The sequence below is a fragment of the Arthrobacter sp. B0316-1-20 genome, assembly GCF_059091865.1.
In genome coordinates, this window is sequence record NZ_JBNHHC010000008.1 from 113129 (window position 1) to 226798 (window position 113670).

The 113670-nt window shown below is 69.0% G+C and carries 98 protein-coding genes and 2 tRNA genes (2 of these 100 only partly in view); 64 read left to right on the plus strand and 36 right to left on the minus strand.

The window, feature by feature from the left end:
- On the minus strand, positions 1–555 hold the start of the coding sequence (locus AC5RW2_RS15280) for an aspartate aminotransferase family protein (protein WP_494074136.1). It extends 717 nt beyond the left edge of the window; only the first 555 of its 1272 coding nucleotides appear in the window; its start codon is at positions 553–555; its stop codon lies off the left edge, out of view.
- A gap of 154 nt (positions 556–709) precedes the next feature.
- Between AC5RW2_RS15280 and AC5RW2_RS15285 the strand changes: the two genes are divergently transcribed.
- A complete protein-coding gene (locus AC5RW2_RS15285; RefSeq protein WP_494074137.1) occupies positions 710–1318 on the plus strand; it encodes a biotin transporter BioY in 609 nt (202 codons plus the stop codon).
- A gap of 138 nt (positions 1319–1456) precedes the next feature.
- On the opposite strand, the gene AC5RW2_RS15290 is transcribed toward AC5RW2_RS15285, so the two are convergent.
- Positions 1457–2347, minus strand: coding sequence for a CPBP family intramembrane glutamic endopeptidase (locus tag AC5RW2_RS15290; protein ID WP_494074200.1), 891 nt, complete (start codon positions 2345–2347; stop codon positions 1457–1459).
- A gap of 239 nt (positions 2348–2586) precedes the next feature.
- Positions 2587–3027: an alternative ribosome rescue aminoacyl-tRNA hydrolase ArfB gene (gene arfB / locus AC5RW2_RS15295; protein WP_494074138.1), complete on the minus strand. Its 441-nt coding sequence runs from the start codon at positions 3025–3027 to the stop codon at positions 2587–2589.
- 84 nt (positions 3028–3111) lie between these two features.
- Here arfB and AC5RW2_RS15300 point away from each other — a divergent pair, with 84 nt between their 5' ends.
- From AC5RW2_RS15300 to AC5RW2_RS15310, 3 genes are all read left to right on the plus strand, one after another.
- Positions 3112–3549 carry a VOC family protein gene (locus AC5RW2_RS15300; RefSeq protein ID WP_494012601.1) on the plus strand — a complete coding sequence of 146 codons (438 nt, stop codon included), beginning with the start codon at positions 3112–3114 and terminating at the stop codon, positions 3547–3549.
- Between the two features lie 58 nt (positions 3550–3607).
- Positions 3608–4189: a dihydrofolate reductase family protein gene (locus AC5RW2_RS15305; protein WP_494074139.1), complete on the plus strand. Its 582-nt coding sequence runs from the start codon at positions 3608–3610 to the stop codon at positions 4187–4189.
- Between the two features lie 409 nt (positions 4190–4598).
- Positions 4599–4886: a hypothetical protein gene (locus tag AC5RW2_RS15310; RefSeq protein ID WP_494074140.1), complete on the plus strand. Its 288-nt coding sequence runs from the start codon at positions 4599–4601 to the stop codon at positions 4884–4886.
- A 26-nt stretch (positions 4887–4912) separates the two neighbouring features.
- Here AC5RW2_RS15310 and AC5RW2_RS15315 read toward each other — a convergent pair whose 3' ends face one another.
- The gene (locus AC5RW2_RS15315; protein ID WP_494025507.1) at positions 4913–6370 is read right to left on the minus strand and encodes an amino acid permease; all 1458 of its coding nucleotides are present in this window, start codon (positions 6368–6370) and stop codon (positions 4913–4915) included.
- A 341-nt stretch (positions 6371–6711) separates the two neighbouring features.
- On the opposite strand from AC5RW2_RS15315, the gene fdh reads away from it, so the two are divergent.
- From fdh to nrfD, 3 genes are read left to right on the plus strand one after another with little or no spacing between them, the layout of a single operon-like run.
- Positions 6712–10014 (plus strand): formate dehydrogenase, encoded by a 3303-nt coding sequence (gene fdh, locus AC5RW2_RS15320; protein ID WP_494074141.1) that lies wholly within the window; start codon positions 6712–6714, stop codon positions 10012–10014.
- The gene (locus AC5RW2_RS15325; protein WP_494074142.1) at positions 10011–11009 is read left to right on the plus strand and encodes a 4Fe-4S dicluster domain-containing protein; all 999 of its coding nucleotides are present in this window, start codon (positions 10011–10013) and stop codon (positions 11007–11009) included. Before fdh ends, AC5RW2_RS15325 begins: the two co-directional genes overlap by 4 nt.
- Positions 11006–12088 (plus strand): NrfD/PsrC family molybdoenzyme membrane anchor subunit, encoded by a 1083-nt coding sequence (gene nrfD / locus AC5RW2_RS15330; RefSeq protein ID WP_494074143.1) that lies wholly within the window; start codon positions 11006–11008, stop codon positions 12086–12088. Before AC5RW2_RS15325 ends, nrfD begins: the two co-directional genes overlap by 4 nt.
- Positions 12089–12105: 17 nt before the next feature.
- Here the strand turns inward: nrfD and selD are convergent, their stop codons facing one another.
- Positions 12106–13119 carry a selenide, water dikinase SelD gene (gene selD, locus AC5RW2_RS15335; protein ID WP_494074144.1) on the minus strand — a complete coding sequence of 338 codons (1014 nt, stop codon included), beginning with the start codon at positions 13117–13119 and terminating at the stop codon, positions 12106–12108.
- A gap of 42 nt (positions 13120–13161) precedes the next feature.
- On the opposite strand from selD, the gene AC5RW2_RS15340 reads away from it, so the two are divergent.
- From AC5RW2_RS15340 to AC5RW2_RS15365, 6 genes are all read left to right on the plus strand, one after another.
- Positions 13162–13256, plus strand: a tRNA-Sec gene (locus tag AC5RW2_RS15340).
- Between the two features lie 34 nt (positions 13257–13290).
- Positions 13291–14622: an L-seryl-tRNA(Sec) selenium transferase gene (gene selA / locus AC5RW2_RS15345; RefSeq protein ID WP_494074145.1), complete on the plus strand. Its 1332-nt coding sequence runs from the start codon at positions 13291–13293 to the stop codon at positions 14620–14622.
- Between the two features lies 1 nt (position 14623).
- Positions 14624–16429 (plus strand): selenocysteine-specific translation elongation factor, encoded by a 1806-nt coding sequence (gene selB, locus AC5RW2_RS15350; protein WP_494074146.1) that lies wholly within the window; start codon positions 14624–14626, stop codon positions 16427–16429.
- A 381-nt stretch (positions 16430–16810) separates the two neighbouring features.
- Positions 16811–18598: an ABC transporter family substrate-binding protein gene (locus AC5RW2_RS15355; RefSeq protein WP_494000320.1), complete on the plus strand. Its 1788-nt coding sequence runs from the start codon at positions 16811–16813 to the stop codon at positions 18596–18598.
- Between the two features lie 211 nt (positions 18599–18809).
- Complete coding sequence (locus AC5RW2_RS15360; RefSeq protein WP_494022609.1) at positions 18810–20351, plus strand: ABC transporter permease; 1542 nt, start codon at positions 18810–18812, stop codon at positions 20349–20351.
- Positions 20348–21376, plus strand: coding sequence for an ABC transporter permease (locus AC5RW2_RS15365; protein WP_494000318.1), 1029 nt, complete (start codon positions 20348–20350; stop codon positions 21374–21376). The genes AC5RW2_RS15360 and AC5RW2_RS15365 overlap by 4 nt, the downstream gene beginning before the upstream one ends.
- A gap of 40 nt (positions 21377–21416) precedes the next feature.
- Here the strand turns inward: AC5RW2_RS15365 and AC5RW2_RS15370 are convergent, their stop codons facing one another.
- A complete protein-coding gene (locus tag AC5RW2_RS15370; RefSeq protein WP_494022611.1) occupies positions 21417–22040 on the minus strand; it encodes a PH domain-containing protein in 624 nt (207 codons plus the stop codon).
- 80 nt (positions 22041–22120) lie between these two features.
- Between AC5RW2_RS15370 and AC5RW2_RS15375 the strand changes: the two genes are divergently transcribed.
- The 8 genes from AC5RW2_RS15375 to AC5RW2_RS15410 all read left to right on the plus strand — a co-directional run bounded on the left by AC5RW2_RS15375 (position 22121) and on the right by AC5RW2_RS15410 (position 32793).
- A complete protein-coding gene (locus AC5RW2_RS15375) occupies positions 22121–23941 on the plus strand; it encodes an ABC transporter ATP-binding protein (RefSeq protein WP_494074147.1) in 1821 nt (606 codons plus the stop codon).
- A 131-nt stretch (positions 23942–24072) separates the two neighbouring features.
- Positions 24073–24609, plus strand: coding sequence for a hypothetical protein (locus tag AC5RW2_RS15380; protein WP_494022613.1), 537 nt, complete (start codon positions 24073–24075; stop codon positions 24607–24609).
- 255 nt (positions 24610–24864) lie between these two features.
- A complete protein-coding gene (locus tag AC5RW2_RS15385) occupies positions 24865–26505 on the plus strand; it encodes a peptide ABC transporter substrate-binding protein (protein WP_494074148.1) in 1641 nt (546 codons plus the stop codon).
- A 124-nt stretch (positions 26506–26629) separates the two neighbouring features.
- Positions 26630–27556 carry an ABC transporter permease gene (locus AC5RW2_RS15390; protein ID WP_494074149.1) on the plus strand — a complete coding sequence of 309 codons (927 nt, stop codon included), beginning with the start codon at positions 26630–26632 and terminating at the stop codon, positions 27554–27556.
- Positions 27549–28517, plus strand: coding sequence for an ABC transporter permease (locus tag AC5RW2_RS15395; RefSeq protein ID WP_494074150.1), 969 nt, complete (start codon positions 27549–27551; stop codon positions 28515–28517). The genes AC5RW2_RS15390 and AC5RW2_RS15395 overlap by 8 nt, the downstream gene beginning before the upstream one ends.
- On the plus strand, positions 28514–30205 hold the full coding sequence (locus AC5RW2_RS15400; RefSeq protein ID WP_494074151.1) for a dipeptide ABC transporter ATP-binding protein: 1692 nt from the start codon (positions 28514–28516) through the stop codon (positions 30203–30205). The genes AC5RW2_RS15395 and AC5RW2_RS15400 overlap by 4 nt, the downstream gene beginning before the upstream one ends.
- A 160-nt stretch (positions 30206–30365) precedes the next feature.
- Positions 30366–32288, plus strand: coding sequence for a translational GTPase TypA (gene typA, locus AC5RW2_RS15405; protein WP_494012584.1), 1923 nt, complete (start codon positions 30366–30368; stop codon positions 32286–32288).
- Positions 32289–32298: 10 nt separating this feature from the next.
- Positions 32299–32793, plus strand: coding sequence for a hypothetical protein (locus AC5RW2_RS15410; RefSeq protein WP_494074152.1), 495 nt, complete (start codon positions 32299–32301; stop codon positions 32791–32793).
- Between the two features lie 24 nt (positions 32794–32817).
- Here AC5RW2_RS15410 and AC5RW2_RS15415 read toward each other — a convergent pair whose 3' ends face one another.
- Positions 32818–33312 carry an ArsR/SmtB family transcription factor gene (locus tag AC5RW2_RS15415; protein WP_494000308.1) on the minus strand — a complete coding sequence of 165 codons (495 nt, stop codon included), beginning with the start codon at positions 33310–33312 and terminating at the stop codon, positions 32818–32820.
- A 68-nt stretch (positions 33313–33380) separates the two neighbouring features.
- Between AC5RW2_RS15415 and AC5RW2_RS15420 the strand changes: the two genes are divergently transcribed.
- Complete coding sequence (locus tag AC5RW2_RS15420; RefSeq protein WP_494074153.1) at positions 33381–34697, plus strand: MFS transporter; 1317 nt, start codon at positions 33381–33383, stop codon at positions 34695–34697.
- Here the strand turns inward: AC5RW2_RS15420 and AC5RW2_RS15425 are convergent.
- Complete coding sequence (locus tag AC5RW2_RS15425; RefSeq protein WP_494012580.1) at positions 34685–34933, minus strand: putative acetyltransferase; 249 nt, start codon at positions 34931–34933, stop codon at positions 34685–34687. The two genes, AC5RW2_RS15420 and AC5RW2_RS15425, sit on opposite strands and share 13 nt — an antisense overlap.
- Before the next feature lie 91 nt (positions 34934–35024).
- Between AC5RW2_RS15425 and fdxA the strand changes: the two genes are divergently transcribed.
- The 3 genes from fdxA (at position 35025) to AC5RW2_RS15440 (ending at position 37926) form a co-directional block, all read left to right on the plus strand.
- A complete protein-coding gene (fdxA, locus tag AC5RW2_RS15430; RefSeq protein ID WP_127511272.1) occupies positions 35025–35348 on the plus strand; it encodes a ferredoxin in 324 nt (107 codons plus the stop codon).
- Between the two features lie 5 nt (positions 35349–35353).
- Positions 35354–36481 carry a succinyldiaminopimelate transaminase gene (gene dapC, locus AC5RW2_RS15435; protein ID WP_494074154.1) on the plus strand — a complete coding sequence of 376 codons (1128 nt, stop codon included), beginning with the start codon at positions 35354–35356 and terminating at the stop codon, positions 36479–36481.
- A gap of 161 nt (positions 36482–36642) precedes the next feature.
- Positions 36643–37926, plus strand: coding sequence for a citrate synthase (locus AC5RW2_RS15440; protein WP_494000304.1), 1284 nt, complete (start codon positions 36643–36645; stop codon positions 37924–37926).
- 66 nt (positions 37927–37992) lie between these two features.
- On the opposite strand, the gene galE is transcribed toward AC5RW2_RS15440, so the two are convergent.
- Positions 37993–39006 (minus strand): UDP-glucose 4-epimerase GalE, encoded by a 1014-nt coding sequence (gene galE / locus AC5RW2_RS15445; RefSeq protein WP_494012578.1) that lies wholly within the window; start codon positions 39004–39006, stop codon positions 37993–37995.
- Between the two features lie 189 nt (positions 39007–39195).
- On the opposite strand from galE, the gene AC5RW2_RS15450 reads away from it, so the two are divergent.
- Positions 39196–39807, plus strand: a complete 612-nt coding sequence (locus tag AC5RW2_RS15450) for a hypothetical protein (RefSeq protein ID WP_494074155.1) — start codon at positions 39196–39198, stop codon at positions 39805–39807.
- Between the two features lie 14 nt (positions 39808–39821).
- Here AC5RW2_RS15450 and AC5RW2_RS15455 read toward each other — a convergent pair whose 3' ends face one another.
- Entirely contained in the window at positions 39822–40682 is an 861-nt protein-coding gene (locus tag AC5RW2_RS15455; protein WP_494074156.1) for a hypothetical protein, read from the minus strand.
- Positions 40683–40702: 20 nt separating this feature from the next.
- A complete protein-coding gene (gene dapD, locus AC5RW2_RS15460) occupies positions 40703–41674 on the minus strand; it encodes a 2,3,4,5-tetrahydropyridine-2,6-dicarboxylate N-succinyltransferase (protein WP_494074157.1) in 972 nt (323 codons plus the stop codon).
- Positions 41675–41748: 74 nt separating this feature from the next.
- On the opposite strand from dapD, the gene dapE reads away from it, so the two are divergent.
- Positions 41749–42837: a succinyl-diaminopimelate desuccinylase gene (gene dapE / locus AC5RW2_RS15465; RefSeq protein ID WP_494074158.1), complete on the plus strand. Its 1089-nt coding sequence runs from the start codon at positions 41749–41751 to the stop codon at positions 42835–42837.
- 119 nt (positions 42838–42956) lie between these two features.
- On the opposite strand, the gene AC5RW2_RS15470 is transcribed toward dapE, so the two are convergent.
- The 4 genes from AC5RW2_RS15470 to AC5RW2_RS15485 all read right to left on the minus strand — a co-directional run bounded on the left by AC5RW2_RS15470 (position 42957) and on the right by AC5RW2_RS15485 (position 46320).
- Positions 42957–43820: an amino acid ABC transporter permease gene (locus AC5RW2_RS15470; RefSeq protein WP_494012573.1), complete on the minus strand. Its 864-nt coding sequence runs from the start codon at positions 43818–43820 to the stop codon at positions 42957–42959.
- Complete coding sequence (locus tag AC5RW2_RS15475; protein ID WP_494000297.1) at positions 43817–44512, minus strand: amino acid ABC transporter permease; 696 nt, start codon at positions 44510–44512, stop codon at positions 43817–43819. Before AC5RW2_RS15475 ends, AC5RW2_RS15470 begins: the two co-directional genes overlap by 4 nt.
- A gap of 67 nt (positions 44513–44579) precedes the next feature.
- On the minus strand, positions 44580–45449 hold the full coding sequence (locus tag AC5RW2_RS15480) for a glutamate ABC transporter substrate-binding protein (RefSeq protein ID WP_494022624.1): 870 nt from the start codon (positions 45447–45449) through the stop codon (positions 44580–44582).
- A 52-nt stretch (positions 45450–45501) separates the two neighbouring features.
- Positions 45502–46320, minus strand: coding sequence for an amino acid ABC transporter ATP-binding protein (locus tag AC5RW2_RS15485; RefSeq protein WP_494012571.1), 819 nt, complete (start codon positions 46318–46320; stop codon positions 45502–45504).
- 163 nt (positions 46321–46483) lie between these two features.
- Here AC5RW2_RS15485 and AC5RW2_RS15490 point away from each other — a divergent pair, with 163 nt between their 5' ends.
- The 5 genes from AC5RW2_RS15490 (at position 46484) to AC5RW2_RS15510 (ending at position 50902) form a co-directional block, all read left to right on the plus strand.
- Positions 46484–47266, plus strand: a complete 783-nt coding sequence (locus AC5RW2_RS15490) for an LOG family protein (protein WP_494049655.1) — start codon at positions 46484–46486, stop codon at positions 47264–47266.
- A 34-nt stretch (positions 47267–47300) separates the two neighbouring features.
- Positions 47301–47693, plus strand: coding sequence for a DivIVA domain-containing protein (locus tag AC5RW2_RS15495; RefSeq protein WP_494074159.1), 393 nt, complete (start codon positions 47301–47303; stop codon positions 47691–47693).
- Positions 47690–48934, plus strand: a complete 1245-nt coding sequence (locus AC5RW2_RS15500) for a hypothetical protein (RefSeq protein WP_494022625.1) — start codon at positions 47690–47692, stop codon at positions 48932–48934. The genes AC5RW2_RS15495 and AC5RW2_RS15500 overlap by 4 nt, the downstream gene beginning before the upstream one ends.
- Positions 48935–49108: 174 nt before the next feature.
- Positions 49109–49288: a DUF3117 domain-containing protein gene (locus tag AC5RW2_RS15505; protein WP_493979326.1), complete on the plus strand. Its 180-nt coding sequence runs from the start codon at positions 49109–49111 to the stop codon at positions 49286–49288.
- A 12-nt stretch (positions 49289–49300) separates the two neighbouring features.
- On the plus strand, positions 49301–50902 hold the full coding sequence (locus tag AC5RW2_RS15510; protein ID WP_494012568.1) for a leucyl aminopeptidase family protein: 1602 nt from the start codon (positions 49301–49303) through the stop codon (positions 50900–50902).
- A gap of 52 nt (positions 50903–50954) precedes the next feature.
- Here the strand turns inward: AC5RW2_RS15510 and AC5RW2_RS15515 are convergent, their stop codons facing one another.
- Positions 50955–51587 carry an O-methyltransferase gene (locus tag AC5RW2_RS15515; RefSeq protein WP_494000290.1) on the minus strand — a complete coding sequence of 211 codons (633 nt, stop codon included), beginning with the start codon at positions 51585–51587 and terminating at the stop codon, positions 50955–50957.
- Between the two features lie 298 nt (positions 51588–51885).
- Between AC5RW2_RS15515 and sigE the strand changes: the two genes are divergently transcribed.
- From sigE to AC5RW2_RS15530, 3 genes are read left to right on the plus strand one after another with little or no spacing between them, the layout of a single operon-like run.
- Entirely contained in the window at positions 51886–52488 is a 603-nt protein-coding gene (sigE, locus tag AC5RW2_RS15520; RefSeq protein ID WP_494000289.1) for an RNA polymerase sigma factor SigE, read from the plus strand.
- 8 nt (positions 52489–52496) lie between these two features.
- Positions 52497–53609: an anti-sigma factor family protein gene (locus AC5RW2_RS15525; protein ID WP_494074160.1), complete on the plus strand. Its 1113-nt coding sequence runs from the start codon at positions 52497–52499 to the stop codon at positions 53607–53609.
- 29 nt (positions 53610–53638) lie between these two features.
- A complete protein-coding gene (locus tag AC5RW2_RS15530) occupies positions 53639–54061 on the plus strand; it encodes a twin-arginine translocase TatA/TatE family subunit (protein ID WP_494049660.1) in 423 nt (140 codons plus the stop codon).
- A 60-nt stretch (positions 54062–54121) separates the two neighbouring features.
- Here the strand turns inward: AC5RW2_RS15530 and AC5RW2_RS15535 are convergent, their stop codons facing one another.
- From AC5RW2_RS15535 to AC5RW2_RS15545, 3 genes are read right to left on the minus strand one after another with little or no spacing between them, the layout of a single operon-like run.
- A complete protein-coding gene (locus tag AC5RW2_RS15535; RefSeq protein WP_494074161.1) occupies positions 54122–55273 on the minus strand; it encodes an Mrp/NBP35 family ATP-binding protein in 1152 nt (383 codons plus the stop codon).
- 3 nt (positions 55274–55276) lie between these two features.
- The gene (locus AC5RW2_RS15540) at positions 55277–55876 is read right to left on the minus strand and encodes a DUF1003 domain-containing protein (protein ID WP_494000285.1); all 600 of its coding nucleotides are present in this window, start codon (positions 55874–55876) and stop codon (positions 55277–55279) included.
- Positions 55869–57146 carry a magnesium transporter MgtE N-terminal domain-containing protein gene (locus tag AC5RW2_RS15545; protein ID WP_494000284.1) on the minus strand — a complete coding sequence of 426 codons (1278 nt, stop codon included), beginning with the start codon at positions 57144–57146 and terminating at the stop codon, positions 55869–55871. The genes AC5RW2_RS15540 and AC5RW2_RS15545 overlap by 8 nt, the downstream gene beginning before the upstream one ends.
- Positions 57147–57310: 164 nt before the next feature.
- Between AC5RW2_RS15545 and AC5RW2_RS15550 the strand changes: the two genes are divergently transcribed.
- On the plus strand, positions 57311–58285 hold the full coding sequence (locus tag AC5RW2_RS15550) for a YflT domain-containing protein (protein WP_494074162.1): 975 nt from the start codon (positions 57311–57313) through the stop codon (positions 58283–58285).
- Positions 58286–58447: 162 nt separating this feature from the next.
- On the opposite strand, the gene AC5RW2_RS15555 is transcribed toward AC5RW2_RS15550, so the two are convergent.
- Positions 58448–60019: an aminopeptidase P family protein gene (locus tag AC5RW2_RS15555; protein ID WP_494000282.1), complete on the minus strand. Its 1572-nt coding sequence runs from the start codon at positions 60017–60019 to the stop codon at positions 58448–58450.
- Positions 60020–60094: 75 nt separating this feature from the next.
- Between AC5RW2_RS15555 and AC5RW2_RS15560 the strand changes: the two genes are divergently transcribed.
- Both AC5RW2_RS15560 and AC5RW2_RS15565 read left to right on the plus strand, forming a co-directional pair.
- Positions 60095–60958 carry a PHP domain-containing protein gene (locus tag AC5RW2_RS15560; protein ID WP_494074163.1) on the plus strand — a complete coding sequence of 288 codons (864 nt, stop codon included), beginning with the start codon at positions 60095–60097 and terminating at the stop codon, positions 60956–60958.
- Complete coding sequence (locus AC5RW2_RS15565; protein WP_494074164.1) at positions 60955–61071, plus strand: putative transporter small subunit; 117 nt, start codon at positions 60955–60957, stop codon at positions 61069–61071. Before AC5RW2_RS15560 ends, AC5RW2_RS15565 begins: the two co-directional genes overlap by 4 nt.
- A gap of 84 nt (positions 61072–61155) precedes the next feature.
- Here AC5RW2_RS15565 and AC5RW2_RS15570 read toward each other — a convergent pair whose 3' ends face one another.
- From AC5RW2_RS15570 to AC5RW2_RS15580, 3 genes are all read right to left on the minus strand, one after another.
- Positions 61156–62073 carry a DNA-methyltransferase gene (locus AC5RW2_RS15570; protein WP_494074165.1) on the minus strand — a complete coding sequence of 306 codons (918 nt, stop codon included), beginning with the start codon at positions 62071–62073 and terminating at the stop codon, positions 61156–61158.
- Positions 62073–63692 (minus strand): DEAD/DEAH box helicase, encoded by a 1620-nt coding sequence (locus AC5RW2_RS15575; protein WP_494074201.1) that lies wholly within the window; start codon positions 63690–63692, stop codon positions 62073–62075. Before AC5RW2_RS15575 ends, AC5RW2_RS15570 begins: the two co-directional genes overlap by 1 nt.
- 325 nt (positions 63693–64017) lie before the next feature.
- Entirely contained in the window at positions 64018–65559 is a 1542-nt protein-coding gene (locus AC5RW2_RS15580) for an RNB domain-containing ribonuclease (protein WP_494074166.1), read from the minus strand.
- Between the two features lie 51 nt (positions 65560–65610).
- On the opposite strand from AC5RW2_RS15580, the gene AC5RW2_RS15585 reads away from it, so the two are divergent.
- Together AC5RW2_RS15585 and AC5RW2_RS15590 are read left to right on the plus strand one after the other, a co-directional pair.
- Positions 65611–66306 (plus strand): ferritin-like fold-containing protein, encoded by a 696-nt coding sequence (locus AC5RW2_RS15585; protein ID WP_494012558.1) that lies wholly within the window; start codon positions 65611–65613, stop codon positions 66304–66306.
- A gap of 109 nt (positions 66307–66415) precedes the next feature.
- Complete coding sequence (locus tag AC5RW2_RS15590) at positions 66416–66751, plus strand: 4a-hydroxytetrahydrobiopterin dehydratase (protein WP_494000276.1); 336 nt, start codon at positions 66416–66418, stop codon at positions 66749–66751.
- 23 nt (positions 66752–66774) lie between these two features.
- On the opposite strand, the gene AC5RW2_RS15595 is transcribed toward AC5RW2_RS15590, so the two are convergent.
- The 3 genes from AC5RW2_RS15595 to AC5RW2_RS15605 are packed head-to-tail and all read right to left on the minus strand — an operon-like array spanning position 66775 to position 67983.
- On the minus strand, positions 66775–67074 hold the full coding sequence (locus AC5RW2_RS15595; RefSeq protein WP_494074167.1) for a hypothetical protein: 300 nt from the start codon (positions 67072–67074) through the stop codon (positions 66775–66777).
- 6 nt (positions 67075–67080) lie between these two features.
- Complete coding sequence (locus AC5RW2_RS15600; RefSeq protein ID WP_136784705.1) at positions 67081–67305, minus strand: DUF3107 domain-containing protein; 225 nt, start codon at positions 67303–67305, stop codon at positions 67081–67083.
- 57 nt (positions 67306–67362) lie between these two features.
- On the minus strand, positions 67363–67983 hold the full coding sequence (locus AC5RW2_RS15605) for a TetR/AcrR family transcriptional regulator (protein WP_494074168.1): 621 nt from the start codon (positions 67981–67983) through the stop codon (positions 67363–67365).
- Positions 67984–68101: 118 nt separating this feature from the next.
- On the opposite strand from AC5RW2_RS15605, the gene moeB reads away from it, so the two are divergent.
- The gene (gene moeB, locus AC5RW2_RS15610; RefSeq protein ID WP_494074169.1) at positions 68102–69286 is read left to right on the plus strand and encodes a molybdopterin-synthase adenylyltransferase MoeB; all 1185 of its coding nucleotides are present in this window, start codon (positions 68102–68104) and stop codon (positions 69284–69286) included.
- 48 nt (positions 69287–69334) lie between these two features.
- Here the strand turns inward: moeB and AC5RW2_RS15615 are convergent, their stop codons facing one another.
- The gene (locus AC5RW2_RS15615; RefSeq protein WP_494000272.1) at positions 69335–70660 is read right to left on the minus strand and encodes a glutamyl-tRNA reductase; all 1326 of its coding nucleotides are present in this window, start codon (positions 70658–70660) and stop codon (positions 69335–69337) included.
- A 192-nt stretch (positions 70661–70852) separates the two neighbouring features.
- Between AC5RW2_RS15615 and hemE the strand changes: the two genes are divergently transcribed.
- The 9 genes from hemE to AC5RW2_RS15660 all read left to right on the plus strand — a co-directional run bounded on the left by hemE (position 70853) and on the right by AC5RW2_RS15660 (position 81044).
- Entirely contained in the window at positions 70853–71914 is a 1062-nt protein-coding gene (hemE, locus tag AC5RW2_RS15620) for a uroporphyrinogen decarboxylase (RefSeq protein ID WP_494074170.1), read from the plus strand.
- A 2-nt stretch (positions 71915–71916) separates the two neighbouring features.
- The gene (hemG, locus tag AC5RW2_RS15625) at positions 71917–73392 is read left to right on the plus strand and encodes a protoporphyrinogen oxidase (protein ID WP_494074171.1); all 1476 of its coding nucleotides are present in this window, start codon (positions 71917–71919) and stop codon (positions 73390–73392) included.
- A 62-nt stretch (positions 73393–73454) separates the two neighbouring features.
- The gene (gene hemQ / locus AC5RW2_RS15630; protein ID WP_494074172.1) at positions 73455–74162 is read left to right on the plus strand and encodes a hydrogen peroxide-dependent heme synthase; all 708 of its coding nucleotides are present in this window, start codon (positions 73455–73457) and stop codon (positions 74160–74162) included.
- A gap of 56 nt (positions 74163–74218) precedes the next feature.
- Positions 74219–75352 (plus strand): ferrochelatase, encoded by a 1134-nt coding sequence (locus AC5RW2_RS15635; RefSeq protein WP_494074202.1) that lies wholly within the window; start codon positions 74219–74221, stop codon positions 75350–75352.
- Positions 75349–76320, plus strand: a complete 972-nt coding sequence (gene hemC / locus AC5RW2_RS15640; protein ID WP_494000268.1) for a hydroxymethylbilane synthase — start codon at positions 75349–75351, stop codon at positions 76318–76320. Before AC5RW2_RS15635 ends, hemC begins: the two co-directional genes overlap by 4 nt.
- Before the next feature lie 2 nt (positions 76321–76322).
- Positions 76323–77243, plus strand: coding sequence for a uroporphyrinogen-III synthase (locus tag AC5RW2_RS15645; protein WP_494074173.1), 921 nt, complete (start codon positions 76323–76325; stop codon positions 77241–77243).
- The gene (gene hemB / locus AC5RW2_RS15650; RefSeq protein ID WP_494074174.1) at positions 77240–78214 is read left to right on the plus strand and encodes a porphobilinogen synthase; all 975 of its coding nucleotides are present in this window, start codon (positions 77240–77242) and stop codon (positions 78212–78214) included. Before AC5RW2_RS15645 ends, hemB begins: the two co-directional genes overlap by 4 nt.
- Positions 78215–78294: 80 nt before the next feature.
- The gene (gene hemL / locus AC5RW2_RS15655; protein WP_494074175.1) at positions 78295–79629 is read left to right on the plus strand and encodes a glutamate-1-semialdehyde 2,1-aminomutase; all 1335 of its coding nucleotides are present in this window, start codon (positions 78295–78297) and stop codon (positions 79627–79629) included.
- Positions 79630–79754: 125 nt separating this feature from the next.
- Positions 79755–81044 carry an AI-2E family transporter gene (locus tag AC5RW2_RS15660; protein ID WP_494074176.1) on the plus strand — a complete coding sequence of 430 codons (1290 nt, stop codon included), beginning with the start codon at positions 79755–79757 and terminating at the stop codon, positions 81042–81044.
- Positions 81045–81159: 115 nt separating this feature from the next.
- On the opposite strand, the gene AC5RW2_RS15665 is transcribed toward AC5RW2_RS15660, so the two are convergent.
- From AC5RW2_RS15665 to AC5RW2_RS15680, 4 genes are all read right to left on the minus strand, one after another.
- Positions 81160–81999, minus strand: a complete 840-nt coding sequence (locus AC5RW2_RS15665) for a MetQ/NlpA family ABC transporter substrate-binding protein (RefSeq protein WP_494074177.1) — start codon at positions 81997–81999, stop codon at positions 81160–81162.
- A gap of 160 nt (positions 82000–82159) precedes the next feature.
- Positions 82160–82894: a methionine ABC transporter permease gene (locus tag AC5RW2_RS15670; protein ID WP_494012550.1), complete on the minus strand. Its 735-nt coding sequence runs from the start codon at positions 82892–82894 to the stop codon at positions 82160–82162.
- Positions 82891–83883, minus strand: coding sequence for a methionine ABC transporter ATP-binding protein (locus AC5RW2_RS15675; protein ID WP_494000261.1), 993 nt, complete (start codon positions 83881–83883; stop codon positions 82891–82893). Before AC5RW2_RS15675 ends, AC5RW2_RS15670 begins: the two co-directional genes overlap by 4 nt.
- A gap of 190 nt (positions 83884–84073) precedes the next feature.
- Positions 84074–84772, minus strand: a complete 699-nt coding sequence (locus tag AC5RW2_RS15680; protein WP_494000260.1) for a 3'-5' exonuclease — start codon at positions 84770–84772, stop codon at positions 84074–84076.
- A 116-nt stretch (positions 84773–84888) separates the two neighbouring features.
- Between AC5RW2_RS15680 and AC5RW2_RS15685 the strand changes: the two genes are divergently transcribed.
- From AC5RW2_RS15685 to AC5RW2_RS15695, 3 genes are read left to right on the plus strand one after another with little or no spacing between them, the layout of a single operon-like run.
- On the plus strand, positions 84889–85263 hold the full coding sequence (locus AC5RW2_RS15685; RefSeq protein WP_494074178.1) for an MGMT family protein: 375 nt from the start codon (positions 84889–84891) through the stop codon (positions 85261–85263).
- Positions 85260–88520 carry an ATP-dependent helicase gene (locus AC5RW2_RS15690; protein ID WP_494074179.1) on the plus strand — a complete coding sequence of 1087 codons (3261 nt, stop codon included), beginning with the start codon at positions 85260–85262 and terminating at the stop codon, positions 88518–88520. The genes AC5RW2_RS15685 and AC5RW2_RS15690 overlap by 4 nt, the downstream gene beginning before the upstream one ends.
- Complete coding sequence (locus AC5RW2_RS15695; protein WP_494074180.1) at positions 88517–91870, plus strand: ATP-dependent helicase; 3354 nt, start codon at positions 88517–88519, stop codon at positions 91868–91870. Before AC5RW2_RS15690 ends, AC5RW2_RS15695 begins: the two co-directional genes overlap by 4 nt.
- Before the next feature lie 70 nt (positions 91871–91940).
- Here the strand turns inward: AC5RW2_RS15695 and AC5RW2_RS15700 are convergent, their stop codons facing one another.
- Positions 91941–93338 carry a macrolide 2'-phosphotransferase gene (locus tag AC5RW2_RS15700; RefSeq protein WP_494074181.1) on the minus strand — a complete coding sequence of 466 codons (1398 nt, stop codon included), beginning with the start codon at positions 93336–93338 and terminating at the stop codon, positions 91941–91943.
- 163 nt (positions 93339–93501) lie between these two features.
- On the opposite strand from AC5RW2_RS15700, the gene nudC reads away from it, so the two are divergent.
- Both nudC and AC5RW2_RS15710 read left to right on the plus strand, forming a co-directional pair.
- Entirely contained in the window at positions 93502–94449 is a 948-nt protein-coding gene (nudC, locus tag AC5RW2_RS15705; RefSeq protein ID WP_494074182.1) for an NAD(+) diphosphatase, read from the plus strand.
- On the plus strand, positions 94446–96578 hold the full coding sequence (locus tag AC5RW2_RS15710; RefSeq protein ID WP_494074183.1) for an ATP-dependent DNA helicase UvrD2: 2133 nt from the start codon (positions 94446–94448) through the stop codon (positions 96576–96578). The genes nudC and AC5RW2_RS15710 overlap by 4 nt, the downstream gene beginning before the upstream one ends.
- A gap of 28 nt (positions 96579–96606) precedes the next feature.
- On the opposite strand, the gene AC5RW2_RS15715 is transcribed toward AC5RW2_RS15710, so the two are convergent.
- Positions 96607–97683 carry a TOMM precursor leader peptide-binding protein gene (locus AC5RW2_RS15715; protein ID WP_494074184.1) on the minus strand — a complete coding sequence of 359 codons (1077 nt, stop codon included), beginning with the start codon at positions 97681–97683 and terminating at the stop codon, positions 96607–96609.
- A 153-nt stretch (positions 97684–97836) separates the two neighbouring features.
- Here AC5RW2_RS15715 and AC5RW2_RS15720 point away from each other — a divergent pair, with 153 nt between their 5' ends.
- On the plus strand, positions 97837–98499 hold the full coding sequence (locus AC5RW2_RS15720) for a M48 family metallopeptidase (protein WP_494012541.1): 663 nt from the start codon (positions 97837–97839) through the stop codon (positions 98497–98499).
- Here the strand turns inward: AC5RW2_RS15720 and AC5RW2_RS15725 are convergent.
- Positions 98496–99980, minus strand: coding sequence for a zinc-dependent metalloprotease (locus AC5RW2_RS15725; RefSeq protein WP_494074203.1), 1485 nt, complete (start codon positions 99978–99980; stop codon positions 98496–98498). The two genes, AC5RW2_RS15720 and AC5RW2_RS15725, sit on opposite strands and share 4 nt — an antisense overlap.
- A gap of 273 nt (positions 99981–100253) precedes the next feature.
- Between AC5RW2_RS15725 and AC5RW2_RS15730 the strand changes: the two genes are divergently transcribed.
- The 4 genes from AC5RW2_RS15730 to AC5RW2_RS15745 all read left to right on the plus strand — a co-directional run bounded on the left by AC5RW2_RS15730 (position 100254) and on the right by AC5RW2_RS15745 (position 106029).
- On the plus strand, positions 100254–101387 hold the full coding sequence (locus tag AC5RW2_RS15730; RefSeq protein ID WP_494022659.1) for a YlbL family protein: 1134 nt from the start codon (positions 100254–100256) through the stop codon (positions 101385–101387).
- 271 nt (positions 101388–101658) lie between these two features.
- Complete coding sequence (locus tag AC5RW2_RS15735; RefSeq protein WP_494000249.1) at positions 101659–104583, plus strand: UPF0182 family membrane protein; 2925 nt, start codon at positions 101659–101661, stop codon at positions 104581–104583.
- 45 nt (positions 104584–104628) lie between these two features.
- Positions 104629–104705, plus strand: a tRNA-Met gene (locus AC5RW2_RS15740).
- A 193-nt stretch (positions 104706–104898) separates the two neighbouring features.
- Entirely contained in the window at positions 104899–106029 is a 1131-nt protein-coding gene (locus AC5RW2_RS15745; RefSeq protein WP_494049688.1) for a hypothetical protein, read from the plus strand.
- Between the two features lie 113 nt (positions 106030–106142).
- On the opposite strand, the gene AC5RW2_RS15750 is transcribed toward AC5RW2_RS15745, so the two are convergent.
- Together AC5RW2_RS15750 and AC5RW2_RS15755 are read right to left on the minus strand one after the other, a co-directional pair.
- Positions 106143–106910 (minus strand): PspA/IM30 family protein, encoded by a 768-nt coding sequence (locus AC5RW2_RS15750; protein ID WP_494000247.1) that lies wholly within the window; start codon positions 106908–106910, stop codon positions 106143–106145.
- A gap of 74 nt (positions 106911–106984) precedes the next feature.
- Positions 106985–109045, minus strand: coding sequence for a TPM domain-containing protein (locus tag AC5RW2_RS15755; RefSeq protein WP_494049689.1), 2061 nt, complete (start codon positions 109043–109045; stop codon positions 106985–106987).
- 340 nt (positions 109046–109385) lie between these two features.
- Between AC5RW2_RS15755 and AC5RW2_RS15760 the strand changes: the two genes are divergently transcribed.
- The 4 genes from AC5RW2_RS15760 to AC5RW2_RS15775 all read left to right on the plus strand — a co-directional run.
- Positions 109386–110960, plus strand: coding sequence for a S1C family serine protease (locus AC5RW2_RS15760; protein WP_494022662.1), 1575 nt, complete (start codon positions 109386–109388; stop codon positions 110958–110960).
- A 206-nt stretch (positions 110961–111166) separates the two neighbouring features.
- Positions 111167–111982, plus strand: a complete 816-nt coding sequence (locus AC5RW2_RS15765) for an electron transfer flavoprotein subunit beta/FixA family protein (protein ID WP_494000244.1) — start codon at positions 111167–111169, stop codon at positions 111980–111982.
- 33 nt (positions 111983–112015) lie between these two features.
- Positions 112016–112960, plus strand: a complete 945-nt coding sequence (locus tag AC5RW2_RS15770; protein ID WP_494049690.1) for an electron transfer flavoprotein subunit alpha/FixB family protein — start codon at positions 112016–112018, stop codon at positions 112958–112960.
- Between the two features lie 5 nt (positions 112961–112965).
- Positions 112966–113670, plus strand: the 5' portion of a protein-coding gene (locus tag AC5RW2_RS15775; protein WP_494049691.1) for a PIG-L deacetylase family protein. 39 nt of this gene lie beyond the right edge of the window; 705 of the gene's 744 nt are visible here — the first part of the coding sequence; it begins with the start codon at positions 112966–112968; its stop codon lies off the right edge, out of view.

Sequence of the window (113670 nt, forward strand, 5' to 3'; positions counted from 1 at the left end):
TTGCAGCAGGTAGTCCAGTTCCTTCAATGCGAATTCCACGGCGGCCGCCTCCTCCCAGCCGTAGCGGTAGGCGTAGGGGAAGGCGGACATGTGCACCCCCGACATCAGCGGGGAGAACCCTGCGGAGAACTTCGTTCCGGCGGTGGTCAGCGAAGCCGCCGCAACCGTCCGACCATGGAAACCGCCCTGGAACACTACGAGGTTTGGCCGGCCCGTGGCCATTCTGGCCAAACGGATCGCAGCCTCCACCGCCTCCGATCCGGAATTGGCATAAAACACCGAGTCCAGGCCTTCCGGCAGCACCTCGCCAAGCTTCTCGGTCAACGCCAGCAACGGCTTGTGCATCACCGTGGTGTACTGGGCGTGAATGATCTTTCCCACCTGATCGCGGGCCGCCTCCACTACCCGCGGGTGGCAATGACCCGTGCTCGTCACCCCAATGCCGGTAGTGAAATCAAGGTACGTTTTACCATCGGTCGCGTAGATCCAACTGCCCAGGGCGTGATCGACTGTCAGTGGGGTCGCCTGCTTCAACAGAGGGCTAAGGGAGGCCATGCGTCCCATGATGCGCGTCACATTATTTTATTGTCAACAATCGTCGATCAAGTTAGGGTCAGAGTGGGATACCGCGGATTTGCGCGGAGGCACCGCTCAATCGCCGGGGCGCCCCGCGGTTCTTGATGATTTTCCGAAAACACAAGGAGCAACCATGAGCACAGCATCAGCCGTCGTTGCGCGACAGGGTGTCCTGGCCGACGCCCTGGTCCCCAGCACCGCCTTGGCCAACACCGCGCTGGTTGTGGGCGGGGCAGGCCTGACCGCCGTCATGGCGCAGCTGGCCGTGCCGCTGTGGCCGGTCCCGATCACCGGCCAGACCCTGGCCGTCCTGCTGGTCGGCAGCACGCTGGGCCCGGTCCGCGGCATGCTGTCGATGGCACTGTACTGGGTGGCCGGCGTGGCTGGCATGCCGGTGTTCAGCGACGCATCCTCCGGCCTGGCCGCCGCCGTTGGCCCGACCGGCGGCTACCTGGTGGGCTTCATCGCCGCCGCGGGACTGACCGGATGGCTGGCCAAGCGCAACTGGGACAAGAAGTTCCTGGGCGCCACCGTTTCATTCTTGGCGGGCACCGTGATCACCTTCGTCTTCGGCATGGCCTGGCTGGCCATTTCTTTGGGCGCCGACCTGCAGCAGACGCTCGAGTGGGGCCTATACCCGTTCATCATCGGCGGCATCGTGAAGTCGCTGATCGCGGCAGCGGCCATGCCGGCCGCGTGGAAGCTGGCGGCCCGGCTGCCCAAGGACTCTGCCCGCGCCTAAGGGACTCGACCCGCCCGCTTGGAATGCCCCTGCTCTAGGACGTGATGCCACCTGAGGATACTCGTATCGTGTCCACTTGAATTCCGGGCTCCCTCAATGCTTGTTCCAACAAGACGCCGCCGCTGCACCGAGTCCAGTTCAGGTGTCGTCCGGGAATGCTGAGTAGCGATCCGGTCGGGATCCTGTTCGGCGCCCCTTAGCGCGTGCCCCGCTTTGTTGGTAGAGGGCCAGGACGACGGCGAGCATGGCTGCGGCGGCGATCTGCTGCCACTCTCCCTCGAACGCCTTGAGCTTTTCCGAGCCGGAGGCGTTGAAGGACCCGTGAAGGAGGCCGACGATGAGGATGCTTCCGCCCGTGCCCAGATACACCATGCCTGCCAGGAGCCTGAAAATCGGGGCGAAGAGGAACAGGACCGCCCAGTAGAAAAGCACCTCCTGGACGGGCGTCCCCGTGAAGCCTTTGTCCGCGAAGGCGAGGGGGAGGTGGATGAGGGCAAAGGGTAAGGCTGTCAGCAGCGAGCCGGCGATCAGGCCCCACCGCTCCATCAGCCGGTGCTGTACCACGGCGGTCCAGGCCAGTTCCTCCCAGATATTCGCCAGCACAGCCCCGACGAGGATGGCATTGAGGAAATAGTTGCCGGTTTCAGCGGCCCAGCCGGCTTCCGGTTGCCGAAAAGACCCGGTCGCCGCGGCGATCAGCAGGGTCAGCACGGGTATGGCGAGCAGGGCGGCGATATACCAGCCGACGCCTACCCGCCAGCGGACAGCCTGCCGAAAAAGGCCCCGGACCGCCTTCCCGCCGCCGGAGGCTGCGGTCACGAGGACCGCAGTACTCAGCAGGATCAGCAGCTCTGCCAGGAGCCCGGGCACAACGTTGCCCAGCAAAACGATCGATATCGCCTGCGCCGCCCACGTCAGCCCGATCGCAATGACCACAAAGGCAGTTACCGGATGCCGGGCGATCAGGCGTCCCGCACGGCCTCCGCGGGGAGATGGCGCCGGTTCGGCTCTCGAGGCACCGTTATCCATGCTCACCCATTCCATGATCAGGCGGCCAAGCCCGGCTCCCGGGACTGCAACGGGTGGCGGCTGCAAGGGGGAGCGGGCGGTATGGCCGACACTTTTCTCCGCTGCCGGATTTGTGTCAAGCGCTGAAGTCCGACCGGCCGCGGTCCCGGAAGCATCCCCGGGGATGCCGGAAAGGGGAGCGCAGTCGGGCCGGTCAATCGTCGGAGAGAGGGCCCCGGCGATCGACGCAAACAGACGGGTTATTCGGAGTTTGGGCGCCTGCGGTTGCGCTTGGTCTCCGAGCGCAACCGTTTCGATTCGAGCCGGCGGCGCCGCGAGCCAGCCGTGGGCCGGGTTGCCCGCCGGACGACCGGCGGAGTCACCGCGTCCCGCAGGAGTGCGACGAGGCGTTGCCGCGCCGCAGCCCTGTTTTGCCGCTGGGAGCGGTGTTCGGAGGCGCTGATGGTGAGCACCGTGCCCGAGATCCTCTCGGAGAGCCTGGCGACGGCTCGTTCGCGTTGGGTCTCGCTGAGCGCCGTTGTGGTGCCCAGATCGAGACTGAGCTGCACGCGTGAGTCGGCGGTGTTGACGCTCTGGCCGCCGGGGCCCGAGGCTCGGGAGAACTGCTCGACCAGCTCTCCCGCCGGCACCCGGAGGCCGCGGGGCGCGCCGGGTCCCGGGGGCACAAGCAGGTCATCCACACGATTTATTGTGCCGCAACTCCGACGCGGCGCAGCTGGCGGAGGGCTTCTTTTTTGTCCTCCCGGCTCGCTAGCATGTCGCGCATGGCCATCAAACTGGAGAACGTCGGCATCGCCGTTCGCGACCTCGAAGCAGCGATCGCCTTCTTCACCGACCTCGGCCTGACGGTCCTCGGCCGCGACACGGTCAGCGGTGACTGGACCGACACCGCCGTCGGGCTCGATGGCAACCACGCCAACATCGCGATGCTCCAGACCCCGGACGGCCACGGCCGGCTCGAGCTTTTCGAGTACCTCCACCCCGAAGCGATCGAGTCGACGCCCACCCGCCCGAACGAGATCGGCATGCACCGGGTCGCTTTCTCGGTCGACGATTTGGACAAGGCCCTCGAAATAGCCGCGAAACACGGCTGCCGGCCGCTTCGCGGGGTGGCGACCTACGAGGACGCCTATAGGCTCACGTACGTCCGCGGTCCCAGCGGCATCATCGTGATGCTCGCCGAGGAACTGAAGAAGAACTGACCGGTGCCGGTGTCGCCGTGGGAACCCGGCACACCCAGCGTGAAGGGGCGGAACGATCATGGGAACCCTCGCCTTCGTGGCAACAACGTCCATCGACGGCTACGTCGCCGATGCCGACGGCGACTTCCAGTGGACGGGCCCGAGCGATGCCGTGTTTGCCGTGCACCTCGAGCGCATGGCGGAGGTGTCCACCGAGGTGCTCGGGCGGAGAACCTATGCGTTGATGGGGTACTGGGACACCTATCCGGATGGCGAGGACCGTCCTGTGGCTGAGCGGGAGTTCGCCCGGCGCTGGCGGGGCCTGGACAAGGTCGTGGTGTCGTCGACCATGACAGTCGAAGAGCTCACCTCGGACCGGGCACGCATCGTGCCGCGCCTGAGCCTGGTCGAGCTGCAGCGGGTCGTGGAGGGTGCGAAGGGTGTAGTCGAGATCTTCGGGCCCACGGTCGCGGCAGACGCAATCCGTGCGGGCCTGATTGACGACTTCCGGTTCTTCGTGGTGCCAAAGATGGTGGGCGGAGGCCTGCGTGCCCTGCCCGACGACGTGCACCTCGACCTGCGCCTTACCGAACACAGAATCTTCGACAACGGCATCGCGTACCTGAGATACGTGCCTCGACAACCCGCCGAGGCACGATAAGGATGCTGGACCTGCTGGGTGGCGCGGACGTGAAAAGGTGCCGAGGACGGCACCTGCACCCTGCCCCTCGGGGGGTTCGGCTACAAGTGGTTGCGCCTGCAGCATCCCGAGGACCGGCGGCTCCCATAGGCCGTCGCGAAGGACGACGGCGACGCGCTTTAGGGCCCGAACACCATCCGTTGTACTGCGCCGCGTGGCAGCCCGCGGCTGCAAGTAGACCTGCCGCTGACGAAGGGCAAGCATTATTGTCGAGTCCCGGTATTGTCCGCAGGCGCTGAGAGGTGCCTACTGGTGGGAGGAGCCCGAACCAGCGGTATGGCTTGCCGAGGGGTTGTGCACGGCCTCGAAATTGCGCCTCTAATATGCAGCGGCAGGCGGGGCTCCGGCTGATAAACCATTGGAGGTAGCCATGTTCGCACGAGTCAGCACTTACGGAGGCAACCAGGACACTTCCAGCGGGCCCCCGGAGGATCTCGTCACCCGGGTGCTGGAACTCCCCGGTTGCCGGGGCTTCTATTTCCTGAACGGGAAGGGGAACGGCAAATCTTTATCCATCGCGCTGTACGACACGGAAGAAAACCTGGCTGGAAGTAAGGAAAGGGCGAAGAGTCTCCGCTCTGAGGCAAGCAACTCCCTATCGTTGGAGATCCTCGACGTCGAAGAGTATGAAGTCGCCACCGCCGAGCTCAACGACTAGCGAGCTCAACGGCTAAGCGGCTGCCTTCAAGCGTCGGATGACCCGGGTACGGCCCGGTGGCGCGGGCTGTCCGGGTTCATGAGTGAGTGTTTGCGGCTGTAGAACAGGTAGATGGCCAGGCCGATGATCAGCCAGACCACGAAGCGCAGCCAGGTTTCCCAGTGCAGCTGGAGCATCAGGAAGCCGGAGGCCAGGACCCCGAAGGCCGGGACGACCGGCATCCACGGCAGCCGGAAAGTCCGCGGCACCTCGGGACGGGTGCGCCTCAGCACGATTACGGCCACACAAACCACCACGAAGGCGGCCAGGATGCCGATGTTGGTGAGGTCCGCCACGGCCCGGATGGGGAACACTCCGGCCAGCAGCGCCGACGCGATGCCGGCGATCCAGGTCACCCGCTGCGGGGTGCCGTGCCGGTCCGTCGCCGCAAACCAGGACGGCAGCAGCCCGTCGCGGCTCATGGAGAACCACACCCGGGTCACGCCCAGCAGGAAGGTGAGCATCACGGTCAGGATCGAAACAACGGCGAAGGCGGCAATGATCGTGGCCACGACCGGCAGCCCGACCGACTCGAAGGCGGACGCGAACCCCGCGGTGGGGCTGATGTCCCTGTAGTTCTGCATGCCGGTCAGCACCAGGGTGGCCAGCACATAGAGAGTCATCGCGATGGCCAGCGACAGCAGGATCGCCTTCGGCATGTGCTTCTTGCCGTCGACGGATTCCTCTGCCGCCGTGCTCATCGCGTCATAGCCGAACACCGCGAAGAACACGGTGGCGGCTCCGGCCAGTACCGGACCGAATCCGGAGGGCATAAACGGGTTGTAGTTGCCCGGGTTCACGAAGAAGAACCCCAGCCCGATGATGAAGAGGATCAGCAGGATCTTCAGCCCCACCGCTATCAGTTCGAACCGGCCGAAGGTGCGGGTCCCGCGGCTGAGGATCCAGGTAATCAGCAGGCAGACCACGATGGCCGGCAGGTTGACCACGCCGCCCTCGACCGTGTCGGCGGTGCCCTCCATCCACGCCGGGACCTGGACGCCGATGCCCTCCATAAAGGCGCTGAAATAGCCCGAGATGCCGATGGCGACGACGGCGACGATGGCAGTGTATTCCAGCAGCAGGTCCCAGCCGATGAACCAGCCGATGACCTCCCCCAGGGCCACATAGCCATAGGTGTAGGCCGAACCGGCAAACGGGATCATGCCCGCGAATTCCGCGTACGACAGGGCCGCCGCCGCGCTGGCCAGGCCGGCAATGAGGAACGAAATGAGCACCGCCGGGCCGACCGGAGCCGCCTCGGGGCCGCCGTTGGCCACCAGCCCGGCCAACGTGAAAATGCCGATGCCGATGATCCCGCCGACGCCGATCGCGGTCAGCTGCCACACGCCCAGGCTTTTGGACAGATGGCTTTCCCCGCTCTCCTCCGCCAGCTCCGTGATCGGCTTGCGCCGGAGGAGGGACTGGGAACCGCTCCAAGTAGCCATGCCAGACTCCGATGTTCGCGCCTGCATCTGCGGCCGGAGCCTGCGCCAGGGGCGGCTCCGTCCCGCCGATGCCCCGTACGTGTCCGAGTATGGACCGCGCGCTGCCCGCAGGGAATACCTTGCCGGCCCTCACGTGCAAAACCGGCAAACTCCGGCCCCGGTCTGGCCCGCGGCGGGTAGCTTCGAGACAGGGACAAGCCGAAGACCGTGGACGAGTACCAGGCGGCGTTCCCCGCAGGCGCCCGCTCGCTGCTGGGGGAGCAGCCTGTGCCCCGGAGCTGCTCCTCCGCCGTCGTCGTTTTCCCCTGTTGTAGAGAAATTGGATGGGTTAGGGTGGGCCCATGTCGCGGTTCAGCTTCCTGGAGTGGCCGGTGGTACGGCAGTTCCGCACGAGTGATTCACTCGGGCGGGGCGAGGCCGTGACCTCGCAGCGGACCCGTGAAATCGCTCCCCGGACGTCCACCGCGGACCGCGTGGTGCAGAGCGTGTGTCCATACTGCGCGGTGGGCTGCGGCCAGCGTGTCTTCGTCAAGGACGAAAAGGTTGTGCAGATCGAGGGCGACCCGGATTCGCCGATCTCCCGCGGCCGGCTCTGCCCCAAGGGATCCGCAAGCGAGCAGCTGGTCAACGCGCCCGGCCGGCAGACGAGGGTGCTCTACCGGGCGCCCCACGCCAAGGACTGGCAGCACCTTGACCTGGACACCGCCGTCGACATGATTGCCGACAGGTTCCTCGACGCGCGCCGGAACACATGGCAGCAAAGCGATGAGCACGGCCGGCCGCTCCGGCGGACCATGGGCATCGCCGGGCTGGGCGGGGCGACCCTCGACAACGAAGAAAACTATCTGATCAAGAAACTCTTCACCGCTGCGGGCGCCATCCAGCTCGAGAACCAGGCCCGCATTTGACACTCCGCAACGGTTCCCAGTTTGGGAACCTCGTTCGGACGCGGCGGCGCGACGCAATCGCTGCAGGACATGGCCAACGCCGACTGCATCGTCATCCAGGGCTCCAACATGGCCGAGTGCCATCCCGTGGGCTACCAGTGGGTGACGGAAGCCAGGGCCCGCGGCGCGAAGGTCATCCATGTGGATCCTCGGTTTACCCGCACCAGCGCGGTGGCAGACAGGCACGTGCCCATCCGTGCCGGTTCGGACATCGTGCTGCTGGGCGCCCTGATCAATTACGTGATCAGCAACGATCTGTGGTTCAAGGATTACGTGCGGGCCTATACCAATGCGGCGACCCTGGTGAACCAAGAGTTCCGTGACACCGAGGACCTGGACGGGCTGTTCTCCGGATTCGATCCGGAAACGGGCCAGTACGACCTCGCGTCCTGGGCCTATGAACGGAAGGCGGAGGCCGGAGAAGCCGGCGGCCACGAACACGGCGCCGACACCGCGGACCGGGCGACCGGGCACCAGTACGGCAGCGGAGGGCCGACCCTGGCCCACCCCGATTTCGAGCAGGACCCCACGCTGGAGCACCCGCGGACGGTGTTCCAGATCCTGAAACGGCACTATGCCCGGTACACCCCGGAGATGGTCCGGGACGCCTGCGGCATTTCCCTGGCGGATTTCGACTACCTGGCGCGGGCGGTCACGGAGAACTCCGGCCGCGACCGGACCACCTGCTTTGCGTATTCCGTCGGCTGGACCCAGCACACCGTGGGCGCGCAGTACATCCGGACCGCGGCGATCCTGCAGCTCCTGCTGGGCAACATGGGCCGGCCGGGCGGGGGAATCATGGCGCTGCGCGGCCATGCCAGCATCCAGGGCTCCACCGACATCCCGACCCTGTTCAACCTGTTGCCCGGCTACCTCCCCATGCCGAAGGCCGAGATGGAGACGTTGCAGGACTACCTCGGCGGCATCGCGTCGCCGGACCAAAAGGGCTACTGGGCCGACGCCGATGCCTACACCATCAGCCTGCTCAAGGCCTGGTGGGGCGACGCGGCCCGTGAGGACTCGGACTGGGGCTACGGCTACCTTCCGCGCATCAACGGCCCGCACGGGACCTACCAGACAGTCATGGGCATGCTTGCCGATGAGGTCGAGGGCTACTTCCTGTTCGGCCAGAACCCCGCGGTCGGATCCGCCAACGGGCGCATGCAGCGCCTTGGCATGTCCCATCTGAAATGGCTGGTGGTGCGCGACCTGAACCTCATCGAGTCGGCGACGTGGTGGAAGGACGGCCCCGAGATCGCCACGGGCGAGCTGCGGACCGAGGACATCGGCACCGAAGTATTTTTCCTGCCGGCGGCGACGCACGTGGAAAAGGCCGGAACCTTCACGCAGACCCAGCGGCTCCTGCAATGGCGGCACCAGGCCATCCAGCCGCCGGGGGACTGCCGCAGCGAACTGCAGTTCTTCTACGAGCTGGGCCAACGCCTCCGGGCAAAGCTGGCGGATTCGACCGATGAACGGGACCGGCCGCTGCTGGACCTCACGTGGGACTATCCCACCGACGAACACGGCGACCCCGACGGCGAGGCGGTGCTTGCGGAAATCAACGGCCGGCATCTCACCGGTCCCCGCGCCGGCATGCCCCTCTCGTCGTACACCGAGATGCGCCCCGACGGCTCGACCTCGGGAGGATGCTGGATCTATACGGGCGTGTATGCCGACGGCATCAACCACGCCGCCGACCGCAAGCCCGGCCAGGAACAAGGGCCGGTCGCCTCCGAGTGGGGCTGGGCCTGGCCGGCGAACCGGCGGATCCTCTACAACCGCGCGTCGGCGGACCCCGACGGCAAGCCCTGGAGCGAACGCAAGAAGTACATCTGGTGGGACCCGGAGCAGAACCGGTGGACCGGGGAGGACGTCCCCGATTTCCCGCTGGACCGCGCTCCCGGGAGCAGGCCGGATCCGACGGCCGGCGGCGCCGCCGCGCTGGCCGGAGACGACCCCTTCATCATGCAGGCCGACGGCAAGGGGTGGCTGTTCGCGCCCAAGGGCATGGTGGACGGGCCGCTGCCGACCCACTACGAGCCACAGGAATCTCCGGTCGCCAACCCGCTCTACGGGCAGCAGCAGAATCCCGCCCGCCTCACCTTCCCGCGCGCAGACAATCTCAGCGCGCCGAGTGCCAACGTGCCCGGTGCGGACATCTACCCCTTTGTGTTCACCACGTACCGCTTGACCGAACACCACACGGCCGGCGGGATGAGCCGGTGGCTGCCGTACCTCTCGGAGCTGCAGCCGGAGATGTCCTGCGAAGTGTCGCCGGAATTGGCGGCGGAACGCGGCCTGGAACCGTACGGCTGGGCGACGATCGTCTCGCCGCGGGCAGCCATCGAGGCCAAGGTGCTCGTGACCGAACGGATGAAGCCGCTGGTCGTCGGCGGGCGCACGGTGCACCAGATCGGGGTGCCCTACCACTGGGGCGTCGGACAGGAAGCGGTCATCAGCGGGGACGCAGCCAACGATCTGCTGGGCGTGACTCTCGACCCCAACGTACAGATCCAGGAATCCAAGGCCGGATCGTGCGACATCCTCCCGGGCCGCCGTCCCCGGGGCCCGGAACTGCTCGCCCTGGTCGCCGAATACCAGGCCCGCGCCGGGGTGACGCCCGAGACCGGCAGCGACAAGATCACCCACCCCGGCCCCGTGCCGGGCGATGACACCACGAGGGAAGGCTCATGAACCGGCTGACCGAAGCGCCCGGGGACATTCCGCACACCGGACACCCGCGCAAGGGCTTCTTCACGGACACCTCGATCTGCATTGGCTGCAAGGCGTGCGAGGTGGCCTGCAAGGAATGGAACCGCAATCCCGCCGACCCGCAGCACGAGCTGCTGCAGTCCTCCTACGACAACACCGGCTCGCTGGGAGCCGACACGTGGCGCCACGTCGCCTTCGTCGAGCAGGACCGCGGGCGGATCGAAAAGGCGCGCGACTCCGGGCGCGCACTCGTCAGCCTCGGCATGCCCGGCATCGGCCCGCCGGGAAGCGCGGCTGCAGCAGGGAAGCCTCCGGGCCTGGATACCACGCCCCCCGATACGCCCGATTTCCGCTGGCTGATGTCCTCGGATGTGTGCAAGCACTGCACCAACGCCGGGTGCTTGGACGTGTGCCCCACCGGTGCGCTGTTCCGCACCGAGCACGGCACCGTGGTGGTGCAGGACGACGTCTGCAACGGTTGCGGCACCTGCGTCGCGGGATGCCCGTTCGGCGTGATCGAACGGCGCAGCGACGGCACGGCAGGACCGAAGACAGAGCGCGACTTCACCCCGGGGGAACAGGCCCCGACCCGCAACGTCGGTGTCGCCCAGAAGTGCACGCTGTGCTACGACCGGATCACCGACGGCCAGACGCCGGCCTGCGCCCAGGCGTGTCCCACGACGTCGATCAAGTACGGCGAGCGCGAGGAAATGGTGGCCACCGCGAAGCAGCGGGTAGCAGAACTCCACTCGCAGGGGCTGACCGAGGCACGCCTCTACGGGGCCAACGATGCCGACGGCGTTGGCGGCACCGGTTCCGTGTTCCTGTTGCTCGACGAACCGGAGGTGTACGGGCTGCCGCCGGACCCGCGGGTGCCCACGGCGGACCTGCCGCGCATGTTCAAACGGGCCGGCATCGCCGCGGCCGGGATGTTGGCCGCGGCCACGGCCGCCTTCCTGACGGGAGGTCGCGGGTGACCGTCTCCGACTTCGACAGCTACCGCCCGCCCGAGCCGCCGCGCCGCTCCCGGCGCGGCGGCAAGCGGCGCCGCGCCGGGACCGGAGACGGCTCGGGCGAAATGCCGGTGGTGCCGGAGGCACGGTTCGCCTCCTACTACGGCCGGCCGGTGGTCAAGCCGCCGCCGTGGGGAGACCCGATAGCCCTCTACCTCTTCCTGGGCGGCGTGGCCGGCGGCTCGGCGCTGCTCGGACTCGGCGGGCAATTGACGGGCCGGCGTGCGCTGTGCCGCAACAGCCGCCTGTCCGCCCTCACGGCAGTCGGGTTCGGTGCCGTGGCGCTGATCGAAGACCTGGGCCGGCCCGAGCGGTTCCTCAACATGCTGCGCACCATCAAGCCCACCTCGCCCATGAGCCTGGGCTCCTGGATCCTCGCCGCCTTCAGCGCCGGTGCCGGGATTTCCGCGGCGTCCGAAATCGACCGCCTGACCGGCTCCCGGCTGCCGCTGGGGCCGCTGCGCCCGGTGCTGCGCGCGCTCGAGGGCCCGGCGGGCGTAGGGGCCGCGGTGTTCGCGGCACCGCTCTCCGCCTACACCGCGGTTCTCTTGTCGGACACGGCGAACCCGACCTGGAATGCCGGGCGTGACAACCTGCCCTTCGTTTTCGTCAGTTCTGCCAGCCTCGCCGCGGCCGGTCTTGCCATGATCACGACCCCGGTCCGCGAAGCCGGGCCCGCCCGGGCGCTCGCGGTCCTGGGCGTCGCCGGTGAGGTCATCGCCACCCGGGCCCTGGAACGCGGCATGGACCCGGTGGCCGCAGAACCCCTCCACGAGGGTGCCCCCGGGCAAATGCTCAGGTGGAGCGAGCGGCTGGCCGTCGCCGCCGGCGTGGGGGTGCTCGCCGTCGGCAGGCACAGGCCGGCGGCCGCGGCGTGCGGCACGGCGCTGCTGGCCGCCTCGGCGCTGACGCGGTTCGGCATTCTGCGTGCCGGCATCCGCTCGGCGGAGGATCCCCGCTACACGATCGAGCCGCAGAAGAAGCGGCTCGCGGCTCGGCGCCGCGCGGGCACCGTCCACGATTCGATCACGACCGCCGGCTAATTCGGCCGGCCGCGGGTCTAGCGCACCTCGATCCCGGGTCCCGGAACGGTCTGCCCCACCACCGGGTGCCCGGGCAGTTCCCCGACCACGAGCAATCCGCCGGAAGTCTGCGCGTCGGCCAGCAGCAGCAGGTCATCCTCCGTGATGCCTGCCCCCGGCCGCAGGTGCGGGCGGACCCATTCGAGGTTGCGCCGGGTGCCGCCGGAGATGTAGCCGTCCCGCAGCGCCTCCCGCGCGCCGGCGACGAGCGGCACGGCCTTCCGGTCGATGACCGCACCCACGCCGGACGCGCGGCACATCTTGTAGAGGTGCCCGAGGAGGCCGAACCCGGTGACGTCCGTCGCCGCGCGCACGCCGCCGCGCACCGCCGCGTCCGCGGCCTCCCGGTTCAGCTGCGTCATCACCGCGACCGCCTCATCGAAGACCTCCCCGGTCCTCTTGTGCCGGTTGTTGAGCAGGCCGAGGCCGATCGGCTTGGTGAGCGTGAGGGGCAGCCCGGGCCGGGCCGCGTCATTGCGCATCAGCTTGCCGGGATCGGCGATGCCGGTCACCGCCATCCCGTACTTCGGTTCCGGGTCGTCCACCGAGTGCCCGCCCGTCACCGGACAGCCCGCCCCGGACGCCACGGCGAGCCCGCCCCGCAGCACTTCGGTCAGCAGTTCCATAGGCAGGACGTCACGGGGCCAGCCGACCAGGTTGATCGCGCTGACCGGGCGGCCGCCCATGGCATAGATGTCCGAGAGGGCGTTCGCCGCCGCGATCCGGCCCCAGTCATACGCGTCGTCGACCACGGGAGGGAAGAAGTCCGCCGTCGAGAGCACCGCGAGGTCCCCGCCGACCCGCACGGCGGAGGCGTCGTCGCCGTCGTCGAGCCCCACCAGGACGTCGGGGTTGGTTTGGCCGGTCAGGCCGCGGACCACGTCCTCGAGCTCGCCGGGCGGAATCTTGCAGGCGCACCCTCCGCCGTGTGCGTATCCCGTGAGCCGGACTGCTGCTGCGGACTCTTCTGCGACGCCGGTGATCCCGTTCATGGTCACAGCATAGGAGCGGCGGGCCGGTGTTACCATGCTCGTGGAGGCGTCCGGGTCCTGGTGGGCCCCCCGGTCTTCAAAACCGGTGAGGCCGAGTACCTCGGCCTGGCGGGTTCGATTCCCGTCCGCTTCCGCCAGCTGCACAGCTGAAGGTGACCCGGAAGGAGGGCCGTGGGCCAGAATGACCCGCGCCGGCACATTCCGCGCACCGACCAGCTGCTCGCCCACCCGGAACTTCTCCACGCACGCGTGCGCCTCGGCGACGACGCCATCCGTTCCACCGTCAGGGAGGTGCAGGACCAGGCGCGTCGCGGCGACCTTGCCCCGGAAGACGTCGAGGCGACGGTTCTGACCGCGGTGGCTTCCCGCACGGCCAGCTCGTTGCGGCCGGTGCTGAACGCCACCGGCGTCATCGTCCACACGAATCTGGGACGCGCTCCGCTCTCCGGGTCAGCACGCCAGGCGGTGCTGTCGGCGGCCGGCTATGTCGACGTCGAGATGGATCTGCCCACCGGCGGACGGTCCCGGCGCGGGGCCGGTACGCGGCAGGCTTTGCTGGACGCCTGCCCGGCCGCCGAGGAAGCGCTGGTGGTCAACAACGGCGCCGCGGCCCTGGTGCTGGCCACTACCGCCCTGGCCGGGTCCCGCGAAGTGGTCATCAGTCGCGGCGAGCTCGTCGAGATCGGGGCCGGCTTCAGGCTTCCCGAGCTGATTGAATCGACCGGTGCCCGGCTGCGCGAGGTGGGCACCACCAACCGGACGCACCTGGAGGACTACGCCTCGGCGATCGGCGCGCAGACCGGCTGCCTGCTCAAGGTGCACCCGAGCAATTTCCGGGTCAGCGGGTTCACCGCGGACGTCGGCATCGGCCGGCTCCGGTCCCTGGCCGAGGAACACCGGATCCCGCTGGTCGTGGATCTGGGCAGCGGCCTGCTCCAACCAGACCCGGTGCTGCCCCGGGAACCGGACATCTCCGGTGCGCTCGCCGCCGGCGCCGACGTCGTCATCGCCAGCGGTGACAAGCTTTTCGGCGGCCCCCAGGCGGGACTGCTTTTGGGCCGGGCCGCGGTCATCACCCGGCTGGCCCGCCATCCGCTCGCGCGGGCGATGCGGGCAGACAAACTGACGCTGGCCGCGGTGGAGGCGACGCTCACCGGAGAACAGACGCCGGTGGCGGCGGCCCTGCACGCCGATCCCGGCCGGCTGCGGCAGCGCACGGAGCGCCTGGCGGCCAGCGCCGGCGGCCGTGTGGTGGAGCACGACGGCAGGGTCGGCGGCGGGGGAGCGCCCGGGGTGCCGCTGCCCGGGTGGGCCGTCCGGCTGCCCGAAGGGGCCGCCCGACGGCTGCGGACGGGCGACCCCGTGGTGTTGCCCCGGGTCCACCGCGGTGCCTGCCTGGTGGACCTGCGCTGCGTGCCCGAGGCCGACGACGAGCGGCTCGCCGCCGCCGTGCGCTCGGCGCTGGCGCATATCGACGACCAGCAGCGAACCACGGGCTCCTGACATGTTCGTGGTGGCCACCGCGGGACACGTCGATCACGGCAAAAGCACCCTCGTGCGCGCGCTCACCGGAATGGAGCCCGACCGCTGGGCCGAGGAACGGCGCCGCGGCCTGACCATCGACCTGGGTTTTGCCTGGACCGTGCTCCCGTCGGGCAGGGACGTGGCGCTCGTGGACGTGCCCGGGCACGAGAAGTTCCTGGGCAATATGCTGGCCGGGCTCGGTCCCGTTCCCGCCGTGTGTTTCGTCGTCGCCGCGGACGAAGGCTGGCAGGCCCAGTCCAGCGACCATCGGGACGCCGTCGCGGCGTTGGGCATCAACCACGGGCTGGTGGTGCTGACCCGCAGCGACCGCGCCCCGGGCCGGGCGGACGAGGTCCTCGCGCGGGTGCGTGCGGAGCTGGCGGGCACCGGGCTGCACGACGCGCCGGCAGTCGCCGTGTCCGCGGTCACGGGAGCCGGCCTCGACGAGCTGCGCAAGGTACTGGATACGACCCTGTCCTCCATCCCCGCTCCCGACCCCTCGGGCCGCGTGCGGTTGTGGATCGACCGATCCTTCACGATCAGCGGCGCGGGAACGGTGGTGACCGGAACGCTGACAGCCGGCTGCCTGGCCGTGGGCGACCGCTTGCAGCTCGCGGGCCACGGCAGCCTCCGGCCGGTGTCGGTCCGGGGCCTGCACAGCCGCAACGAAGCCTTTCCGACCATTGGTCCGAGCAACCGGGTCGGCGTCAATCTGCGCGGCATGGCCGCCGGCGGCATCCGACGCGGCGACGTCCTCCTGTCCGAAGACGCCTGGCTCCTCGTGGACGGCATCGACGTCCGCCGCACGATGGGCGCGGCATTCCCCGACGGGCCGCGGCACCTGCTCGCCCACATCGGCACCGCAGCCGTGCCGTGCCGGGTGCGCCCGTTCAACGAGGACCACGCCCGGCTGACCCTCGACTGGCGGCTCCCGCTCGCGGTCGGGGACCGCCTGGTGCTGCGGGCCGACGGCAGCCGGTCGGTGCTGGCCGGAGTCCAAGTCCTCGACGTCGACCCGCCCGCGCTCGACCGCCGCGGGGACAGCGCCAGGCGCGCCGAAAGCCTGACGGCGATGCCTCCCGCCGGCGACGCGCTCATCGAGGTGGCCCGCCGGGGTGCCGTCCGCAGTGAACACCTCCGCCGGATGGGCGTCTCGGCGCCCAACAAGGTCCCCGACGGCGTCCGGGCGTTCGGCGAGTGGTGGGTGCACGCAACCGTCTTCGACGACTGGCGGCGGCGGCTTCGGGCCGCAGTGCTGGACCTGGGGGAGCGGGACCCGCTGGCGGCCGGCCTCTCCCGCGGAGCCGCCGTTGACCTGCTTGGACCGGCAGGAAACGCGGTTCTCGACGCGGCCGTCCGGGAGGCCGGGCTGGAACAGGTCGGCGGATACGTCCGGCTGCCGGGCCGGCACGGCGGCCTCGGCGCCGCCGAGGACGCGGTCAGCACGCTGGAGCGCCGCCTCAGATCCGACCCCTTCGCCGCCCCCGAAGCCCACGAGCTGAGGGCCCTGGGTCTCGGCAACCGTGAACTCGCCGCCGCCGAACGCAGCGGGCGCCTGCTCCGGTTTGCCGGCGGGGTTGTACTGCTTCCGCAGGCGCCCGCCCTGGCGATGCGGGAACTGGCCCGCCTGCCCGAGCCCTTCACGGCCAGCGAGGCACGGCGGGCTCTGGGCACCACCAGGCGGGTGGTCATCCCGCTGCTCGAACACCTCGACGCACGCGGTTGGACACGACGGCTCGACTCCGGCCAGCGGACCCTCGTGCGTCGGGCCCAATCGACGGGCTAAGGGGCCGCGGCGGTCGGCGACCCGGACACGAATCGGTTAGCCGCCGATAACTGAAACTTGTCTGAGGCAACCGTTTCCGGCGGTGCCCCCAGCCCTCCAACAGGCCGGGATCGCCGTGTTTCCGGGCATCCGGCCCCGACTCCCGCCCGGGGTCGAAGTTTTCGCCCCGTGGCGGTCCGTGGCTTTAAGGTTGCATCTCGGTAACAACCGGATATGAAGCGAAGTTTTTATACCCAAGCCGAGGGGTTCCGGTTTACGCTCTATTGCGTGTGAGACATGCCACGTTCGGCGGGAAGCTCGTTGAACTTCAGGCGACGCGGTCTATGTCCGTCCCCTGCAGCACTGCAGGGGACCTTCCAAAGACAGAAACAAGGAGGCGGAATGCGTTTCGGACGTACTTCCAAAGCTATCGGGGTCGCGGCTGTTGCAGCCCTGGCCCTGAGCGCCTGCGCGACTTCGGGTGGCGGAAATTCCCCCGAGGGCACAGGCGATTCCACCGCGGCTGGAGCCGGTGGTTCCATCAGCGTCGCTGAAGTGAACGCCTTCAGCTCCTTCAACTCGGACACGGCCGTCGGCAACGTCGATATCAACTCGAAGATCTCGTACCTGACCCATGCGGACTTCAACTACATCGACAACGAACTTAACGTGGTCAAGAACGAAGAATTCGGCACCTACGAGAAGGTCAGCGAAGACCCGCTGACCATCAAGTACACAGTCAACGAGGGCGTCGCCTGGTCGGACGGCAACCCGGTCGACGCCGGCGACCTGCTGCTCGCCTGGGCCGTCTACTCCGGCCATTTCGACGATGCCACCTACAACGACGAGGGTGAAGTCGACAAGGGCACTGCCTACTTCTCCTACGCCGGCGACACCTCCGGCCTGGGCCTGACCGACAAGCCCGAGATCAGCGACGACGGCCGCTCCATTACGCTGAAGTACTCCAAGCCGTTCGCCGACTGGGAGATCTCCTACGGTGTCCTGGACAGCCCGGCCCACGTGGTGGCCGAGAAGGCCGGACTGGCAGACGAGCAGGCACTGGTCGACCTGATCAGCGAGAGCCCCAAGGGCAACCCGGACAAGCCGGCCGAGAACAAAGAGCTCAAGGCCGTCGCCGATTTCTGGAACACCGGTTTCGACAGCAAGACCCTCCCGTCGGACGCCAGCCTCTACCTCTCCACCGGCCCGTTCATCGTGGACAGCATCACTCCTGATCAGTCCATGACCCTGGTCCGCAACGAGGCCTACGAATTCGGACCGATGCCGAACGTGGAGGAAATCACCATCCGCTACATCGGCGCCGCTCCCGATCAGGTCCAGGCGCTGAAGAACGGCGAAGTGGACATCATCGCCCCGCAGGCGTCCGCCGACACCGTGGAACTGCTCGAAGGGCTGGAGGGCGTGACCGTCAACCGCGGCGAGCAGCTCTCCTATGACCACATCGACCTGAACTTCTCGGGCGTCTTCAAGGAAGCCAACGTCCGCGAAGCCTTCATGAAGGCCGTGCCGCGCAAGGCCATCGTCGACCGCCTGATGGCTCCGCTGGATCCGGAGGCCAAGCCGCTGGATTCCCAGTTCTTCGTGCCGGCGCAGGCCGGCTACGAGGACTCCGCCGCCAACAACGGCTCCGAGAACTACCAGGAAGCCGACATCGAGGGTGCCAAGGAGCTGCTGGCCGGCGCCACCCCCGAGGTCCGGATCATGTACAACAAGGACAACCCCAACCGCGTGGACGCCTTCACGCTGATCGAGGAATCCGCCTCCAAGGCCGGCTTCAAGATCGTCGACGGCGGCCTGGGCGGCTCCGACTGGGGCTCGGCCCTGGGCGGCGGCACCTACGATGCCACCATCTTCGGCTGGATCTCCCCGGGCGTGGGCGTCAGCGGCGTGCCGCAGATCTTCCGCACCAAGGCCGACTCCAACTACAACGGTTTCTCGAGCAAGGAAGCCGACGCCCTGATGGACGAGCTGATCGTCACCACGGAGCCGGAGAAGCAGGACGAACTCATCAAGCAGATCGACAAGATCGTCTGGGATTCGTTCTACGGCCTGCCACTGTTCCAGCCGGTCGGCATCGATGCCTACAACAGCGACCGCATCGACGGTGTGAAGTACATGCCGAACCAGACCGGCGTCTGGTGGAACTTCTGGGAGTGGAAGGTTAAGTAACCGCCCCGCCTGTTCCTCGGCAGATAGCATGCAAGGCGTCGGGACCTTGAGTACCACGGTCCCGGCGCCTTGCGCCATTTACCACCGGATTTGCCCGCATAAGTGATTGGGATTTCCCAAATTCCGCTCGTGTGTAACCTGCATTACACTCACTGTGAAAATGCCGGATCCACAAGATCCGCAGACACATACCAACGAGGTTAAAAACGCTATGGTGACCTACATTGTGCGGCGGTTATTCACCGCCGTGCTCATTCTCCTAGGTGCCTCTTTCCTGGTCTATCAGTTGACGGCGCTGTCGGGTGATCCCCTGCACGACCTCCGGGAAAGCAATGCCGCGAACAAGGAGCAGCTCATGCAGCAGCGCATCGCGCTGCTCGACCTGGGCACACCGGCACCCATCCGGTACTTCGGCTGGCTGGCAGGCGCCGCCAAGTGCGTCGTCCCGTTCGTGGCGCAGTGCGACCTGGGCTATGCCGTCAACGGCCAGCCGGTCACCGTCGAACTGGGCCGGGCCATGGGCATGACCATCCTGCTGGTCACGGCGGCAACAGTCCTCGCCATCATCATTGGAGTTTCCCTGGGCATTGTTTCGGCACTGCGCCAGTACAGCGCCCTGGATTACGGCATCACCTTCATGGCGTTCCTATTCTTTTCACTTCCCGTTTTCTGGGTAGCCGTCCTGCTGAAAGAATTCGGTGCCATTGGATTCAATAACTTCCTGAAAAACCCCGACATACCGCTGCAATCCATCCTCATCATCGGGTTGGTCAGCGCGGCCGTGTGGTTCGTCTGCGCCAACGGCAGCTACAAACGGAAACTGGGCGCCGCCGGAATCGGTTTCCTGCTGGCTGCCGCAGTGTTCTGGGGTCTGTCGGTCACCCAGTGGTTCAAGACTCCCGGGCTCGGCCTGGTAGTTATCGCCATCAGCGGCGTCGGCATCGCCTTCGGCATCACCCTGCTGGCCGCGGGCCTGAAGAACCGCAAGGCGCTCTACTCTGCGCTCATCAGCGTCGGCATCGGCGTGATCATCTACTTCCCGATCCAGCCGCTCCTCGCCCAGGCCACCGGGCTGATGATCTTCCTGCTGGCCCTTGCCGCCGTCCTGGTCGGACTCGCGGTCGGCTGGTTGATGGGCGGCTATGACCGCCGCCAGAGCATGAATGCCGCGGCGATAACCTCCTTCCTGGTCGGATGCCTCATCGCGCTCGACCGCTTCATGCAGGCATGGCCCACCTACTTCACCAACGGGCGTGTCAACCAGCGGCCCATCGCCACCATCGGCTCGGAAACGCCGAACCTGAAGGGCGACTACTGGGTCCACGGCCTCGACACGTTCACCCACCTGCTGCTGCCCACCGTCGCGCTGCTGCTGATTTCCCTGGCGTCGTACAGCCGCTACTCGCGGTCGTCGATGTTGGAGATCATGAACATGGACTACATCCGCACCGCCCGGGCCAAGGGCCTGGGCGAGCGCACCGTGGTCATGCGCCACGCGTTCCGCAACGCGCTGATTCCGATCGCCACGATCGTCGCCTTCGACATCGGCGGGCTGATCGGCGGCGCGGTGATCACCGAGCAGGTGTTCGCCTTCGCCGGCATGGGGCAGCTGTTTATCCAGGCGCTGCAAAGGGTCGACCCGAATCCGGTGATGGGTGTCTTCCTCATCACCGGCATCCTGGCACTGGTGTTCAACCTTGTCGCGGACCTGGTCTACTCCGCGCTTGATCCGCGAGTGAGGGTAAAGGCATGAGCGCCACAGCAACGAAACCCGTCGCAGCCACCAACGAGAACAAGGCCGGCCTCAGCCAGGGCCAGATCGTCCGCAGGCGCTTCATCGGCAACACGGCAGCCGTCGTCAGCCTGGTGGTCTTTGGCCTGATCCTGCTGATCGCCTATTCGTCCAGCGGGATGTTCGGCCTGCCCGGCTGGTGGAAGTACACGCACAACGGCGTCAACGACATGGTGAACTCGGGAGCGCCCACCCTGCAGCTTTTCCCCTTCAGCCTGGGCGAACATCCGTTCGGACAGGACCGGCTGGGCCGCGATACTTTCGCCCAGACCATGCGCGGCATCCAGATCTCCGTGGCGGTAATGTTCATCATCGGCCTGGTCGGCGGCGCCATCGGGGTGGTCATCGGCGCACTCGCCGGCTACTTCCGCGGCTGGGTCGAAGCGGTGCTGATGCGGCTGACCGACGTCGTCATCGTCATCCCGCTGATCATCATCGCGGCGGTGCTCGGCCAGGTCGCCGGGCGGGCCGTCGGGCCCGGCATCCAGCCGTACTTCCTGGGCCTGTTCGTCGGCTGCGTGATCTGGACCGGCCTGGCCCGACTGGTCCGGGCGGAATTCCTGTCCCTGCGCGAGCGCGAATTCGTCGACGCCGCACGGATCGCCGGCGCCTCCAGCGCCCGGATCATCTTCAAGCACATCCTGCCGAATGCCGTGGGCGTCATCATCGTCTCGGTGACCCTGAGCATGTCGGCGGCGATCCTGCTGGAGACCAGCCTGTCCTACCTGGGCCTGGGCGTGAAGGCACCGGACGTCTCGCTGGGCCTGCTGATCAGCCAGAACCAGGAAGCGTTCCAGACCCGCCCGTGGCTGTTCTGGTGGCCGGGCATGTTCATCGTGGCCATCTGCCTGTGCATCAACTTCATCGGCGACGGACTGCGCGACGCGTTCGACCCGCGGCAGAAGAAGTTCAATGCCAAGCGGGCGAAGGCGGCAGCGGTTTCCGCGCACCCCGAGACCGGAACCACCGCGACGACGGGTGTCTAGGATGGGCACCCGTCGCCTGCCCGGCCCCGTGAGGCCCGGCTCAGCGGGCCAGCGTTACGACGCTGAGTACCGCGAGCGCCGTCCCGACGGCGAGGACCGCCCAGTTCGGTGTCCGTCCCACCGGGACGTTGTCGGCATCTCCGATGCTGATGCTGCCAGCAGCCAGCAGCTCCGCCCATCGCTTGCGGACGTAGTACGCGGCTGCCCCGGAATCGGTGTTCGCGAGATCGCCGGGGCGGACCGACTGCGCCGGCCCGTAGGTGGTCTCCGGAAGCCCCTGGACGTGATCGGCGCGGGCGCGGTGGACGCCGAACATGCCGGGAGCCGGTGCCGCCCACGAGGTGTACTTGCGGCGCGGGGTAACCAACGTCAGCGCATACTTGGTGTCCACCGTCGCCAGGGCTCCCCAGGGCACGGAGACGGTCCGCACCGGGTTGCGCAACACCACGCCGTCGTCGCCGATAACGACGGCGGGATACCAGGCCAGCCACCAGGTCAGATAGGCAATAGCGAGCAGCGGCCAGGAGACGAGCAGGCTGCCCGGGCCGTGGGTCAGCACCGAGGACGCCAGGCTGACCGCCACGATCGCCCAGACGCTTCCCGTGAACCAGGTCGCGGAGCGCGGACGGAAGACCGTGGTGCCGGCGGCAGCAGACGTTGTCATGCCCCCATAGTTTCAGGACCGGGTACCGGTTCTCCAGTAGCCACAACCAACTGCGACAGGTTGGAAGGGAAAGACCAGCTATGACTGAAATCATCGATCCGACGCTGCCGGCAGGAAAACTGGAGACGGCCGGCGGAACACCACCCGTCCTGGAGGTCACCAACCTCAGCGTGGATTTCGGCGTGGACAAGGAGTGGGTGCCGGCCGCGATTGGTCTCACCTACGATGTCAAGGCCGGCGAGGTCCTGGCGATCGTGGGCGAATCCGGTTCCGGCAAGAGCGCCAGCTCGATGGCGTTGCTGGGCCTGCTCCCGGCCAACAGCCGTGCCACCGGAAGCGTCAAGCTCAACGGCCGGGAGATCCTGGGCCTCAGCAGCGCCAAGCTCCGGCAGGTGCGCGGCAAAGACGTCGCCGTGATCTTCCAGGAACCCATGACGGCGATGAACCCGGTGTACACCATCGGGTTCCAGATCGTGGAAACGCTGCGGCTGCACTATGCCATCTCGCCCAGCGAGGCGAAGAAGCGGGCACTGCGGCTGCTGGAGCTCGTCGAGCTGCCCGACCCGGAAAAGGCCTTCCGGTCCTACCCGCACCAGCTGTCCGGCGGCCAGCGCCAGCGCGCCATGATCGCCCAGTCGCTCTCCTGCGACCCCAAACTGCTGATTGCCGATGAGCCCACTACCGCCCTGGACGTTACCGTCCAGGCCGAAATCCTGGACCTGATGCGCAACCTGCGCAACAAACTGGACAGCGCCATCGTGCTGATCACTCACGACATGGGCGTGGTCGCCGACCTGGCCGACAAGATCGCCGTGATGCGCCGAGGCCGCATCGTGGAGGCCGGCACCGCGTTGGAAATCTTCAACAACCCCCGGCACGAATACACGCAGGCCTTGCTGGCCGCCGTGCCGCACCTGGGCGGGCGCCCCGAGGACGGAACGGAAGTCGACCTCACGGCGGCGCTGGCCGCCGCCACCGGGGTCTCGCTGAGCATCGACGAGACCGAGCTGCAGCGGCGCGAACGCGAAAACGCCGAAGCCCTGGCGCACTCACGCCATGAAGCGGCCAAGGGCGACCCCGTGCTCCAGCTGACCAACGTGGCCATCGAATATCCCAAACAGGGCCGGGTGCCCGCCTTCCGTGCCGTGGAGGGGGCCAACCTGTCCATCTATCCGGGACAGGTGGTCGGGCTGGTCGGAGAATCCGGATCGGGCAAGACCACCATCGGCCGCGCGGCCGTCGGACTGCTGCCCGTCGCGGAGGGCTCCCTGCGGGTGGTGGGCCACGAGATCGCGGGCGCCCGGCCCAGGCAGCTGCACGCGCTGCGCCGCCACGTGGGCATGGTGTTCCAGGACCCGTCGTCCTCGCTGAACCCCCGGCTGCCGATCGGCGAGAGCATCGGCGAACCCATGTACCTCGCCGGTGTCGCCAAGGGCGCCGCCCTGCAGCGGAAGATCGAGGCGCTGCTGGACCAGGTGGAGCTGCCGCGCGCTTACCGCAACCGCTATCCGCACGAACTCTCCGGTGGCCAGAAGCAGCGCGTGGGCATCGCCCGGGCGCTGTCGCTGGAGCCGAAGCTGATGGTGGCGGACGAACCCACCTCCGCGCTGGACGTGTCGGTCCAGGCCACCGTGCTGGACCTGTTCCAGAACCTGCAACAGGAACTGGGCTTCGCCTGCCTGTTCGTCACCCACGACTTGGCTGTCATCGACGTGCTCGCGGACCGCATTTGCGTGATGCGCCACGGCCGGATCGTTGAGCAGGGCACCCGGGACGAGATCCTGCGCAACCCGCAGGAACTGTACACCCAGCGGCTGCTGGCGGCAGTGCCGTTGCCCGATCCGGAAAAGCAGCGCGAGCGCCGCGAGCTGCGCGCCCAGCTGCTGGCCGCCGGCGACTGACAGACCCGCAAGCCCGCCATCCACAGTGCCGAGCCCCCGCCCATGATGAAATGGCGGCGGGGGCTCAGCCGCCCCTGGCCGGTGCGCTGCCGCGACGGTGCCGCCGGCCATCGCGCAATCCAGGAGTGTTAGTGGTACGCAGCATGAATATCGAGGCGATCGAAAAGGGCATCGGCGTCAGCTGGGCCGAAGTGGAGGAGTACTTGGCCGGAATTAACGCCAAGGAACTCAGCCACAAGGAGATCGCCGCTGCCTTGCACGAGTCGGGGCTCGCGGACGGCTGGTGGGCGCAGACGGCCACCGTCGCCTACGAACAGCAGATCGGCCGGCGCCAGCCCGGCCAGGACTGCGACGGGGAGTTCCAAACTTCGGTGAGCAAGACCGTCACCGGAAGCATGGATGAGGCGCGGAACAAGTGGGTGGCCGTGGTGGGCGCGGCAGAGGAATTCTCGGGCATCGCGGTCACCCGCGGACCCGAGTTGAGCGACACCGCCAAGTGGCGGTACTGGCGCTGCGGCTTGGCCGACGGCTCCCGGGTCAGCGTGCATATTTATGAGAAGCCTTCGGGCAAGTCCTCGGTGGGAGTGCAGCATGAACGGCTCGAGTCGACCGAGCAGCTCGACCACTGGCGTGCCTACTGGAAAGCAAAGCTCGCCGAGCTGTCCTGAGCGGACCGAGACCGGTCCGTCGCCGTCGCCCGGAGAGCGTTCGTTTCGGGCCGCCGGGCCCGGAACGTCGGCAGCGGCCGCTTTAGCATCCCTTTTCACCAAATTGCAACCCAATTGGAAGCACGGCCTGTTATCAGCGTCACAGTTGGCGCATATGCTGGTGCCACCTGAGCCTGCGCGGCTGAGATCCATGCCGGCGCGGAAAGGTCCGGCGTCACAAGCCGCCGGATGGAGCACGGTACCTGAGGAGGCGGCATGCGTTTCGCTCGAACATCCCGACTGGTTGGACTGGCAGCCGCAGCAGCGCTCGCGGTCACGGCCTGTGGGGGCGGCGATGGTGGCGGCGGCACGGAGGCCGGCGGCGGCAACGCCGAGGCGGTGATCACGGCCAACAGCACGGAGCCGCAGAACCCGCTGGTCCCCACCAACACCAACGAGGTCGGCGGCGGCCGCGTGGTGGACCTCATCTTCGAGGGGCTGATCAGCTACGATCCCGAGGGCAAACCGGTCAATGAGGTGGCGGAATCCATCGAGACCGAGGACTCGCAGAATTACACGATCACCCTGAAGCCGGACCAGACGTTCACCAACGGCGACCCGGTCACCTCCAGTTCCTTCGTGGACGCCTGGAACTACGGTGCCGCCGTCGAGAACGCCCAGCTGAGTGCCTATTTCTTCGAAAGCATCGAAGGATACGACGAGGTCAGCTCCGAGGGCGCGACCACGAAGGAGATGTCCGGGCTCAAGGTCGTCGACGACACGACCTTCACCGTGGCGTTGAGCCAGCCCGAATCCGACTGGCCGTTGCGCCTGGGCTACACGGCGTTCGTGCCGCTGCCGCCCGTGGCCTTCGAGGACATGGAGGCCTTCGGGGAGAACCCGGTCGGGAACGGTCCCTACATGCTGGGCGGCGACGGCGCGTGGCAGCACGACGTGCAGATCGAACTGGTGCCGAACCCGGACTACCAGGGCACCCGGACCCCGCAGAACGGCGGGATCACCTTCAAGTTCTATTCGTCCTTCGAGGCGGCCTACCAGGACCTGCTCTCGGACAACCTGGACGTGCTCGACACCATCCCGCCGAGCGCCCTGGCAAACTTCAAGACCGACCTCGGCGAGGGCCGCTGGCTGGAAAAGCCGTATGCCGGCAACCAGACCATCGTCATTCCCCAGTACCTGGACGAATGGACCGGCGAGGCCGGCCAGCTGCGGCGGCAGGCCATCTCCATGGCGATCAACCGGGACGAGATCACCCAGGTGATCTTCCAGGGCGGCCGGCAGCCGGCCACCGAGTTCACCGCCCCCGTGCTCACCGGCTACAGCGACAGCATCCCCGGCAACGAAGTGCTGCAGTACAACGAGGAGGAGGCCAAGCGGCTGTGGGCGGAAGCCGACAAGATCGAACCGTGGGGCGACAGGACGTTCACCATCGCTTCCAACGCCGACGGCGGGCACAAGGAATGGATCGAAGCAGTCGTCAACGGCCTGAAGAACGTGCTCGGCATCGACGCCCAGTTCGAGTCGTACGCCACCTTCCCCGAGCTGAGGACCAAGGTCACGGCGAAGGAAATGACCGGCGCCGCGCGTGCCGGCTGGCAGGCCGACTACCCGTCGCTGTACAACTTCCTCGGGCCGCTGTACGGCACCGGAGCGGGTTCCAACGACGGCGACTACTCCAACAAGGAATTCGACCAGAAGCTGCGTGACGGGCTGGGTGCGGCCACGCCGGAAGAGGGCAACCAGATCTTCAACGAGGCGCAGGAGATCCTGATGCGGGACCTGCCCGCCATCCCGCTGTGGTACCAGGTCCGGCAGGTCGGCTGGAGTTCCGTCGTTGAGAACGTGGACACCGCCTGGAACGGGGTGCCGATCTACCACCAGATCACCGGCAAGTGACCCCGGGCGTTGCGGGGCCTGGCCGCGGCCGGGCCCCCGCAACGCGCCCCAGCTCCCGATCCCACCGAGAGGCAGGATTGATGATCCATCACTTGGCGGCACGCCGGGCGCAAGGAGGAAGCTAGTGCTCTGGTACATTCTCCGCCGCTTCCTGCAGATGATCCCGGTGTTCTTCGGCGCCACGTTCCTGGTCTATTTCCTCGTTTTTTCGCTGCCGGGCGATCCCATTCAGGCCCTGTTCGGCGACCGGGCCGTCAACCCCGCGGTGGCCGCCCAGCTCCGGGCGCAGTACAACCTGGACCAGCCGTTCCTCATCCAGTACGTCCTCTACCTGAAAAACCTCGTCACCTTCAACCTCGGCAACGACTTCTCCGGCAGGCCCGTCGCCGAGGTGCTCGCCCAGATCTTCCCGGTCACGGTCAGGCTCGCCATCCTCGCGCTGATCTTCGAAGCCGTCTTCGGTATCCTCTTCGGATTGATCGCCGGGCTGCGGAAGGGCCGGATGTTCGACGGCACCGTGCTGGTCGCCTCGCTGATCGTCATCGCCATCCCGATTTTCGTCCTCGGTTTCGTCCTGCAGTTCCTCGTCGGCGTCAAGCTCGGCTGGGCCAGGCCCACGGTCGGCGCCCAGGCTGGCTGGTCCGACCTGATACTCCCCGCCGTCGTGCTGGGCCTGGTGTCGCTGGCCTACGTGCTGCGCCTGACCCGAACCTCCATCATCGAGAACATGAACGCCGACTACGTGCGCACCGCGATGGCCAAGGGATTGTCCCGGCCGCGGGTCGTCGTCGTGCATATCCTGCGGAACTCGATGATCCCGGTCGTGACGTTCCTGGGCGCCGATCTCGGAGCCCTGATGGGCGGGGCGATCGTGACCGAGGGCATCTTTAACGTCCCCGGCGTCGGCCAGCGCCTGTACCAGTCGGTGCTGCGGGGCGAGGGCCCCACCATCGTGTCCATCGTCAGCGTGCTCGTGCTCGTGTACATTCTGGCCAACCTGCTGGTGGACGTGCTCTATGCCTGGCTCGACCCGAGGATCCGTTATGCCTAGAGAACCGCTGGAACGCGACAACCAGGCCATCGAGCATTTCGTGGCGCCCCTGGACGAAACGCCGCTGCTGGCGACCGACAAGGTCGACGAGGATGTCCAGCCGCTGAGCCTGTGGGCCGAAGCCTGGCGGAACCTGCGGAGGCAACCCCTCTTCATCATCTCGGCGCTGCTGCTGGTGCTGGTCATTGTCGTGGCGCTCTTCCCGTGGATTTTCACCCAGACGCCGCCGGCGCAAAACTGCCTGCTGGCCAATTCCGACGGCGGACCGGCGCCCGGGCACCCGCTGGGGTTCACCAAGCAGGGTTGCGACGTCTATTCGCGCATCATCTACGGGACCCAGGCGTCGCTGACGGTGGGTATCTTCGCCACGCTCGGCGCCCTGCTGATCGGCGGGACGCTCGGCGCCGTCGCCGGGTTCTACGGCGGCTGGCTGGACTCGGTGATCGCCCGAATCGGCGACGTCTTCTTCGCGCTGCCGCTGATCCTCGGCGCCATCATCATCATGCAGCTGCCGTTGTTCCGGGCCAACCGCAACGTCTGGACGGTGGTCATCACGCTGGTGGTCTTCGGCTGGCCGCAGGTGGCCCGCATCACCCGGGGCGCTGTCATTTCCGTGCGGAACGCCGACTTCGTCACGGCGGCCCGGTCGCTGGGCGTCTCCAGGCTTGCCGCGCTGGTCAAACACGTCATTCCCAACTCGCTGGCGCCCGTCATCGTGGTGGTGACCGTGAACCTGGGGATCTTCATCGTGGCCGAGGCCACCCTGTCCTTTTTGGGCATTGGGCTGCCGCCCGACGTGATGTCCTGGGGCAATGACATCTCCGCGGCCCAGGTGTCGCTGCGCTCCAACCCGGCCAGCCTGCTCTGGCCGGCACTGGCGCTGTCGGTCACCGTGCTGAGCTTCATCATGCTCGGCGACGCCCTCCGGGACGCCCTTGACCCGAAGGCGAGGAAGCGATGACGCACATCCGCGAAGTCGACGGCGCCGCGCCCCTGCTGCAGATCAAAGACCTGGCGATTACGTTTCGAACGTCCACCGGCGACGTGGAAGCGGTCAAAGACGCCCACTTGACCGTCATGCCGGGGGAGACCGTGGCGATAGTGGGCGAATCAGGCTCGGGCAAGTCGACCACCGCGCTGGCGGCCATCGGCCTGCTCCCGGAGAACGGCCGGGTCTCCGGCGGGCAGATCGTCTTCGCCGGGGAAGACCTGGCCGGCGCCAGCAGCCAGCGGATCGTGGAACTGCGCGGCAATTCGATCGGCATGGTGCCCCAGGACCCCATGTCCAACCTCAACCCGGTGTGGAAGATCGGCTTCCAGGTCAGGGAAACGCTGCGCGCCAACGGGCTCCGGTCCGATAACGCCGCGGTGGCCAAAGTGCTGGCCGAGGCGGGGTTGCCCGATGCCGCCAGCCGTTCACGGCAGTTCCCGCACGAGTTTTCCGGCGGCATGCGCCAGCGCGCCCTGATCGCCATCGGCCTGTCGTGCCGGCCGCGGCTGCTGATTGCCGACGAACCCACCTCGGCCCTCGACGTGACGGTGCAGCGCCAGATCCTGGACCACTTGGAATCGATGACCCGGGACCTCGGCACCGCCGTCCTGCTGATCACGCATGACCTGGGCCTGGCCGCCGAACGTGCCCGCAAGGTGGTGGTGATGTACAAGGGCCGGGTGGTGGAGTCGGGTCCTGCCCTGCAGATACTGCAGAACCCGCGCCACCCCTACACCCGGCGGCTGGTCGAGTCCGCGCCGTCCCTGGCCTCGCGGCGGATCCAGTCGGCGAAGGCCGCCGGCATCGAAACCACGGAACTGCTGGCCCCGGTCGGCCAGGAGGCCCAAGCCACGGACAATGTCATCGAGGTCAAGGACCTGACCAAGGTCTTCAAACTGCGCAGCGGGTTTGGGAAGTCCACCGACTTCACCGCCGTGGACAATGTGTCCTTCAATATCAAGCGCGGAACCACGATGGCGGTGGTGGGGGAGTCGGGATCCGGCAAGTCCACGGTGGCAAAGATGGTCCTGAACCTCGAGTCGCCGACCAGCGGCCGCATTGTCTTCGACGGCGTGGACATGACCGGGCTCAACGCCAAGGCACTGCTGGCCTTCCGTCGGCGGGTCCAGCCGATCTTCCAGGATCCCTACGGATCGCTAGACCCCATGTACAACATCTTCCGCACCATCGAGGAGCCGCTGCGCGTGCACAACATCGGCGACCGCAAGAGCCGTGAAGCCAAGGTCCGGCGGCTGCTGGACCAGGTGGCGCTTCCGGCGTCCGCCATGCGCCGGTTCCCGAACGAGCTCTCCGGGGGCCAGCGCCAACGGGTCGCCGTCGCGCGTGCGCTGGCCCTGGATCCCGAGGTCGTGATCTGCGACGAGGCCGTCTCCGCGCTGGACGTGCTGGTCCAAGCCCAGATCCTGGACTTGCTGGCGGGCCTGCAGCAGGACCTGGGGCTGAGCTACCTGTTCATCACGCACGACCTGGCCGTGGTCAGGCAGATCGCCGACCACGTCACCGTGATGGAAAAGGGCAGGGTGGTGGAGGCCGGCACCACGGACGGCGTCTTCGATTCTCCGCAGCAGCGGTACACGCAGGAGCTGCTGGCCGCCATTCCCGGCGCGAGCCTGGAGTTGCCGCCGGAGGTGGCCTGACACGGGATTCCGGCCCCGTCGCCGGCCCGGGGTCCGGGGCCCCGTTAGGCCATGAGTGGCGTTGCGGATTACAATGGAGTGCCTACCCGCATCCGGGCACGGCGCTGGCTGTCCGATATTAGGCCCAGGTTCCATGTAATCCACGGAAGAGTAATCCCGCATGTCTGAAACCACCGCATCGACGCAGAGCGCCGTCCGCAGCGACCTTCGCAACGTCGCGATCGTAGCCCACGTCGACCACGGGAAGACCACCCTCGTGGATGCCATGCTGAAGCACACCGGTGCCTTCTCCAGCCACGGCGAAACCGAAGAGCGCGTCATGGACTCCGGGGAACTGGAACGTGAAAAGGGCATCACCATCCTGGCCAAGAACACCACCGTGTTCTACTCCGGCCCGGCCGCCCAGGGCGAGACCATCACCATCAGCGTGATCGACACTCCCGGCCACGCCGACTTCGGCGGCGAGGTGGAGCGCGGCCTGTCCATGGTGGACGGCGTGGTTCTGCTGGTTGACGCTTCCGAGGGCCCGCTGCCGCAGACCCGTTTTGTGCTGCGCAAGGCGCTGGCCGCCAAGCTCCCCGTCATCCTGGTGGTCAACAAGACCGACCGCCCGGACGCCCGCATCGACGCCGTCGTTGCCGAGGCGATGGACCTGCTGCTGGGCCTGGCCTCGGACCTTGCCGACGAAGTCCCCGATCTGGACCTGGACGCCGTCCTCAACGTTCCCGTTGTCTACGCCTCCGGCAAGGCCGGCCGGGCCTCGCTGACCCAGCCCGCCGACGGTACCCTGCCGGAAGACGAGGACCTGGAGCCGCTGTTCGCCACCATCATGGAGCACGTGCCGGCCCCGTCCTATGACCCCGAGGGCGTGCTGCAGGCCCACGTGACCAACCTTGACGCCTCCCCGTTCCTGGGCCGCCTGGCGCTGCTGCGCATCTACAACGGCACCCTGCAGAAGGGGCAGACCGTGGCCTGGGCCCGCCAGGACGGCCAGCTGAAGAACGTCCGGATCTCCGAACTGCTGGCCACCAAGGGACTGACGCGCGTGCCGGCCGAATCCGCCGGCCCGGGCGAGATTGTCGCCGTCGCCGGCATCGAGGACATCACCATCGGCGAGACCCTGACCGACGCCGAGAACCCGCAGCCGCTGCCGCTGATCAAGGTGGACGACCCGGCCATCTCGATGACCATCGGCATCAACACCTCGCCGCTGGCCGGCAAGGTCAAGGGCGCCAAGGTCACCGCCCGCCAGGTCAAGGACCGGCTGGACAAGGAACTGGTGGGCAACGTCTCGCTGAAGGTGCTGCCGACCGAACGCCCGGATGCCTGGGAGGTCCAGGGCCGCGGCGAGCTGGCACTGGCCATCCTGGTGGAGCAGATGCGCCGCGAGGGCTTCGAGCTGACCGTGGGCAAGCCCCAGGTGGTCACCAAGACCATCGACGGCAAGGTGCACGAGCCGATGGAGCACATGACCATCGACGTGCCCGAGGAGTACCTCGGTGCCGTCACGCAGCTGCTGGCCGCCCGCAAGGGCCGGATGGTCAACATGGCCAACCACGGCACCGGCTGGGTCCGGATGGAGTTCATCGTTCCGGCCCGCGGCCTGATCGGTTTCCGCACCCGGTTCATGACCGAAACGCGGGGCGCGGGCATCGCCGCGTCCATCTCCGAGGGCTATGAGCCGTGGGCCGGGCCGATCGAGTACCGCACCAACGGTTCGATGGTGGCCGACCGGGCCGGCGTGGTCACGCCCTTCGCGATGATCAACCTGCAGGAACGCGGCTCCTTCTTCGTCCAGCCCACCTCGGAGGTCTACGAAGGCATGATCGTGGGCGAGAACTCGCGCGCTGACGACATGGACGTGAACATCACGAAGGAGAAGAAGCTCACCAACATGCGTGCCGCTTCCTCCGACAGCTTCGAGAACCTCACCCCGCCGCGGAACCTGACCCTGGAGGAGTCCCTCGAATTCGCCCGCGAGGACGAGTGCGTGGAGGTCACCCCGGAGGCGATCCGCATCCGCAAGGTGGTCCTGGACGCCAACGAGCGGCTTAAGGCCGCCCGGGCGCGCGCCCGGGCATAAACTGGACCCTATGACAGAGCAGAGGCAACCCGCCGGAGACCGCGGCGGGTTGCCTTCCGCTGTTTCCGGGCAGGGCCCGGAACGGCGCGCGGCACGACGGCGGCGTCCCGCCTTCCACGGGTGGGGCACGGCCGTCTTCGGGGCGGTGGCGACGGCGGTGGCGGGGACGGCCCTGCACTCGCAGATTCTCTATGCCGGGGAGTCCGGGTATCCGTGGGGCGCCGCGGCAGCCCTGCTGTTCGCCCTGGCGGTGATGGTCTGGGCCGGACTCAAGACGCACAACGTCCTGATGGCCGGCCTGACGGGCGTCCTCTCCTACGTCCTCGTCGGGCTGATGGCGATGGCTCCCGGCGGCGAGCCGCTGATCGTCACGGGAACCACGGCGGCGGTGGAACTGCCGATCGCCGTGGCGGGGCGGATCTGGATGATCGGGCTGGTTTTCGCCACCATCGTGGCGCTGCTGGTCTGCGCCTGGGCGCTCAAGCCGCGGCGGGCCGGCGCCTGACCGGCCCCGCCCGCGCGCGGGGCGTCAATTCGCCGTCTGGTCCAGATGGTGCGCCATGAAGATTGAGGTAGCAGTCCCGTCCTCGTCGGCGGGCAACATCGCGTATTCCTCGAAAATTGCGCGGATCTTCGCCAGCATCTCCTGGCGGTGCGCGTCGTTGAGCTTAATGCCCATCCGCGTGGTTTCGATCTCGTCCGGGGCCAGGCCGTCGATTTCCTGCAGGAAGGTCTCCACCAGCACCGGTGCCGCGTCCGGCATCTTCGCGCCCCAGGACATCCGGGTGGCGCGGTAGGGGACTTCCTTGGCCCCCCGGTTGCCCTTCCGCGGTTCCTCGGCCTCCAGGAAGCCGGTGTTGAGCAGTGTGCGCACGTGGTGCAGCGAGGTGGCCGGATTCAGGCCGAGCAGCTCCGCGATCTCTTTATTGGTCCTGGACCGGTGGAGGCAGAGCCGGAGAATGCGCAGCCGTACCGGGGAGCTGAGCGCCCGCCCGGCGGCTTGCAGGTCCTGATCCGTAGGCATGTCTCCAGCATACGACACCGGGCACCTAATGATTGACTTTCCCCAATCGCTACCCGAGACTGTGACCTGTGACCCAGCTACCCGCGCCCGGGGCCTCCGGAACCGCCCCGGCGGCCGGCGCCGCCCACCCGGGCGGGGCACCGCCGTCGTTATGGCGGGACCGGAACTTCCGCACCTTCTGGTCGGCCCAGGCGCTCAGCCAGGTCGGGGCCCAGGTCGGCCAGCTGGTCGTCCCGGTGCTCGCCGTGGCCGTGCTCGGGGCCAGCGAATTCCAGGTGGGTGTCCTCAATGCCAGCGCCACCGCCGCCTTTCTGCTGATCGGGTTGCCGGCGGGGGCCTGGGTGGACCGCTGGCTCAAACGGCGGGTCATGATCACGGCCGACCTGGTCCGTGCCGCCGCGATGCTGTCCGTGCCGTTGCTGTGGTGGGCGGGCGTGCTGCAGATGTGGCACCTGTACGCGGTGGCGGCCGGGCTCGGCTGCGCAACGGTGTTCTTCGACGTGGCCTACCAGAGCTACATACCGGTCCTGGTGCGCGGCGACCAGGTGTCGTCGGCGAACTCCAAGCTGGAGAGCACCGCGCAGCTGGCGAGGATGGGCGGACCCGCCGCGGGCGGCGGCCTGCTGCAGGTGATGGCGGCTCCGCTGCTGTTCCTGGCGGATACGCTCGGCTACCTGTTCTCGGCCCTGTTCCTGGTCCGCACCTCGGACCGGGAAGTGCCTGCTCCGCGGCACGGCCGGCGGCCGCTCGCGGTGGAAATCCGGGAAGGGCTCGGCTTCGTGGTCCGGCACCCGCTGATCAGCCGGATAGCCGCGTGCACGGGCCTGACAAATTTCTTCGCCGGACTGGCCTTCACGCTGTTTCCCATCCTGGTGCTGCGCGAACTGGGTCTGGGCCCGGCCGCGCTGGGGCTGGTCTACTCGGTCGCCGCGGCCGGCGGGCTGCTGGGAGCGGTGGCGGCGCCCCGGCTGGCGAAGCTGACCGGCGAGGGGGCCCTGATTCCGCTGGCCAGCGTTGCGTCGGCGGTCTTCCTGGCGGCGATGCCGTTGTCGGTGCTGATGCCGGACACCGCCTCGGCACTGTTCCTGCTGATCGTCGGCGAGGCCGGCGTCTCCTTCTGCTCCCTGGTCTACAACGTGATGCAGGTGACGATGCGCCAGCGGGTCTGCCCGCCGCGGCTGCTCGGGAGGATGAACGCGTCGATCCGCTTCGTGGTGTACGGCGTGTTGCCGCTCTCCGGGCTGCTGGCGGGCCTGCTCGGCGGAACCATCGGATTGGTGCCCACCCTGTGGATCGGTGCGGCCGGTTCCGCGCTTGCCGCGGCGCCGGTGCTGTTCTCGCCCCTGTGGGCCCTGCGTAAACTGCCGGACAGCTACGAGGGCTGACCGCCGGCCCGCGGGCGGCGCCGCGGCGGGGCGGGCGGCACCTGCTTGGCCGCGGCCACGGCCGGCAACGGGACGACGACGTCTCCGCGCCTGGTGCCTACCGTGCAGCTGTCGGCGTCGACGGCCCGCAGTTCGCCGAGCACGTCGGTGAAGCCGCCCTCGATCCGGTACCGGACCACCACGCGCGTTCCCGGTGCTGCTGCGGCCAGGAACGCGGCGGGGGTAGCGGGTATCACGTGACCATCTTAGGCGGGCCGTGCCCGGCTGGGGAGATAATGGTCCCAACGGATACGCTAGTGGGAACTGTTCAGAAAGGTGCTGACGGACGTGACGTACGTAATCGCACAGCCGTGCGTGGATGTAAAAGACAAGGCATGTATCGAAGAATGCCCGGTGGACTGTATCTACGAAGGCGAACGGTCCCTGTACATCCACCCGGATGAATGTGTCGATTGCGGCGCCTGCGAACCGGTCTGCCCGGTCGAAGCCATCTACTACGAGGATGACACCCCCGAAGAGTGGGCCGACTACTACAAGGCCAACGTGGAGTTCTTCGACGACCTGGGATCCCCGGGCGGTGCCGCCAAGCTGGGCAACACACACAAGGACCACCCGCTGATCGCCGCGCTGCCGCCGCAGAACCAAGACTGAACTCGATGAGTCCCTTCGGCCTGCAGCTGCCGGAATACCCGTGGGACGCCATGGCGCCCTACGCGCAGAAAGCGGCCGGGCACCCCGGCGGCGCGGTGAACCTGTCCATCGGCACGCCGGTTGACTCCACTCCGGCCGTCGTCCGGGAGGCCCTGGCCGCGGCCGCCGATGCCCCGGGCTACCCCACGACCCACGGCACCGCCGAACTGCGGGAAGCGATCACGGAGTGGTTCGGCCGCCGTCGCAACGTTCCCGGCCTGGATCCGGAAGCGGTCATGCCCACCGTCGGTTCCAAGGAGCTGGTCGCCTGGCTGCCCACCTTGCTGGGACTCGGGGCGGGCGACGTGGTGGTGCGCCCCGTCGTGGCGTATCCGACCTACGACATCGGCGCCATCCTCGCCGGCGCAACCCCGGTGGCGGCGGACAACCTGGCGGACCTGGATGCGCAGACCAGGAGCCGGGTGAAACTGGTGTGGGTCAACTCGCCGGGCAACCCGACGGGCATGGTCCGGGACCGGGCAGAGCTGCGCACCCTGGTGGAGGACGCCCGCGGCCTGGGCGCCGTGGTCGCTTCCGACGAATGCTACGCGGAGCTGGGCTGGGGCGCTTGGGACACCGCCCGCGGCGGGCAGGCCGTGCCGAGCGTGCTGGACCCGTACGTCGCGCAGGGCTCGCACGAGGGCCTGCTGTGCGCCTACTCGCTCAGCAAGCAGTCAAACCTTGCCGGGTACCGTGCCGCGTTCCTGGCCGGCGACCCGGCGCTGATGCCGAACATCATCAACAGCCGCAAGCATGCCGGCATGATCGTGCCGTTCCCGGTCCAGGCCGCGATGCTCGCTGCCCTGCGCGATGACGCGCACGTCCAGGAGCAGAAGGACCTGTACCGGAGCCGGCGCGAGCGGCTGTTGCCGGCGCTGGAGAATTTCGGCGTGCAGATCAGCCATTCCGAGGCCGGGCTGTACCTGTGGGGGAGCGCGGGGGAAGATACATGGACCACCGTGGGCCGCATGGCCGAGCTGGGCATCGTCACCGGACCCGGCGTGTTCTACGGCGAGGCCGGCAACGGCCATATCCGGGTGGCGCTGACCGGCAGCGACGAACGGATCGACGCCGCCGTCGAGCGGCTTTCCTGACCCGGCCCGGCAGCGCCTGACTGTGGATATGAACAAAAATATATGTCGCGGATTAGATATATCCGCGACTCTACGGGTAGCGTTTTACCCGAGTATGTGCATGCTCAGTGCCACAAGCGCCCGGCGTGCCGTTAGCTTCTATACCTCCTGAAGGGGACTCAATGACTGAGCAGACCGGTGCCAAGCTGCACTTCGATGGCGGCGAACTCGAACTCCCACGGCTCAAGGCCGCCGAAGGCAACGACGGTTACGACGTATCCAAACTGCTGAAGCAGACCGGCGCGGTCACCTTCGACCCGGGGTTCATGAACACGGCGGCGACCACCTCGGCCATCACCTACATCGACGGCGACGCCGGTGTGCTCCGCTACCGCGGCTATCCGATCGAGCAGCTGGCCGAGCACTCGAGCTTCCTCGAAGTGTCCTACCTGCTGATCTACGGCGAACTGCCCACCCCCACCGAGCTGGAGGAGTTCGACCACAAGATCCGCCGCCACACCCTGCTGCACGAAGAGCTCAAGGGCTTCTTCGGCGGGTTCCCGCGCGACGCGCACCCGATGCCGGTGCTCTCCTCGGCGGTCAGCGCGCTGTCCACCTTCTACCAGGACTCGCTGGACCCGTTCGACGACAAGCAGGTGGAGCTGTCCACCATCCGCCTGATGGCGAAGCTGCCGGTGATCGCCGCCTACGCGCACAAGAAGTCGATCGGCCAGGCGCTGCTCTACCCGGACAACTCCATGAACCTGGTGGAGAACTTCCTGCGCCTGAGCTTCGGCCTGCCCGCCGAGCCCTACGAACTGGACCCGACCGTGGTCAAGGCCCTGGACCTGCTGCTCATCCTGCACGCTGACCACGAGCAGAACTGCTCCACGTCCACCGTGCGCCTGGTGGGCAGCTCCAACGCCAACATGTTCGCCTCCGTCTCCGCCGGCATCAACGCCCTGTTCGGCCCGCTCCACGGCGGCGCCAACGAGGCGGTGCTGAACATGCTCCGCCAGATCCAGGCCAGCGGCCAGGAGCCGGAGCAGTTCATGGAGAAGGTCAAGAACAAGGAAGAAGGCGTGCGCCTGATGGGCTTCGGGCACCGCGTCTACAAGAACTACGATCCGCGCGCCCGCCTGGTCAAGGCCACAGCGCACGAGATCCTGGGCAAGCTCGGCGGCAACGACGAGCTGCTGGACATCGCCATGCGCCTGGAAGAGAAGGCGCTGGCGGACGACTACTTCATCGAGCGCAAGCTGTACCCGAACGTGGACTTCTACACCGGCCTGATCTACAAGGCCATGGGCTTCCCGGAGAAGATGTTCACGGTGCTGTTCGCCATCGGGCGCCTGCCCGGCTGGATCGCCCAGTGGCGGGAAATGATCAAGGACCCGCAGACCAAGATCGGCCGCCCGCGGCAGCTGTACACGGGCGCGCAGGAGCGCGAGTACCCGGCCCGCTAGAACGACGGCGGAGCACGCCTTAACTCAAACGGCCCCCGGAGCAATCCGGGGGCCGTTTGTTTTGCTTCAGCCGGCGTAGCCGTTCGGGTTGTTCTTCTGCCAGCGCCAGTGGTCTTCGCACATCTGCTCGAGGTTCTTGACCGCCGACCAGCCGAGCTCGGCCAGCGCGGCGGAAGGGTCGGCATAGCTGATGGCGGCGTCCCCGGGGCGCCGGTCGGTCAGCTCGTAGGGGATGTCGAATCCCGCCGCCTTGCCGAACGCGGCGAGCACCTCCAGCACGGAGGAGCCCTTGCCGGTGCCCAGGTTCCACCGGCGCACTCCGGGCCGGCCGGCGATGAAGTCCAGGGCCGCCAGGTGTCCGGCGGCCAGGTCCATGACATGGATGTAGTCGCGCACGCCGGTACCGTCCGGCGTCGGGTAGTCGCTGCCGAAGACCCGGACCTTGTCCCGGCGGCCCACGGCCACCTGCGCCACGAACGGCAGCAGGTTGTTGGGCACACCCGTCGGGTCTTCGCCGATCCGCCCGCTTTCGTGCGCGCCCACGGGGTTGAAGTAGCGCAACAGGGCCACGTGCCAGCGCGGGTCGGAGTCGCCCAGGTCGGACAGGATGTCCTCGATCTGTTCCTTGGTCCGGCCGTAGGGATTAATCGCGTCCAGCGGAAGCTTCTCGGTCAGCGGCACCTCCTCGGTGGCGCCGTACACGGTGGCCGAGGAACTGAACACGATCGTGCGGACGTTGTGGGCATCCATCGCGCGGAGCAAGTTCAGCGTGCCGCCCACGTTGTTGTGGTAGTAGTGCAGGGGTTTTTCAACGGACTCGCCGACGGCCTTCAGGCCGGCAAAGTGGATCACGGCGTCCACGGACTCGGTCTCCAGCACCCGGTTAAGCGCGGCCTCGTCCAGCAGGTCGGCCTGGTGGAACCGTGCCTGCCGGCCGGCAAGCTCCTGGACGCGGCGCAGCGACTCCTCGCTGGAATTGGCCAGGTTGTCGAGCACCACCACGTCGTGCCCCGCCTCCAGCAGGGCGAGCGTGGTGTGCGAGCCGATGAAGCCGGTTCCTCCGGTGACCAGAATTCTCATGCCCACCAGCTTAGTAGCTCACCCCCGGTCACCCCGCCACGGCCCGCAGCGGGGCAGGTACAAGGGCTGGACAGCAAGGTCTAGAGTTGAGCTACAGGCGGCAGTGGGGATGCCCGCGGGCGGCACCCGCGTGCGGGGGCCACTGCAGATGAGCTGCGTCGTCGGTCCGAGCGAAAGGACGCGGACAGCATGCACCAGACGGGCGGGCCGGGGTGGCGGATCACCGCAGACACCTCGGGACATATGCTGCTGGCCCTCTACCTTCGCGACGCCGCCGGCCTGGCCGGAGCCGGCCGGCCCGCGGTGTCGCCGGTGTTGCCGACGGTCCGCACCGCCGATCCCACCCAGCTGACCGCGCATGTCGGCGGCCCGGCGGCGCTGCGGGACGAATGGGAGAAGTGGTGGGAGGACCTGGTCCGTGACCGCCCGGGCAACGCCGCGAAACTGGCCCCGCCGTCCTTTCCCGCCTTCGCCGGCAGCCCCGCGCTGCGGCTGCTGCTGCAGGCCCACTTCGGCGCCGGGATGAGCTGGGCGCGTGCCCGGATGGCCGAGTACGGGAAGTTGGCGCAGGAGCGCGAGGCCAAGGGCACGAACGGGTTGATCCGCGAGCTGGTCCAGGACCGGGAGATGGAGCTCGGCCGCGCCGCGCGCACCTTCGAGCTGAAGCTCATCGAGCTGCCGCTGTGCGAGCCGCGTGCCTGGTTCGTGGAGCCGGACCGGGTGTTGCTGTGCCAGACACTGCTGGACGACGAAAGCGCCTTCCGCAGTTACCTTCAGCCGATCGTTGAACTCATCGTCTAGCCGCGCCGGGCGGCTCAGGCGACCGGGCCCCGCGCCACGGTGATCACGACGTAGCCGGTGTCGGTATCGGCGCCGACCCAGCCGCCGTCGTCACGCTGCCAGCTGAGGCCCGCGTGGGCCACCGACTCAAGGTCGAGCCCTTTGGCAGAAGCCACCGCCCACTGCGCCACCGCCCAGCCCCGCTGGTCGGCTGCCGCCACCCGGACCTCGCGGCCGGCGACGGCCATGTCCAGGCCGGGATGCACGGCCTCCAGCTGCGCCAGGACGGCAGCGGGGTCGCCGGCTGCGTCGGCATCCTTGAGCACGCAGTTCAGGGCGGCGGGCGAGTGCCCGGTCAGCGCCGAGGCGAAGGCCTTGGCCTCGGCCTCATGGTCCGCGTAGGCCAGCGGATAGGCGCTGCGCTGGACGGTCTGGGCCGCGTCGGTCACCGGCATGGACTCGTAGCCCGGGACCTGTTCGAGCACCTCGTAGAACTTGTTGGCCGCATACACCGGGTCCTGCACTTGTTCCTCGGTGCCCCAGCCCTGGGACGGCCGCTGCTGGAACAGCCCCCGGGAGTCGGGACCGGCCGTGTCGCCGTAATCGATGTTGCGCAGCTTCGACTCCTGGATGGCCGTCGCCAGGGCGATCGACGCGGCGCGTGCGGGCAGCCCGCGCCCGACGGCAATCCCCGAGATGAGCGCGGCGTTCGCGGCCTGGTCCGGTGCCAGTTCGTAGGTGTCCGAACCGACGACGGCGGTGCACCGCTCGCGGACCAGGGTTTGGGAACGGTCAATGAAGGTGGCGGCGAAGTAGGCGGCACCGCCGACCAGGGCCAGCAGGACGATCAGGCTGAGCAGGCTGCGGGTCCTGCGTGCACGGGTTTGCCGGGACATGGCGGTGCCGTCCGGGACTGCTAGTTGGCGTGCAGGACCGCGTTGAGCTCCACGCTCTGGCCCTTGCGCGGCAGGACTTCCACTGCGCCGCTGGTGGAGTTGCGGCGGAAGAGGAGGTTGGGCAGGCCGGAGAGTTCCACGGCCTTGACCTGGCGGTGGTCCCCGGTGGCAACGTCGATCAGGCTGACCCGGGTTCCGGCGGTCACATAGAGGCCGGCCTCGACCACGCAGTCGTCGCCGATGCTGATGCCGACGCCCGAGTTGGCGCCCAGCAGCACGCGCTCGCCGATGCTGATCCGTTCCTTCCCCCCGCCGGAGAGCGTGCCCATGATCGAGGCGCCGCCGCCGACGTCGGACCCGTCCGCCACAATGACGCCGGCGGAAATGCGGCCCTCCACCATGGAAGTGCCCAGCGTGCCGGCGTTGAAGTTGACGAAGCCTTCGTGCATCACCGTGGTGCCGGCGGCCAGGTGCGCGCCGAGGCGGACCCGGTCGGCCTCGGCAATCCGCACGCCGGTGGGAACCACGTAGTCCACCATGCGCGGAAACTTGTCCACGCCGAAGACGGTGACCTGGCCGCGGCGGCGCAGCCGGCGGCGGACCGCTTCGAAACCGTCCACGGCGCACGGGCCGAAGTTGGTCCAGACCACGTTGGGCAGCTGCCCGAAAATGCCGTCCATGTTCAGCGAATTGGGGGTGACGAGGCGGTGGGAGAGCAGATGCAGCCGGAGGTAGGCGTCGGCGGTGTCGGCCGGCGCGGCGTCCAGGTCGATGCTGCGGGTGAGGACCTCAAGACGGGTGCCGCGGTCCGCGTCGGCGCTGTCCGCGGCGTCGGCCTCAAGGCCGGTCTCCGCGTCCCCGGCGGCGCCGGCAGGGCCCAGGGCCGGCGCCGGATACCAGACGTCGAGGACGGTGCCGCTGTCGGTGACGGTGGCCAGCCCGGTGCCGTGGGCGGTGCGCGGAGTGGCGGTGGCGGTGGTGCTCGCGGTCATGGATGCAAGTCTACCGAGCGCGCCGGGGCCGGTGACGCCGGTATGCCGCAGGCGCGTCTGGCTAAGCTGGGGGAGTGACTTCCACCATCGCCCTGGACTTGACCGCCGACGTCGCCGAGCTGACCGCGGCGCTGATCGACGTTAACAGCGTGTCCGGCAACGAGACCGCCCTGGCCGACGCCGTGGAGGCCGCCCTGCGGGCCCTGCCGCACCTGAAGGTGCTGCGCGACGGCGACGCCATCGTCGCGCGCACGCAGCTGGGGCGGCCGGAGCGGGTCATCCTGGCCGGCCACCTCGACACCGTGCCGTTGCCCGCCGTGCCCGGCTCCCTCGGAACCGTGCCGTCGGTGTGGGACGGGGACGTGCTGTACGGGCGCGGCGCCACCGATATGAAGGGCGGGGTAGCGGTGCAGCTGGCGCTGGCCGCCGAGCTGGCGGCACCCAACCGCGATGTCACCTACGTCTTTTACGACCACGAGGAAGTGGATGCTTCGATGAGCGGGCTGGGCCGGCTGGTGCGCAACCACCCCCAGTTGCTGCAGGGCGACTTCGCCATCCTGCTCGAACCGACCGACGGAACCGTGGAAGGCGGCTGCAACGGCACGGCCCGGTTCGAAGCGAGCACGGTCGGCCAGGCGGCGCATTCCGCGCGCGCGTGGCGGGGCGTCAACGCTATCCACGCCGCGGCAGACATCCTGGTCCGGCTCCGGGACCATGAACCGGCCACTGTCACGGTCGACGGCCTGGAGTACCGCGAGAGCCTGAACGCGGTGAAGATCAAGGGCGGCACAGCGGGCAACATCATCCCCGACAGCACCACGGTGGAAATCAATTACCGGTTCGCTCCGGACAAGACGCCCGCGGACGCCGAACTGTACGTGCGGAACCTGCTGGAGGGCTTCACGGTGGTCTGCACGGATGCCGCGGCCGGCGCCCGGCCCGGCCTCGACCACCCGGCAGCCGCCGAGTTCGTGGCCGCCGTGGGGGCGGAGCCAAAGCCGAAGTACGGCTGGACCGACGTGGCGCGGTTCAGCGAGCTGGGCATTCCGGCCGTCAACTTCGGCCCCGGCGACGCGTTGCTGGCCCACACCGACAACGAACACGTTCCGGCGGAGGCCGTCCGCGCGTGCCGGGCGGCGCTGCGCCGCTGGCTCCTGGCCTGACCGTCCGGGGCGCCGGAGGATGCCGCCGCCGGGCAACAAGGCGCCCGGGAAGCTGGGACGGGGAAGGGGAGGACGCGCTGGCATCCTCCCCTTCCCCGTCGGCGGTCAGCGGCAGCCGGTCACACCTTGACGGCCATCGGCTGCGTGGTCAGCGGCGCGGTCTCGCCCGCGGTCCGGCTGCTCAGGAACTTGGAGAGCCAGTTGGCTACCCAGGACAAGGCGAAGTTGACGATGATGAAGAGCAGCGCGGCAATCGTCAGCGACTGCAGGATCGGACCGGCGGAGCCGTAAATCTGCATCGACCGCAGCAACTCGGAGTACGTGATGATGTAGCCGAGGGCAGAGTCCTTCAGGATCACCACGAATTGGCTGACCAGGGCCGGCAGCATGGCCACCAGGGCCTGCGGCAGTTCGATGCTGCGCAACGACTGGGCACGTGTCATGCCGATCGCCATCCCGGCTTCACGCTGGCCCTTTGGCAGGCCGAACACGCCGGAGCGGACCAGTTCCGCGATCACCGATCCGTTGTACAGCGTCAGGGCCGTCACGACGGCGTAAAACGGGATGTCTGCCGGGGTGCCGATTCTCAGCTGCCCGAACAGGAGCCAGAAGAAAATCATCATCAGCAACACCGGGACAGCCCGCAAGAGTTCGACGATCACTCCGCAGAGCCACCGCAGGGGACCGTTCGAGGCGAGCCTGCCCACGCCAAAGAGCAGCCCGAAGACCACGGACGTGAGGATCGAGACTGCGGCGGCCTTAAAGGTGTTGATCAGACCCGGCAGGATGGTGAACTGCCAGACCTCGCCGGTCAGGAACGGCGTCCACAGCTCGGGTGCCAGCTGGCCCTTGTCGTTCAGTCCGACGATGACGAAGATCGCCGCGCCGAGGAAGAGCAGGATGCCGATGATGTTGGTGACCATGATCCGCGCACGGGCCTTCGGGCCGGGCGCATCAAAGAGGACGTTCTGCTTGATGTTCATCGTGACACCGCCAGTTTCTTGGAGAGCCAAGTGGTCACCAGGCCGATCGGCAGCACGATGATCACGAAGCCGATGGCGAAGGTCGCGAAAATGGCCATGATGACATCCGGCCGAAACTCGATCATGGTTTTCATCAGCCCGGCGGATTCGGCGACCGACGCCGCCGTTGCCACCGTGGTGTTCTTGGTCAGGGCGATCAGGGTGTTGCCCAGCGGCGCCACGGCACCCCGGAAGGCCTGGGGCAGGATGACCATCCGCGCCGCCGGCAGGAAGCTCAGCCCGATGGCGCGTGCGGCCTCGGCCTGTCCCAGGGGCACGGTGTTGACTCCGCTGCGAATGGATTCGCAGACGAAGGCCGCGTGGTAGACGGACAGCCCGACGATGGCCCAGAGGAAGAAGTTGAAGTCGAAATCGCCGGAGAGGTTCATCTGGAGCTGGAAGACCGCCACCAGAATGCAGAACACCATGATGATGGTCAGCGGCGTGTTGCGGAAGACGTTGACGTACGCCGCGCCGGCCCAGCGGAAGCTGGGCACCGGTGAGATGCGCATCAGGGCCAGGACGGTACCCAGCACCAACGAACCCAGGGCGGCCCAGAAAGCGAGCTGGATATTGACCCACAAGGCTCCGACGACGTCGTAGGTCTCCAGCGCCGTCAGGTAGCTCTGGAAATACTCGGACAAACTGTCCATCCCCTTTCGGTGGGAAGAGGCAGATCATGTTGTGGGGCGGGAGCGCCCCGCCCCACAACGGATGGTGCTAGGCGCAGGCTTCGCCCGGCTTCGGCGGGTTCAGGTCCTTGTTGTAGGAGTAATCCACACCCTCGGTGTTCTTCTTGAGGGCTTCTTCCCAGGCACCTTCCTCGACCATCTTGTTGATGGCTGCGTTGATGTCCGCGCAGAGTTCCGAGCCCTTCGGCAGGCCGACGCCGTAGTTCTCCTCCGAGAACGGGTTGCCGACCACCTTGTACTTGCCGGCGTTGTTCGGCTGCGCCGCGAGTCCGGCCAGGATGATGTCGTCGGTGGTCACCGCGTCGATCTGGCCGCCCTGCATGGCGGTCACGCACTCTGCGTAGCTGGGCCGCTCGACCAGGTTCACTTCGGCGGCGTGCTCGTCCTTGATGCGCTGGGCGGAGGTGGAGCCGGTCACCGAGCAGAGGTTCTTGCCGTTAAGCGCATCCGGGCCGGTGATTTCGGTGTCGTCGGTCCGGACCAGCAGGTCCTGGCCGGCCACGAAGTACGGTCCGGCGAAGTCGACGGTCTGCTTGCGCTCGTCGGTGATGGAGTACGTCGCGAAGATCATGTCCACCTGGTTGTTGGCGAGCATGTTTTCGCGGTTGGCCGAGGGCGACTCGACGAATTCGATCTGGTCCTCCGAGTAGCCCAGCTCGTTGGCCACGTACTTGGCTACATCCACGTCGAAGCCGCTGAACTTGCCGCCGGAGGAAAAGCCCAGGCCCGGCTGATCGTACTTGATGCCGATACGGATGCCTTCGCCGCCGCCTTCGCCGCCGCCGGCAGTCTCGCCGCCGCCTCCGCCGCCGCCTGTGCCGCCGCCGCCGCCGCAGGCGGACAGCACGAGCGCGGCTCCGGCTGCCATGGCAGCCATTCCATAACGGGTCTTTCGCATGTTTTCTCCTTGCGTTGTCGGCCCTCCGTCAGTGAAGGGCCAGGTGTGGGGGTCAGTGTTCGAGGATCTTGCCCAGGAAGTCCTTGGCGCGGGTGCTCTTCGGGTTGGTGAAGAATTCTTCCGGGGTGGCCTGCTCCACGATCTGGCCGTCGGCCATGAAGAGCACGCGGTCCGCCGCCTTGCGCGCAAAGCCCATCTCGTGCGTGACCACGATCATGGTCATGCCTTCGCTGGCCAACTGCACCATGGTGTCGAGCACTTCGTTGATCATTTCCGGATCCAGTGCCGAGGTGGGCTCGTCGAAGAGCATCACCTTAGGTTTCATCGCCAGGGCCCGGGCAATCGCCACGCGCTGCTGCTGGCCGCCGGAGAGCTGGGCCGGCAGCTTTTGCGACTGGTTGGCCACGCCGACGCGCTCGAGCAGGCTCATGGCCAGCTCCTTGGCCTCGGACTGCTTCATCCCCTTGACCTTGATCGGACCCAGGGTGACGTTCTCCAGGATCGATTTGTGGGCAAAAAGGTTGAAGGACTGGAACACCATGCCGACGTCGGCCCGCAGCTTGGCAAGGGCCTTGCCCTCGGCCGGCATCTTCTCGCCGTCGATCAGGATTTCGCCGTCGTCGATGGTCTCCAGGCGGTTGATCGCCCGGCAGAGGGTGGACTTGCCGGAACCCGACGGCCCGATCACGACCACCACTTCGCCCTTGGTGACCTCCAGGTTGATGTCCTGCAGCACATGGAGGGATCCGAAGTGCTTGTTGACGTTCTTCAGGGACACCAGCGGCTGACCCGCCGGCGCGGCGGATGTGGCTCGGGTTGCCGCCGCAGGAGCAGCAGGCGGCGTTTTACTGTGCGATGCGTCACTGGTCATGGAACGAATCTAGCGAAAGATTCCCTTCAAGCAATGCATTCGCGACCGAACCGCCGGAATCGTGATTTAAGAGCAACCTGCGTCCCGGACCGCGTGAGGGCCGAATTGCCACCGAAACGGCGGAAACCGCCACGGATGGCCGGCGGATCTGTAGCCTTGGGAAATGACAAACCAGCAAGACATCCCGCTCCCGTCGCAACTTCCGGGCGCACCGAAAACCCGTTTCAAGGGGCCGGTGGAGCTGCGGCGCAGCCAGGCGGACATCCCGCAGGCCGACCAGTACCTGCTGGACACCAAGGACCGGGCGGAATTTACGCACACGGATCCCTGGCGCGTGCTGCGGATCCAGAGCGAATTCGTCGAAGGGTTCGGCACCCTGGCCGACCTCGGCCCGGCGATCAGCGTGTTCGGTTCGGCCCGCACCCGGCAGGGAAGCAAGCACTACGCCATCGCCGAGGAGATCGGGCAGCTGCTGGTCCGGCATAATTTCGCGGTCATCACCGGCGGCGGCCCCGGTTCCATGGAGGCGGCCAACAAGGGCGCCAGCGAGGCCGGCGGCGTCTCGGTCGGGCTGGGCATCGAACTGCCGTTCGAGCAGGGGCTCAACGACTGGGTGGACCTGGGCATCAACTTCCGGTATTTCTTCGCCCGCAAGACGATGTTCGTCAAGTACGCGCAGGGGTTCATCGTGCTCCCCGGCGGGCTGGGCACGCTCGACGAGCTGTTCGAAGCCATGGTGCTGGTCCAGACGAAGAAGGTGACGTCCTTCCCGATCGTGCTGGTGGGCACGGCATTCTGGTCGCCGCTGATCGACTGGATCCGCAACACGCTCTTGGCCGAAGCGATGATCGCGGAGGCCGATCTGGACCTGGTCAGCGTGGTGGATACGGCCGAGGAAGCAGTCGAGCAGGTCATCTCCGGGTTGTCCGCCCGCTCCGGATTTTGACCCGGCGCGACGTCCTCTCTGGCACGATGGTGCTGTGAGCGCATTCCTGGTTTTCCTTGCCATCGCCGTTGCAGGTGCGGCCGCTGTCGCCGCGTCGGGCTGGCGGGGCCGGAGGAAGGCGGCCGGCGCCGGCGCGGGCGGCGAGAGTGACGGCACCGGATGGGAGCGCGGGCACGTGGCCGCGCTCCAGGGCCTGAGCGAGCATGAGGCGCGGCTGCCGGCGGTTTTGCTGCCTGAACACCCCCGTGCCGAAGACCTGGACAGCGTCCGGTTTTCCACTGCCCTGCGGGGCTACCGGATGGACCAGGTGGACGAAGTGCTGGACGTCCTGCGGGCCGAGCTGGGAGCCAAGGAGCGCCTGATCCGGCAACTGAGCCACGAACAGCCGCAGCCCGACGGCGGTGCCCACCCGGCGCGGGAAGGATGACGGGGGTGCAGGACCGCCTTCCGCGCACGCGCGTGCTTCGGGAGGCCGTGCACGCGGAGCTTTCCTTCTGGCGCCGACGGATCTCCGGGTGGCCGTGGTGGGTCCAGGTCTGCGTGCTTTACGCCCTTTCCCGGGTGTATTCGCTGCTGGTCTTCCTCGCGGTGGCACGCCAGCAGGGGCCGAATCCGTGGACCGGACCGCACCCCGACTATCTGTCCTTCATCGGAATCTGGGACAGCGCCTGGTACGAGCAGGTCTACCGGGAGGGGTATCCCGCCGATATTCCCCGCGGCCAGGACGGGCGGGTCGACGAGAACCAGTGGGCGTTCTACGCGCTTTTCCCCGGCATCGTCCGCATCCTGGCGGCGGCCACCGGGCTGGGGTGGCAGTTGCTGGCACCGCTGGTTGCGACCCTCGCCGGTTTTGCCGCCGTGCTGCTCATCTACAAACTTTTCCGTCGCTACGCCCCCCACGGCACCGCGCTGTGGGCCGTGTTCTTCGTGGCGGTCTTTCCGGTCTCGCCGATCCTCCAGGTGCCCTACGCCGAATCGCTGAACCTGGCGCTGCTGGCGGCGGCGCTGCTGCTGCTGGTGCGGCGGAAGTACCTGCTGGCGATTCCCGTCGTCGTGCTGATGTGCCTCTCCCGGCCGGTCGGCGTGCCGTTCGCGGCGCTCGCCGGCCTTCACCTGCTGTGGCGGATCAGGCAGCGCCGCACCGATCCGCTGCAGACCCCGGAATTCCTCCGCGCGGCAGCGCTGGCGTTGGTCAGCTGTGCCGCGGCCCTCGCCTGGCCGGTGCTGGCGTGGTCGGTCACGGGCGAGATGACCGCGTACACCGATACCGAGACAGCCTGGCGGGGCGAGGCCCTGATCCTGTTCAAGCCGTGGTTCGACATGGGCGTGAACCTTTTCGGGCTGTTGGGCGGAATGGCCGCCCCGCTGCTGCTGGTGGCCGCGGCGGCCGGGGTCCTGTGCTCCCCGCCTGCCCGGAAGATGGGGGCGGACCTGAGGCTGTGGTGCGCCTGCTACCTGGGCTACCTGCTTGCCTTTCTGCATCCGCAGACCAGCACCTTCCGGCTGTTGCTTCCGCTCTTCCCGCTGGCCCTGGCGGCGGCCTTGGTATCACGCAGCCGGGCCTACCGCGCGTGCCTGGCAGTGATGTTTCTGGCCGGGCAGATTGTCTGGGTGACCTGGCTCTGGTCCTGGGCCGAACTGCCCGGCGGCGGGGACTATCCGCCCTAGCGGCGGCCGGCGCCGGTGCGCCCCGTGTCGCGCAAATTAGCACCCGGTTGTGATGTACGCGATAATGGGTAGTGGTTGGACATGGCGGCCGGGCAACTGAAGGGCCGCCGATGTGAGGTTGGCGGGCAGGGCGATCACCGATCGGGCTGCCCCATGGCGGAAGGGAATTCCCAGATGGCTGCGATGAAACCGCGTACCGGTGACGGTCCGATGGAAGTGACCAAGGAGGGGCGAAGCCTCATCCTGCGGGTGCCCATCGACGGCGGCGGGCGTCTGGTGCTCGAACTGAACGCCGAAGAAGCCGGCAACCTCAAGGACTGCCTGCTCGGCGTCACCAGCGACGTGGCAGGCTAGGAACCGTTTGCTGTGAGCCACGTTCCCTCCACCGCAGAGGAACAAACCGCCCGTCATCTGGAGCAGGCCCTGGTTGAACCGCAGATGGCGCGCGTCCAAGCCCTTCCGGCCCTCGGCCGCGGACGGTCTCCGGCCGAGGGCGCCGGGGATGTCACGGTGCTGGCGGTCCCCATTGCTGAAGGCGAGGCCAACGTTGAGCGGGCCACGCCGCAGCCGCGCCAGGGTGCCGCCGAGGCGGCAGCCGACTTTGGCGCCGACGTGGCGGCCTTGGCAGAGGTCCACGGGATTGCCGGTAAGGCCGGCGAAGTACTGGCGGTGCCGGCGCCGCCAGGCTCCGCCCGGCTGCCGGAGCGTCTGATCTTGATTGGGCTGGGCAGTGGCAGCGCGGCGGAGCTGCGCAAGGCCGGAGCCGCCCTGGCCAGGGCGACGATGGGCACCGACCGGGTGCGCAGCAGCGCCGTCGACGGCCTGCCCGAAGGGCTGCAACAGGCCTTCATCGAGGGGTTCCTGCTGGGCGGCTACCGGCCGCCGCGCGCCGGGACGTCCGCCGCGCCCAAGCCGATGGCCGCGGTGCTGGAACTGACCGGAACCGCGGCGGGGACGGCCGCAACGGCCGCCGCCGGCGCCCGGGCCACGTGGCTGGCACGGGACCTGGCAAACATGCCGTCCAACGTGAAGAGCCCGGAGTGGATGGCCGGCCAAGCCGCGCGCCTCGCCGCGGCCCGCGGCCTGGGCATCCGCACGTGGGACGAGCATCAGCTGGCTGCCGGAGGGTTCGGCGGACTGCTGGCGGTGGGCTCGGCCTCGCCGACTCCGCCCAGGCTGGTCCAGCTGGACTACACGCCCGCACAGGCCGGCGAGAACACCAGGCACGTCGTCATCGTCGGCAAGGGCATCACCTTCGACACCGGCGGGCTGTCGCTCAAGCCGCGGGAGCCGATGCTGCCGATGAAGACCGACATGGCGGGCGCCGGCGTCGTGCTGGCGGTGCTGGCCGCTGCGGCGGAGCTGCGCGTTCCGCACCGTGTCACGGGCCTGCTCGCCCTGGCCGAGAACGCCATCGGCGCCGACGCCTACCGGCCCGGCGACGTGGTGACCGTCCACGACGGCACAACCGTGGAGATCGGCAACACGGATGCGGAGGGGCGCATGGTGCTGGCCGACGGCCTCTCCTACGCCGCCGCCCGGCTGCAGCCTGACGTCCTGGTGGATATCGCTACCCTCACCGGCGCGGCGTCCCTGGGGCTGGGCAGGCAGCATGCGGCGCTATACGGCACCCGGCGGTCCCTGGTGCGCGCGTTCGAAGCCGCGGGGGAGGCAACCGGGGAGCGGGTCTGGCACATGCCGCTGGACGAGGTGGCGGCCGAATACGGCTTCGCGTTGGAATCCGGCATCGCCGACATCTCGCATATCGCGTCCCAGCGGTCGAAGGTTGGCGGGGGATCGATCACCGCAGCGCTGTTCCTGCGCGAATTCACCGGCGCCCTTCCGTGGATCCATCTGGACATCGCCGGCCCCGCCCGGGCAGACTCCGATCGGGCCGAGGTCACGAAGGGCGCCACCGGGTACGGTGCCCGGCTGCTGCTGTCCTTCCTGCGCTCCTACCGCGGCTAGCACCGGGCCGGCGGGTGGCCCGGCGGCCCGCGGGCAGGGCGCCGCCGGTCGGTCAGCGTTTGACGGCCAACAGCAGTCCCTCGCCGGTCGGCAGGATGGTGGACAGCAGTTGGTCGTTTTCCCGGATGGCCTTGCCGACCTTGCGCAGCGTGGTGGTGGATTCTTCGCGGATGGCCGGATCCGAGACCCGGTCGTGGTCCAGGGCGTCGTTGACAATCAGCATGCCGCCGCGCTTGAGCAGCCGGACCGCTTGCTCTACGTACAGCGGATACGAGGGCTTGTCCGCATCGACGAAGACGAGGTCGTAGGCGTTGTCGGTCAGCCGGGGCAGCACGTCGGCCGCGCGGCCGGAGATGGTGCGGGTGCGGTTGCCCGGAATGCCGGCATCGACGAAGGACTGGCGTGCCGCGCGCAGATGGTCGACGTCCGCATCGATGGTGGTCAGCACCGCGGCCGGCGGCAGTCCGCGCAGGAGGCAGACCCCGGAGACACCGGCGCCGGAACCGATTTCCACCACCGTCTGCGCCTTGGTGCCCGCGGCGAGGACGGTCAGGGCCGCGCCGACCCCCCTGCCGACAGCGGCAACGCCCAGTTCATGGGAGCGCTCACGGGCCCGAAGCAAGACGTCATCCTCGGCGGGGAGCCCCTCCGTGTAGGACCAACTCGTCTGCTTGTCGGCACTCATGAAACATCGCTTTCTCTTCAGCTTTTGCGGGAAAACGGCGCAGGGCCGCAGTGCCAAGCCTACTGCCACAGGTGACGGGATTAGGCGCGTGCCCCGGGGACGGGACACGCTGCCGCCGGACGGGTCAGACGGGGACCGGGCTTAGCGGTCTTTGTGCAGCCGGTTTACAGAATTCTCCCAGTCTTTTGCGCCAAGATGGGTACCCGGGACGCCGAAAGCCAGACCGGCAGCACGCAGCCGCATTCCCGGACCCCCAGGAGGTGGGCGGCCGCGGGCGGTCCGACGAAGGGGCACGATAATGACGAAGCTACAGGACGCCGCGTCGAACGCCGCGGCCGGCAACGATCAGTGGGTCGCTCCGACGTGGGAAGAAGTGGTGAGCAACCACTCCGCCAAGGTCTACCGCTTGGCCTTCAGGCTCACGGGAAACCGGTACGACGCCGAAGACCTCACCCAGGAAGTCTTTGTCCGCGTCTTCCGGTCACTGGACAACTTCAAGCCCGGCACGCTGGACGGCTGGCTCCACCGGATCACCACCAACCTCTTCCTGGACCAGGCCCGGCGCAAGAGCCGGATTCGGTTCGATGGACTGAGCGACGAAGCCGAAGCCCGGCTGCCCGGCAAGGATCCCGGCCCCGAGCGCAGCTTCGAATTCAACAACCTGGATATCGATGTCCAGGCCGCGCTGGAAGAGCTGCCGCCGGACTTCCGCGCCGCGGTGGTGCTCTGCGACCTGGAGGGGCTGTCCTATGACGAGGTCTCCGCGGCCCTTGGCGTCAAGCTTGGCACCGTCCGCTCGCGGATCCACCGTGGCCGGACCATGCTTCGGGAAAAGCTGGCGCACCGGGATCCCGCCGAACGCCCGCGCCTGAAACTGCCGCGCATCGCCGGAGCCCACTGATCGCTGCAATGCTCCACCCGGAAAGAGAGCTGGCGGAGTACCTGGACGGCGAACTCTCCGATGATCGCCGCCCGGCCCTTGAACGCCATCTTCAACGCTGCCGGCGGTGCCGCAAGAGCGTCGACGAATTCCGCCAGATCCAGGACCGCCTGCGCTCGCTGGACGTGCCGCCCCCTGACGACAACCTGACCGCGCGGTTGCTGCGCTGCAGCCGGCCCGGGGCCGCCGGACCGGCCGGGCCCCCGCTCGGCCTCGAAACTTCCGGCACCGCGGAAGACCGGAACCCCGGCGTACCCGCGGGCGGGCGCACCCCCGCGCCCGCCGGTGCCGCCGGCGGCCTCCCGCCCGCCGCCCTCCCTCCCGCCGCCGCCCTTCCTGACGCCGCCGCCGGTGCCGCGGCGGAGGCGTTGCCCGCGCGCAGGCCGGCCAGGCGCGCGCTGGCGGTTGCCGGCGGGGTCCTGGCCGGCTGCGCCGTGCTGACGCTGTCCGCGGCCTTCGTCCTGGGCGGCGAGACCGGGCCGGCGGACGCCGGCCGCGGCCTTGCCACCGGGACGGCCTGGGTGCCGGTGGCCGCCGATGCAGGCACCGCCCGTCTGATCGCCCTGGACGGCGCGGCACTCGAGGAGCTGCGGCGCGGCGGCTGGACCTGCCCGCTGCTGCCCGGGCTCGGCTACCGCCTGCAGAGCGCGGAACAGACCGTCGTGGACGGGCAGCCTGCCGTCAGGCTCGAGCTCGGCGACGGCAGCCACCGGGTGACGGTCACCGAGCAACGGCGCGGAGACGGCAGCGCCGGCGGAACGGCCCGGGTGGCGGACCCCGCGCCGCCGGTGAATGCGGCCACGGGCCATCCCGTGACCATGGACGGCTTCCGGGAGGTGGCCGGGCTGGACCGCGCGGTGTGGGTGCGCGGCGGCGAGGACTGGACCGTGGTGCTCCACTCCGACGAGGTGACGTACACGTTGTGGTCCGACCTCCCGCTGGCCGAGATGCCGGAGACGGTCAGCCACGTGGTGCTGTCGGAGAACTCCCGCCTGAAGCTGCCGATGCCGTCCCCTGCCGACGATCCGTTCAGCCGGATCGTCCGCGGACTGGGCATGATGGTCAGCCCGCCAAGTGGCTGACCGGCCCGGCGAACGGGTAACCTTCAATCGTGTTTGGAATCAACGGCTCAGAACTGATCATCCTGGCAATTCTTGCCGTGGTGATCCTCGGACCTGAGCGGTTGCCCGAATACGCCGCGCAGCTGGCCAGGTTCGTCAAACAGCTGAAGACCATGGCCGCCGGTGCCAAGGAACAGCTGCGCGAAGAAGTCGGCGACGACATCGTCGACATGGACTGGCGCAAGCTTGATCCGCGGCAATACGACCCTCGGCGCATCATCAAGGAAGCCCTGTTGGACGACGACGAGGCGCCGCGTCCTGCGCCGGCGGCGCCGGCTGTCGCGGCAGCAGCCGCGACCGCGGCAGGCACGGCCGTGTCAACCGGTTCGCGGGCGCCGGCGCGGGCGGCGGCCGCGTCGCGCGCGCAGCTGGCCCCGGGTGAGGCAGCGCCGTTCGATACCGAGGCGACCTGACCTCCGGGGCGCATTAGCCACCGGCGCGCCGTTGCGCACGGGCGTTTCCCGGCTGAGGCCCTAGCGGGGGGTGACGCCCAGCGTGCGTCCGGCCAGGCCACGCGGACGCGCCGCCAAGTCGGCCGCAATCCGCCGCAGTTCGGCCGCGGAGCTGCCGGCCACGGAGGCGTCCGCCTCGTCCAGGACGATCGGCCGGCCGGCGTCGCCGCCGGCGCGCAGCCGTGGCTCCAGCGGGATGCTTCCCAGCAGCGGTACCGGCTTCTCCAGCACGGCGGAGAGACGCCCGGCGACGGCAGTTCCGCCGCCGGAGCCGAAGACTTCCATCCTGGATCCGTCCGGCAGCGCCAGCCAGGACATGTTCTCGATGACTCCCGCCACCTGCTGCCCGGTCTGCGCGGCGATGGCGCCGGCGCGTTCCGCCACCTCCGCCGCGGCGCCCTGCGGGGTGGTCACCACCAGGATCTGCGAGGACGGGAGCAGCTGCGCCACCGAGATCGCCACGTCCCCGGTGCCCGGAGGCAGGTCCAGGAACAGTGCATCCAGGTCGCCGAAATAGACGTCGGTGAGGAACTGCTCCAGGGCCCGGTGCAGCATGGGACCGCGCCAGGCCACCGGCTGGTTGCCTGAGACGAACATGCCGATCGAGATGACCTTCACGCCGTAGGCCACCGGCGGCAGGATCATCTCGTCCACCCGGGTGGGAGCCTGCGTGATGCCCAGCAGCCCGGGAACCGAGAAACCGTAGACATCGGCGTCGATGATGCCCACGCGCAAACCCTGGGCGGCCATGGCGCACGCGAGGTTGACGGTGACGCTCGACTTGCCCACCCCGCCCTTGCCGCTCGCCACGGCATAGATGCGGGTGAGCGAGGACGGATCGGCGAACGGATTGCCGCGGCCGGCACCGCGCAGCTGCTCCTTGAGCGCGTCGCGCTGCTGCGGCGTCATCACGTCCAGCTCCACCGCCACCCCGGAAACGCCCGGGACGGCAGCCAGGGCGTGCTCGATGTCGGCGGTGATGGTGCCGCGCAGCGGGCAGCCCGAGATGGTGAGCAGCACGCCGACGGTGACCCGTCCGGCGTCGTCAATCCGGACGTCCTTGAGCATGCCCAGCTCCGCGAGGGGCCGGCGCAGCTCCGGATCGATCACGGTTCCCAGTGCGCGCCGTACGGAGGCCGGGTCCGGGTGTTGCGACGGGTGTGGATCAGTCATGCATCAGTTCTCCTGGCCGCCGTGTTGGACGGGCGGCAGCTTGGGCAGCGAGGTGGTGGCATCGGAGGAACGGCGCCGGCCGCGGCGGCGTTCGTCCGCGGACTCGTCGTCCAACAGTTCTTCCAGCACCGAGCGCAGCTCGCTCCGGACGAAGTCACGCGTGGCCACTTCGCGGATGGCGATCCGCAGCGCGGCCAGTTCGCGGGTCAGGTACTCGGTGTCCGCCAGATTGCGTTCGGCCCGCTGGCGGTCCTGCTGCAGCGAGACCTTGTCCCGGTCGTCCTGGCGGTTCTGCGCCAACAGCAGCAGCGGAGCGGCGTAGGAGGCCTGCAGCGAGAGCATCAGGGTCAACGCGGTGAAGCCCAGCGCGGCGCTGTCGAAGCGCAGGTGTGCGGGTCCGAACGTGTTCCAGGCCAGCCAGAGCGCACAGAAGACCGACATCCACATCAGGAACTGCGGGGTGCCCATGAAACGGGCGAAGGACTCCGTGGCCTTGCCGAAATAATCGGGGTTCGGCCGCAACCGGACCAGCAGGCGCGTACGGGTCTCCCGCGGGGTGTCCAGTCCCGCGACCTTGATTTTCCGGTCTGCCTTTTCAGCCAAAGCGTCCACCTCCGCTTACGGGGGAGTCGTCCTGCGCCCGCCAGTCGTCGGGCAGCAAATGGTCCAGCACGTCGTCAACGGTCACGGCTCCGACCAGCCGGCCGGAGCTGTTGACCACTGCCAGGGCATTCAGATTGTAGGTTGCCAGGGTGCGGGCCACGTCGCTGACATCGGCCTGGTCCAGCACCGGCTCCAGGTCGGTATCCACGATGTTGCCCAGCGCCTCCGGCGGCGGGTAGCGCAGCAGCTGCTGGATGTGGACCACGCCCAGGTATTTCCCGGTGGGGGTCTCCAGCGGCGGCCGGCAGACGAAGATGGCCGACGCCAGGGCCGGCGTGAGCTCTTCGCGGCGCACATGCGCCAGGGCCTCGGCGACCGTAGCTTCCGGGGGCAGGATCACCGGCACCGGGGTCATCATGGAACCGGCGGTGTTTTCCTCATACTCCAGCAGACGGCGGACGTCCTTTGCTTCTTCCGGCTCCATCAGCTGCAGCAGTTCTTCCTTCTGCTCCTCGGGCAGCTCGGCCAGCAGGTCGGCGGCGTCGTCGGGATCCATCTCCTCCAGCACGACGGCGGCGCGTTCGGCATCCAGCGACGTGAGGATCTGCACCTGGTCGTCGTCCGGCAGCTCCTGGAGCACATCCGCCAGACGGTCGTCCTGCAGCTCGCTCGCGACTTCCAGCCGGCGCTTCTGGGTCATCTCGTGCAGTGCCTCGGCGAAGTCGGCGGGCTTGAGGTCCTCGTGGCTGGCCACGAAGGTAGTGGCCGCCTGCGGTTCGTGCCTGGCGCCCTGGTAGGCCTCGTGCCAGTCCACGATCAGTGTTTCGTTGCGGCGCAGGCTGCGCAGCGGCGACGTCGAATGGCCGCGCCGGACGAAGAGCTGGGACACATACCAGTCGCCGTCGCGGGACTGTTCCATGCCGATGTCCAGGATGGTGGCGTCGCCGCTGCCGTCGGCGAGCGTGACGCGGCGGTCGAACATCTCGGCGACCACCAGGGTCTCGGCGCCGCGCTGCTCGAACCGGCGCAGGTTGACCAGCCCGGTGCAGATGACCTGCCCGGCGGTGATCGAGGTGATCCGGGTCATGGGGACGAACACGCGTTTCTTGCCGGGGACCTCGACCACCAGGCCGACCACCAGGGGCGGCTTGGCGGGGCCGTAGTCGAGGACGACGACGTCGCGCAGCCGGCCCAGGCGGTCTCCGAGCGGGTCGAAGACGTCCAGGCCGAGCAGCCGGGCTACGAAGACGCGGTTGGTTTTTGTGCTCACCCCTTTAGGCTACGTGCTGGGCCCGGTAATCCGGGATTTGGCGGGCCGGCTGTGCCTTGCCCCCGGCCGCCGCATGGGCGGAGGCTAAGGCAGCCCGGGGGTTCCCACGTTCACCTGAAGCGATACCCAGACCACCGGTTGCGTATATCAGCGACAATGGGGGTATGTCGATGCTTGGCCGTACAGATTCCCGGGACCCCAGCCGTACCCTTCCGCAGGGCGAGTTGATCGGAAACTACCGCTCGTATCTGGATGCCCAGAAAGTGGTGGACTACCTCGCGGACGAGGAATTCCCCGTCCAGCACGTGACCATCGTCGGCAACGACCTGAAGACGGTCGAGCGGGTGACCGGCAAGCTCAGCTATCCGCGGGTTGCCCTCTCCGGCGCGGCCACCGGCGCCTGGTTCGGCCTGTTCGTCGGCTTGCTGCTGATGCTCTTCGGCGGCGGCGAAACCTTTGTGCTGCTGATCTCGTCGATGGCCATGGGCGCGGCCTTCTGGATGCTGTTCGGCATCATTTCCTACGCGCTGCAGCGCGGCAAGCGGGACTTCACCTCCACCAACCAGGTGATCGCCACCAGCTATGACGTGGTGGTCTCCACCGAGGTGGCACACGAGGCCCGGCGGTTGGCCGCGCAGCTGCCGATGGCCGGAACCGCGGTTCCCGGCCGCCCGGCAAACCACGGGCAGTCGCCCGTCGGGCCGCAGCCGCCTGCCGGCTATGGCCAGCAGCCTCCTGCGGCCCAGCAGCCGCAGGCCCCGGAGCGGCCGGCCCAGTGGGGCGAGGACCCGTACCGCCAGGGCGGCGTCCAAGGACAGCAGCCCCAGCCCGGCCCGCCCGACGCGGTCCAGCCCGGGGTGCCGGGCCAGCCCGTGCGCGGGCGCTTTCCGGACCTGCCCGACGGCCGCCCGCAGTACGGAATCCGCGTTACTCCGGAGCCCGCCCAGCCCCAGCAGGCCGGCGAGCCCCAGAACGGCTCCACCCAGCAGGCCGACGGGCCCCAGAACGGCGCCGGCCCGCAGACCGGCGTCTCCGAGCCCGACGGCGGCACGCCGACCGGCGGGAGCCAGCCGGCCGGCCCTCGGGCCGGCGAGGGGAACCCGGACTCCTTCAACGACAACGACCGGCCCGGCACCTAGCCGCACGCCACCGGCGCCCCGCAGGATGAACCGCCCGCACGACGAACGGGCACCGTGCGAGGCCCCGCACCATGCACGCACCATAAACGGGAAGGGATCCGCCGTCGCAGACGGCGGATCCCTTCCCGCGTGGCGTTGCTCCGGCCGCGGCCGCCGGGGGCGCTATTCCCCTGACGTGCCGTAGATGCCGGCCATCCAGGACTCCACGTCCTCGGGCTTGCGCGGCAGGGCCGCCGACAGGTTCACCGGGCCGTCGGCGGTCATCAGGATGTCGTCCTCGATCCGCACCCCGATGCCGCGGTATTCGGCCGGAACGGCCAGGTCTTCGTCCTTGAAATAGAGTCCGGGCTCGATCGTGAACACCATGCCCGGGGTGAGCACGCCGTCCAAGTACAGCTCGCGCTTCGCCTGCGCACAGTCATGGACGTCCAGGCCAAGGTGATGGCTGGTGCCGTGCGGCATCCAGCGCCGGTGGTGCTGGCCCTCGGGGGAGAGCGCCTCGGCCAGGGGAACCGGCAACAGGCCCCACTCGTCCAGCCGCTCGGCGAGCACGGTCACGGCGGCGGTGTGCACGTCACGGAACTTCACGCCCGGCTGCGCGGCGGCAAAACCGGCGTCGGCGGCATCGAGTACCGCCTGGTAGATCCTGCGCTGGACCTCGGTGAACGTGCCGTTGACCGGCAGCGTGCGGGTCACGTCCGCGGTATACAGGGAGTCGGCCTCCACACCTGCGTCCAGCAGCAGCAGGTCTCCGGCCTTCACCTGCCCGTTGTTGCGGATCCAGTGCAGGATGGTTGCGTTGTTGCCGCTGGCGGCGATGGTGTCGTAGCCCAGGTCGTTGCCTTCTTCGCGTGCCCGGGCAAAAAACGCGCCCTCCACCACGCGTTCGCCCCGCTCGTGCGTCAGCGCGCGAGGCAGCACCTTGACCACCTCGTGGAAGCCGTTCACCGTGGCCTCCACGGCCTTCTTCATCTCCTGGACTTCCCACTCGTCCTTGAGCAGGCGCAGTTCGGACAGCGCCTCGGAGAGCTTGCCGTCGAGCCGGTCTGATTCCTCCAGGTCCACGCCGGTGTTGATCCGGGAGGTGTCCACGAGGGCGTCCACGTTCAGGTCGACCTCACGCAGCAGCCGGATGCGCATGCCGCCCACGTGGACGACGCCGGCGTCCTTGGTGATCGCGACCTCGAGTTCGCCCAGGTCGGCGGTGGGCAGGCCCAACCGGCGGCTCAGCTCCTCCAGCGTGGGCCGGGGACCGATCCAGAACTCGCCGTACCGCGCGTTGGCGTAGAACTCGGCGGAATCCCGGCCGGACATGGGGCGGAAGTACAGCGTGGCCCGGTGGTGGCCGCCGTCGTCTCCAGATCCCGCCTCGGTGGGTTCCATGACCAGCACGGCGTCCGGCTCATGGTCCAGGCCCAGGCCCGTCAGGTGGGCGAAGCCCGAATGCGGGCGGAAGCGGTAGTCGGTGTCATTAGAGCGGACCTTCAGCGGGCCGGCCGGAATGACCAGGCGTTCGCCGTGGAAGTGCTCCGAAAGAGCCCGCCGGCGGCGCGCGGCGTAGGGTGCGACGGCTTCCTGCTCCGGTGCGGACGAGCCGGCCGGAGCCCAATGGCTGCCCATGAACTCCTTGAAGGCATCCGATTCCGGGCGCTGGGAACGGTTGTTGACGCGGTCTTCCAGCGGCTGCTCCCCGGCAGGCTGCTGTGAGGCGTCCTCATTCTGGTAAGTACTCACCGGTCCATCGTCTCACCGGCCCAAGGCGCTGCCAACATCGGCGCCCGGCAGGGGCTCCTGGCGTAAATTAGTTCTGTGATGATCGACCTGCACGCGCATTCCACGGTTTCCGACGGCACCGAACCGCCCGCCGACGTGGTGCGTGCCGCCGCAGCCGCCGGTCTTGACGTCGTGGCGCTGACCGACCATGACTCCACTGCCGGCTGGGAAGCGGCACGAACCGCCGCCGTCGAGGCAGGCCTGGGGTTTGTGCCCGGCATGGAGGTCACGTGCCGGACCGTGGAGGGCATCAGCGTGCATGTGCTCTCCTATCTCCACGATCCAGCCCACCCCGGCCTGCTGGCCGAAATCAACAAGGCCCGCGACGCGCGGAGGACCCGGGCCGAACGGATGGTGGAACTGCTCGCCGAGGACTTCCCCATCTCGTGGGCAGAGGTCACGGCCCGGGCCGGGCACGGGGCGACCATCGGCCGGCCGCACATCGCCGACGCATTGGTGGCGGCGGGGATCGTGTCTGACCGCAGCGAGGCCTTCGCCCGGATCCTGACCGCCCACTCGCGCTACTACGTGTCGCACTACGCGCCCGACCCGGCCACCGCCGTCGCCCTGGTGCGCGAGGCGGGGGGAGTGCCGGTCTTTGCCCATCCTGTGGCCAGCAGCAGGGGCCGGGTGGTCGGCGTTGCCGTCGTCCGGGAGATGCTCGACGCGGGGCTGGCCGGGGTGGAGATCGATCACCGGGACAACCCGGAAGAGGGCAGGGAACAGCTGCGCCGGCTGGCCGCCAAGCACGATCTGATAGTCACCGGCTCCAGCGATTACCACGGCGCGGGCAAGCCGAACCGGCTGGGCGAAAACACTACCGACCCGGCCATGCTGGACCGCATCCTCGCCGCCGGGACGGGCGCTGCGGCGCACCTTCCCGGCCGCATCGCCCGGTGACGCTTTACGTCCTCGTCTGGCCGGTCATTGTGGCCGCGACCCTGTGCGTCTTTGCCCGCGGCTTCTTCAAGGAGTGGGCTCAGGCGGGCCGGGAGGGCCGCGGCATCATCTAGCCGCCGCCCCGGGACACCACAACGACGGCGGGGCGCGGGCCGGTTCCTGGAACCGGTCCGCGCCCCGCCGTTCTTTGCCGCCGGTTAGCTTTCACCGGCGCCGACCGTGGCCTCGGCGCCGACCGTGGCCTCTGCTCCGGCGGCCTCAACCACTGCCGCGTGGCGGCCCAGCCGTTTGCGCATGACGTCGATGGCCTGCGGGTTCTGGTCCACGCAGACGAACCGCCGGTCCATGCCGGCGGCCACGGCGCCGAGGGTCCCGGAGCCGGCAAAGAAGTCGAGCACCCAGTCGCCGGGCCGGCTGCTCGCGGCAACCATCCGGCGCAGCAGCCCCTCGGGCTTCTGGGTGGGGTAGCCGGTCTTCTCCCGGCCGGTGGGGGAGACGATGGTGTGCCACCAGACGTCGGTCGGGAGCTTGCCGCGGGCGGCCTTCTCCGCGGTCACCAGGCCCGGAGCCATGTACGGCTCGCGGTCCACTTCCGCATTGTCGAAGTGGTACGCCTTCGGGTTCTTGACGTAGACCAGGATGTTGTCGTGCTTGGCGGGCCAGCGGTTGCGCGCACGGGCGCCGTAATCGTAGGCCCAGATGATCTCGTTCAGGAAGCTCTCGCGGCCGAAGAGCATATCCAGCAGCACCTTGGCATAGTGCACCTCGCGGTAATCCAGGTGCAGGTACAGCGTGCCGTCGTCGGCCAGCAGCCGCCACGCCTCGGAGAGGCGGGGCTCCAGGAAGGACCAGTAGTCGTCGAACGCGTCGTCATAGCTGGCGAGCGTGCCCTTGACCGTCTGGTACGACTTGCCCTTGAACCCGATGCGGTCGCCTTCGCCATCGGCGCTGCGCACCATGGAGGTCTGCTGCCGGACCTGGGCCCGGCCGGTGTTGAACGGCGGGTCCAGATAGATCATGGTGAAAGCGCCGTCGGGCAGCGTGGGCAGGAAGTCGGCGTTGTCCGCCCGGACTACCAGCGAGCTGCCGTCGGGCGTCCACCGGATACCGGCCACTATTCCCCGCTGGCGCCGTCGGTGACCTGCTGGGCGGTCCCGTTGACTACCTCGCCGTTGCGGCGGCGGGTGCGTGAACGCTTCCGGCGCGGCTTGTCGGTCGAGGCGACGGTCGTGTTCTCGGTGGCTGCCTCCTCGGTGCCGCGGCGCTGCCGCGGGTTGCCCGAGTCGGACCGGCCCTGCGGGCCGCCCTGGCGTGCGCCGCCGCGGCGTGCGCCGCCGCGGCCGCCGTCCTGCCGCTGGCTGCCGGAGCGGGCAGGGTGCTTTCCGGTCTCGCCCAGGTCTTCGAGCTTCTCGGCGTCGATGCCGGCGAGCTTGCGCTGGCTGCGCGGAAGCCTGCCCTTGGTGCCTTCGGGAATGTTCAGGTCGGTGAACAGGTGAGGGGAGGAGGAGTAGGTCTCCTGGGGTTCCGGCACGTCCAGGCCGAGGGCCTTGTTGATCAGGCCCCAGCGCGGGACGTCGTCCCAGTCCACGAAGGTGACTGCGGTGCCCTTGTTACCGGCGCGGCCGGTCCGGCCCACCCGGTGCAGGTAGGCCTTCTCGTCTTCGGGGCACTGGAAGTTGATCACGTGGGTGACGTCTTCCACGTCGATGCCGCGGGCGGCGACGTCGGTCGCGACCAGCACGTCCACCTTGTTGTTGCGGAACGCGCGCAGCGCCTGTTCGCGGGCGCCCTGGCCGAGGTCGCCGTGGATGGCGCCGGCGGCGAACCCGCGGTCGATCAGCTCCTCGGACAGCTTGGCGGCCGTGCGCTTGGTCTTGGTGAAGATGATGGTCCGGCCGCGGCCCTCGGCCTGCAGGATGCGGGCCACTACCTCGTCCTTGTCCAGGTTGTGTGCGCGGTAGACAACCTGACGGATGTCCTTCTTGGTGATGCCTTCGTCGTCCGGGTCTGCGGCGCGGATGTGCGTCGGCTGCGTCATGTACCGCCGGGCCATGGCGATGACCGGTCCGGGCATGGTTGCGGAGAAGAGCATGGTCTGGCGTACGGCCGGGGTCGCGGCCAGCAGCGTCTCGACGTCCGGCAGGAAGCCCAGGTCCAGCATCTCGTCGGCTTCGTCCAGGACCACGATGCGGACGTTCTTCAGGCTCAGGTGCTTCTGGCGGTGCAGGTCGATCAGACGGCCGGGGGTGCCGACTACGACCTCGACGCCTTTCTGCAGCAGCTCGATCTGGGGCTCGTAGGCGCGGCCGCCGTAGATGACGGCGACGCGGGCGTTGCGCTGCTTGGAGGCCGTCATCAGGTCGTTGCCGACCTGCACGGCCAGTTCGCGCGTCGGCACAACGATCAGGGCCTGCGGCGCGCCGGGCACCGGAAGCTTGTCGAAGCCGTCGTCGTCCGGTCCCACCACCCGCTGCAGCGCGGGGATGCCGAAGCCCAGGGTCTTGCCCGTACCGGTCTTGGCCTGGCCGATGATGTCGTGGCCGCCGAGGGCCACCGGCAGGGTCATGGCCTGGATCGGGAAGGGGTGGGTGATGCCGGCGTCGAAAAGCGACCGCACGATGTCCGCGCGGACGTTGAAGTCGGCGAAGGTCTGCTTGGGCAGTTCGTGGGGGCGTTCGTCGGAGGCCAGCACGGCCTCGACGACCAGTTCTTCGGCGCTGTTGTCAGCGTGGATGAGCTGTTCGCCAGCCACCTGGATATTTTCAGTGTTCAATTACATACCGTTCATTCAGGCGCCGACGCCGGCGGTGCTCAACGGTCCCGCAGGGGCTGCGGGAGCGGAACAAGGCGGAAGCGTGGCGCAACCAGTGGAAGCCGATCGCGGGCTAACAACTGCTTTCCCGGCCGGCCAACGAGGCAGCCAAGGAGGTTAAAGATCGCGTAGGGACGGATCTGTTGATGGATTCACTTCACTCAATCAACGACCGGGCATCCAGTACTACGCGGTTAAGTCTACCGGTCGTTGGCAAACCGGACCCCGCGGCGCACCGTGCGGGCCCTTAACCGTCGGCCAGTTCAAAGTGCAGGCGCCGTTCCCCGATGTCCGCCATGGTCAAGCGAACGCGCACCGTGGCCCCTGCCGCCAGGATTCCCGAGCACCGTGCGGTGACCGGCGGGTCGCTGAGCTGGACCACGCCGTACGGCTCCTGGCCGCCGTTGCCTTTGCCCCTGCCGGCCACCAGGACCTTCCCGTTGCCGTTCCCGTTCCCGCTCCCGTTGCGGCCGCCAGCGCCGTTTCCGTTTCCGTTGCCCGGGTACCGGGTGCCGGTGATGACGACGGCGTCGAACTCTTCCCCGACGCGGTGGCTCAGCAGCGCCGTTTCAACGGCGTCCAGGGCAGCGCGGTCCACGCGCCCCGCCAGCTGGTCGGAAGCCGCCATCAGCTTGGGCAATTCCTCCAGCGCGTCCTGGGCCCACTGCGGGACGGGTTCGCCGGCGCACAGGGCATGGCAGATCACCAGCACGAAACGGTCCACCAGCCGCCGCAGGGGAGCCGTGGCGTGCGCATAGGGTGCGGCAATGGCGGCCTGCTGCCGTTCGGGCGGGAGCTCGCCGACGAACGGCGTGTAGCCGGCACCGCGGAAGAGGGCGGTGGCCCCGTGCATCAGGGCCAGTTGCTTGGGATCGGTGGTGTCCAGGCTGCGCAGATAGTCGCCGTAGGCCATCTCGTGCGGCCACGGGAACCCCAACGCCTCGGTCTGCCGGCGGTACTGGGCCTCGGCGTCAGCGTCCGGTCCCGGCATGGTGCGCAGTATCCCGATCCGGCCTGCCAGCATGATCTCGGCCGCGGCCATCCCGGTCATCAGCGATATCTGGGCGTTCCAATCCTCCACCGGCAACGGCGGCCTGGTGACAATGAAGTAGTGCCGGCCGTCATGGGCGATCTCCTGGTCGGGGACATTCAGGCTCGCCCCGCCGCGCTCGCGTTCGAGCTCCACCCGCTTGCTGCCCACTTCCTTCAGCAGCAGCAGGGTGGGCGCCGCATCGCCCGAATCGATGTCCTGCTGCACCTGCTCGTAGTTCAGCTTGGCCCGGCTCCGCACCCTGGCGCGTTCCAGGGTGGCCGCGGTGACGCGCGCGGCGGCGTCGAGCTCGAATCGCCACACATAGGCCGACCGCAGCTGGTCCGCCAGCAGCGACCCGGCCTGTTCGCCGATGACGTCGGGATGCAGCGGGATCCGTCCGTCCGGGGCGTAGATGGTCTGGCCCCGCCGCCGGGTTTCGGCATCCAGTTCACCGCCGGCCTCCACAAAGGAGGGGACGTCGGCGATCGCGTACCAGACCGTGTATCCGCCGTCGATGGACTCGATGTACAGGGCCTGGTCCAAGTCGGTGGACGCGGGCGGATCGATGGTCACGAATTCCAGTGCGGTCAGATCGGTCTCCGGCAGCCGATGGGCGGCCACGGCGGCCCGGGCCTCCGCGAGTGCGCCCGCGTCGAACTCCTGCGGCAGGTCGAACTCTGTCCGCAGGTCCTTCAGCACCCGTGCCAGCAGATGCTGGGACTCGTTGACCTTCGGGTCCAAATGCGGGTACGGCACACGGTTAGCCTAACGGCAGCCGCGTCGAAATGGGACGCTACCCTTGGATTCATGAGCACCGTGAGCACCGTTCCCGCAGCGCCCGGCGAGGATTCCGGCCGCCGCCGGCAATTCCTGATCGATCTGTACGGCGTGATGGCCTACGGCGAACTGTCCGCCTTCGAGCGGTTTTCCTCCGACGCACGCTTTTCGCCCACCTTGCATGACCGGGCCGCCGTCGGCCGGCTCGCGGTGACCGAGTTTGAACATTTCGAGGCCGTGGCCGCGCAGCTGGAGCAACTCGGCGTGGACGTGGAAACGGCCATGGCCCCGTTCCAGCCCTCCATCGATGCCTTCCACGACCGGACGCGCCCGGCCGACTGGTACGAGTCCCTGATGAAGGCCTACGTCACCGACGGCGTGCTGGGGGACTTCTACCTGCACATCGCCGGAGCCCTCGACAGCGAGACGCAGAAGCTGGTCGCCCGGATCAAGGAAAACACCGAGCAGATCTCCATGATCGCGGCCCGGCTGCAGCAGGTGCTGGCCGACGATCCACGGCTGGCCTCGCGGCTGGCGCTGTGGGGGCGCAGGCTGGTGGGGGAGGCCTTGACCCAGGCACAGCGGATCGGGATTGAGCGCGCCGTGCTCAGCGAGCTGATGCGGGGGCAGGATCCCGACCGGCAGGCACAGGCCACCGGAGAGTTGTTTGCCCGGCTGACCCAAAACCATTCGCGCCGAATGAATGACCTGGGCCTGACGGCGTGAGCGCAGGCCTTCAACGGGGTTGGCTTCACCGGTAGGCTGGCGGCACAGGCGGCCGCAAGCCGCGGCAGCCGGGCCGCGCGGCAGACCGCCGCGCAACCGGGAGGGCATCGTGGGACGTGCGAAAGACGTACTCGACAGTGAGGAAATAGACCGGCAGCTGCGCGGGTTGCCGCAGTGGCGCTACGCGGACGGAGCGCTGGTCAGCGCGTTCAAGCTGGACAATGGGCGCGAGGCCCTGAACTTCATTGCCGCCGTGGGCGACCTGGCCGAGGAGCAGCGGCACCACCCGGACCTGGACTGGCGGTACAACAAGGTCTTGTTGCGCTTCACGTCGCATGACGCCGATTCGGCAGTCACTACCCGTGACGTGTCCGCGGCGGCAGCGGTGAGCGTGCTGGCGCGGAAGCTTGGCGCGGACGCGGACCCGGACGGCTATCCCGGCTAGCTTTCCTGCCCGGCCGGCTTCGTTCAGCCCAGCAGGGCGGTCAGCCGTTCGGTATCCCGCTGCACGCGGCGGCGTCCGATCCACCAGGCACCGGCGCACGCGGCCGGAACGGAAACGGCCATCGGCAGCAGCCAGGACAGGAAGTGCACGCCCGGTTCGGAGCCGAGGCCGGCGGCCATGAGGACGAACCAGAGCAGCACCGCCGCCGCCACCGCGATCCCGGGCAGCAGCAGCACCCCGTAGGCGTGGCGCCGCCGGTCCACCGCCCAAGCAGTGAAGCCGACGGCGGCGGCGACGAGCACCAGCAGGACCAGTGCGACCATGGGTGGTTAGAGAGCGCCGAATCCGACGGGGCGCGGCCCCTCGGCGCCGATCTCGACGTAGGCCAGGACATTGGACGGGATGATGACCAGGCGTCCCTTGGCGTCGGTCAGGCGCAGCTCGGCGCCGCCGTTCATGGCGCGGCTCGCGATCTCGGCCACCTCGTCCGGCGACTGCGACGAATCGAGCACGATTTCACGGCCGACGTTCTGCATGCCGATCTTCACTTCCACGCTGATGCCTCCTGGTAATGCTGTAAGCCGGGTGGGTTCCCTACTGGCGAATCTATCCTAGGGTTCCTTCGGGAACCGTGAAATTCCGCGCCAAGCTAAACGGTAGATCAGTTCGCTCGCGGCGTCCTGGTCCAGTTCCCCGCCTGAGCGCAGCCAGTGCCGGGCACTGATCTGCGCCATGCCGGCCAGGGCCCGGCCCAGCAGTGTGGCCTCGACCGACGAGAGCTTGGTGTCCTCGGCGATGACTCCGGCGATGGCGCTGGCCAGCCGCGCATTGAAGTCCTCCAAGCGGCCGCTCACGTCGGGGTCGTTGTTCAGGTCGGATTCGAAGACCAGCCGGTGCGCCTGGCTGTCCTGGGCGATGAACTGGTAGTAGGCCCGGATGGTGGCGTGCACGCGGAGTTTGTTGTCCGTTGTCGAGTTCAGTGCAGCCATCAGCATCGCGTTCAGCGATTCCAGGTGGTGGTCCAGCAGGGCCAGATAGAGCTCCCGCTTGCCGGGGAAGTGCTGGTAGAGCACCGGCTTGCTCACGTTCGCTGCGTCGGCGATCTCGTCCATCGCCGCCGCATGGTAGCCATTGACCACGAAGACCTCGTGTGCCGCCTGCAGCAGCTGGCGCCGCCGTTCCTCCCGCGGCAGTCGGGTGGGCTTGGCGGCTGAGCGGGGTTCTGTCGTCACGGTAGTACACGGCCTCTTCCGGCGCTGCGGTCAGGAAAACTTACAGCGCCACGGTGCAGTAAGTGTCAGTCCCGACCAGTCTACGCACCAGCAACCGGCTGGGGCGTAGATTGGAAGAATGAGCACCTTGGAGACCCGGCGGCTGCCGCCGCTCGTGGAACCGGCAGCGTCCCTCAGCAAGGCCGAGACCGAGCGGTATTCGCGGCACCTGATCATCCCCGAAGTCGGCATGGCCGGCCAGCTGAGGCTGAAGAACGCCAGGGTGCTGGTGATCGGCGCCGGCGGCCTCGGATCGCCGGCCATGCTGTACCTGGCCGCTGCGGGCGTGGGCCGCATAGGGATCGTGGATGACGACGAGGTGGAAGCGAGCAACCTGCAGCGCCAGATCATCCATGGCGTGGCGGACCTGGGGCGCAGCAAGGCGGCCTCGGCACGGGACAGCATCCTGGCGCTGAACCCCGGAGTGGATGTGGTGCTGCACGAGGTCCGGTTGGACACCGGCAACGTCCTGGAAATTTTCGCCGGCTACGACGTCATCCTGGACGGCACCGACAACTTCGCCACCCGGTATCTGGTCAATGACGCCGCCGCGCTGCTGGGCAAACCCTACGTGTGGGGATCCATCCTGCGGTTTGACGGGCAGGTCAGTGTCTTCTGGGACGCCCACGGACCGAACTACCGCGATCTCTATCCGGAGGCGCCGCCGCCCGGTTCGGTGCCCTCCTGCGCCGAGGGCGGCGTGCTCGGCGTCCTGTGCGCACAGATCGGCTCCGTGATGGTCAACGAGGCGATCAAGCTGATCACCGGCATCGGGCAGACGCTGTTGGGCCGCGTCCTGGTCTTCAATGCCCTCCAGATGAGCTGGCGGGAGCTGAAGGTGCGCAAGGATCCCGACGCCGAGCCGATCACCGGGCTGGCCGACTACGAGGCGTTCTGCGGGGTCGCGCCGCCGCGCCGGGTCGACGCCGACCACGCGGTGGACGCCCGCACCCTGTCCCGGATGCTGGCCGACCGCGATGCCGGCAGGGGCGACTTCGAGCTGATCGACGTCCGCGAACCGGGCGAATACGAAGTGGTGAACATTCCCGGCGCCGTCCTGGTTCCGAAGGGACGCATCCTGTCCGGCGAGGCCCTGGAGGACCTGCCCCGGGACACGGACTTGGTTTTCCACTGCAAATCGGGCGCGCGCTCGGCCGAAGTCCTGCAGAGCCTGCTGGCGCGGGGCTACACCCGGGTATCCCACCTCGACGGCGGAATCCTGGCGTGGGTCAGGGACGTGGAGCCCTCAAAGCCGGTGTACTAAGGGTCACCCTGGCGCCGGCCGCGGCCGGCTGCAGGCGCCGCGGCCGCCTCAGGCAGTGGCGGCCTCGTCGCCGTGCGCGACCGGGCAGGACGCCGCATCCGCGGCCCGGGGCAGGGCGGGGTCTTCGACCGTGATGCCGTACAGCGCTTCCAGGGCGGCAATGTAACGCTCCTGCTCGCCGTTGGCGGCCAGTTCCCGCGCCCGCACGGTGGGCAGGTGCAGCAACTGCTTGACCATGCGGCGCATGGCGAACTCGACTTCCTGGGCCGGGCCGGTGCAGCCGTGCTGCGAGCGCACTTTCTCGAGCTCGTTCTCCAGTACCTGCATGGTGTGCTTGCGAAGCGCCACGATGGCGGAGTCCACGCTGCGCGCCTGCCGGCTGGCCTCGAAGCTGCGCGCCGCGTTGGCGACGATCTCGGCCGCCTGCTGCACGGATTCGGCCTGCTCCTCGGGCGCTGCCATCCGCACGGACTCCAGCGTGATCAGCTCCACGCCCTCGAGCGCACCCACGGCGGGATCAAAGTCGTGGCTCAGCGCGAGGTCGATGATCGTCAGCGGCTTGTCGACGCCGGTGCGCACCCCGGCCACGCGCTCGGCACTGACCTGGTTGTCGCTGCCGCTGCAGCCGATGACGACGTCGGCGGAAGCCATCGCGCTGTCCAGCGCCGCGTGGGTCAGCGGGACGCCGCCGCGGGTTTCGGTGAACGCCGCGGCGCGGCCGGAAGCCGAGTAGACGCTGATGTGGGTGCAGCCGCGTTCGCGCAGCAGTGCCATGGTGGCCCCGGCGTAGGCGCCGGTCCCGAAGAGTACAACCTGCTTGCCCGACCAGTCCTTCTCGACGGCCAGATCCGTGGCGAGGTCGAGCGCGACCGACACGATCGAAAGCCCGCGGCCGCCGAGTGCCGTCTGCGTCCCGACGTCCTTGGCCGTCCGGGAAGCGGTCTGGAAGAGCCGGACCAGCCCCCCGCTCGCGGTGCCCTTTTCCTGCGCCTCGATCAGGGCCCGACGCACCTGGCCGGCCACCTCGCGTTCGCCGACCACGGCCGAATCCAGGCCGGCCCCGACCGCGAACAGGTGCCGCGCAACATCCTCGCCGGTGTTCACGTCGAAGGAGCGGGCGACCAGCGCGTCGTCCAGCCCCGAGCAGCGGCTGATCTGTTCAATGAGCGCGGCGCGGGCGGCCTCCAGGTCGGACTCGCTCTCGGTCTCGCAGTAAACTTCCACCCGGTTGCAGGTAGCCAGGACCACGGCGCCGGTGACCGGGGACCCGTCTGCGAGCACGTCGGTATCGATCCGGGAGGTGCCGGCACTCAGGCGGGCCACCGTTTCCAGATCGACCTTGGAATGGGTTGCAACAAGTGAAAGTAAGACCACAGCGCCTCTATCTTAGCGGGAAGCCAGCGTCGGCTCCTCCAAGCTTGGCCCATTAACCCGGCGTTAACCTGGTTTCGGGCGCCGCCGGCGCCGGTGATATTGGCCACTCGGGCCGGTGGCCGCCGCCATCCCGCGCTCCCGGCGCCGCCCGCGGTTGGCCAGAAGCAGGGCCGCTGGACCAGAATCTATGTCATGACACTCAATGCTTCCCATCCCCTGGTGGATGGGCGTACCGCCGACTCGGACCTGATCACCGCCTACCGCGGAGGGAAGCCGGGCCGCCGTCCTGTCTGGTTCATGCGGCAGGCCGGGCGCTCATTGCCCGAATACAAGGAAGCGCGGCAGGGCATCGCGATGCTGGATGCCTGCCTGAAACCGGAACTGGCGGCGGAAATCACCCTGCAGCCGGTGCGCCGCCACGATGTGGACGCAGGCATCTTCTTCTCCGACATCGTTATCCCGTTGAAGCTGGCCGGGGTGGATGTTGACATCGTCCCCGGTGTCGGCCCGGTCCTGGGCGCACCCGTCCGCACCGCCGCCGACGTCGCCGCCCTGCCGGTACTCACCGACGAATCGCTGGAGCCCATCCGCGAGGCGGTCCGGCTGACGGTGGCCGAGCTCGGCGCCAAGCCGCTGATCGGCTTCGCCGGCGCCCCGTTCACGCTTGCCGCGTACATGGTGGAGGGCCGGCCGTCCCGCGACCACTTGGGGCCGCGCACCATGATGCATGCCGACCCGGAGACCTGGGATGCCTTGGCCGGCTGGGCCGCCGACGCTTCGGGCAAGTTCCTGGGGGCGCAGCTGGAAGCGGGCGCCAGTGCGGGACAGCTGTTCGATTCCTGGGCGGGTTCGCTGTCCCTGGCTGACTACCGCCGGCGCGTGGCACCGGCGTCGTCGCGCGCCCTGGACCACGTCCGCCACCTGGGCGCGCCGCTGGTCCACTTTGGCACCGGAACGTCCGAACTGCTCGTGGCCATGCGCGACGTCGGGGCGGACGTGATCGGCGTCGACTACCGGCTGCCGCTGGACGAGGCGAACCGCCGGCTGGGCGGACGCACGCCGCTGCAGGGCAACATCGATCCGGCGCTGTTGTCGGCGCCGTGGGAGGTGCTGGAGGCACATGTGCGCGAGGTGCTGGCCGCCGGCAGCGGCGCCCCGGGCCACGTGGTCAACCTGGGCCACGGCGTGCCGCCGGAGACGGACCCGGAGGTCCTGACCCGGGTGGTCAAGCTGATTCATTCCGTGGCCCCGTAGCCATGCAGCACCCGCATCCGCAGCCCGCCCGCCGTCCCGAACGGCAGGGCGGGCGCAAGCCCAAGCCGGGCACCGCCGTCGTCGTCGGCGGCGGGATCGGCGGCCTGGTCGCTGCGCGCGAGCTGGCGCTGGCCGGCGTCGAGGTGACGGTCCTGGAGCGCGGCCCCCGGTTCGGCGGCTGCGTGGTCCGGCACGAGGTGGGCGGGCTGATGCTCGACGCCGGCGCCGAATCTTTCGCGACGCGCTCCAGCGTGGTCCCGGACCTGATCGGCGAACTGGGCCTGGGCAACGACATTGTCCAGCCGAACCCGGCCGGCGCCTGGATCCAGCTGCCGGACGGTGCGCAACGGCTCCCGAAGACGGGCGTGCTCGGCATCCCGGCAGATCCTTCCGACCCGGACGTGGTGCGCGCCATCGGCCGCCGGGCGGCGTTGCGCGCCTCGGGCGACAAGGTCATGCCGCTGGGTTCGCTGCTGCGCCGCGAGCAGCTCAGCCTGGGCCAGCTGGTGCGCGCCCGGATGGGTGATGCCGTGCTGCAGAAACTGGTCGCGCCGGTGGCAGGCGGGGTGTACTCGGCGGATCCGGATGTGCTGGACGTGGACTCGGTGATGCCGGGCCTGCGCGCCTCGGTGGCCGCCCACGGGTCCCTGGCCGCCGCGGTGGGCGCCATCCGGAAGGCCGCCCCGGCCGGTTCCAACGTGGCCGGCATCGCCGGCGGCATGGGGCGGCTGACCGAGGCCCTGCTGGCCGACCTGAAAGCCCGTCACGTGGCCCTGCACACCGGGGCGGAAGCCACCGCCGTCACCCGGCACGACGGCGGGTGGCAGGTCGAGTCGGCGGCCGGGACGTTCCGCGCGGACGCCGTGATGCTGGCGGCCGATGGCGCTGCCGCCGTCCGGCTGCTCTCCGGCGCCGTCCCCGGGCTGGCCGGACTGGAACCCGAAACCGGACCCGCCGTCTCGCTGGTGACCCTGGTGGTGGACCTGCCCGACCTCGACGCGATGCCGCGGGGCACCGGCATGCTGGTGGCGCCGTCGGTCCGCAACGTCAAGGCCAAGGCGCTCACCCACGCCACCGCCAAATGGCCGTGGCTGGCGGACGAAGCCGGCCCGGGAAGCCACGTGCTGCGGCTGTCCTACGGGCGCGCGGTGGGGCAGCGGGGCGCCGAGGACTTCACCGGCTGGGCCGACGAGACGCTCTACCGCCAGGCGCTGGCCGATGCCAGCTTCCTGCTGGGGGTGGCCGTGGGCGACGACGACGTGGTGGGCTCGAAGGTGGTGCGCTGGACCAACGCGCTTCCGTCCGCCACCGTGGGGCACCGTGAGCGGGTGGCAGCGGTGCGCCGCGAACTGGTTGCGCATCCCGGGCTGGGCAGCACCGGGGCGTGGCTCGCGGGCACCGGGCTGGTGGCCGTGGTGGGGGACGCGCGGCGCCGTGCACGGGATCTCGCCGCACGGCTGCAGCCGGCGGCCTCTTGATCTTCTACAATATGTAGAAGTGGTTTTCGATTAATTACGATGCAGAAGGCAGACTGGTAAGCATGAGCGAATCGGCAAGGTCAGAGTCAGCAATCCCCGCCGCCGGCGGCACCGACGAGGAACTGTTCTACACCCTCTGGACGGTCTTCAAGCGCACCGGCGCACAGGTGGATCCGTCCGCCGCCGCGGCGTTCGATGAGACGGTTGCCGAACTCGCCGGCCGCAACGTCACCTTCCGGGGAGCGTACGACGTGTCCGCCATGCGCGAGGACGCCGACGTGATGATCTGGCTGCACGGACCGCAGCCGGACGAACTCCAGGCGGCGGTCCGCGACATCCGCCGGACCGGGCTGTTCGCCCCGACCGAAATGGTCTGGTCCGCGATGGGCGTCCACCGCGACGCCGAATTCAGCAAGAACCACGCCCCGGCCTTCTCCCTGGGCAAGGCCCCGGAGGCCTGGCTCTGCGTCTACCCCTTCGTGCGCTCCTACGAGTGGTACCTGCTCCCGGCCGAGGAACGCGGCAAGATGCTGCGCGACCACGGACTGCTCGGCCGCGACTTCCCGCAGGTGCTGTCCAACACGGTCGCCTCGTTCGCGCTGGGGGACTGGGAATGGATCCTGGCCTTGGAAGCCCCCGAACTGATCGACCTGGTGGACCTGATGCGCCACCTGCGCTACACCGACGCGCGCAACCACGTGCGCGAAGAGATCCCGTTCTACACCGGCAAGCGCATCAGCACCGCCGAAATCGCCGAGGTGCTGCGGTGAACCAGTCCGCCGAACCGTCCTTTGACCCGCGTGCCGGCGTCGCCGCCGACGGGACCATGCAGCCGAAGAAGTACGACGCCCTGCTGCTGGCCTCCTTCGGCGGCCCCGAGGGCCAGGACGATGTCATCCCCTTCCTCCGCAACGTCACCAGCGGCCGCGGGATCCCCGATGAACGGCTGGAAGAAGTCGCCACGCACTACCGCGCCAACGGCGGCGTCAGCCCCATCAACGCGCAGAACCGGGCACTGAAGGCGGCGCTCGAGGCCGAGCTGGCCCGCCGCGGGATCGAGCTGCCGGTGCTCTGGGGAAACCGCAACTGGGATCCGTACATCACCGACGTTTTCAAGGAAGCGTACGACGCCGGCCACCGCCGCGTGTTGGCCGTGACCACCAGCGCCTACGCCGGCTACTCAAGCTGCCGCCAGTACCGCGAGGACTTCGGCATGGCCCTGGTCGAGACCGGGCTCGCCGGCAAGCTGGAAGTGGACAAGGTGCGCCAGTACTTCGACCACCCGGGCTTCGTGGAACCGTTCGCCGAAGGCCTGGCCGAGGGCCTGGACCGGGTACGGGCCGACCTCGCCGCGCAGGACGCCGCGGACGCGCCGGTCCACGTGATGTTCGCGACCCACTCGATTCCCCTCGGGGACGCCGAAAACGCCGGGCCCCGCGGGGTGGACTACGAGGGCGGCAGCGCCTACGTGGCGCAGCACCTGGCCACCGCCCGGGCCGTCCTGGACCGCGTGCCGGGAGCAGCCGGCGTCGACTGGTCGCTCGTCTACCAGTCCCGCTCCGGCGCGCCGCATGTGCCGTGGCTGGAGCCGGACATCAACGACGCGCTCGAAGAGCTGCCCGCGCAGGGGGTGAAGGGCGTGGTCATCGTGCCGCTGGGCTTTGTCAGCGACCACATGGAGGTGATGTGGGACCTGGACACGGAGGCGCTGGAGACCTGCCGCGGCCTCGGGCTGGCCGCCGCCCGCGTGCCCACCCCGGGCGTGCACCGGAAGTTCGTCGAGGGCCTCGTGGACCTGGTCTGTGAGCGCACGGTGGAACAACACCGCGCGGACCGCCCGGCGCTGACCGGCCTGGGACCCTGGATGGACGTGTGCATGCCCGGCTGCTGCGCCAACCGCCGCGGCGAGAAACCGACGGTGGCCGGCATGGATTCGACCGTGGGGGTGCCGCAGCAATGACCGTCACAGTCCGCATCGGCACCCGCGGCAGCGCCCTGGCGGTCACCCAGACCACCACCGTGGCCGAGGCGCTGGCCGCCGGCGGGGCCCTGGAGTATGAACTGGTCCGGATCAAGACCGAGGGCGACGTGCTGCGGGGGCCGCTGGCCCAGATCGGCGGAACCGGAGTCTTCACCGCCGCGCTGCGCGAGGCCCTGCTGGATGACCGCTGCGACGTGGCCGTGCATTCGCTGAAGGACCTGCCCACCGGCGTGGCCGACGGGCTGCAGATCGCCGCCATTCCCGCCCGCGTCGACGTCCGCGACGCCCTCTGCGCCCGGGACGGGCTGACCTTGGCCGGGCTGCCGGCCGGCGCCAAGGTCGGCACCGGTTCCCCGCGCCGGGCAGCCCAGCTGCGTGCCGCCCGCCCCGACCTGGACGTGGTGGATATCCGAGGCAACGTGGACACCCGCTTGGGACGGGTCAAGGGGCTCACGGGCGAAGAAAGGCACGAGGGAAAGCACGCAGATCTCGACGCCGTGGTGCTCGCCGCGGCCGGGCTGGCACGGCTGGGGCGCACCGAGCACGTCACGGAGCTGCTGGATCCATCGGTCATGCTGCCGGCCCCCGGCCAGGGCGCGCTGGCCGTTGAATGCCGGGTTGCCGACGCAGCTTCCGGGACGGCGCTGGCCGGCGCGCTGGCCGACTACGACGACGCGGACACCCGCCTGGCGGTGACGGCCGAACGGTCGCTGCTGGCGCGGCTGGAAGCCGGCTGCAGCGCCCCGGTCGGGGCGTTGGCATCGGTCGACGCCGGCTCCCTGGTGCTGCGGGCCGTGGTCTGCAGCCCCGACGGCAGCCGGCTGCTGCACGGCGAGCGGACGGTGCAGGCAGCGGGTTCCGAGGATGCCGTGGCCCTGGGCGCACGACTGGCTGAAGAGCTGCTCGGGCAGGGTGCCGGCGACCTGATGAGCCTGGCCGGGCGCTGACGATGGCGTTGCTGTGGCAGCGCGGCGCGCCGGACAACCAGCTGCAGGGCCTGCGGGTGGTGCTGCCGCGCAGCCCTGACCGGGCGGCCGGCATGGCCGCCGAACTGGTCCGCCGCGGCGCGTCCCCCAGCGTCCTGCCGCTGATCGACTTCGAACGGACGGACAAGCCGGACGAACTGGACCAGGCCCTGACCCTGCTGGCGCAGAACAAGGCCGTCTGGCTGGTCATCACCAGCATCACGACGGTGAGGGCGCTGAAGGCGTGCGCACTGGAGCGTGGCACCAGCCTCGCCGCGCTGGCAGGGGACACGAAGATTGCGGCCGTCGGAAGCCCGAGCGCCAGGGCGCTGGAGGCCGAGGGCCTCACCGTCGACCTGGTGCCACCCGGCAGCATGGACGCCGTCGGCCTGGTCGATGCCTGGCCGCTGCCGCCGGAAACCGCCGGCGGCCCGGCCGAGCGGATGCTGGTCCTGCTGCCGCAGGCCGACATCGCCGCGCCCACGGTGTTCGAAGGCCTGATGGCGAAGGGCTGGCAGGTGCTGCCCGTGACCGCCTACCGCACGGTGGACTACCCCGCCCGTCCCGAGCTCCGCCTGACCGCGGAATTGGAGATCGCCGCCCGCGAGCCCGCCGACGACCTGGAACTCATCACGGCCGCGGATTTCCGCAGCCGCGCCGGCAACGGCGCCATCGACGCCGTCGTCCTGACCTCGCCCAGCGTCACCAGGCGGCTGGCGGGACTCCTTGACCCGTGGCCGGCCGGACTGCGGCTGATCGCGATCGGCACCAGTTCCGCTCGGCAGGCCGCCGAACTGGGCTTGGAGATCGCCGCCACCGCTGCCGAACCGACGCCGCCCGGCATCGCCGACGCCCTGGCGCGGTCGCTTGAAAACCATCCCACCGAACCAGAAGGAACGCCATGAGCTTCCCCTCCCACCGGCCGCGCCGGCTGCGGGCCACCGAGGCGATCCGCCGGATGACGGCGGAGGTCCGGACCCACCCGAACCAGCTGATCCTGCCCGCCTTCATCCGCGAAGGCCTCAGCGAACCGGTGCCGCTGCAGTCCATGCCGGGCGTGGTCCAGCACACCGCCGACACGCTCAAGCGCGCGGCCGCCGAGGCCGTGGAGCTGGGCCTCGGCGGCATCATGCTCTTCGGAGTTCCCCAGGTGCGCGACGCCACGGGCAGCGCCGGAGTGGATCCCGACGGCGTGCTGAACCGCGCCATCGCCGACGTGAAAGCGGAGGGCGGGAACGACCTGGTGGTGATGGGCGACGTCTGCCTGGACGAGTTCACCGACCACGGCCACTGCGGCGTGCTGGCCCCCGACGGCACCGTCGACAACGACGCCACGCTGTCGATCTACGCGGAAATGGCCGTCGCCCAGGCGGCTGCCGGCGCGGACGTGCTCGGTCCCTCCGGCATGATGGACGGACAGGTGGCGGTGATCCGGCAGGCACTCGACGAGGCTGGCTACCAGGACGTCTCCATCCTGGCGTACGCCGCAAAGTATGCCTCGGCCTTCTACGGGCCGTTCCGCGAGGCGGTCGACTCACAGCTGACCGGGGACCGGCGGACCTACCAGATGGACGCCGCCAACCGGCGCGAAGCCATCCGGGAAGTGGAACTGGACCTGGCAGAAGGCGCGGACATGGTCATGGTCAAACCCGCGATGAGCTACCTGGACATCCTCTCCGACGTGGCGGAGATGTCTCCGGTGCCGGTGGCTGCGTACCAGATCTCCGGCGAGTACGCGATGATCGAGGCAGCCGCCGCCAATGGCTGGATCGACCGGAAGGCGGCCATCCTGGAATCTGTCCTGGGCATCCGCCGCGCCGGCGCCGACATGGTGCTGACCTACTGGGCCCCGGAAATCGCCCGCTGGCTGAAGTAACAGTTCACCGTCGGCCGCCGGTTGCCGCGCAGCACGACCCGTCCGCAGCGGATTCCGCTGTCCCGAAAGGACCCAAGACCATGATTGAAGCCATCCGCTCCGAGGAACTCTTCGAACGCGCCCGCCAGCTGATGCCCGGCGGGGTGAACTCACCGGTCCGGGCCTTCGGCTCCGTCGGCGGGACGCCGCGCATGATGGTCGGTGCCAAGGGGGCCTACCTCACCGACGCCGACGGGCGCGAGTACGTAGACCTCGTGTGCTCCTGGGGCCCGGCCCTGCTGGGCCACGCCCATCCGGCCGTCCTCGAGGCCGTGCACACGGCCGTGGACCGGGGACTGTCCTTCGGCGCCTCCACGCCCGCCGAATCGGAACTGGCGGCCCTGGTCGTCGGCAGGGTCTCCGCCGTCGAGCGCCTCCGCATGGTCTCCACCGGCACCGAGGCCACGATGACCGCCGTGCGCCTGGCCCGCGGCTACACCGGCCGCAACCTGGTCGTGAAGTTCGCCGGCTGCTACCACGGGCACCTGGACGGGCTGCTGGCCGCCGCGGGCTCGGGCGTGGCCACCCTGGCCCTGCCGGGTTCGGCGGGCGTCACCGAGGCGACGGCCGCGGAGACCCTGGTGCTGCCGTACAACGACATCGCCGCCGTCGAGGAAGTGTTCGCCGCCCGCGGCAGCCAGATCGCCGCCGTCATCACCGAAGCGGCCCCCGCGAACATGGGCGTGGTCACCCCCGCCGACGGCTTCAACGCGGCCCTGTCCCGCATCACCCGGGAGCACGGGGCGCTGCTGATCCTGGACGAGGTGCTGACCGGCTTCCGCACCGGCTACGCCGGCTACTGGGGCCTGACCGGGGGAGCCGACGGGGCAGCCGATCCGTTCGTGCCCGACCTGTTGACCTTCGGCAAGGTCATCGGCGGCGGCATGCCGGTGGCGGCCCTGGGCGGCCGCGCCGACGTGATGGATTACCTGGCGCCGTCCGGTCCCGTCTACCAGGCCGGCACGCTCTCCGGCAACCCGATTGCCATGGCGGCGGGCGTCGCGACCCTGACCGCCGCGACGCCCGCTGTCTACGCGGCGATCGACGCCCGCTCGCTCGAACTGCAGGCCGCGCTGACCGCTGCCCTGTCCAAGGCCGGCGTGGACCACAGCATCCAGACCGCGGGGAACCTGTTCAGCGTGGCCTTCGGCACCTCGGCCAACGGCGTCCACAACTACGCCGACGCCCAGGGCCAGGAAGCTTTCCGCTACGCCCCCTTCTTCCATGCCATGCTCGACGCCGGCGTCTACCTGCCGCCGTCGGTGTTCGAAGCGTGGTTCCTTTCGGCGGCGCACGACGACGCCGCGATGGAGAAAATCTTCGCCGCATTGCCGGCGGCCGCGCGGGCTGCCGCGGCGGCCACGCCGCCGGCCTGACCGCAACTCCGGTGCCGGGGGCGGGGGTTGCCGTCCGGCTGCCGCCCGGTCCCGGGGACAGCGGCATGGCAGACTGATGCTGACGGCGGTACACGGAACCGCCGCGCGAACCCAGGAGCGTGCAGATGGGCCTGTTCTCCAGGCGCAGGCAAACACCGGAAGACTACGACGCCGAGACGCTCCGCCCGGGGGCCGCGGACGACGCCGCGACGCTCCGCCCGGGGGCCGCGGACGACGCCGCGACGCCCTTGGCGGACGCCGGGCCGCCGCCGGTGCGGTCCGGGACCGAGCCCGCCCCCGCGCCGGTGCAGTCACGGCTGGATCCGGCCCCGGCGCCCATGCCGCCCCGCGCGATCTGGTCCGACGGACTCGGACGAACGGCCACCCGTTCCGCACAGCTGCTGCTCACGCTGCTGCTGGCCGGCGTGGTGATCTACGGGCTGTTGCAGCTGCGGCTCCTCGTCATTCCCGTCCTGATCGCCCTGATCCTGGCGGCGGCCGTGGGCCCGGTGGTGCGGCTGCTGCGCGGCTGGGGCTGGTCCGCGGCGCTGGCCACGGCGACGGCGTTCCTCGGGATCCTCGTGGTGCTCGGCGGCGTGATCACCGGGATCGTCTTCGCGGTCCGCAGCGAAGCGGACGAGCTGGTCAGCTCCGCCCGCGAGGGCTGGATGCAGCTGCAGGAGTTCCTGGCCACCTTCCCGCTGCCGGTCAGCCAGCAGCAGATCGACGAGGCGCTGGCCGGGGTGGTCGACTTCCTGACCAGCGCCACGGTGGGACGCAGCGCGCTGAGCGGATTGTCGACGGCGGCCGAAGTCGTCACCGGGGCCGTCCTGATGGCCGTGATCCTCTTCTTCTTCCTCAAGGACGGGCCGCGCATCTGGCGTTTCCTGCTCAGCTGGTTCCCGGCGGCCAAGCGGCCGCAGCTTGAGCTGGCCGGGTCGCGCGCCATGGACGTGCTGGGCAGCTACGTGCGGGGCACCGCCACCGTCGCGGCCGTCGACGCCTTCTTCATCGGACTCGCCCTGTTCATCCTGCAGGTACCGCTGGCGCTGCCGCTCTCGGTGCTGATTTTCATCGGCGGCTTCATCCCGATCGTCGGAGCCACCATCGCCGGCGTGCTGGCGACCCTGGTGGCGCTGGTGGCCAACGGGCCGGTGGCCGCGCTGGTAGTGGTCGCCGTCGTGATCATCGTGCAGCAGCTGGAGGGTAACTTCCTGCAGCCGGTGGTGATGGGCCGCTCGGTGAGCCTGCACTCGCTGGTGATCCTGTTGGCCCTGACCGCGGGAACCATCTTGGGCGGCATCATCGGCGCCGTCCTGGCCGTTCCGGTCACCGCCGTGGGCTGGGTGGTGATCCAGGTGATGTCGGGAAGGACCTCCGCCGAGGAACCCGCGCCGATTCGGCGAGGCCGCTGACCAGGCACGCCGCCGGCCAGATGTCGGCCTGACACAGAAGGTCCCCGGAAGCCGAAGCTTCCGGGGACCTTTCTGGCGTCAGCCGTTGCCGCTCACGCCAGCGGTTCGGGACTGACTAGAAAGCGGGGAAGACGTCGCCGTTGGGCCACGTTTCCTCGATGAACTTCTTCACGTCCGGCGAGTGGAGCAGCTCTTCGAGCTTCGCCACGGCAGGATTTTCGTCACCGGCATTCCAGACCAGGAAGTTGGCATACGGGTTGTTCTCCGAGGACTCGACGACCACTGCATCGTCGGTGTTCAGCCCCGCATCCAGGATGAAGTTGCCATTGATGATGGCCAGGTCGATCTTCGGATCCTCGATCAACTGGACCAGGATTTCCGGCTGGTTCTCCTCGAATTTCAGGCCCTTGGGGTTCTGCTCCGCGGTCAGCGTCAGCGCCGCCGAATCGTCCTCGATCCCGGTCAGCAGCCCGGCCGTTTCGAGCATCTTGAGTGCGCGCGGCTGGTTCCCCGGGTCGTTGGTGATCGCAATGGTTGCGCCCTCGCCAAGGTCGTCGACGCTCTGGTGCTTCGACGAGAACCCGGCGTACGGCTCGATGTGGATGCCTTCGCCATGTTCGAAGTCGTAGCCCTTGTCAGCCACCTGCTGCTCAAAGAAGGCCAGATGTTGGAAGTAGTTGGCATCCAGCGAGCCGTCGCTCAGGGCGATGTTCGGGGTCTGGTAATCGGTGAATTCCTTGATCTCCAGATCGATCCCGGCTTCCTGGGCCAGGTTCTCATCCACGAATTCCAGGATCCGGCCCTGCGGCACGGGAGTGGCACCGACCGTGACGGTGACGGGATTGGCCGGATCCAGCGTGGTCTCGGCGCTGGGGGTGGATTCGGAGCCACCGCAAGCCGTCAGCGCCAAGGCCGCAGCCAGGCCGGTACCAATGAGCGTTAGTGCTTTACGCATCTGCGTGCGTTCCTTTCGAATGACCGGGCCGCCCGAAGTCGGCTCGTCCCGGATGTGGTGCAGCTAGCGGCTACTGGCTGCATTCTTCCGCTGCCGGTGAGGCGGGCGGGAAGCGTGGGGGCGGGACGGCGGTGTCCCGGCACGGTCGCGGACGTTGCGCTCAGACGGCGGTTACCGGCTCATGCCGCCGGCGCTTCGAGCCTGCGGTGGAAGCGCTGCGGTGGTCCACCCGCCGGGCCACGGCGTCGCCGATCCATTGGATCAGCTGGACAAGGACCACCATGATCACGATGGTGACCACCATGACGGTGGTGTCGAACCGCTGGAAGCCGTAGTTGTAGGCGAGCTGGCCGAGACCGCCGCCGCCGGTGAGGCCCGCCATGGCGGAGTATCCCACGAGCGTGACCAACGTCGTCGTCAAGGCGGCGACCAGCCCGGGCAAAGCCTCGGGAACGAGGACCTTGGCCACGACCTGCAGGCGGGTGGAACCCATGACGAGGGCCGCGTCGATTTTGCCGGAGCTCACATCCCGCAGCGCGGTTTCCACCAGGCGGGCGAAGAACGGCACCGTGCCGATGGTCAGCGAGACGCAGGCGGCCAGGGCACCGATCGAGGTACCGGTGATGACCCGGGCCAGCGGGATCAGCGAAATCATCAGGATGGCGAACGGAATGGACCGGGTGATGTTCACGATGATGTCCGACACGATCCGGTTCGTCACGGGCATGGGCCGCAGCCCGGCGGGCGCACTGGTGTAGAGGAAGATGCCCAGAGGCAGGCCGATCAGCAGGGTGAAAGCCCCCGAGACCCCGACCATCAGCAACGTTTCGCCGATCGCTTCCGGCAGGGCATTGGTGATGCCCGGGTTGGTCGTCAGTTCGTCGATGAAGTTCATGCCGCTTCCTCCTGCAGAACGCGGACGGCAACGCCCTGGCCGACCAGGTGCTCGGTGAGGGCAGCCGTGTCCGCCCCGGCCGGCAGTTCGATGCGCAGGTGGCCGAACTGGGTGCCGGCCAGCGACTCCACGCTGCCGGCCAGGACGTTCAGGTCCAGGCCGAAGGCCCGGGCAGCCCCGGTCAGCACCGGCTCCGACGCGCGTTCGCCGGAATAGAGGATTTCCAGCATCGTGCCCCCGCCGGTCGCCTCGGCCGAAGGCAGCGGCAGCAGCGTGCTCGAGAGGCGGCCGCCCAGGTCGGCGGCGACCTCGCGCAACGGGCCGTGTTCGACGATCCGGCCGGCCTCCAGCAGCGACACCGAATCACAGATGCGCTTGATGACCTGCATCTCGTGCGTGATCACCAGCACGGTCAGTTGGAGCCGCTCGGTCAGGTCACGGATCAGGGTCAAGATTTCGTCGGTGGTCTTCGGGTCCAGGGCCGACGTGGGCTCGTCGCAGAGCAGCACGTCCGGGTCCGAAGCCAAGGCGCGGGCGATGCCGACCCGCTGCCGCTGGCCGCCGGAGAGCTGGGACGGGTAGGCGTCCTCAAACCCCTCCAGGCCGACGAGCCTGATCAGCTCCGAAACCTTGGCGCGGATGGACGCCTTGGGCGTCTTGACGATCTCCAGGGGATGCGCCACATTCTGGGCGGTGGTGCGGGAGTCCATCAGGTTGGCGTGCTGGAAGATCATCCCGATGCGGCGCCGGGCCGACCTCAGGTCGGCGTCGCGGGCGGCACTGAGCTCGGCCCCGTTGATCGATACCGATCCGGACGTCGGGCTGTCCAGGAGGGTCAGGCAACGCACCAACGTGGATTTGCCGGCACCGGAATGGCCGACGATGCCGTGGACGGTGCCCTTGGGGACGGACAGGCTGACGCCGTCCAGGGCCACCACTTCGCGGCCGCCTTGGCGGTAGACCTTGCGCAGGTCGGTAACGGTGATCATGGAACCTCGGGGAATCGATGTCTGAAGCGTCGACAGCCGCCATAGCATGTGCCGCCATCAAGGATTAATTATGACAGCCGCGACAACACGCCAGAATTCGACGGGACGTTGCGTCATACGGCGACCCGAAGTTGACAGCGCCGCGCTGAGCCAGGGGCGGGCGGGTACGCGCGTGCCGGCGGGGGCAGGGTCAGACAGCGGCGGGCATCAGGCGCACCGGCCAGACCCCGTCCACGACGGCTTCCGGATCCTTGCGCCGAAGCCAGGCCTCGAAATTTGCCGCCTGCTGTGCGCACCAGTCGATCTGCAGGGCATGCAGCTCGGCCGCGCCGATGCACAATGCTGCGTAGCGGCGGGCGAGGGCATCCGCGACGCCGATGGTGGCCAGGGCGTCCGCCGCCGACGTGTGCGCCGCGTCGAGACGGACGCCGTAAAGTTCGCACAGCGCCCCCAAGGTGCGCTTCCCCCGCCGGTAGCGGTCCACCTGCTTGTCCAGGACATACGGATCGATCACCGGAGACGCCGCCGGGGCCGGCAGGCCGTACCGCGAGCATTCGCGTGCCAGCACGGTGAAATCGTAGGCGGCGTTGAAGGCCATGACCGGGATACCCGCGTCGAAGTAGCCGGTCAGTGCCTCCGCGATACCGGCGGTGGCAATTGCCGCGGGCAGGCCCTCGCTGCGGGCCCGTTCGGTGCTGATCCCGTGGATTGCGGCGGCTTCCGCAGGGATCTCCACTCCGGGGTCCACCAACCACTCCCGCTCCTGCAGCGGCTGTCCCGCTGCGTCGACCAGGACGATGGACGCCGTCACGATCCGCGCGGTGTGGGGATCACGGCCCGTGGTCTCGAGATCGAAGGCGGCGCGGGGACCGGTATGCCAGCTGTTCATGTCCGCAACGCTATCCGGCGGATCGGACAATCCCGGGGAGGCGCCGCGGGGTGTGTGGACGCGGCTCCCGCCGCCCGCCGGTGCAGGCCTCGGGGCCGCTAAATTACACTAGTGTAATGCGCGAGGCGATAGTAGAGGCGGTCCTCGATCTTGCCGCGATCATTCCGCCGGGCCGGGTGCTGTCCTATGGCGATGTCGCCGAGCTGCTCGACGCCGGAGGCGCCCGGCTGGTCGGCAGGATCCTGTCCCTGCACGGCTCGGCGGTTCCGTGGTGGCGCGTTATTCGTGCCAACGGTTCCCTGCCCGGTGAGCTGATGGAACAGGCTGTGGCGCACTACCGCCAAGAAGGCACACCCCTGGCGGAGCCGGCGGCGTGGCCGGCCAGGGTGCGCATGGCGGAAGCCCGTTGGGTGCCCGGGCCTGAAGAATACGCAGCGATCGAGGAGCTCCGGCGCAAAGTGTCCGAACCGGCTGATGGGATGGGGCCATGATCGAGACCAAGCCGTCGGCCGGGCTGCAACTGGTCCGGCCCGAAACCGGATCCGCCGGTGCCCCGCTTCCGAGTCCGGACCAGGCACAGGTCATCGGCCTGCCCGCCGGCTGCGGTCCGGTGCTGGTCCTCGGCGGCCCGGGTACGGGAAAATCGACCGCTCTGGTGGAACTCGCGGTGCGCCGGGTGGAGGAAACCGGACTTGACCCGGAGAACCTGCTGTTCCTGGCCCCGAACCGGCTGGCGGCCGCGCGCCTGCGCGACGCGCTGACCGGGCGCCTCAACCGCAGCCTGGGCACCACCCCGACCAGGACCTGGTCGGCCTATGCCTTCGACCTGATCCGACGGGCACGGGTGGAAGGACTGCTGCCGCTGGTGGAGCGCGCGCCCCGGCTGCTGTCCGGGCCCGAGCACGACCAGATCATCGCCGAACTGCTGGCCGGCCATCGTGCCGGCTACGGCCCGGGGGCCGGCTGGCCGGAAGACCTGCAGCAGGCTCTGGCGACCCGCGGCTTCCGGCAGGAGGTCCGCCAGCTCTTCGACCGGCTGACCGAGTACGGCAGCACCGCAGGGCAACTGGAACAGTTGGGCGCAGAGTATGGCCGGGCGGACTGGATGGCGGCGGCCCGGCTGTATCGCGAGTACCGTGACGTGATCGACCTCCGGATGCCCGAGGCCTTCGACCCGGCCGGAATCATCACTTCGGCACGCCAGCTGCTGCTGGAGCATCCCGGCCTGCTGGAGCGGGAGCGCAGCCGCCTCCGGCTGATCCTGGCGGACGACCTCCAGGAAGCCAACCCCGCGGTCTTCGAGCTCCTGGCCTTGCTTGCGGAGGGACAGGATGCCGTCTTCGCGGCCTCGCCGGACACCGTCGTCCAAGGGTTCCGCGGCGCCCGTCCGGATGTCCTCGGCAAGTTGCCCGGGCTGGTTGGCACACCGGACAGGCAGCTGCACACGCTGGTCCTCACCACTTCGCACCGGATGGCGCCCGGAGTCGCAACCGCCTGGCAGTCAGCTGCCGCCCGGATCTCGCAGGTCGCCGGGGCGCACCGCGCCCGCGACCTCGTCCATCCCGGTGCGGAAGCAGAAACCGGGAGCGGAACCGCGCCCGCCCACGGCGGCGCGGACCGGAACGACGCGCCCGCCGCCAGTTCGCACGTGGTCGCGTCGCCGGTCCACGAGCACCGCTATGTGGCGCAGCGGATCCTGGAAGCCAGGCTGTTCGAGGGCTACCGGCTCAGCGAGATGGCCGTGATCGTCCGCACCGGCGGCCAGCTCTCGGCCCTCGCCCGCTACCTCACCGGCCAGGACATCGCGGTCAAGGTTCCGGTTGCCGAAAGCGCGGTGCGCGACGAGGCCGCGGTCCGGCCGCTGCTGGACGCGTTGGCCGTGGCCCTGGAGCCGGAACTGCTCACCCCCGACGCTGCCGTCGCCCTCCTGACCTCCAGGATCGGCGGCGCGACGGCGATCGATCTGCGCCGCCTGCGCCAGGCACTGCGGCGCGAAGAGCTGCTCGGCGGCGGGGGCCGGTCCAGCGATTCCCTGCTCGTGGAAGCGATCGGCGACCCCGTGTTCCTCGGCACGCTCGGAAGGGAAGGCGGATCCGCCAGGAGGATCGCGCGGATGCTTAAGGCCGGTCGGGACGCGGCGGCCGAGCCGGGAGCCAACGCCGAGACGGTGCTGTGGGCACTGTGGTCCGCCACCGGGCTCTCCGATCGCTGGGCGGCACAGGCATTGCAAGGCGGACCGGTCGGCGTGCGGGCCGACCGGGACCTCGACGCCATGATGGCGCTGTTCCAGACCGCCGAGCGGTATGTGGACCAACTCCCCGGCTCCAGTCCCCGGCAGTTCCTGGAATACCTGTTGAACCAGGAACTGCCGATGGACAACCTCGCGCCGCGCGCCCAGATGCGGGAAGCCGTGGAACTGCTCACGCCCGCCTCGGCGGCCGGCCGGGGCTGGCCGCTGGTCATCGTGGCAGGCGTCCAGGAGGGGGTGTGGCCGAACACCAGGCTGCGCGGCGAACTGCTGGGCAGCACGGAGTTCGTGGAGGTTTTGGAGCGCGGCGTCGAGGACGCCCGGCGGATCGACGCGGTGAGCAGGCTGCGGGAAATCCGGTACGACGAATTGCGGAGTTTTTCCACGGCGATCTCGCGTGCCGAACGCCGGCTGATCTGCACGGCGGTGCAGTCCGAAGACGCCCAGCCGTCCCAGTTCCTCGATCTGGTTGAGCCCTGGCTGGACCCGGAAACACCCCGGCCGGCGACGGAAGTCCTCCGCCCGCGAACCGTGCGTGCCTTGGCAGCAGAACTCCGGCAGGCCGCCCAGCAATCCTCGACCCGTCCGGAAGAGGCGGCGGAGGCTGCCGCCGTGCTCGCCCTGCTGGCGGCCAGCCCGGTGCCGGTGCCCGGCGCGCACCCGCGCGACTGGTGGGGATTGCTGCCGCTGAGCAGCACGGCACCGGTCGTTCCGGAGGGGGAACCCGTCCCGGTTTCCCCCTCGAAGGTGGAGGCCGTCCAGAAGTCCCCGCTCGACTGGTTTATCCAAACGGCAGGGGGCGAAGCGGCCACCGACTTCGCCCGCAGCTTGGGCACCCTGGTCCACGGCATTGCGCAGGACATCCCCGCGGGCACGGGAACGGAATACGTGGCCGAACTGGTCCGACGCTGGCCCCAGTTGGGGATGAAGGAGAACTGGGAGGGACGGCTTGACTTCAACCGTGCCGAAGGAATGGTCCGGAGACTGGCCCAGTATGTGATCCAGATGCGTGCGGAGGGCCGGAGCCTGGTCGGCGTGGAGCAGGACTTTTCGGTTGACCTGCCGGGGCCAGACCGCGTGGCCAGGCTGCGTGGCCAGGTGGACCGGTTGGAGCTGGACGCCGACGGGCGGCTGCACATCGTGGACCTGAAAACGGGACGCGCTGCCCCGACCAAGGCAGAGCTGGAGCGGCACCCGCAGCTGGGCAGCTACCAGGCGGCGGTCCAGGCCGGAGGCTTCCCCGGACATGCGTCAGCCCCGGGCGGCGCTTCCCTGGTCCAACTGGGACAGGACCTGAAATCGGTCAAAGTCCAGCAGCAGGAGAGCCTGGCCGACGGTGAAGACTGGGCCACAGCGATGATCCACGAGGCCGCGGCGCTCATGGCCGCTTCCGAATTCGAGGCCCGGCACGATCCGCAGCGGTCCGGCAACGGCGGTCACGGCTGCCGTGCACCGGAAATTTGTCCCCTGTGCGCAGAAGGAAGGCAGGTCACCGAATGAGCATAGGAACGGTCACCACAACCTACAGCCCGGAAGAGCTTGCCGGACTGCTGGGCCAGCATCTGCCGACAGCCGAACAGTCGGCCATCATCAGCTCCCCGCTGCAGCCGATGCTGGTCATCGCCGGCGCGGGCTCCGGCAAGACGGCGACGATGGCCGACCGCGTGGTCTGGCTCGTGGCCAATGGGTTCGTCCGCCCCGATGAAATCCTCGGCGTCACTTTCACGCGCAAGGCGGCAGGCGAGCTGGCCGCCCGGATCCGCGCGCAGCTGGCCAAGCTGGACCGCAAGGGCCTGCTGCCGCAGGAGGCCGACGATGCTGCCGGAATGGTGGAACCGAAGGTCTCGACGTACCACTCGTACGCCAATGGTTTGGTCAGCGACTACGGGCTGCGCCTGGGAATTGAACGCGACGTGGTGCTGCTGGGCACCGCGCAGTCCTGGCAGCTGGCCAGCCACTGCGTGGAGGCGTACGACGGCCCCATCGAGCACCTGGTGGCCAGCAAATCGACCCTGGTCAACGCCGTGATGCAGTTCGCCGGGGAATGCTCGGAGCATCTGGTCACCCCGGATCAGGCTGCCGGCTACCTCGCGGAGGAGGTGGAGCGGATCGCCGCCCTTCCCTACATCGACGGCAGCACCAAGCAGGCCAAGGCGGAGGTGCGGAAATTGCTGGACCGGCTGCGGACCCGGATCACCGTGGCCAACCTGGCGGCCGGCTACAACCGGGCCAAGCGGGAACGGGGGGTGCTGGATTTCGGTGACCTGGTCTCCCTCGCCGCCCGCATCGCCCGCGAAGTGCCGCAGGCCCGCCAGCTGGAACGCAGCCGCTACAAAGTCGTGTTGCTGGACGAATTCCAGGACACCTCCCACGCCCAAATGGTGCTGTTCTCCGAACTGTTCGGGGACGGGCATGCCGTCACCGCAGTGGGCGACCCGAACCAGTCCATCTACGGCTTCCGCGGTGCCTCCGCCGGCCAGCTCTTCGCTTTCCAGGAGCACTTTCCCCTGGTGGGCGACGACGGCCGGCGGGCCCCGGCTCCGGCCGGTTTCCTCACGGTGGCCTGGCGCAACAGCATCAACATCCTGCGGATGGCCAACCGGATCTCGGCACCGCTGAACCGGGAAGACCCGAACCGTCCGCGCCCCGGCCGGATCAGCGTTCCGCCGCTGCGCCCACGGCCGGGAGCCACGGAAGGGACGGTGGCACTGGGACGCTACGCGACCGAGGCGGAGGAGACCCTCGCCCTCGCCGACGCGATCGAACGGGCACGGAAGACGGTTTTCGCCCGGGACCCTGAAACCGGCCGTGCCGAACCCGTCAGCACCGCCGTGCTGTGCCGGCGGCGGGCACAGATCCCGGGCATCGCCAAGGTACTCGAAGAGCGGGGCATTCCCTACGAAATCATCGGGCTGGCCGGGCTGCTGGCACAGCCGGAGATCGTGGACCTCGTGGCGACCCTGCGCGTCCTGGCTGATCCGGGACGGTCCGACGCGCTGATGCGGCTGCTGGCGGGGGCACGCTGGCGGATCGGACCGGCGGACCTGATGGCCCTGGCCGATTGGTCCCGGTTCCTGGAAAGCAGGCGCCGCGCGGCAACGGCAGGCGAGGCCGCCGAGCTGGACCGGGACGAGGCCGCGGGGGAGGCCGTCGTCGAACAGGACCTGGCCGAGGCCGCGTCCCTGGTCGAGGCGCTGGACCGGCTGCCCAAGCCGGGCTGGACCTCGCGCCACGGGCGGTCGCTGACACCCGTCGCGCTGGAGCGTCTGGGGCGCCTCGCGGAAGAGGTCCGCTACCTGCGCAGCTTCGTCGGTGACGACCTGACGCTGTTGCTGGGCGAGGTGGAACGCACCATGCTGCTGGACATCGAGGTTGCCTCCAAACCCGGGCAGAGCATCCACCAGGCGCGGCGCAACCTTGATGCTTTCCACGACGCGGCGGCAGCGTTCACGCAGACGTCGCAGCGCGTGGACCTGCTGGCCTTTTTGGCGTGGCTGGAAGCGGCTGCCGCCGAAGAGGGAGGCCTGGACATGGCGCAGGTGGACGTGCGGCACGATGCCGTGCAGTTGCTGACCGTGCACGCTTCCAAGGGGCTGGAATGGGACGCAGTCTTCGTCCCCGGGCTCAACGACGGCGCCTTCCCCTCCTCCTCGGACAACCGGTGGAGCAGCGGCCACGCCGCCCTGCCCTGGCCGCTGCGCGGAGACCGGTCCGACCTTCCCCAGTGGGATACCGACCAGCCGGACCAGTTGTCCTGGCTGAACGCGGAAGCGGACTACAAGTCGGAAGTCCAGGCACACGGTGAAGACGAAGAGCGCCGGCTGGCCTACGTCGCCTACACCCGGGCCAAGCACCTGCTGGTCTGCAGCTCCGCCGGCTGGACCGGCAGCAAGGTCAAGCCCACGGCCGTGTCGGCCTTCCTGGCCGAACTGCACGCAATGTCACAGGACGAACCCCCGGCAGTGCAGGTGCGGCGATGGGTAGCGGACGAGGAACTCGGGCCGGAGAATCCGTTTCGGGCCGAAGCGGAAACAGCCATGTGGCCCTTCGACCCGTTGGAAGGGCCGCGGGTCTACCGCAGCGGTGTCCCGCAGCGGCAGCGTCCGGGCCGCCGGGCGGCCATGGAACAGGCCGCGCAGGCAGTGCTGGAGTCGCTGGCACAGCACCGGCAGCCGACCGCGGACTCGACCTGGGCCCATGAGGCCAGGCTGCTGTTGGAACGCCACAATGCCGCACCGACAGCCGGCGAGGTGGAGCTGCCGGCGCACATCTCCGCGTCGCTGCTGGTGGACCTGGCCGACGACCCGGACGAAGTCACGCGGCGCCTGCGGCGCCCGGTGCCCCGGAAGCCCGGCATGGCCGCCCGAAAGGGTACCGCCTTCCACAGCTGGATCGAGGAATACTTCGGCACCACGGGGATGTTAGATCTCGAGGCCTACCCGGACGCGGCCGACGCCTTCGTCGACGAGGCCTATGAGCTGGCCGGACTGGTCGAGAACTTCAAGGCATCCGAATGGGCCAACCGGGTCCCGGCAGCCATCGAAGTGCCCGTCGAGACCCGCGTCGGCGGCGTCGTGGTGCGCGGGCGCATCGACGCCGTGTTCCGCGACACCGACGGCAGCTGGGACCTGATCGACTGGAAGACCGGAACCGCGCCGACGGGCCGGCAATTGTCGGTGAAGTCGGTGCAACTGGCCGTCTATCGGCTGGCGTGGGCACGCCTGCACGGCATCGAATTGGACCGCGTCAAGGCCGCTTTTTACTACGTCGGGCAGGACAAACTGGTGCGCCCGCACGGCCTGGCCGGCGAGGCGGAGCTGGAGGCGGCGGTGCTGCGGGCCTACGCGTAGGGCCGCCGCGCGGCAGCGGTCAGCGCCCCGCACAGCAGCGGTCAGCGGTCAGCGGCGCCGCGCAGAAGTGTCAGCGCCGCTGGTTGATGATCGGAAGTGCCGTGGTGTCCGCGGACGCAGGCTCGGCTTCCTTAACCGGCCGGGCCTCCTTGCCGGCGGCCGCTGCGCCGTCGGCGCCGCCGTTCTCCGGCGGCGCAGGCTCCGCGGCGTCCTGTTCCGCCGCGGGCGGTGCCGGAGAAGCTGGATCGACGTCAGGCCCCTCAACCGGGAGCAGCGTGACCTTGGAACTCCCGGATCGCCCGGCGAGCTGGACGCGGGCCGGTCCGTCGTGCCGGTGCTCCTGCCCGGCCGAACCGTTCCCACCCGCCGCAGCCGCCCTGCCGGCACCGTCCGCCGCTTCGTCCCCTGTCGGCCGGTCGGCAGCAGCCGGCTCAGCGGCACGGTTCCGGCCCTCGGAACCGGCGGCCGGTTCCCGGGCCGGAGCCGCAGGGACAGCGGCAACCGTGGGCGGAACGGCAGGCGGCGGGGGAGCGGTGACGCTGATGGGCTGGCCGCCGTGTACGGCCACGTCGGCCTCGAGCTCGTTCAGCATGTCGACCGCCTCGTCAACCATGGTCTGGTCGCCCGCAGCCAGTCCGCGGACCAGCCATTGGGCCAGCGCGAATTCGGCGGACAGCGCTGCCCGGCGCATCAGGTGGGGATCGACCGGGTCCTTGCGGTACTTGCGGTAGGACTCCAGCACGACGTCGGCGAACGACTGTTCGTGCACGGCCACCAGCCACGCGAAGTCATCGGCGGGATCGCCAATGCGCAGGTCGGTCCAACCGGTCACCGAGCTGACGCTGCCGTCTTGGACCAGGAGGTTGTCTTCGTGCAGGTCGCCGTGCACCACGCACGGATTGAACTTCCAAAGGGCCACGTCCTCCAGGGCGTGCTCCCACCGGCGCAGCAGGGCCGGCGGTATCTTGCCGGTGGTGGCAGCCTGGTCGAGTTCGTTGAGCTTGCGCTGGCGGAACTGGTCGGCCGTGTAGCTGGGCAGATCCGCGGCGTCGACCATGCGCTGGGGCAGGTCGTGGATGCCGGCTGTCGCCCGTCCGATCGATACCGGGACGGCGGCGCCGGCGGCGACCAGAGCTTCCAGCGCCAGCATGCTCCCCGGCACGTGGTTGTAAACGAAGGTGCGCAGCTCGGACTGCTGGACGGTCCCGGCGACCGTGGGCACCTGGAAAGGCAACTCCGCGCGGATCGCGGGCGAGAAGGCCCGGAGCACCAGCAGTTCCGTTTCGAGCCGCATGCTCGCCTCGGCGTGCTTCGGAGAACGCACGCGCCACCGCTTGCCGGACGCATCGGTGAGTACCGCGGACTGGAAATCCGCCGCATCATCCGGCAGCCCGGCAACGCCCGTGGGCGTCAACCCGGGAACGGCCGCGGTGGCTATGGCCGCCAGCTCCAGAGGTGTCTTTCTCACGTAGTCCACCGTACGTGCAACCGGTACCGGCAGCCCGGCCACGGCCGCGGCGAGTCGCCGGAAGGGTGAGACAGGCCGCACCGGCTGGGCACCGCCGCGCGCAGTCCACAGCGGCGGCGGCGCGAATAACGGTCCGGGCGCCGGGGTGAGTACGGTAGAGAGCATGAGTCTTAGCACCGCCGCTGCAGGGTTCCCGCCGCTGGGCCAGCTGATGCTGGCCCGCACCACCATGGACCGCGGGTGCGAGCGGCGCAGCCACCCCGGCCTGGTGGACGGCATCTGGGGCAGCGACACCACGCATGTGATGCTGATCGCCGACGGCAAGACGCTGGTCCGCGGCGGAAGGATCGTGTTGCTTCCGAGCAGGGAACGGACCGCAACCGACCTCTCCGTCTACCTCGGCCGGGCCGTGGAGGGTGCGGATGTGCCCGTCGGGACCGACATTGTGCTCTCGGTGTTGGCGGACCGTGCAGAAGCTGCCGGGTACGACGGGGAGTGGCTGGGCCTGCGGGACGTGGCGGGGGAGCTCTCTGCGCAGGACGCCGGGCTGTTTGTGGAGGCCGCGGCGATTTCCAACTGGCACCTGACCCACACCCACTGCCCGCGTTGCGGCCACCGCACGGAGATCGAGCAGGGCGGCTGGGTGCGCCGCTGTCCCGCCGACGGAAGCCAGCATTTCCCGCGCACCGATCCCGCCGTCATCGTTTCGGTCATCGACGAGGACGACCGCCTGCTGCTCGGCCGCAACAGCGCATGGCCGGCCAGCCGGTATTCGACCCTGGCCGGCTTCGTCGAGCCGGGGGAGTCGCTCGAGGCCGCGGTGGTGCGGGAAATCGAGGAGGAGTCCGGCGTCGTCGTGCACTCGCCGCGCTACCTTGGGTCCCAGCCGTGGCCGTTCCCGGCATCGCTGATGATTGGGTTCACGGCCGTCGCGACGGACGCGGCGTCGGTGCCCGACGGCGTCGAGATCCTGGACACACGGTGGTTCAGCCGGGAGGAACTGGGCGCGGCGCTGAAGGCCGACGAGGTCCAAGTGGCCAGCGGCATTTCAATTGCGCGGGCGCTGATCGAGCACTGGTACGGCGGCGAACTGCCGCAGGCCGGACGATGAGCGCAGCGGCAGCCGGGCCACTCCCGGACAGCAGCCTCGAAGACCGGATCCTGGCCGGACTGGACGACGAGCAGCGTCAGGTGGCCACCAACCTGGCCGGACCGCTGTGCGTCCTCGCCGGAGCGGGCACCGGCAAGACCCGGGCGATCACGCATCGGATCGCCTACGGGGTGCACACCGGGGTGTATACGCCGCAGCGGGTGCTGGCGGTGACGTTCACCGCGCGCGCGGCCGCCGAGATGCGGACGCGGCTGCGCGACCTCGGTGTTGGCGGGGTGCAGGCGCGAACGTTCCACGCCGCGGCGCTGCGCCAGCTGCAGTTTTTCTGGCCGCAGGCGGTCGGCGGTCCGTTGCCCGGCCTGCTGGACCACAAGGCCAGCGTCATCGCCGAATCTGCCCGGCGCCTGCGGCTGACCACCGACCGTGCCGCCATCCGCGACCTGGCGGCCGAGATCGAGTGGGCCAAGGTCTCCATGCTCACGCCCGAGAGCTATGTCCGCCGGGCGGCCGGGCGCGCCGCACCGGCAGGCTACGACCTGACGACGGTGGCGCGGCTGTACCAGGCCTACGAGGACGTGAAGACGGACCGGAACATCATCGACTTCGAGGACGTCCTGCTCATCACCGTGGGGATCCTCGAGGAAGACCCGAAGGTGGCGGCCGCCGTACGGGACCAGTACCGGCACTTCGTGGTGGACGAATACCAGGACGTCTCGCCGCTCCAGCAGCGGCTCCTGGACCTCTGGCTGGGGGACCGTGAAGAACTCTGTGTTGTCGGCGACGCCAGCCAGACCATCTACTCCTTCACGGGAGCGACCTCCCGGCATCTGCTCGAGTTCACCAAACGCTTTCCCGGAGCCGACGTCGTCAAACTCGTCCGGGACTATCGCTCCTCCCCGCAGGTGGTGCAGCTGGCCAACTCGCTGCTGGCCGCCCGCACCCGGCAGCCGGCGCGGGACAACGACAGCTGGCCGACCCCGCTGGAGCTCATCGCCCAGCGTCCGGCCGGGCCCGAGCCCTCGTTCACGGAATGCGCCGACGACGAGGCGGAGGCCGCCCAGGTGGCCACCCGTATCCGCGGACTGATCGACGACGGCGTGGGCGCCGCCCAGATAGCGGTGCTGTTCCGCACCAACGGGCAGTCCCAAGCGTACGAACAGGCGCTGGCCAATGCCGGCATCGGCTATCAGTTGCGCGGTGGGGAGCGGTTCTTCCAGCGGCGCGAGGTCCGCGACGCGATCCTCCAGCTGAGGGCCTCGTCCCGGGCCGCCGGAACCGAACCCGTGCCGCAACTGGTCCGGGACGTGCTGGCGAACCTGGGCTACACGCGGGAGGCTCCGCAGACCGGCGGTGCGGTGCGCGAACGCTGGGAATCCCTGGCCGCGCTGGTGGGACTGGCCGACGAGCTGGACGCGGTCCGCGGTTCCGCGGCCGGCGGTGTTTTCACCATGTCCGACTTCGTGGCGGAGCTCGACGAACGCGCCGCCGCCCAGCATGCTCCCACGGTGCAGGGTGTCACCCTCGCCTCGCTGCACTCGGCGAAGGGCCTGGAATGGGACGCAGTCTTCCTGGTCGGATTGAGCGAGGGGCTGATGCCGATCTCCTTCGCCGACACCGACGAGGCCGTGGACGAGGAACGCCGGCTGCTCTATGTGGGCATCACCCGTGCCCGCCAGCACCTGGCTCTGTCCTGGTCGCTGGCCCGGACCCCGGGAGGCCGCGCCAACCGCAAACCGTCCCGGTTCCTGGACGGGCTGCGCCCCGCCTCTTCCTCCTCCGTCCGCAGCACGCCGGGCCAGCGGCCGGCGCGGCGCAAGCAGGCCGCGCCGGCGGCGTGCCGCGTCTGCGGCACCCTGCTCGGCAGCGGGGCGGAACGCAAGGTCGGCCGGTGCCACAATTGTCCCCCCACCTACGAGGAGTCGACGTTCGAGGCGCTGCGCGAGTGGCGCAAGGAGACGGCCAGCGAAGCCTCGATGCCCGCCTTTGTGATCTTCACGGATGCCACCCTCGTGGCCATCGCCGAAGCCCGGCCCCAGTCATTGCAGGAGCTGTCCAGGCTGGCCGGCGTGGGGCCGTCCAAACTGGAGCGTTACGGCGAGGATGTGCTGCGCGTCCTGGCCGCGAACTGAACCTGCGCCGGCCCGGGCAAGCGCGCGCTCAGGCCGCCGGGGCCAGCACGCAACCGCAGGCCGGGTGCGGCGGGTAGGCGTGCCGCGTCACGGTGCCGTCGCCGCTGTCGAGTTTGAGCACGGCGGAGAAGCTGCCGGGCTGGTTCCGTCCATCCAGGAACAGCAGGGCCTGCATCGCCGCCAGGCCGGCCGCGGCCACCGACTGCGACACTTCGTCGGCCGCGCCCCGGTCTGCCGGCGGCTCGGCCGGCCGGCTGGTCAACCGGGCAACGACGTCCGGCCACCCCGGATCGGCCTCGGCGCGGTGCAGATCCACGCAGCCAAGGCAGCTTGTCTGGCCGGGGACCACCAACGGCCCGATCAGGGTGTCCTGCTCGCGCACCAGGACGCTTAGGTGCGGGTGTCCCCGGCTCATGAGCGCCGCGGCGACCCGGGGATCGGCCACGTCGCGGTCGACGTAGACGGCCAGGCTGAGCGCGCGCGGAAAGATGCCTGCGGCACCCTGCTCCGCGGTCGAGCCGGGCAAGAGGTGGCAGGCTACCGTGGGATCCACCTGGTGCACGGCCCGCCGCACGGCCTGCCCGCGGCCCAGGCCGATGTCCGTGAGCCGGATGGCGCCGGAACCGACATCTGAGGCGGCGGCGACCGCCGAATCCTCGAGCAGAAGCGTGCCGACGCCGGCCGCAGCCAGGGCCGTGCCCAACGCTGCACCGGTGCGTCCCAGCCCGATCAGCTGAACGATGCAGCGGCCCCGGGCGGCCAGCGGTCCTTCACCGTCGGCCGAGTACACCGCCGACCAACGGCGCGCATCCGGCGCGAGCCGGTCGGCGCGCAACCCCGATAGGCGTTCCCCGCCGGAGTCCGGCAGCAGGACCGGTGCCAGTGCCGCCAACAGCGACGCGGCCCGCTCCCTGTCCAGGCCACAGGCTGCCCGCACGTCATCCAGGTCGGCCGATTCGATGCCCCGGCACAGCCGGGACAGGAAGTGCCGGTCCGCTTCCCCGGTTCCCTCGACCACCAGTCCGCCGGCGCCCAGGCCGAACTGGACGCTGCCCGCGGCGCCCTCCAGCATGCGCAGGCCTGGATTGATTCTCAACTGTGCCACCGCAACCCTCCTCGCCGCCTGCCCGTGGTCCGGGCGCGGCCCGGTCCTCCATGCTGGCACGGCGGCGGCAGGCGTCGGAGGGTTATCCACAGAAAACCGGGCACCGGGCCTGGGCGGATGCGGACGGTCGGATTGACCCGGTAACCTCGTCGCATGTCCCGAGCAGATCAGACGCAGGAATCCCGTGCCAGCGCAACGCCTCCGCGGCCGGTCCCGCTGGTGGCCGACACGGGGGAGCGGGTGGCGCTGACCACATCCACCGGGGCCCCCGTGGTGGTCAAACGGTCAGCACGCCGGCGCCGGACCGTCTCCGCCGCGTGGCGGGACGGGGCCGCCGTGATCTCCATTCCCGGCCACTTTTCGCCGGCGCAGGAACGGGAGTGGGTGCAGCGGATGCTGGCCAGGCTCGAGACGCGCGGCTCCCGGCCGGAGGGACGGACCGCCGCGGGCGACACCGACCTGGCCCGCCACGCGGCGGAGCTGTCGCAGCGTTACCTGGCCGGCAACGCCGTCCCGACCAGCATCCGATGGGTTTCCAACCAGAACGACCGCTGGGGGTCGGCAACGCCGGCCCGGGGCACCATCCGCATCTCGGACAAGATCAAGGACATGCCCGCCTGGGTCGTCGACTACGTGATCCTGCACGAGTTGGCACACCTGCTGGAGCCCGGCCACGGCCCACGCTTCTGGCGCTTGCTGCAGGCCTATCCGGAGCTCGAACGGGCCAAGGCCTTCCTCTCCGGCGCCGCCTTTGCCATGGGCCGCGGCCTGCAGGACGGGGACGACGTGGACGGCGCCGGCGAGAGCGACTGCTAGCCGCGGTCTCCGCTTCCGGAACCGTCCGGGCCTCCGTCGGCGCTGCCGGTATCCTCACCGCCAGCGGAGCCGTCCGGACCTCCGCCGGCGCTGCCGGAGTCTCCACGGTCGGCGGTGCCGTCCGGCTTCCGGGCATCGCCGTCGCCGGGCTGCTGCCCTTCGAAGCCACCGCTCAAGAGTTTCTGCAGCGCCTCGTCGACTTCCGCCTCGGAGGCGTCCAGCAGTTTCCGCCGGGCGCTGAAGCCGGCCGGATCGTCCAGATCCTCCGCGGTCGGCAGCAGGTCGGGGTGGTTCCAGATCGCGTCCCGTCCGTCGACCCCGCGTTCCTCCTTCAGTGCGGACCACAGGGCGGCGGCATCCCGCAGCCGGCGGGGGCGCAGCTCCAGTCCCACCAGGGCAGCGAAGGCGTGTTCCGACGGACCGCCGGTGGCCCGCCGCCGTCGGACCGTTTCGCGCAGCGCCGGTGCCGAGGGCAGGTTGGCCGCGGCGCCGGCGGTGAGTTCGTCCACCCAGCCCTCGACCAGCGCGAGCGCAGTTTCGAGCTTGGCCAGGGCGGCTTCCTGTTCCGGCGTGCGCTTCGGCATGAACACGCCCTGCGAGAGTGCCTGCTGCATGGATTCGGGGTTTGTGGGATCGAGGTCGCGGGCCACTTCCTCGATCCGCCCCATGTCGATATGGATGCCCCGCGCATAGCTTTCGATAGCGCCCAGCAAATAGCCGGAGAGCCACGGGACATGGGTGAACAGGCGGGTGTGCGCAGCTTCCCGGATCGCCAGGAAGAGCAGCACGTCCTGCCCGGGGATGTCCAGGCCCTCGCCGAACGACTTGACGTTGGCCGGCAGCAGGGCCATCTTGCCTTCCACCAGCGGGACACCGATGTCGCTGGAACTGACCACGTCCTTGGCCAGGGCGCCCACGGCCTGGCCCAGCTGCATGCCGAACATCGCGCCGCCGAGGTTCTGCAGCATGGAGTGTGCCCCGCCGAGCATCTGCTTCATCTCCTCCGGCACCTGCTCGGTCAGCGCTCTGGTCAGCGCGAAGGCGATGCTGTTGGCGACCGGCTCCGTCAACCGCTTCCAGGTCGGCAGCGTTGCCTCAACCCACTCGGCGCGGGACCAGGCCCTGCCGATGAGCCCGGTGCCGGGCATGCTCGTCACCGGATCGAGCCACATCTCGGCCAGCCGGAGCGCTTCGTCGACGGCGCGGCCCTGTGCGGTAGAGACGGACGGGTCGCTGTCCGAGGCGGCCACCTTGCGGGCGCTTTCATGGGCCAGTTTCCAGTTGACCGGACCTTCGGCGGGGGCACTCATCATCGCCTGGACCTGCTGGAACATCTGCGCCAAGGCAGTGGGGTCGGAGGGAAGTCCTGCCGCCTTGGCTATTTCCGCGGGATCCATTGCCCCGGCCTGGCCACCGAAGAGCTTGGCGAACATCTCCGCCAGCGGATCCTGCGGGTCGTCGTCGGGCTGCTTGGGGGTCATCACTACCACCGGTCCTCGAGGGTTGGAGCGGGCACGGGCCGCAGCGGCTGCCGGGGAGGCGGCGGGGGCTGTGCCCGGGGTGTTGCGTGAGTTCCACGTTACCGGCAGCCGGGATTCCTTGTCGCGCCGTGGGCCGGCAGTTCGCTCAAGGCCGAGCAGGCGCAGCACCACCGATGCCGGGCCGACGGCGTACGCTAGAGCAGGCGCCGCGAGCGCCCCGGGCGGCAGCGCGTTGGGTGCACGGCCCGGACAGCTGCGGGAGGGAACCACCAGGTGACACAGTCCACCAACAACGGCACGGAGCACGGCACGGACGGCTGGTCCGGCAACGTTCCCGGCCCGCAGCCGGCTGCGCCGCCGACCCGAAACCGCAGGCAACCGGTCCTGGCGGCCGCCGCCGTCGTCGCTGTGGTGGCCGGTGCCGCAGGGCTGGCCCTGCCGGCGGGCTACGTCATCGAGACGCCCGGTCCTGCCATCAACACCATCGGTGAGGTTTCCGGCACCCCGCTGATCGAGGTTCCGGACCGGCCCACCTACGAGACTTCCGGCGCCCTGGACCTGACGACGGTGTACGTGGAGGGCGGGCCCAACTCGAACGTCAACATGCTGCAGGTCCTGGCCGCCTGGCTCCATCCCCAGCGCAGCGTCGCACCGGCCGACCTGGTCTACCCCCCGGACGTCACGCAGGACGACATCCAGCAGCAGAATGCGGCGCTGATGGCCTCGTCGCAGGAGTCCTCGATCGCGGCGGCCCTGACCCAGTTGGACGTGGAGTACTCGCAGACCCTCTCGGTGGCCGATTTCACCCCGGACGCGGCGGCGGCAGGAGTCTTGGAGCTGCAGGACGCGATCCGGACCATCAACGGACGGCCGGTCACCGGCATCGAGGTGCTGCGCGAGGAGCTCAATGCCAGTGCCGGCGCCCCGGTCGAACTGGGCATCGCGCGCGACGGCCGCGAGGAAACCGTGGATGTGGCACCGCGGGCCAACGGCGACGGCGACTACCAGCTGGGCGTCCTGCTGGGCACCGACTTCGACTTTCCGTTCGAAGTGAAGATCCAACTGGACAACGTGGGCGGCCCCAGCGCGGGCATGATGTTCGCGCTGGGCATCATCGACATCCTGACGCCAGGCGAGATGACCGGCGGCAAGCACTTCGCGGGGACCGGCACGATTGACGCCGAAGGCACCGTCGGGCCGATCGGCGGCATCCGGCAGAAAATGCTGGGCGCGCGGGAGGCCGGCGCCACCGTCTTCCTGGCGCCGGAGGCTAACTGCGCGCAGGTCGCCGGCCACGTTCCGGAGGGCCTGCAGGTCGTGTCGGTGGCGACGCTGGACGACGCCGTCAAGGCCGTCACCGCGATCGGCGGTGGCGGCGACGCGGCCGCCCTGCCCGGCTGCAGCTGATTCGTTTCAGCGGCGGCGCGGTCACATTCCGGCAACGGTGCCGGACCGTTCCCGCGCCGCGGTTCGCCGGGGCCGGTGTTGACAAGGCAGAATGGGAACGGAACCCTCCGAGACCGCCGTTCGTGGCATCTAGGGGGAGTGTCCCCGCAGCGGCGGTTTCGCCGTGATGCCACGCATGCAGACAACGAGGTAACGAGTGACGTTCGGACAAGACCGGTCTTACGGCGACCGGCCAACACCGCTTAACAGTCCTGGCAAGAAACGTTCCGCATTGGTGCCCACCCTCATCGTGGTGGCCGTCCTGGTGGTGGGCTTCGTCTTCTTCTCCCAGATCTACGCAGACATCCTCTGGTACAACCAGCTGGGCTACCTGGAAGTCATGCTCAAGGAAACCGGCACCAAGATCGCCATCTTCCTCATTGCCTTCCTGATCATGGGCCTTGCCGTCTACTTCAGCCTCCGGCTGGCATACCGTTCACGCCCGGTGTACGCGCCGGACAGCTCGCTGCAGGACAACCTTAACCGTTACCAGCAGCAGCTGGAGCCGGTGCGGCGCCTGCTGATGATCGGCATCCCGGTAGTGCTCGCCGGTTTCGCCGGCACCGCCGCCGCCTCGGCGTGGCAGACCGTCCTGCTGTTCTTCAACCAGCAGCCGTTCGGCCAGACCGATCCCCAGTTCGGCCTGGACTTCAGCTTCTACATGAACACCCTGCCGTTCCTCGGTTTTATTAACGGCTTCCTGATCAGCGTGGTGCTGATTGCCGGCATCGCCGGGCTGCTGACCCACTACCTCTACGGCGGGATCAGGCTGGAGGACAAGGGGTTCTTCGCCTCCACCGCGGCGAAGATCCATGTGGGAATCTTTGCCGCGCTGTTCCTCATCCTGCAGGGTGTCAACTACTGGCTGGACCGGTACGCCACCGTGCAGTCCAACGCCGGAAACTGGACCGGTGCGCTGTACACCGACGTCAATGCCGTGATTCCCACCAAGGCCATCCTCGCCGTCGCCGCCGTGCTGGTGGCCATCCTCTTCATCGTCTCGGCCTTCATCGGCCGCTGGCGGCTGCCGATCGTCGGCACGGCCATGCTTGTCGTCACCGCGATCCTCGCCGGCGGGGTCTACCCGTGGATCGTCCAGCGCTTCCAGGTGATCCCGAATGAGCAGGACGTCGAGGCCCCGTACATCGAACGCAACATCGCCCTGACCCGCCTGGCCTACGGGCTGGACGACGTCCAGACCATGAACTATGAAGCCGTCGTGGAGGCAGAAGCCGGCGCGCTGCGCGAGGACGCCGAAACCACGGCCAATATCCGCCTGCTGGATCCGAACCTGGTGTCGGACGCGTTCGCGCAGCTGGAACAGTTCCGCCAGTACTACCAGTTCGACGAGACCCTCAACGTGGACCGCTACACGGTCGACGGCGAGGTGCAGGACACCGTGATCGCCGTCCGCGAACTGAACACCGCCGGCGTGCCGGCCGGCTGGGTCAACGAGCACCTGCTCTACACCCACGGCTACGGCGTCGTCGCGGCCGCCGGCTCCCGCGTGGAGCCGGACGGCAAACCGTCGTTCATGCTCTCCGGGATCCCGTCGCAGGGCGTGTTGGGCGACGACTCGACCTACGAGCCCAGGATCTACTTCGGCGAAGCGTCTCCGGACTATTCGATCGTCGGTGCGCCCGAGGGCAGCACCCCGATCGAGATCGACCGGCCGCAGAGTGCCAATGCCGAAACCGATACCCGGAACACGTTCGACGGCGACGGCGGTCCCAACATCGGCAACTGGTTTAACCGGTTGGTCTACGCCCTGAAATTCCAGTCGACGGACCTGATGCTGTCGGACGCGGTCAATTCCGAATCGCAGATCCTCTATGACCGGGATCCGCGACAGCGTATCGAAAAAGTCGCTCCGTACCTGACGGTGGACGGCAATGCCTACCCCGCCATCGTTGACGGCCGCGTGAAGTGGATCGTGGACGCCTACACCACCAGCGAGCACTTCCCGTACTCGACTCCGCAGCAACTGGAGTCGGCCACCATTGACTCCGGGACCACCGGGGGCGCCACGGTGGCACTGCCGGCGGAGGAGGTCAACTACATCCGCAACGCCGTCAAGGCAACCGTGGACGCTTACGACGGGTCCGTGGACCTCTACGCCTGGGACGACCAGGATCCGCTGCTCAAGGCCTGGACGAACGTGTTCCCGACGACGATCAAGCCGTACAGCGAGATGTCGGCCGACCTGATGGCGCACGTCCGCTACCCGGAGGACCTGTTCAAGGTGCAGCGGGAGTTGCTCACCAGGTACCACGTGACCAACGTCAACCGCTTCTACGAGAACTCCGACGCCTGGAGCGTTCCCACGGATCCGACGCTGGGCGAGGGATCGACCGTCAAGCAGCCGCCGTACTACCTGTCGCTGCAGATGCCCAACCAGGACGCGGCATCCTTCTCGCTCACCACCCCGTTCATTCCGTTCGCCGTTCCCGGCGAGCAGGCACGCAACGTGCTGTACGGGTTCCTTTCCGCCAACGCGGACGCCGGCACCGGCGAGGACGGCGTGAAGTCCGAGGACTACGGCACGCTGCGGTTGCTCGAACTGCCGCGCGACATCACCGTGCCCGGTCCGGGCCAGGCACAGAACCTGTTCAACTCGGACACCGAAGTGTCGCAGGCGCTGAACCTGCTGCGCCAGGGCGCTTCCGAGGTGAAGAACGGCAACCTGCTCAGCCTGCCGGTCGGCGGGGGCATGCTGTACGTGCAGCCGGTCTACGTCCAGTCCTCGGGCGCTTCCTCCTACCCGATCCTGCGCCGGGTGCTGGTGAGCTTCGGTGAGGAAGTCGGCTTCGCCCCGACGCTGTCCGAAGCATTGGACCAGGTGTTCCAGGGCGATTCGGGCGCCACCACCGGCGACGAAGAAAACGTCGGGGAGACGCCGGCGACGCCCGACGCACCGGAGACCAGTGCCGAGGAGGACTTGCAGGCGGCCCTGCAGGCCGCGCGCACCGCGATCCAGGAGGGACAGGCCGCGCTGGCGGAGGGCGACTTCGCCGCCTACGGCGAAGCCCAGGAGCGGCTCCAGGCGGCGCTGCAGGACGCCATCGACGCCGAGGCAGCGATCTCCGGCGCCGCCCCCGAAGGCGGAGCGGACGGGGCAACGGAGCAGCCTTCTCCGGAGGCGACCGAGGGCAACTGACCGATTTGCTTCGCTACCCCGCGGCCGGTAATGTATTCACTGCGCCGCGGGGTGGAGCAGTTCGGTAGCTCGCTGGGCTCATAACCCAGAGGTCAGAGGTTCAAATCCTCTCCCCGCAACCAAGAGCAAGGGCCCCGTCCGATGTCATGTCGGGCGGGGCTTTTGCGTGCCCCGATGCCGCAAGCCGGACCGGCTGTGCCCGGGGGCCGCAAGCCAGGCGGGCTAGTGACCGAGGCCACAACCCCGACGGTATTATGGTTTCACCCGTCCCCGATTTTCCCTCGGAAAGATCGTTGTTGTCCCATGCTGGAATCAGTGAGCAGCTACGCCCTGGCCGCCGGAGTGGCAGCCCTGTTCAACCCCTGCAGCCTGCTCCTGTTGCCGGCGTGGCTCCTAATGGTCGCCGGCAGCAGCTGGCACAGCACGGCCGCTGACGCCGTGCGCCGGTCCGCCGTGACGGCTCTTGTCTTGACCGGCGGCTACACGACGTCGTTCTCGTTGGCGCTCCTGGCGGCAGGTAATCCGGCGACCCATGCCGGGGCCCTGGCCTACATTTCGGCCGGGACCGGGATGTTGGTGGTCCTGCTCGCGTCCTTCCTGGTGGCCGGCGGGCGGGTCCGGCTGTTGCAGGCAGCGGCGGCGGGAGGGGGATCGTTCGTCCGGCTCAGCGCGATGGCTGTTGCCGGTGCCGTGATCGGGCTGGCCTCGCTCGCGCCACAGCTGCCGGAGTTGCTGGCCGCGGCCGGGGAGCAGGGCGGCGCGGAAGCCCCTGTCGCCGGCGTGGCCGCCTACGTCCTGGGCCTGCTCGCCGGTTTCGGCCTGCTGTGCGCCGCAGCGTCCTCGGTCGGGGCCGCTGCCGGCCGGCGATGGCCCGAAGCCTGGCCGGTGCTGGAAAGAGCCCAGGGCTACCTGCTGCTGCTCGCCGGGCTGGGCACCGCCTACTACGCCTTCTTTGCTGTCCGGAATGCCGCGGGGCACCAGGTCGAGGACCGGCTGATCGATGCCGCGCACGGGGTCCACGGGTTGCTTACCGATGTGCTGTACGCCGTCCCCGCCTGGTTGGTTCCAACTGCCTACCTTGCATTGATCGGCTGGCTCCTGCTGCGCAGGCGGCGTCCCGGGCCCCCGGAACCTGAGTCCGGGCACGACCGGGCCGCCACCCCTGCTCCGGCCGCGGCGCCCGCCACCCCTGCTCCGGCCGCGGCGCCCGCCGCACAGCCGGCTCCGGCGGCGTCCCGGGCGGGCTCCCGCCGTCGTCCGTCGCCAGAGCAGGACGGGGGAGTGGCTTCGGCGCCGCGGGGGCGGGGCGCCGGCGTGTCGGACGCAGTCGAGCACCGTCCCCGGCACTACAACCCCAAGGCCCTTCGCCGCGCGCAGATCCGCGCCTCCGGACCCGCCCGTTTCACCGGCCGCAGCCTTCTCCGGGCCGTGAAGCCGCGCCGTTAACGCGATCGCACCGCCCCCGGAAAAAAGGACCCGGTTCGACAGGAATGGCTCCGGGCCACACCGGAAGGTGCGGCCCGGAGCCATTCATGCCGGGGCGGCCGGAGGGCTGGTGCTCAGTAGCTCTCTGAGGTAGCTTCCTTGCCGGCCTCCAGCGACGACGGGGCGGGGCCGGTCCCGGACTTAAGGGCTGCCAACCGCGCCTCAACCTCCGTCTGCTCGCCGAGGTCTTCCAGGCTCTCGAACTGGGCATCCAGGCTGGAAGCGGCCAGCTCGGCCTGGCCGCGTACCTTTGCTTCCTCGCGGCGGATCTTCTCCTCGAAGCGGCCGACTTCGCTGGTCGGGTCGAGAATGTCGATGCTCTTGATGGCGTCGTGGACCTGCGACTGGGCCTGCGCGGTCTTGGCGCGCGCGATCAGCTCGTCGCGCTTGTTCTGCAGCTCATTGAGCTTGGACTTCATCTGGTTGAGTCCCTGCTTGAGCTTTTCCACGATTTCGGTCTGCGAGGAGATCGTGGGCTCGGCGCCCTTGGCTTCGTTCTCCGAGGAGATCTGGCGCTGGATTGCCACCTTCGCGAGGTTGTCGAACTTCTCGGCGTCGGCGGCGTGGCCCGAGGTGCGGTACTCATCGGCCTTTCGGCTGGCGGCCAAGGCCTTGGCACCCCAGCTGCGGGCGTTCTCGAGGTCTTCGTTGTAGTCGTCCTGCAGCATGCGCAGGTTGCCGATGGTCTGCGCAACGGCGCTTTCGGCTTCGGCAATGTTGTTCGTGTAGTCGCGGACCATCTGGTCCAGCATCTTCTGCGGATCCTCCGCCTGGTCGAGCAGCGCGTTGATGTTTGCCTTGGCCAACTGTGCCATGCGGCCGAAAATTGAGTGCTTTACCACGGTGATGCCTTTCGATCGGGATTACTCGAACTTTGCCTTCCAAGCAGCCAGGACGGCTGCCCGGTCTGTCTGGTCTAGAAACCGCCGCCGGCTCCGCCGCCGTCGCCGAAGCCACCGAAGCCGCCGCCGCCGCCGCCGAAACCGCCGAAGCCGCCGCCGCCGAAAACGTCACCGCCTCCGCCGCCACCGAAGATCCCGCCGCCGCCGTGCGAGCCGTGTCCGCCGTGCAGGATGGAATCGATGAGGATGCCGCCGAGGATTGCCCCGCCCAGGCCGCCGCCCCGACCGCCGAACATTCCGCCGCCGCCGAAGCCGCCCATGCCGCCGCCGAAACCGTCCACATCCTCCTGGGCCATCTGGCTGGCCTGCTGCGCCAGGGCATTGGCTTGGCGGGCGTAGTTGAGCGCCTGCTCCGGATCCGAGTCGGCGATGGCCAGCGCATGGTCGAGATTCCGTTCCGCCTCCGCCAGCCGGGTGCGTGCCTCGCTGCGAACGCCGCCGCGCCGCGCCTGGATGTAATCCGAGGTGCCGGAGATCTGGGCCTGCGCGGACATGATGGCGTGCTGCAGGGCCTCGCGGGCACGCCGGTTGCGGTCCTGGGCGTCCCGGATCCCGGAGAGCGAGGCATCCAAGGGCTCCATGGCTGCCTCCAGCCGCTGCACCATCATGATCGGATCGATGCGTCCCCCGGCGACCTCCTGCCGGACGGCGGACACGGCCGCCTCCAGCCCGGCCAAGGGGCCGGCAAGCTCGGGGTGCTGCCCGGAGGCGATGATGGCCCTGGCCTGGGCGATGTCCTGGGTCGCGTCGGCGATGCTGCGTTCCATGCTCTGCCGGGCGTCCTCGAGGTCCTTGGCCGTCCTGGCGATGGCCTCCAACAGGATGTTGGCCTGGTGCAGGCTCTCCTCGGCCGCGCGCACGGCGATCACGGCGGCGCTGCGGTCTCCTTCGTCGAGCTTGTCCTGCGCGGTGTCGGCCGCGTTCTCGACGAAATCCAGCCGTTCCCCGGCCTGGCCGATGTTGTCGGCGACCTGTTGCAGCGCGCTGTCGGCGAAGCGGGCGCGAAGCTGTTCCAGCCGGGCCGTGCCGTCGTCCAGCCTGCCGCGGGTTTCCCGGGCGGCGGCCCGAGCCTGCTCAAGCGCCTGCGGTGCGGTTTTTTCCAGCTCCCGCAGCGCGTCGAAGTCCTCTTTGTGTGCCTGGAGGGAATCGTTGACTGCCTCACAGCGGCGGATGATGTCGCCCAGCCAGGCGCGCTGCTCTTCTTCGGTGTCCGGAATATGGTCATCGAGCTGCTGCTGCAGTTTGAAAGACTCCATCATGTGGGACTTGGCCGCGGTGATGTCCTGGCGGAACGGCTGCACGGCTTCGTCCCCGTACTGGGCCATGGCGAAGCCCAGTTCCTGCTCGCTCGATTTGATCGCGTCGTCGGCGGCCACCAGCAGGCTGCCGGCCTTCTTGCGAAGGTCCTCCACGGACATGGCGTCATGCGGATCCAGCGGCCGCCCGTCGGGGCCGGTCTGCAGCTGAGGCTGCGGGCGCTGGTTCTTGTTTCGCTTGGATCGGGCATACAGCAGTGCCGCGCCGCCGCCCACCACCACGACGCCGCCAATGAGCAGCACCGGGCCCAGCGAGCCGCCACCGGATCCGACGGAACCGTCACCGCCGGTGGCGGCGTCCTCGACCGCCGCCACGGCGGTCAGCGCGGCCCCTGCCCAGTCCGCTTCGCCGAGGGCAGGCCGGATGGATTGCGCGATGTTCTGGTCCCGGGAGACGACGGGGTTGCCCTCGGCCGACTGGAACAGGTATTCGCGGCCGTCGACGGCAACGGCCAGCAAGCTGTCGACGGAGCCCAGCGAGTTGAGCTCGGCCATCTCCAGCACCCACTGCTTGCGGTCGGCCGGTTCGGTGAATTCATCCACGAAGACGATGTAGACGTTCAGGCCTTCGGACTGCTGCAGCTCGCGTACTGCGTCCTCGACCTCGGCCGTCCGGGCACCGAGCACACCGGCCTGGTCCACCACGAACTCGCCCGGCGGAATGTCGACCGGCGGCACCGCGTGCGCCAGCGCTGCGGGCGCGAGGAAGACTGCCGTCAGGCCGGCTACGGCCGCCAGACGCCTGAACGGTGAGCGCATAAAGGTCCCTTCAGCAGCAGCTGGGGCCGTGGCGCCCCGGCTCATCGGCGTGGTCCTGGCCCCGGGCGGGGCGGATCCACCCACTCGTGATTCTATGGTCCTGCGTTTGGCACCGTCCACCACAGCCCTCCGCCCGCGGCGAACACTCGAGCAGCTCCTCCGCCGCATGTGGAGGACTGCGATACACCGTTTGACCCTGCGGGCGGGCGTGCGGAGGCTTCCGGCGGGGCCGCGCCCCGCCGCCGGCATACGGCTGGTTTCCAGATTCCTTACAGGAAACGTGCGACGTTATCCCAGCGAAGCCGTGCATAGTGGAATGCAGACCAAGAAAGGACCTGCCATGAGCGAGAACAACCAGGAGCCGCAGCAGCGGCCCGCCCGGCCGATGCCACCGTTGCCGCAGAATCCGCCGGCCTTCCGTGCCGGGGAGCAGCCGGCGGCAGCCGACGAGACCCAGCGGTTCCGTCGCCCGGCACCGGAAGCTGCGCGGCAGGTTTCGGCGCAAGACCAGGCCCGGCAGGAGCCCCAACACCACACCCCGCAGCAGCCTCAGTACGGCCAGCACGCCCCGGGCACGTTTGGCCAGTATGCCGTGCCGTCCTACGGCCCGGAGAACGCCGGCAGTCCAGGCGGCTACGGGGGACAGGGCCACACCCCCGGATACGGGAGCGGCAGCCACGGGCAGGGGAACGGCTACGGAAACCCGGCAGGCGGGCAGCGTGCCGGGGCGGGCGCCAGGAAACGCTTTGGCACCGGGACGCTGATCGCCGGCATGTTGCTGGCAGGCCTGGCCGGCGGTGGAGTCGCCGTGGGTTCGCAGGCGCTGGCGGACGGCTCGGCGGGCACCTCCATCACCGGCAGCGGTCCGGAGCAGCTGATCGTGAACAACACGGACTCGGTCAACGAGATCACCGCCGCGGCGGCCAAGGCCTCGCCGAGCGTGGTGACGATCTCGGTGGCCAGCGGCAACACCGGGGGATCAGGATCGGGCATCATCCTGGACACGGAGGGGCATATCCTCACCAACGCGCACGTGGTGACGCTGGGCGGCCAGACGGCTAATCCCGACGTCGAGGTGCGCACCAGCGACGGCGGCGTGCACAAGGCCAAGGTGGTCGGCACCGATCCCTTGTCGGACCTGGCCGTGATCAAGATCAATGCCAAGGGCCTCACGCCCGCGACGTTTGCCGACTCCGACAAGCTCAACGTCGGCGACACCACCATTGCCATCGGAGCGCCGCTGGGCCTGGCGGGCACCGTCACCGACGGCATCGTGTCCACCTTGAGCCGCACCATCAGCGTCTCGTCCTCCGCCGTGCCGGAAAATTCAGGCGACAGTGCCCAGCCGGGCCCGGGCGACCAGTGGAACTTCCAGTTCCCCGGCGAGGAACGGTCCTCGAACCAGGGCAGCATTTTCCTGAACGTCATCCAGACCGACGCGGCGATCAACCATGGCAACTCGGGCGGTCCGCTCGTGAACACCAACGGAGAGGTCATCGGCGTCAACGTGGCCATCGCTTCCTCGGGCGAAGACAGCGGCAGCATCGGCGTGGGCTTTTCCATCCCCAGCAACTACGCGCAGCGGATCGCCCAGGACCTGATCGAAGACGGGACGGCGAGCCACGGCCAACTCGGTGTGACGGTGACGGCCAAGCCCTCCGGCAACTCCTCCGGCAACACCCAGTTCTCGGTGGGGGCGGCCGTCGTGGAGGTGGTTGAGGGATCGCCCGCCAAGGAGGCCGGCCTGCAAAAGGGCGACGTCATCACCCGGGTGGAAAACCGAGTCATTGACGACAGCCAGTCCTTGACCGCGGCCATCCGCGAACACGCCGCCGGCAGCACCGTGCAGGTCACCTACCTGCGTGGCGGCGAAGAACGCACCGTCGACGTGACCCTGGGCGAAGGCCAGGCCTGACCGCACGTCCCCGGTGAGGCACCAGCCCTCACCGGGACGGCGCACACCGGCAGCCCCGCAGGTGTTTACCGCCGTGGGGTTTGCCGTGGCGCAGGCGGCGGCCCCGCAGGTGTTTACCGCCGCGGCGATGCCGGTAAGGTTAGGGTGTTTGCAGCGGCCCGCAACACCCGCGCGGGCCGTGGACGGCGGAAGGAAGTTCAGCGAGGATGCAAAAAGCAGCAGGCACAGCCTTGAACATCGTGGTGCTGGTCAAGCACGTACCGGACGCACAGTTCGACCGGCACCTGACCGGCGATCCGGCAACGGTGGACCGCTCGGAGAGCATCCTGTCCGAACTGGACGAATACGCCATCGAAGCCGCCCTGCAGCTGGCGGAGGAGCGCGGCGGCCCGAAGGCCGGGAACCGGGTCATCGCACTGAGCATGGGCCCGGCAGCAGCGGCCACCGCCGTGAAGAAGGCGCTCCAGATCGGCGCCACCGAAGGCATGCACGTAAACGACGATGCCCTGGCCGGCTCGGACGCCGCCGGGACGTCGCTGGTGCTGGCGGCCGCCGTCCGCAGCCTCGGCGACATCGACCTGGTGCTCACCGGGATGGCATCCACCGACGGCGAAACCTCGCTGGTTCCGGCGCAGCTGGCCGAGCGCCTGGGCCTGCCGCAGCTGACCTTCGCCGCCAGCCTGGAGGTCGACGGGACCACCGTGCGCGCCCGTCGGGACGGCGATACCCACGCCGACAGCCTGGAAGCGGAACTCCCCGCGGTGGTATCGGTCACCGACCAGATTAACGAACCGCGTTACCCGAACTTCAAGGGCATCATCGCCGCCAAGAAAAAGCCCGTGGCCACCGTGTCGCTGGCGGATTTGGGCATCGAACCCGGCGCGGTCGGCACGGCGGGTGCCTGGACCGCCGTCGCCAAGGCAGAAGCGCGGCCGCCGCGGTCGCAGGGCACCATCATCACCGATGAGGGCGACGCCGGGATCCGCCTGGTGGACTTCCTGGCCGCCCAGAACCTGCTCTAGTCCGCCACGGAAACCGCGAAGGATATCGGCACCATGACTACTGTTCTTGTCTTCATCGACCGTCCCGGTCACGCCCTGCACAAGATCCACCGGGAACTGCTCACGCTCGCCCGCAACATCGGAGAACCGGTGGCAGCATTTAACGGCGATCTCACCGACGCCCTGCGGACCGAGCTCGGGGAGTACGGCGTGGGCACCGTCTACCTGCCGGCCGCGGACGTGGACGGCGCCCTGGTGGCCCCGAAGGCCGCCTTCCTGGCGGCGGCCGTGCGCCAGGCCCCTCCGGCTGCGGTGCTGCTGGACAACACGTTCGAAGGCAAGGAGATCGCCGCACGGGCCGGCATCAAGCTGTCATCCGGGGTCATCACCGACGCCATCGACGTCTCGGCGGACCTGACGGTCACCAAGAGCGTGCTGGCCGGCGCCTATACCGTGCAGGCCAACGTCACCGAAGGCACGCCGGTCATCACCGTGAAGGCCAATGTTGTGGCCGAGGCGCCGGCGGCCCAGGCCGCGGCGCCGCAGGTCGTGACGGTCGACGCGGGGGACTTCGGCCCCGCCGCCCGCATCACCGAACGCACCGAGAAGACCGCCACCGGCCGTCCTGACCTGACCGAGGCACGCGTCGTCGTGGCCGGGGGCCGCGGCACCGGCGGCGATTTCGCGCCGATCGAAGACCTGGCCGACGCGCTCGGCGGGGCGGTGGGTGCCTCCCGGGCCGCCACCGATGCCGGCTGGATCGAGCACTCGGCGCAGGTCGGCCAGACCGGCAAGACCGTCTCGCCCCAGCTCTACATTTCCGCGGGCATCTCCGGGGCCATCCAGCAGAAGGCCGGCATGCAGACCGCCAAGGTGATTGTTGCGGTCAACAACGACGCCGACTCGCCGGTCTTCGAGATCGCCGACTTCGGCATCGTGGGCGACCTGGCCACCGTCTTGCCGCAGGCCGCCGCCGAGATCCGCCGGCGGAAGGGCTAGCGGCGGTGACGGTTGAGGAATTCCAGCCGGCACGCGTCCTGGTCTTTGCCGCGCACCCCGACGACCTGGACTTCGGGGCCGCCGGCACCATTGCCCGCTGGACCGCGGCGGGCGTTGAAGTCAGCTACTGCATCATGACCGACGGCGACGCCGGCGGCTTTGACGACGCCCAGCGCGCCGGCATCGTCGAACTGCGGGCGGCCGAGCAGGCCAAGGCCGCGGCGCTGGCCGGCGTCACCGACCTGCATTTCCTGCATCAGCCAGACGGCTACCTGGAGCCCACCCACGAGGTGATCCGCCAGGTGGTGGAGCTGATGCGCCGCATCCGGCCCGACATCGTGCTGTCCATGCACTCGGAGCGTGCCTGGGACCGGATCCAAAAGAGCCACCCGGACCATCTGGCCTGCGGAGAAATCGTCACCCGCGCGATCTACCCGGCCGTGGAAAACCCGTACGCCTATCCCGAACTGCTCGAGGCAGGGCTGGCCGCCTACAAGGTGCCGTTCCTGTGGTTCTACGGCGGGCCGCGGGAACGCGAGAACCACTACGTGGACATCACCGACCACGTCGACACGAAGCTGGCCGCCATCAGGATCCACGCGAGCCAACACCCAGACCTGGCCGCCATGGACGCCCGTGTACGCCAGAACCTGGCGGAGAACGCCATGCGCGGCGGCCTGCCCGGACGCAGCGCCGAAGCCTTCCACGTG

Excerpts from the sequence above, each read along its gene's own strand:
- AC5RW2_RS15285 (WP_494074137.1), top strand. The coding sequence starts at position 710 with ATGAGCACAGCATCAGCCGTCGTTGCGCGACAGGGTGTCCTGGCCGAC.
- AC5RW2_RS15290 (WP_494074200.1), bottom strand. The coding sequence starts at position 2,347 with ATGGATAACGGTGCCTCGAGAGCCGAACCGGCGCCATCTCCCCGCGGA.
- AC5RW2_RS15300 (WP_494012601.1), top strand. The coding sequence starts at position 3,112 with ATGGCCATCAAACTGGAGAACGTCGGCATCGCCGTTCGCGACCTCGAA.
- AC5RW2_RS15305 (WP_494074139.1), top strand. The coding sequence starts at position 3,608 with ATGGGAACCCTCGCCTTCGTGGCAACAACGTCCATCGACGGCTACGTC.
- AC5RW2_RS15310 (WP_494074140.1), top strand. The coding sequence starts at position 4,599 with ATGTTCGCACGAGTCAGCACTTACGGAGGCAACCAGGACACTTCCAGC.
- AC5RW2_RS15315 (WP_494025507.1), bottom strand. The coding sequence starts at position 6,370 with ATGGCTACTTGGAGCGGTTCCCAGTCCCTCCTCCGGCGCAAGCCGATC.
- AC5RW2_RS15325 (WP_494074142.1), top strand. The coding sequence starts at position 10,011 with ATGAACCGGCTGACCGAAGCGCCCGGGGACATTCCGCACACCGGACAC.
- selD (WP_494074144.1), bottom strand. The coding sequence starts at position 13,119 with ATGAACGGGATCACCGGCGTCGCAGAAGAGTCCGCAGCAGCAGTCCGG.
- selB (WP_494074146.1), top strand. The coding sequence starts at position 14,624 with ATGTTCGTGGTGGCCACCGCGGGACACGTCGATCACGGCAAAAGCACC.
- AC5RW2_RS15355 (WP_494000320.1), top strand. The coding sequence starts at position 16,811 with ATGCGTTTCGGACGTACTTCCAAAGCTATCGGGGTCGCGGCTGTTGCA.
- AC5RW2_RS15360 (WP_494022609.1), top strand. The coding sequence starts at position 18,810 with ATGGTGACCTACATTGTGCGGCGGTTATTCACCGCCGTGCTCATTCTC.
- AC5RW2_RS15365 (WP_494000318.1), top strand. The coding sequence starts at position 20,348 with ATGAGCGCCACAGCAACGAAACCCGTCGCAGCCACCAACGAGAACAAG.
- AC5RW2_RS15370 (WP_494022611.1), bottom strand. The coding sequence starts at position 22,040 with ATGACAACGTCTGCTGCCGCCGGCACCACGGTCTTCCGTCCGCGCTCC.
- AC5RW2_RS15375 (WP_494074147.1), top strand. The coding sequence starts at position 22,121 with ATGACTGAAATCATCGATCCGACGCTGCCGGCAGGAAAACTGGAGACG.
- AC5RW2_RS15385 (WP_494074148.1), top strand. The coding sequence starts at position 24,865 with ATGCGTTTCGCTCGAACATCCCGACTGGTTGGACTGGCAGCCGCAGCA.
- AC5RW2_RS15395 (WP_494074150.1), top strand. The coding sequence starts at position 27,549 with ATGCCTAGAGAACCGCTGGAACGCGACAACCAGGCCATCGAGCATTTC.
- AC5RW2_RS15400 (WP_494074151.1), top strand. The coding sequence starts at position 28,514 with ATGACGCACATCCGCGAAGTCGACGGCGCCGCGCCCCTGCTGCAGATC.
- typA (WP_494012584.1), top strand. The coding sequence starts at position 30,366 with ATGTCTGAAACCACCGCATCGACGCAGAGCGCCGTCCGCAGCGACCTT.
- AC5RW2_RS15410 (WP_494074152.1), top strand. The coding sequence starts at position 32,299 with ATGACAGAGCAGAGGCAACCCGCCGGAGACCGCGGCGGGTTGCCTTCC.
- AC5RW2_RS15415 (WP_494000308.1), bottom strand. The coding sequence starts at position 33,312 with ATGCCTACGGATCAGGACCTGCAAGCCGCCGGGCGGGCGCTCAGCTCC.
- dapC (WP_494074154.1), top strand. The coding sequence starts at position 35,354 with ATGAGTCCCTTCGGCCTGCAGCTGCCGGAATACCCGTGGGACGCCATG.
- AC5RW2_RS15440 (WP_494000304.1), top strand. The coding sequence starts at position 36,643 with ATGACTGAGCAGACCGGTGCCAAGCTGCACTTCGATGGCGGCGAACTC.
- galE (WP_494012578.1), bottom strand. The coding sequence starts at position 39,006 with ATGAGAATTCTGGTCACCGGAGGAACCGGCTTCATCGGCTCGCACACC.
- AC5RW2_RS15450 (WP_494074155.1), top strand. The coding sequence starts at position 39,196 with ATGCACCAGACGGGCGGGCCGGGGTGGCGGATCACCGCAGACACCTCG.
- AC5RW2_RS15455 (WP_494074156.1), bottom strand. The coding sequence starts at position 40,682 with ATGTCCCGGCAAACCCGTGCACGCAGGACCCGCAGCCTGCTCAGCCTG.
- dapD (WP_494074157.1), bottom strand. The coding sequence starts at position 41,674 with ATGACCGCGAGCACCACCGCCACCGCCACTCCGCGCACCGCCCACGGC.
- AC5RW2_RS15470 (WP_494012573.1), bottom strand. The coding sequence starts at position 43,820 with ATGAACATCAAGCAGAACGTCCTCTTTGATGCGCCCGGCCCGAAGGCC.
- AC5RW2_RS15475 (WP_494000297.1), bottom strand. The coding sequence starts at position 44,512 with ATGGACAGTTTGTCCGAGTATTTCCAGAGCTACCTGACGGCGCTGGAG.
- AC5RW2_RS15480 (WP_494022624.1), bottom strand. The coding sequence starts at position 45,449 with ATGCGAAAGACCCGTTATGGAATGGCTGCCATGGCAGCCGGAGCCGCG.
- AC5RW2_RS15485 (WP_494012571.1), bottom strand. The coding sequence starts at position 46,320 with ATGACCAGTGACGCATCGCACAGTAAAACGCCGCCTGCTGCTCCTGCG.
- AC5RW2_RS15490 (WP_494049655.1), top strand. The coding sequence starts at position 46,484 with ATGACAAACCAGCAAGACATCCCGCTCCCGTCGCAACTTCCGGGCGCA.
- AC5RW2_RS15500 (WP_494022625.1), top strand. The coding sequence starts at position 47,690 with ATGACGGGGGTGCAGGACCGCCTTCCGCGCACGCGCGTGCTTCGGGAG.
- AC5RW2_RS15505 (WP_493979326.1), top strand. The coding sequence starts at position 49,109 with ATGGCTGCGATGAAACCGCGTACCGGTGACGGTCCGATGGAAGTGACC.
- AC5RW2_RS15515 (WP_494000290.1), bottom strand. The coding sequence starts at position 51,587 with ATGAGTGCCGACAAGCAGACGAGTTGGTCCTACACGGAGGGGCTCCCC.
- sigE (WP_494000289.1), top strand. The coding sequence starts at position 51,886 with ATGACGAAGCTACAGGACGCCGCGTCGAACGCCGCGGCCGGCAACGAT.
- AC5RW2_RS15525 (WP_494074160.1), top strand. The coding sequence starts at position 52,497 with ATGCTCCACCCGGAAAGAGAGCTGGCGGAGTACCTGGACGGCGAACTC.
- AC5RW2_RS15535 (WP_494074161.1), bottom strand. The coding sequence starts at position 55,273 with ATGACTGATCCACACCCGTCGCAACACCCGGACCCGGCCTCCGTACGG.
- AC5RW2_RS15550 (WP_494074162.1), top strand. The coding sequence starts at position 57,311 with ATGTCGATGCTTGGCCGTACAGATTCCCGGGACCCCAGCCGTACCCTT.
- AC5RW2_RS15585 (WP_494012558.1), top strand. The coding sequence starts at position 65,611 with ATGAGCACCGTGAGCACCGTTCCCGCAGCGCCCGGCGAGGATTCCGGC.
- AC5RW2_RS15595 (WP_494074167.1), bottom strand. The coding sequence starts at position 67,074 with ATGGTCGCACTGGTCCTGCTGGTGCTCGTCGCCGCCGCCGTCGGCTTC.
- moeB (WP_494074169.1), top strand. The coding sequence starts at position 68,102 with ATGAGCACCTTGGAGACCCGGCGGCTGCCGCCGCTCGTGGAACCGGCA.
- hemE (WP_494074170.1), top strand. The coding sequence starts at position 70,853 with ATGACACTCAATGCTTCCCATCCCCTGGTGGATGGGCGTACCGCCGAC.
- hemG (WP_494074171.1), top strand. The coding sequence starts at position 71,917 with ATGCAGCACCCGCATCCGCAGCCCGCCCGCCGTCCCGAACGGCAGGGC.
- hemQ (WP_494074172.1), top strand. The coding sequence starts at position 73,455 with ATGAGCGAATCGGCAAGGTCAGAGTCAGCAATCCCCGCCGCCGGCGGC.
- AC5RW2_RS15635 (WP_494074202.1), top strand. The coding sequence starts at position 74,219 with ATGCAGCCGAAGAAGTACGACGCCCTGCTGCTGGCCTCCTTCGGCGGC.
- hemC (WP_494000268.1), top strand. The coding sequence starts at position 75,349 with ATGACCGTCACAGTCCGCATCGGCACCCGCGGCAGCGCCCTGGCGGTC.
- AC5RW2_RS15645 (WP_494074173.1), top strand. The coding sequence starts at position 76,323 with ATGGCGTTGCTGTGGCAGCGCGGCGCGCCGGACAACCAGCTGCAGGGC.
- hemB (WP_494074174.1), top strand. The coding sequence starts at position 77,240 with ATGAGCTTCCCCTCCCACCGGCCGCGCCGGCTGCGGGCCACCGAGGCG.
- hemL (WP_494074175.1), top strand. The coding sequence starts at position 78,295 with ATGATTGAAGCCATCCGCTCCGAGGAACTCTTCGAACGCGCCCGCCAG.
- AC5RW2_RS15660 (WP_494074176.1), top strand. The coding sequence starts at position 79,755 with ATGGGCCTGTTCTCCAGGCGCAGGCAAACACCGGAAGACTACGACGCC.
- AC5RW2_RS15665 (WP_494074177.1), bottom strand. The coding sequence starts at position 81,999 with ATGCGTAAAGCACTAACGCTCATTGGTACCGGCCTGGCTGCGGCCTTG.
- AC5RW2_RS15670 (WP_494012550.1), bottom strand. The coding sequence starts at position 82,894 with ATGAACTTCATCGACGAACTGACGACCAACCCGGGCATCACCAATGCC.
- AC5RW2_RS15675 (WP_494000261.1), bottom strand. The coding sequence starts at position 83,883 with ATGATCACCGTTACCGACCTGCGCAAGGTCTACCGCCAAGGCGGCCGC.
- AC5RW2_RS15680 (WP_494000260.1), bottom strand. The coding sequence starts at position 84,772 with ATGAACAGCTGGCATACCGGTCCCCGCGCCGCCTTCGATCTCGAGACC.
- AC5RW2_RS15685 (WP_494074178.1), top strand. The coding sequence starts at position 84,889 with ATGCGCGAGGCGATAGTAGAGGCGGTCCTCGATCTTGCCGCGATCATT.
- AC5RW2_RS15690 (WP_494074179.1), top strand. The coding sequence starts at position 85,260 with ATGATCGAGACCAAGCCGTCGGCCGGGCTGCAACTGGTCCGGCCCGAA.
- AC5RW2_RS15695 (WP_494074180.1), top strand. The coding sequence starts at position 88,517 with ATGAGCATAGGAACGGTCACCACAACCTACAGCCCGGAAGAGCTTGCC.
- nudC (WP_494074182.1), top strand. The coding sequence starts at position 93,502 with ATGAGTCTTAGCACCGCCGCTGCAGGGTTCCCGCCGCTGGGCCAGCTG.
- AC5RW2_RS15710 (WP_494074183.1), top strand. The coding sequence starts at position 94,446 with ATGAGCGCAGCGGCAGCCGGGCCACTCCCGGACAGCAGCCTCGAAGAC.
- AC5RW2_RS15720 (WP_494012541.1), top strand. The coding sequence starts at position 97,837 with ATGTCCCGAGCAGATCAGACGCAGGAATCCCGTGCCAGCGCAACGCCT.
- AC5RW2_RS15725 (WP_494074203.1), bottom strand. The coding sequence starts at position 99,980 with ATGACCCCCAAGCAGCCCGACGACGACCCGCAGGATCCGCTGGCGGAG.
- AC5RW2_RS15755 (WP_494049689.1), bottom strand. The coding sequence starts at position 109,045 with ATGCGCTCACCGTTCAGGCGTCTGGCGGCCGTAGCCGGCCTGACGGCA.
- AC5RW2_RS15760 (WP_494022662.1), top strand. The coding sequence starts at position 109,386 with ATGAGCGAGAACAACCAGGAGCCGCAGCAGCGGCCCGCCCGGCCGATG.
- AC5RW2_RS15765 (WP_494000244.1), top strand. The coding sequence starts at position 111,167 with ATGCAAAAAGCAGCAGGCACAGCCTTGAACATCGTGGTGCTGGTCAAG.
- AC5RW2_RS15770 (WP_494049690.1), top strand. The coding sequence starts at position 112,016 with ATGACTACTGTTCTTGTCTTCATCGACCGTCCCGGTCACGCCCTGCAC.